General features: G+C 71.9%; 96 protein-coding genes, 2 pseudogenes and 1 riboswitch (2 of these 99 cut by a window edge). Of the genes and pseudogenes, 64 read left to right on the forward strand and 34 right to left on the reverse strand.

From position 1 onward, the window contains the following. Positions 1 to 592 carry the 5' portion of a trypsin-like serine peptidase gene (locus tag ACZ4VI_RS21235; RefSeq protein ID WP_468001257.1) on the reverse strand. 578 nt of this gene lie to the left of the window's left edge, so only the first 592 of its 1,170 coding nucleotides appear in the window; the start codon lies at positions 590 to 592; its stop codon lies off the left edge, out of view. A gap of 98 nt (positions 593 to 690) precedes the next feature. Then, the gene (locus tag ACZ4VI_RS21240) at positions 691 to 1,866 is read right to left on the reverse strand and encodes a trypsin-like serine peptidase (protein WP_468001258.1); all 1,176 of its coding nucleotides are present in this window, start codon (positions 1,864 to 1,866) and stop codon (positions 691 to 693) included. Between the two features lie 323 nt (positions 1,867 to 2,189). On the opposite strand from ACZ4VI_RS21240, the gene ACZ4VI_RS21245 reads away from it, so the two are divergent. The 5 genes from ACZ4VI_RS21245 to ACZ4VI_RS21265 all read left to right on the forward strand — a co-directional run bounded on the left by ACZ4VI_RS21245 (position 2,190) and on the right by ACZ4VI_RS21265 (position 10,323). Further along, positions 2,190 to 3,653 carry a diaminobutyrate--2-oxoglutarate transaminase family protein gene (locus ACZ4VI_RS21245; protein ID WP_468001260.1) on the forward strand — a complete coding sequence of 488 codons (1,464 nt, stop codon included), beginning with the start codon at positions 2,190 to 2,192 and terminating at the stop codon, positions 3,651 to 3,653. Between the two features lie 39 nt (positions 3,654 to 3,692). After that, positions 3,693 to 5,567 carry an IucA/IucC family protein gene (locus tag ACZ4VI_RS21250; RefSeq protein WP_468001262.1) on the forward strand — a complete coding sequence of 625 codons (1,875 nt, stop codon included), beginning with the start codon at positions 3,693 to 3,695 and terminating at the stop codon, positions 5,565 to 5,567. Between the two features lie 67 nt (positions 5,568 to 5,634). Next, positions 5,635 to 6,399: a GNAT family N-acetyltransferase gene (locus ACZ4VI_RS21255; RefSeq protein WP_468001264.1), complete on the forward strand. Its 765-nt coding sequence runs from the start codon at positions 5,635 to 5,637 to the stop codon at positions 6,397 to 6,399. A 65-nt stretch (positions 6,400 to 6,464) separates the two neighbouring features. Continuing rightward, complete coding sequence (locus ACZ4VI_RS21260) at positions 6,465 to 8,291, forward strand: IucA/IucC family protein (protein WP_468001267.1); 1,827 nt, start codon at positions 6,465 to 6,467, stop codon at positions 8,289 to 8,291. Between the two features lie 37 nt (positions 8,292 to 8,328). Beyond that, a complete protein-coding gene (locus ACZ4VI_RS21265) occupies positions 8,329 to 10,323 on the forward strand; it encodes an ATP-dependent DNA helicase (RefSeq protein ID WP_468001269.1) in 1,995 nt (664 codons plus the stop codon). Between the two features lie 116 nt (positions 10,324 to 10,439). Here the strand turns inward: ACZ4VI_RS21265 and lexA are convergent, their stop codons facing one another. Further along, on the reverse strand, positions 10,440 to 11,231 hold the full coding sequence (gene lexA / locus ACZ4VI_RS21270; RefSeq protein WP_468001271.1) for a transcriptional repressor LexA: 792 nt from the start codon (positions 11,229 to 11,231) through the stop codon (positions 10,440 to 10,442). 502 nt (positions 11,232 to 11,733) lie between these two features. On the opposite strand from lexA, the gene nrdR reads away from it, so the two are divergent. Beyond that, positions 11,734 to 12,246 (forward strand): transcriptional regulator NrdR, encoded by a 513-nt coding sequence (gene nrdR, locus ACZ4VI_RS21275; RefSeq protein WP_468001273.1) that lies wholly within the window; start codon positions 11,734 to 11,736, stop codon positions 12,244 to 12,246. A 160-nt stretch (positions 12,247 to 12,406) separates the two neighbouring features. Next, positions 12,407 to 15,292, forward strand: coding sequence for a vitamin B12-dependent ribonucleotide reductase (locus tag ACZ4VI_RS21280; RefSeq protein ID WP_468001275.1), 2,886 nt, complete (start codon positions 12,407 to 12,409; stop codon positions 15,290 to 15,292). 82 nt (positions 15,293 to 15,374) lie between these two features. Here the strand turns inward: ACZ4VI_RS21280 and ACZ4VI_RS21285 are convergent, their stop codons facing one another. Next, positions 15,375 to 15,905 (reverse strand): TerD family protein, encoded by a 531-nt coding sequence (locus ACZ4VI_RS21285; protein ID WP_468001276.1) that lies wholly within the window; start codon positions 15,903 to 15,905, stop codon positions 15,375 to 15,377. Positions 15,906 to 16,045: 140 nt separating this feature from the next. Here ACZ4VI_RS21285 and ACZ4VI_RS21290 point away from each other — a divergent pair, with 140 nt between their 5' ends. The 6 genes from ACZ4VI_RS21290 to ACZ4VI_RS21315 all read left to right on the forward strand — a co-directional run bounded on the left by ACZ4VI_RS21290 (position 16,046) and on the right by ACZ4VI_RS21315 (position 22,041). Continuing rightward, positions 16,046 to 16,651 carry a YdbC family protein gene (locus ACZ4VI_RS21290; RefSeq protein WP_468001278.1) on the forward strand — a complete coding sequence of 202 codons (606 nt, stop codon included), beginning with the start codon at positions 16,046 to 16,048 and terminating at the stop codon, positions 16,649 to 16,651. Between the two features lie 161 nt (positions 16,652 to 16,812). Next, the gene (locus ACZ4VI_RS21295) at positions 16,813 to 17,472 is read left to right on the forward strand and encodes a histidine phosphatase family protein (RefSeq protein WP_468001280.1); all 660 of its coding nucleotides are present in this window, start codon (positions 16,813 to 16,815) and stop codon (positions 17,470 to 17,472) included. Positions 17,473 to 17,484: 12 nt separating this feature from the next. Next, a complete protein-coding gene (locus ACZ4VI_RS21300; protein WP_468001282.1) occupies positions 17,485 to 18,396 on the forward strand; it encodes an ADP-ribosylglycohydrolase family protein in 912 nt (303 codons plus the stop codon). Between the two features lie 182 nt (positions 18,397 to 18,578). Next, entirely contained in the window at positions 18,579 to 20,348 is a 1,770-nt protein-coding gene (locus ACZ4VI_RS21305) for a DUF4153 domain-containing protein (protein WP_468001283.1), read from the forward strand. 261 nt (positions 20,349 to 20,609) lie between these two features. Continuing rightward, positions 20,610 to 21,320, forward strand: coding sequence for a ribonuclease HII (locus tag ACZ4VI_RS21310; protein ID WP_468001285.1), 711 nt, complete (start codon positions 20,610 to 20,612; stop codon positions 21,318 to 21,320). A gap of 91 nt (positions 21,321 to 21,411) precedes the next feature. After that, positions 21,412 to 22,041: a hypothetical protein gene (locus tag ACZ4VI_RS21315; RefSeq protein WP_468001287.1), complete on the forward strand. Its 630-nt coding sequence runs from the start codon at positions 21,412 to 21,414 to the stop codon at positions 22,039 to 22,041. An 81-nt stretch (positions 22,042 to 22,122) separates the two neighbouring features. On the opposite strand, the gene ACZ4VI_RS21320 is transcribed toward ACZ4VI_RS21315, so the two are convergent. Together ACZ4VI_RS21320 and ACZ4VI_RS21325 are read right to left on the reverse strand one after the other, a co-directional pair. Next, positions 22,123 to 22,752, reverse strand: coding sequence for a hypothetical protein (locus ACZ4VI_RS21320; RefSeq protein WP_468001289.1), 630 nt, complete (start codon positions 22,750 to 22,752; stop codon positions 22,123 to 22,125). Between the two features lie 216 nt (positions 22,753 to 22,968). Next, complete coding sequence (locus ACZ4VI_RS21325; protein ID WP_468001291.1) at positions 22,969 to 25,152, reverse strand: RecQ family ATP-dependent DNA helicase; 2,184 nt, start codon at positions 25,150 to 25,152, stop codon at positions 22,969 to 22,971. A gap of 133 nt (positions 25,153 to 25,285) precedes the next feature. Between ACZ4VI_RS21325 and ACZ4VI_RS21330 the strand changes: the two genes are divergently transcribed. The 7 genes from ACZ4VI_RS21330 (at position 25,286) to ACZ4VI_RS21360 (ending at position 35,609) form a co-directional block, all read left to right on the forward strand. Continuing rightward, positions 25,286 to 26,755 carry a DUF4192 domain-containing protein gene (locus ACZ4VI_RS21330; RefSeq protein ID WP_468001293.1) on the forward strand — a complete coding sequence of 490 codons (1,470 nt, stop codon included), beginning with the start codon at positions 25,286 to 25,288 and terminating at the stop codon, positions 26,753 to 26,755. A gap of 115 nt (positions 26,756 to 26,870) precedes the next feature. Then, positions 26,871 to 28,937 (forward strand): glycogen debranching N-terminal domain-containing protein, encoded by a 2,067-nt coding sequence (locus ACZ4VI_RS21335; protein WP_468001295.1) that lies wholly within the window; start codon positions 26,871 to 26,873, stop codon positions 28,935 to 28,937. Positions 28,938 to 29,046: 109 nt separating this feature from the next. Then, positions 29,047 to 29,817: an NUDIX hydrolase gene (locus tag ACZ4VI_RS21340; protein ID WP_468001297.1), complete on the forward strand. Its 771-nt coding sequence runs from the start codon at positions 29,047 to 29,049 to the stop codon at positions 29,815 to 29,817. Between the two features lie 118 nt (positions 29,818 to 29,935). Beyond that, a complete protein-coding gene (locus ACZ4VI_RS21345; protein WP_468001299.1) occupies positions 29,936 to 31,687 on the forward strand; it encodes an ATP-binding cassette domain-containing protein in 1,752 nt (583 codons plus the stop codon). A 160-nt stretch (positions 31,688 to 31,847) separates the two neighbouring features. After that, positions 31,848 to 32,735, forward strand: a complete 888-nt coding sequence (locus ACZ4VI_RS21350) for a FadR/GntR family transcriptional regulator (protein WP_468001301.1) — start codon at positions 31,848 to 31,850, stop codon at positions 32,733 to 32,735. A gap of 375 nt (positions 32,736 to 33,110) precedes the next feature. Next, positions 33,111 to 34,658, forward strand: a complete 1,548-nt coding sequence (locus ACZ4VI_RS21355) for an RNA polymerase sigma factor (RefSeq protein WP_468001303.1) — start codon at positions 33,111 to 33,113, stop codon at positions 34,656 to 34,658. Positions 34,659 to 34,790: 132 nt separating this feature from the next. Further along, complete coding sequence (locus ACZ4VI_RS21360) at positions 34,791 to 35,609, forward strand: serine protease (RefSeq protein WP_468001305.1); 819 nt, start codon at positions 34,791 to 34,793, stop codon at positions 35,607 to 35,609. Between the two features lie 102 nt (positions 35,610 to 35,711). On the opposite strand, the gene ACZ4VI_RS21365 is transcribed toward ACZ4VI_RS21360, so the two are convergent. Then, on the reverse strand, positions 35,712 to 35,942 hold the full coding sequence (locus ACZ4VI_RS21365) for a DUF7455 domain-containing protein (protein WP_137992866.1): 231 nt from the start codon (positions 35,940 to 35,942) through the stop codon (positions 35,712 to 35,714). A gap of 433 nt (positions 35,943 to 36,375) precedes the next feature. Here ACZ4VI_RS21365 and ACZ4VI_RS21370 point away from each other — a divergent pair, with 433 nt between their 5' ends. The 3 genes from ACZ4VI_RS21370 (at position 36,376) to ACZ4VI_RS21380 (ending at position 40,774) form a co-directional block, all read left to right on the forward strand. Continuing rightward, a complete protein-coding gene (locus tag ACZ4VI_RS21370) occupies positions 36,376 to 38,493 on the forward strand; it encodes a DNA gyrase/topoisomerase IV subunit B (RefSeq protein WP_468001307.1) in 2,118 nt (705 codons plus the stop codon). Between the two features lie 173 nt (positions 38,494 to 38,666). Continuing rightward, positions 38,667 to 39,179 (forward strand): DUF485 domain-containing protein, encoded by a 513-nt coding sequence (locus ACZ4VI_RS21375; RefSeq protein ID WP_468001309.1) that lies wholly within the window; start codon positions 38,667 to 38,669, stop codon positions 39,177 to 39,179. After that, complete coding sequence (locus tag ACZ4VI_RS21380) at positions 39,176 to 40,774, forward strand: solute symporter family protein (protein WP_468001310.1); 1,599 nt, start codon at positions 39,176 to 39,178, stop codon at positions 40,772 to 40,774. The genes ACZ4VI_RS21375 and ACZ4VI_RS21380 overlap by 4 nt, the downstream gene beginning before the upstream one ends. A gap of 124 nt (positions 40,775 to 40,898) precedes the next feature. Here the strand turns inward: ACZ4VI_RS21380 and ACZ4VI_RS21385 are convergent, their stop codons facing one another. Both ACZ4VI_RS21385 and ACZ4VI_RS21390 read right to left on the reverse strand, forming a co-directional pair. Further along, positions 40,899 to 41,582 (reverse strand): DUF7342 family protein, encoded by a 684-nt coding sequence (locus ACZ4VI_RS21385; RefSeq protein ID WP_468001312.1) that lies wholly within the window; start codon positions 41,580 to 41,582, stop codon positions 40,899 to 40,901. Next, positions 41,579 to 43,243, reverse strand: a complete 1,665-nt coding sequence (locus ACZ4VI_RS21390; protein ID WP_468001314.1) for an ATP-binding protein — start codon at positions 43,241 to 43,243, stop codon at positions 41,579 to 41,581. Before ACZ4VI_RS21390 ends, ACZ4VI_RS21385 begins: the two co-directional genes overlap by 4 nt. A gap of 424 nt (positions 43,244 to 43,667) precedes the next feature. On the opposite strand from ACZ4VI_RS21390, the gene ACZ4VI_RS21395 reads away from it, so the two are divergent. Continuing rightward, a complete protein-coding gene (locus ACZ4VI_RS21395; protein ID WP_468001316.1) occupies positions 43,668 to 44,726 on the forward strand; it encodes a CobW family GTP-binding protein in 1,059 nt (352 codons plus the stop codon). Here ACZ4VI_RS21395 and ACZ4VI_RS21400 read toward each other — a convergent pair. Continuing rightward, on the reverse strand, positions 44,723 to 47,179 hold the full coding sequence (locus ACZ4VI_RS21400; protein ID WP_468001318.1) for a DNA gyrase/topoisomerase IV subunit A: 2,457 nt from the start codon (positions 47,177 to 47,179) through the stop codon (positions 44,723 to 44,725). The genes ACZ4VI_RS21395 and ACZ4VI_RS21400 overlap by 4 nt on opposite strands. Positions 47,180 to 47,415: 236 nt before the next feature. Here ACZ4VI_RS21400 and ACZ4VI_RS21405 point away from each other — a divergent pair, with 236 nt between their 5' ends. From ACZ4VI_RS21405 to ACZ4VI_RS21420, 4 genes are all read left to right on the forward strand, one after another. Next, entirely contained in the window at positions 47,416 to 48,789 is a 1,374-nt protein-coding gene (locus ACZ4VI_RS21405; RefSeq protein ID WP_468001319.1) for a M16 family metallopeptidase, read from the forward strand. 26 nt (positions 48,790 to 48,815) lie between these two features. Continuing rightward, the gene (locus ACZ4VI_RS21410; protein WP_468001501.1) at positions 48,816 to 50,183 is read left to right on the forward strand and encodes a M16 family metallopeptidase; all 1,368 of its coding nucleotides are present in this window, start codon (positions 48,816 to 48,818) and stop codon (positions 50,181 to 50,183) included. A 196-nt stretch (positions 50,184 to 50,379) separates the two neighbouring features. Continuing rightward, positions 50,380 to 50,545: riboswitch (cyclic di-AMP (ydaO/yuaA leader) on the forward strand. Positions 50,546 to 50,558: 13 nt separating this feature from the next. Next, on the forward strand, positions 50,559 to 51,341 hold the full coding sequence (locus ACZ4VI_RS21415) for a M23 family metallopeptidase (RefSeq protein WP_468001321.1): 783 nt from the start codon (positions 50,559 to 50,561) through the stop codon (positions 51,339 to 51,341). A 180-nt stretch (positions 51,342 to 51,521) separates the two neighbouring features. Continuing rightward, positions 51,522 to 52,214, forward strand: a complete 693-nt coding sequence (locus ACZ4VI_RS21420; protein ID WP_468001324.1) for a GntR family transcriptional regulator — start codon at positions 51,522 to 51,524, stop codon at positions 52,212 to 52,214. A 137-nt stretch (positions 52,215 to 52,351) separates the two neighbouring features. Here ACZ4VI_RS21420 and ACZ4VI_RS21425 read toward each other — a convergent pair whose 3' ends face one another. Further along, on the reverse strand, positions 52,352 to 52,633 hold the full coding sequence (locus ACZ4VI_RS21425) for an HPr family phosphocarrier protein (protein WP_327278946.1): 282 nt from the start codon (positions 52,631 to 52,633) through the stop codon (positions 52,352 to 52,354). A gap of 177 nt (positions 52,634 to 52,810) precedes the next feature. Here ACZ4VI_RS21425 and ACZ4VI_RS21430 point away from each other — a divergent pair, with 177 nt between their 5' ends. The 4 genes from ACZ4VI_RS21430 to ACZ4VI_RS21445 all read left to right on the forward strand — a co-directional run bounded on the left by ACZ4VI_RS21430 (position 52,811) and on the right by ACZ4VI_RS21445 (position 58,485). Continuing rightward, positions 52,811 to 55,933: a bifunctional acetate--CoA ligase family protein/GNAT family N-acetyltransferase gene (locus ACZ4VI_RS21430; RefSeq protein WP_468001326.1), complete on the forward strand. Its 3,123-nt coding sequence runs from the start codon at positions 52,811 to 52,813 to the stop codon at positions 55,931 to 55,933. A 44-nt stretch (positions 55,934 to 55,977) separates the two neighbouring features. Beyond that, positions 55,978 to 56,562 carry a DUF5998 family protein gene (locus tag ACZ4VI_RS21435; RefSeq protein ID WP_468001328.1) on the forward strand — a complete coding sequence of 195 codons (585 nt, stop codon included), beginning with the start codon at positions 55,978 to 55,980 and terminating at the stop codon, positions 56,560 to 56,562. Then, the gene (locus tag ACZ4VI_RS21440; protein WP_468001330.1) at positions 56,562 to 57,767 is read left to right on the forward strand and encodes an alkaline phosphatase family protein; all 1,206 of its coding nucleotides are present in this window, start codon (positions 56,562 to 56,564) and stop codon (positions 57,765 to 57,767) included. Before ACZ4VI_RS21435 ends, ACZ4VI_RS21440 begins: the two co-directional genes overlap by 1 nt. 70 nt (positions 57,768 to 57,837) lie before the next feature. Then, on the forward strand, positions 57,838 to 58,485 hold the full coding sequence (locus tag ACZ4VI_RS21445) for a thymidine kinase (protein WP_468001331.1): 648 nt from the start codon (positions 57,838 to 57,840) through the stop codon (positions 58,483 to 58,485). A 92-nt stretch (positions 58,486 to 58,577) separates the two neighbouring features. On the opposite strand, the gene ACZ4VI_RS21450 is transcribed toward ACZ4VI_RS21445, so the two are convergent. Genes ACZ4VI_RS21450 through ACZ4VI_RS21480 form a run of 7 tightly spaced genes read right to left on the reverse strand, consistent with a single transcriptional unit; the run spans position 58,578 to position 65,666 of the window. Next, positions 58,578 to 60,029 (reverse strand): ABC transporter substrate-binding protein, encoded by a 1,452-nt coding sequence (locus ACZ4VI_RS21450; protein WP_468001332.1) that lies wholly within the window; start codon positions 60,027 to 60,029, stop codon positions 58,578 to 58,580. An 11-nt stretch (positions 60,030 to 60,040) separates the two neighbouring features. Next, positions 60,041 to 60,736 (reverse strand): ABC transporter ATP-binding protein, encoded by a 696-nt coding sequence (locus ACZ4VI_RS21455; RefSeq protein WP_468001333.1) that lies wholly within the window; start codon positions 60,734 to 60,736, stop codon positions 60,041 to 60,043. Continuing rightward, positions 60,736 to 61,542 (reverse strand): ABC transporter ATP-binding protein, encoded by an 807-nt coding sequence (locus ACZ4VI_RS21460; RefSeq protein WP_468001334.1) that lies wholly within the window; start codon positions 61,540 to 61,542, stop codon positions 60,736 to 60,738. The genes ACZ4VI_RS21455 and ACZ4VI_RS21460 overlap by 1 nt, the downstream gene beginning before the upstream one ends. Then, complete coding sequence (locus tag ACZ4VI_RS21465; RefSeq protein ID WP_468001335.1) at positions 61,539 to 63,509, reverse strand: branched-chain amino acid ABC transporter permease; 1,971 nt, start codon at positions 63,507 to 63,509, stop codon at positions 61,539 to 61,541. The genes ACZ4VI_RS21460 and ACZ4VI_RS21465 overlap by 4 nt, the downstream gene beginning before the upstream one ends. Further along, a complete protein-coding gene (locus ACZ4VI_RS21470) occupies positions 63,506 to 63,967 on the reverse strand; it encodes a hypothetical protein (protein ID WP_468001336.1) in 462 nt (153 codons plus the stop codon). Before ACZ4VI_RS21470 ends, ACZ4VI_RS21465 begins: the two co-directional genes overlap by 4 nt. Beyond that, the gene (locus ACZ4VI_RS21475; protein WP_468001337.1) at positions 63,964 to 64,386 is read right to left on the reverse strand and encodes a hypothetical protein; all 423 of its coding nucleotides are present in this window, start codon (positions 64,384 to 64,386) and stop codon (positions 63,964 to 63,966) included. Before ACZ4VI_RS21475 ends, ACZ4VI_RS21470 begins: the two co-directional genes overlap by 4 nt. Further along, the gene (locus ACZ4VI_RS21480) at positions 64,383 to 65,666 is read right to left on the reverse strand and encodes a hypothetical protein (protein ID WP_468001338.1); all 1,284 of its coding nucleotides are present in this window, start codon (positions 65,664 to 65,666) and stop codon (positions 64,383 to 64,385) included. Before ACZ4VI_RS21480 ends, ACZ4VI_RS21475 begins: the two co-directional genes overlap by 4 nt. A 343-nt stretch (positions 65,667 to 66,009) precedes the next feature. On the opposite strand from ACZ4VI_RS21480, the gene ACZ4VI_RS21485 reads away from it, so the two are divergent. Continuing rightward, positions 66,010 to 66,744 (forward strand): IclR family transcriptional regulator, encoded by a 735-nt coding sequence (locus tag ACZ4VI_RS21485; RefSeq protein WP_468001339.1) that lies wholly within the window; start codon positions 66,010 to 66,012, stop codon positions 66,742 to 66,744. Positions 66,745 to 66,869: 125 nt separating this feature from the next. Here ACZ4VI_RS21485 and ACZ4VI_RS21490 read toward each other — a convergent pair whose 3' ends face one another. Continuing rightward, entirely contained in the window at positions 66,870 to 67,769 is a 900-nt protein-coding gene (locus tag ACZ4VI_RS21490) for a UbiA family prenyltransferase (protein ID WP_468001340.1), read from the reverse strand. 93 nt (positions 67,770 to 67,862) lie between these two features. Here ACZ4VI_RS21490 and ACZ4VI_RS21495 point away from each other — a divergent pair, with 93 nt between their 5' ends. The 6 genes from ACZ4VI_RS21495 (at position 67,863) to ACZ4VI_RS21520 (ending at position 72,436) form a co-directional block, all read left to right on the forward strand. Continuing rightward, on the forward strand, positions 67,863 to 68,930 hold the full coding sequence (locus ACZ4VI_RS21495; RefSeq protein WP_468001342.1) for a type III polyketide synthase: 1,068 nt from the start codon (positions 67,863 to 67,865) through the stop codon (positions 68,928 to 68,930). 20 nt (positions 68,931 to 68,950) lie between these two features. Further along, positions 68,951 to 69,556, forward strand: coding sequence for an isoprenylcysteine carboxyl methyltransferase family protein (locus ACZ4VI_RS21500; RefSeq protein WP_468001344.1), 606 nt, complete (start codon positions 68,951 to 68,953; stop codon positions 69,554 to 69,556). Next, positions 69,553 to 70,569: an NAD(P)/FAD-dependent oxidoreductase gene (locus ACZ4VI_RS21505; RefSeq protein ID WP_468001346.1), complete on the forward strand. Its 1,017-nt coding sequence runs from the start codon at positions 69,553 to 69,555 to the stop codon at positions 70,567 to 70,569. Before ACZ4VI_RS21500 ends, ACZ4VI_RS21505 begins: the two co-directional genes overlap by 4 nt. Before the next feature lie 82 nt (positions 70,570 to 70,651). Then, positions 70,652 to 71,623: an oxygenase MpaB family protein gene (locus ACZ4VI_RS21510; protein WP_468001348.1), complete on the forward strand. Its 972-nt coding sequence runs from the start codon at positions 70,652 to 70,654 to the stop codon at positions 71,621 to 71,623. Beyond that, the gene (locus ACZ4VI_RS21515) at positions 71,620 to 71,745 is read left to right on the forward strand and encodes a hypothetical protein (RefSeq protein WP_468001350.1); all 126 of its coding nucleotides are present in this window, start codon (positions 71,620 to 71,622) and stop codon (positions 71,743 to 71,745) included. The genes ACZ4VI_RS21510 and ACZ4VI_RS21515 overlap by 4 nt, the downstream gene beginning before the upstream one ends. Before the next feature lies 1 nt (position 71,746). Next, positions 71,747 to 72,436: a DUF429 domain-containing protein gene (locus ACZ4VI_RS21520; protein WP_468001352.1), complete on the forward strand. Its 690-nt coding sequence runs from the start codon at positions 71,747 to 71,749 to the stop codon at positions 72,434 to 72,436. A 76-nt stretch (positions 72,437 to 72,512) separates the two neighbouring features. Here the strand turns inward: ACZ4VI_RS21520 and ACZ4VI_RS21525 are convergent. After that, a pseudogene (locus ACZ4VI_RS21525) lies at positions 72,513 to 73,168 on the reverse strand (MFS transporter); the annotation flags it as partial. A gap of 230 nt (positions 73,169 to 73,398) precedes the next feature. Between ACZ4VI_RS21525 and ACZ4VI_RS21530 the strand changes: the two are divergent. The 3 genes from ACZ4VI_RS21530 to ACZ4VI_RS21540 all read left to right on the forward strand — a co-directional run bounded on the left by ACZ4VI_RS21530 (position 73,399) and on the right by ACZ4VI_RS21540 (position 78,501). After that, complete coding sequence (locus ACZ4VI_RS21530; RefSeq protein WP_468001354.1) at positions 73,399 to 76,050, forward strand: YfhO family protein; 2,652 nt, start codon at positions 73,399 to 73,401, stop codon at positions 76,048 to 76,050. A gap of 114 nt (positions 76,051 to 76,164) precedes the next feature. Beyond that, on the forward strand, positions 76,165 to 77,130 hold the full coding sequence (locus ACZ4VI_RS21535; protein WP_468001356.1) for a glycosyltransferase family 2 protein: 966 nt from the start codon (positions 76,165 to 76,167) through the stop codon (positions 77,128 to 77,130). Positions 77,131 to 77,133: 3 nt separating this feature from the next. After that, positions 77,134 to 78,501, forward strand: a complete 1,368-nt coding sequence (locus ACZ4VI_RS21540; protein ID WP_468001358.1) for a polysialyltransferase family glycosyltransferase — start codon at positions 77,134 to 77,136, stop codon at positions 78,499 to 78,501. Positions 78,502 to 78,616: 115 nt separating this feature from the next. Here ACZ4VI_RS21540 and ACZ4VI_RS21545 read toward each other — a convergent pair whose 3' ends face one another. Continuing rightward, positions 78,617 to 79,390 carry a VOC family protein gene (locus ACZ4VI_RS21545; protein WP_468001361.1) on the reverse strand — a complete coding sequence of 258 codons (774 nt, stop codon included), beginning with the start codon at positions 79,388 to 79,390 and terminating at the stop codon, positions 78,617 to 78,619. Positions 79,391 to 79,657: 267 nt separating this feature from the next. On the opposite strand from ACZ4VI_RS21545, the gene ACZ4VI_RS21550 reads away from it, so the two are divergent. Further along, positions 79,658 to 80,497, forward strand: coding sequence for a sulfurtransferase (locus ACZ4VI_RS21550; protein ID WP_468001363.1), 840 nt, complete (start codon positions 79,658 to 79,660; stop codon positions 80,495 to 80,497). A gap of 584 nt (positions 80,498 to 81,081) precedes the next feature. Here ACZ4VI_RS21550 and sepH read toward each other — a convergent pair. From sepH to ACZ4VI_RS21565, 3 genes are all read right to left on the reverse strand, one after another. Further along, positions 81,082 to 82,146: a septation protein SepH gene (sepH, locus tag ACZ4VI_RS21555; protein ID WP_468001365.1), complete on the reverse strand. Its 1,065-nt coding sequence runs from the start codon at positions 82,144 to 82,146 to the stop codon at positions 81,082 to 81,084. A gap of 446 nt (positions 82,147 to 82,592) precedes the next feature. Continuing rightward, positions 82,593 to 83,906, reverse strand: a complete 1,314-nt coding sequence (locus ACZ4VI_RS21560) for a D-arabinono-1,4-lactone oxidase (protein WP_468001367.1) — start codon at positions 83,904 to 83,906, stop codon at positions 82,593 to 82,595. Next, entirely contained in the window at positions 83,872 to 85,125 is a 1,254-nt protein-coding gene (locus tag ACZ4VI_RS21565) for an MFS transporter (RefSeq protein WP_468001369.1), read from the reverse strand. Before ACZ4VI_RS21565 ends, ACZ4VI_RS21560 begins: the two co-directional genes overlap by 35 nt. A gap of 132 nt (positions 85,126 to 85,257) precedes the next feature. On the opposite strand from ACZ4VI_RS21565, the gene ACZ4VI_RS21570 reads away from it, so the two are divergent. Together ACZ4VI_RS21570 and ACZ4VI_RS21575 are read left to right on the forward strand one after the other, a co-directional pair. Continuing rightward, a complete protein-coding gene (locus ACZ4VI_RS21570; protein WP_468001372.1) occupies positions 85,258 to 86,385 on the forward strand; it encodes a ferrochelatase in 1,128 nt (375 codons plus the stop codon). A gap of 99 nt (positions 86,386 to 86,484) precedes the next feature. Further along, the gene (locus tag ACZ4VI_RS21575) at positions 86,485 to 87,273 is read left to right on the forward strand and encodes an inositol monophosphatase family protein (protein ID WP_468001503.1); all 789 of its coding nucleotides are present in this window, start codon (positions 86,485 to 86,487) and stop codon (positions 87,271 to 87,273) included. 70 nt (positions 87,274 to 87,343) lie between these two features. Here ACZ4VI_RS21575 and ACZ4VI_RS21580 read toward each other — a convergent pair whose 3' ends face one another. Then, complete coding sequence (locus ACZ4VI_RS21580; RefSeq protein WP_315893340.1) at positions 87,344 to 87,517, reverse strand: hypothetical protein; 174 nt, start codon at positions 87,515 to 87,517, stop codon at positions 87,344 to 87,346. A 401-nt stretch (positions 87,518 to 87,918) separates the two neighbouring features. On the opposite strand from ACZ4VI_RS21580, the gene ACZ4VI_RS21585 reads away from it, so the two are divergent. From ACZ4VI_RS21585 to ACZ4VI_RS21600, 4 genes are all read left to right on the forward strand, one after another. Then, positions 87,919 to 88,572: a response regulator transcription factor gene (locus tag ACZ4VI_RS21585; protein WP_024758527.1), complete on the forward strand. Its 654-nt coding sequence runs from the start codon at positions 87,919 to 87,921 to the stop codon at positions 88,570 to 88,572. A gap of 4 nt (positions 88,573 to 88,576) precedes the next feature. Next, the gene (locus ACZ4VI_RS21590) at positions 88,577 to 89,812 is read left to right on the forward strand and encodes a sensor histidine kinase (protein ID WP_468001374.1); all 1,236 of its coding nucleotides are present in this window, start codon (positions 88,577 to 88,579) and stop codon (positions 89,810 to 89,812) included. 395 nt (positions 89,813 to 90,207) lie between these two features. After that, positions 90,208 to 90,504, forward strand: coding sequence for a DUF4193 domain-containing protein (locus tag ACZ4VI_RS21595; protein ID WP_003955561.1), 297 nt, complete (start codon positions 90,208 to 90,210; stop codon positions 90,502 to 90,504). 378 nt (positions 90,505 to 90,882) lie between these two features. Then, a complete protein-coding gene (locus tag ACZ4VI_RS21600; protein ID WP_468001376.1) occupies positions 90,883 to 91,722 on the forward strand; it encodes a hypothetical protein in 840 nt (279 codons plus the stop codon). Here ACZ4VI_RS21600 and ACZ4VI_RS21605 read toward each other — a convergent pair. Next, positions 91,719 to 92,285: a DUF3093 domain-containing protein gene (locus tag ACZ4VI_RS21605; protein WP_468001378.1), complete on the reverse strand. Its 567-nt coding sequence runs from the start codon at positions 92,283 to 92,285 to the stop codon at positions 91,719 to 91,721. The two genes, ACZ4VI_RS21600 and ACZ4VI_RS21605, sit on opposite strands and share 4 nt — an antisense overlap. Positions 92,286 to 92,343: 58 nt before the next feature. Here ACZ4VI_RS21605 and ACZ4VI_RS21610 point away from each other — a divergent pair, with 58 nt between their 5' ends. The 8 genes from ACZ4VI_RS21610 (at position 92,344) to ACZ4VI_RS21645 (ending at position 99,691) form a co-directional block, all read left to right on the forward strand. After that, positions 92,344 to 92,928 carry a PaaI family thioesterase gene (locus ACZ4VI_RS21610; protein WP_468001380.1) on the forward strand — a complete coding sequence of 195 codons (585 nt, stop codon included), beginning with the start codon at positions 92,344 to 92,346 and terminating at the stop codon, positions 92,926 to 92,928. Next, complete coding sequence (gene dut / locus ACZ4VI_RS21615) at positions 92,928 to 93,440, forward strand: dUTP diphosphatase (RefSeq protein WP_384520193.1); 513 nt, start codon at positions 92,928 to 92,930, stop codon at positions 93,438 to 93,440. The genes ACZ4VI_RS21610 and dut overlap by 1 nt, the downstream gene beginning before the upstream one ends. Position 93,441: 1 nt before the next feature. Further along, positions 93,442 to 94,203 (forward strand): DUF3710 domain-containing protein, encoded by a 762-nt coding sequence (locus tag ACZ4VI_RS21620; protein ID WP_468001382.1) that lies wholly within the window; start codon positions 93,442 to 93,444, stop codon positions 94,201 to 94,203. 144 nt (positions 94,204 to 94,347) lie between these two features. Further along, positions 94,348 to 95,082, forward strand: coding sequence for an ABC transporter ATP-binding protein (locus ACZ4VI_RS21625; RefSeq protein WP_468001384.1), 735 nt, complete (start codon positions 94,348 to 94,350; stop codon positions 95,080 to 95,082). Positions 95,083 to 95,198: 116 nt separating this feature from the next. Next, positions 95,199 to 97,751 (forward strand): DUF4118 domain-containing protein, encoded by a 2,553-nt coding sequence (locus ACZ4VI_RS21630; protein ID WP_468001386.1) that lies wholly within the window; start codon positions 95,199 to 95,201, stop codon positions 97,749 to 97,751. Positions 97,752 to 97,805: 54 nt separating this feature from the next. Continuing rightward, the gene (locus ACZ4VI_RS21635; RefSeq protein ID WP_468001388.1) at positions 97,806 to 98,489 is read left to right on the forward strand and encodes a response regulator; all 684 of its coding nucleotides are present in this window, start codon (positions 97,806 to 97,808) and stop codon (positions 98,487 to 98,489) included. A gap of 44 nt (positions 98,490 to 98,533) precedes the next feature. Further along, positions 98,534 to 98,932: an OB-fold nucleic acid binding domain-containing protein gene (locus tag ACZ4VI_RS21640; protein ID WP_329114953.1), complete on the forward strand. Its 399-nt coding sequence runs from the start codon at positions 98,534 to 98,536 to the stop codon at positions 98,930 to 98,932. Positions 98,933 to 98,935: 3 nt separating this feature from the next. Next, complete coding sequence (locus ACZ4VI_RS21645) at positions 98,936 to 99,691, forward strand: DUF3159 domain-containing protein (protein ID WP_468001390.1); 756 nt, start codon at positions 98,936 to 98,938, stop codon at positions 99,689 to 99,691. A 167-nt stretch (positions 99,692 to 99,858) separates the two neighbouring features. Here ACZ4VI_RS21645 and ACZ4VI_RS21650 read toward each other — a convergent pair whose 3' ends face one another. Beyond that, entirely contained in the window at positions 99,859 to 100,542 is a 684-nt protein-coding gene (locus ACZ4VI_RS21650; protein WP_468001392.1) for a potassium channel family protein, read from the reverse strand. Next, complete coding sequence (locus ACZ4VI_RS21655) at positions 100,542 to 101,210, reverse strand: potassium channel family protein (RefSeq protein ID WP_468001394.1); 669 nt, start codon at positions 101,208 to 101,210, stop codon at positions 100,542 to 100,544. Before ACZ4VI_RS21655 ends, ACZ4VI_RS21650 begins: the two co-directional genes overlap by 1 nt. 234 nt (positions 101,211 to 101,444) lie before the next feature. Here ACZ4VI_RS21655 and ACZ4VI_RS21660 point away from each other — a divergent pair, with 234 nt between their 5' ends. From ACZ4VI_RS21660 to ACZ4VI_RS21670, 3 genes and pseudogenes are all read left to right on the forward strand, one after another. After that, entirely contained in the window at positions 101,445 to 103,496 is a 2,052-nt protein-coding gene (locus tag ACZ4VI_RS21660; RefSeq protein ID WP_468001395.1) for an APC family permease, read from the forward strand. 61 nt (positions 103,497 to 103,557) lie between these two features. Further along, entirely contained in the window at positions 103,558 to 104,886 is a 1,329-nt protein-coding gene (locus ACZ4VI_RS21665; RefSeq protein ID WP_468001397.1) for a class I SAM-dependent RNA methyltransferase, read from the forward strand. Positions 104,887 to 105,207: 321 nt separating this feature from the next. Next, positions 105,208 to 105,492, forward strand: a pseudogene (locus ACZ4VI_RS21670) (Sua5 family C-terminal domain-containing protein); the annotation flags it as partial. A gap of 30 nt (positions 105,493 to 105,522) precedes the next feature. Here the strand turns inward: ACZ4VI_RS21670 and ACZ4VI_RS21675 are convergent. Together ACZ4VI_RS21675 and ACZ4VI_RS21680 are read right to left on the reverse strand one after the other, a co-directional pair. After that, positions 105,523 to 106,749 carry a sensor histidine kinase gene (locus tag ACZ4VI_RS21675; RefSeq protein WP_468001399.1) on the reverse strand — a complete coding sequence of 409 codons (1,227 nt, stop codon included), beginning with the start codon at positions 106,747 to 106,749 and terminating at the stop codon, positions 105,523 to 105,525. Beyond that, on the reverse strand, positions 106,746 to 107,402 hold the full coding sequence (locus ACZ4VI_RS21680; protein ID WP_468001401.1) for a response regulator transcription factor: 657 nt from the start codon (positions 107,400 to 107,402) through the stop codon (positions 106,746 to 106,748). Before ACZ4VI_RS21680 ends, ACZ4VI_RS21675 begins: the two co-directional genes overlap by 4 nt. A 218-nt stretch (positions 107,403 to 107,620) precedes the next feature. Between ACZ4VI_RS21680 and ACZ4VI_RS21685 the strand changes: the two genes are divergently transcribed. Genes ACZ4VI_RS21685 through ACZ4VI_RS21700 form a run of 4 tightly spaced genes read left to right on the forward strand, consistent with a single transcriptional unit; the run spans position 107,621 to position 111,205 of the window. Next, positions 107,621 to 108,154 (forward strand): hypothetical protein, encoded by a 534-nt coding sequence (locus ACZ4VI_RS21685; RefSeq protein WP_468001403.1) that lies wholly within the window; start codon positions 107,621 to 107,623, stop codon positions 108,152 to 108,154. Next, complete coding sequence (locus ACZ4VI_RS21690; RefSeq protein WP_468001405.1) at positions 108,151 to 109,299, forward strand: peptidoglycan-binding protein; 1,149 nt, start codon at positions 108,151 to 108,153, stop codon at positions 109,297 to 109,299. The genes ACZ4VI_RS21685 and ACZ4VI_RS21690 overlap by 4 nt, the downstream gene beginning before the upstream one ends. Continuing rightward, positions 109,296 to 110,003: an ABC transporter ATP-binding protein gene (locus tag ACZ4VI_RS21695; RefSeq protein ID WP_468001407.1), complete on the forward strand. Its 708-nt coding sequence runs from the start codon at positions 109,296 to 109,298 to the stop codon at positions 110,001 to 110,003. The genes ACZ4VI_RS21690 and ACZ4VI_RS21695 overlap by 4 nt, the downstream gene beginning before the upstream one ends. After that, the gene (locus ACZ4VI_RS21700) at positions 110,000 to 111,205 is read left to right on the forward strand and encodes an ABC transporter permease (RefSeq protein WP_468001409.1); all 1,206 of its coding nucleotides are present in this window, start codon (positions 110,000 to 110,002) and stop codon (positions 111,203 to 111,205) included. Before ACZ4VI_RS21695 ends, ACZ4VI_RS21700 begins: the two co-directional genes overlap by 4 nt. 76 nt (positions 111,206 to 111,281) lie before the next feature. Here the strand turns inward: ACZ4VI_RS21700 and ACZ4VI_RS21705 are convergent, their stop codons facing one another. From ACZ4VI_RS21705 to ACZ4VI_RS21720, 4 genes are all read right to left on the reverse strand, one after another. Then, entirely contained in the window at positions 111,282 to 111,995 is a 714-nt protein-coding gene (locus ACZ4VI_RS21705) for a hypothetical protein (RefSeq protein WP_468001411.1), read from the reverse strand. Between the two features lie 692 nt (positions 111,996 to 112,687). After that, complete coding sequence (locus tag ACZ4VI_RS21710; protein ID WP_468001413.1) at positions 112,688 to 113,266, reverse strand: RBBP9/YdeN family alpha/beta hydrolase; 579 nt, start codon at positions 113,264 to 113,266, stop codon at positions 112,688 to 112,690. Then, positions 113,263 to 114,546 carry an MFS transporter gene (locus tag ACZ4VI_RS21715; RefSeq protein WP_468001415.1) on the reverse strand — a complete coding sequence of 428 codons (1,284 nt, stop codon included), beginning with the start codon at positions 114,544 to 114,546 and terminating at the stop codon, positions 113,263 to 113,265. The genes ACZ4VI_RS21710 and ACZ4VI_RS21715 overlap by 4 nt, the downstream gene beginning before the upstream one ends. Positions 114,547 to 114,649: 103 nt before the next feature. After that, positions 114,650 to 115,343, reverse strand: partial view of a TauD/TfdA dioxygenase family protein gene (locus tag ACZ4VI_RS21720; protein WP_468001416.1) — the 3' portion only. The gene runs 221 nt beyond the window's last position; only the last 694 of its 915 coding nucleotides appear in the window; its start codon lies off the right edge, out of view — the gene reads right to left on this strand; the stop codon is at positions 114,650 to 114,652.

Raw genomic sequence — 115,343 nt, forward strand, 5'->3', positions numbered from 1 at the left:
TGTTGCGGTACCAGCCGCCCCGCTGACCGGCGTGGACACAGTGGCCCGCGGTCCACACCAAGTTGGACTTCCCGGGCCGGCGCGGGTCCTTCACGATCGTGCCGGAGCAGACCATGCTGCCCTGGGGCGAGTCGAAGAAGATCTTGCCGACCGGCGCGGCGTTGCGGTGGTACGGAGTCTTCTCCCGCTGCGCCTGCACGGGACGCGGCACGGGGTCGGTGCCCCCGGTGCCCGCCGTGGTCGTCATCGTCTGGTCCGGGCTCTTCGCGGACTGCATGCGCTCGGAGTCCCAGAGCCCGTCGATCACGGGGTTGACGAAGTCCTCGGCCTCACGGAGCCAGGTGTCCTTGTTCCAGTTCTTCCACTCGCCGTCCTTCCACTTGTCCACGTCGACGCCGTGCTTCTTCAGCTTGTCGGCGAGGTCCTGGGGAAGGCCGGCGTCATCGCCGCCTCCGGTGGCGGAAGCGGAGGCGCTCGCCCCCGCGGCGGGCTTGTCGGCCGCCGGCGTCTCGGTCGGGCCGCAGGCGGTGGCGGTCAGCGCGAGCGCCGAGGCCAGGCCCACGGCGGCCGGAAAGAGTCGTATGGAACGCATGTGGAGGGATCCCCCTGATGAAATGAAGGTTCTGTGTGTGTGATGTGCTCGTGCGAAGGGGCGGGATCCCGAAGGACCCCGCCCCGAACCGATTCCGCCTAGCGGCCGGCGTACTTCTTGCTGACCGCGTCGTAGATGCCCTTCGCCTCGGCGCCCAGGCGCGGACCGGCCAGCCAGCCGGCCGTCACCGGGCCGATCGAGGTGTTGGACACCAGCGCCGGCTTGCCGTCCGCACCCGCGGCCACCCAGCCGCCACCGGACGAACCACCGGTCATGGTGCAGCCGATGCGGTACATCGTCGGCTGCTCCGCCTTCACCGAAAGACGGCCCGGCTTGTCCTGGCACTGGTACATCTTCTGGCCGTCGAACGGCGGACCCGCCGGGTAGCCGGTCGCCTTCATGTTAGCGATCTTCGACACCGCGGGAGCGTTGAAGTCCACCGGAAGCGCCGAACCGACCGTCTCCTCCAGCGACTTGCCCGTGCTTCCCTTCTCCGGCGTCACATGGATCACCGCGAAGTCGTACGGAGCACCCTGGCCGCCCGTCGCCGCACCCTCCGAGATCCACTGCTCGGAGGTCTGCGCCCAGTCGCCCCACCACACGCCGTACGGAGCGACCTGCTCACGGGTCGCGTTCTGCAACTGCGCGGTCGGCAGGGCCTTGTCGTTGTACGAGGGCACGAAGGCGATGTTGCGGTACCAGCCGCCCTTCTTGCCGGCGTGCACGCAGTGGCCCGCCGTCCAGACCATGTTGGACTTGCCGGGGTTCGCCGGGTCCTTCACGACCGTGGCCGAGCAGACCATCGAACCCTCGGGTCCGTCGAAGAACACCTTGCCCGCCTCAGGGGCGTTGGAGTGGTACGGCGCCGGCACACCCTTGGCCTTGACCGGCGCGGGCGTCGGGTCGGTCACCCCCTTGTCGCCGGAGATGTCCTCCTCCTCGACCGGCTTGTCGGGCCGCTGGGCGTCCCGCATCCGGTCCGGGTCCCAGAGGTCCTCGATGATCGGGTTGACGTAATCCTTCGCCTCACGCAGCCACTTGTCGCGGTCCCAGTTCTTCCACTCGCCGTTTCTCCACTTGTCCAGATCGATCCCGTGCTCCTTGAGCCGGTCCTTGAGATCGTCCGGAATCGTGATCTTGTCGGCGCCGGACGGGCTCGCGGGCGCGCTGGGCTTGTCTCCCGCGTTCTCCTCGGTCGGGCCGCAGGCCGTCGTCGTCAGCGTCAACGCCGCGACGGCGGCTGCCGCGGCCAGCAACGGACGAATCGATCGCATCTCGTGATCCCCCTGGGACTACGTCAACTTGTGCATGAGTGAACAGTGATGGGCGCCGGGGACCGGCGCCAAAGTGCGGCCCCCACTATGCCGGTGCCGGAGGGGACGGTACGAGCCAGGTCCACGGTTCCGGCTCCCCTAAGCCGTTGCCAGGCCGTGATCCCCGCCACGCCAAGGAACTTGGGATTCTCCCGTGATCCTTGGCAGTTCCCGTCGTTGGTACGTACGGGGGACACAGAGGAAGCGTTCAAGGGCCGCCCTTCGCGGGGTTGAGCAACGTACCGATGTGCAACGCAACTGTTACAGCGGGAGGACACCGAGCCGTGGCCGTGACCGAACCAGCTCCGGCCGTACCGCCGGCCGCGCAGGCGCACCAGGGGGAGCGGAGGGCCGGCGAGCGGGGCGCTCTCGAAGGCATCCTGCGCCGACAGTCGTTGCGCGAATCGGCGGCGCGCACCTACGCGCGCTCGCTGCCGATCGTTCCCGTGCGGGCCAGAGGACTGACCATCGAGGGCGCGGACGGCCGGCGTTACCTGGACTGTCTCTCGGGCGCGGGGACCCTGGCCCTCGGACACAACCACCCGGTGGTCCTCGAAGCCATCAAGAAGGTGCTCGACTCCGGCGCCCCCCTCCATGTCCTCGACCTCGCCACCCCGGTCAAGGACGCCTTCACCACCGAGCTGTTCGCCACGCTGCCGGCCGGACTCGCCGAGAGCGCGCGCATCCAGTTCTGCGGGCCGGCCGGGACCGACGCCGTCGAGGCCGCGCTCAAACTCGTCCGCACGGCCACCGGCCGCAGCGGGCTGCTCAGCTTCACCGGCGCCTACCACGGCATGACGGCCGGTGCCCTGGACGCCTCGGGGGGCGCGACGGACGTACGGGTCGCCCGGCTGCCCTACCCGCAGAACTACCGCTGCCCCTTCGGCGTCGGCGGCGAACGCGGCGCCGAACTGTCCGCGCGCTGGACGGAGAACCTCCTCGACGACCCCAAGAGCGGGGTCACGACCCCCGCCGCGATGATCCTCGAACCTGTGCAGGGGGAGGGCGGCGTCATCCCCGCCCCCGACGCCTGGATGCGCCGCATGCGGCAGATCACCGCGGACCGGTCCATCCCTCTCATCGCCGACGAGGTCCAGACGGGCGTCGGCCGCACCGGCGCCTTCTGGGCCGTCGAGCACAGCGGCGTCGTGCCCGACGTCATGGTCCTCTCCAAGGCCATCGGCGGCTCCCTCCCGCTCGCGGTCATCGTCTATCGGGCGGAGCTCGACGCCTGGCAGCCCGGCGCCCACGCCGGCACGTTCCGCGGCAACCAGCTCGCCATGGCCGCCGGCGCCGCCACCCTCGCGTACGTACGGGAGAACGGGCTGGCCGACCGCGCCGCCACCCTCGGCGCCCGGATGCTCGGCCGTCTCCAGGGCCTGGCCGCCGCCCACCCCTGCATCGGCGACGTAAGGGGCCGGGGGCTCATGATCGGCGTCGAGCTCGTGGACCCGGATGCCGTCGGCACCGATGCCGCCGTGCCACCGGTCGCCCCGGCCCTCGCCGCCGCCGTCCAGCAGGAATGCCTGGACCGCGGACTCATCGTCGAACTCGGCGGCCGGCATTCGGGCGTCGTCCGGCTCCTGCCCCCGCTCACCCTCACCGACGAGCAGGCCGAGGCCGTCCTCGACCGCTTCGCCGACGCCCTGGCCGCCGCCGAACGCGCCCACCGCCCGCGCCCGCCCGCGCATGACGCGCCCCTCCGGAACGCCACCGGACCCACCGGGCCGACCGGACCGTCCCACTGATCCCGGACCGAACCCGGACACCCTCACAAGGAAGCCCCCGTGAACGCCAGCCCCGCCTCCGAAGCGTCCGACACCGGCAGCGCCGCACGCGGCCCGCTCACCGTCGAGCAGGCCACCGTCCCGCGCCAGCACTCCGGCCCGTACGACCCCCAGCCCGCGCCCGCGCTGACGGTTGCGGGTGGCGCCGCCACCCGTCAGGACCACCTCGACGACCCCGATCCGCGGCGCGCCGCCGACGCGGCGACCATCGAGAACCTGCTGCGCTGCTGGGTACGGGAGAAGAACCTGTCCGCCCCGGACTCCAGCACGCTCCGTATCCCCCTCGAATCCAGCGGCACCGCCCTCCTCGTCCCTGTCCTCTACTGGTCGCCCACGGGATGGCACCGCTTCGGCCCGCCCGCCCTCGAAGGGCTTCACCCCACCGCCCCGCGCGTCGACGCCGTCACCGTGGCCGCCCTGATCAGCCGCGAGACCGGCCGCCCCGAAGGCACCGAACTCGTCGGCCGGGTCGCCGACTCGGCCCGCCGCACCGCCGACTTCATCACCGAGCGGCGCACCCGCCCGACCCCCGGCCCCGAAGCCGACCTCTTCCTCACCGCCGAGCAGTCCCTGCTGCTCGGCCACCCGCTCCACCCCACCCCCAAGAGCCGAGAAGGCCTCTCCGACGCCGAGGCCCGGCTCTACTCACCCGAGCTGTACGGCTCCTTCCCGCTGCACTGGATGGCCGTCGACCCCACCGTCCTCGCCTCCGACTCCGCCTGGACCGAACAGGGCCGCCCCGTCACCGCCGCGCAGCTCGCCACCGGCCTCGCCGAAGGACTCGAACTGCCCGCGGGCACCGTCCCGTTGCCCCTGCACCCCTGGCAGGCACGCGAACTGTCCCACCGCCCCGCCGTCGCCTCCCTTCTCGCCTCCGGCCTGCTCCACCACCTCGGACCCGCCGGCGCCGCCTGGTACCCCACCTCCTCCGTCCGCACCGTGCACCGGCCCGGCGCCCGGACGATGCTCAAGCTCTCCCTCGGCGTCCGCATCACCAACTCCCGCCGTGAGAACCTCCGCAAGGAACTCCACCGCGGCGTGGAGGTCCACCGGCTCCTGCGCACGGGCCTCATCGACCAGTGGCAGGCCTCCCACCCCGGCTTCGACATCGTCCGCGACCCCGCCTGGCTCGCGGTCGACACCCCGGACGGCGAACCCGTCCCCGGTCTCGACGTGATGATCCGGCACAACCCCTTCGCCGCCGGAGACGACGCCGTCTGCATCGCCGCCCTCACCGCCCAGCGCCCCTGGCCCGGCACCACGCGAATGCGCTCCCGCCTCGCCGACATCGTCACCTGCCTCGCCGCCCGCACCGGCCGCCCGACCGCCGCCGTCGCCGCCGAGTGGTTCCTGCGCTACCTCGACCAGGTCGTCCGCCCCGTCCTCTGGCTCGACGGCGTGGCAGGCGTCGCCCTCGAGGCCCACCAGCAGAACACCCTGGTGCTCCTCGACCCCGACGGCTGGCCCATCGGCGGCCGCTACCGCGACAATCAGGGCTACTACTTCCGCGAGTCCCGCCGCGACGAGCTGGAGAGCCGCCTCCCCGGCATCGGTGCCGCCAGCGACACCTTCGTCTCCGACCAGGTCACCGACGAGCGCTTCGCCTACTACCTCGGCATCAACAACGTCCTCGGACTCATCGGGGCCTTCGGCGCCCAGCACCTCGCCGACGAACGCGTCCTGCTCGCCGGATTCCGCCAGTTCCTCACCTCCGCCACCAGCCTCGGCTCCCCGCTTCCGCACCGGCTCCTCGAGGCCGCGACCCTGCGCTGCAAGGCCAACCTCCTCACCCGCCTGCACGGCCTCGACGAACTCGTCGGCCCTGTCGACACCCAATCCGTCTACGTCACCATCACCAACCCCCTCCGCTCCTGAAGCCCACCCCCCGACCGCGAGGCCGACAGACCACCAGCCGACCGAACCGCCGAGAGGAGAGCCCCCGATGCCTCCCACCGATGCGCGCCCCGGCACCGACAAGGACGCCGCCACCGGCCCCGACACCGGAACCGGCCCCGATCCTGGAACCGGCCCCCTGCCCGCTTCCGGCACGGGCAGCGAGGACACTCTGGACCTGCACCTCTCGGACGAGCTCGTCGCCCTGATCGCGGCCGGCGAGGGCGCGGCGACCACGGACGGCGACCTCCTCGACGAGGTCGCCTCGTGGAGCCCTGCCGTCACCCCCGTCGGCACGTTCCGCCTCGTACCCGTCAGGCTCGAGCGCGACCTGACCCTCATCACCCGGTGGATGAACGACCCGGCCGTCGCCGCCTTCTGGGAGCTCGCCGGCTCCGAGGGCGTCACGGCCACCCACATCCGCGCCCAACTCGATGGCGACGGCCGCAGCGTGCCCTGTCTCGGAGTCCTCGACTCCATCCCGATGAGCTACTTCGAGATCTACCGCGCCGACCTCGACCCGCTCGCCCGGCACTATCCGGCCCGCCCGCACGACACGGGCATCCACCTCCTTCTCGGCAGCGTCGCCGACCGAGGCCGCGGTGTCGGCACCGCGCTCCTCCGCGCCGTGGCGGACCTCGCGCTCGACCACCGCCCCCGCTGCACACGCGTCATCGCCGAACCCGATCTGCGCAACACCCCCTCCGTCTCGGCCTTCTTGAGCGCTGGCTTCCGCTACACCGCGGAAGTCGACCTTCCCGACAAACGAGCCGCCCTCTTGGTCCGCGACCGCGCCCTTCGTCACGTCCTGTGAACGCCTCTGCCTTACATACACCGCTCGACCCACAGCGGTTCCCGACCCGAGGAGTCCCCGTGCCGATGTCCCCTGCCACCCACGACTCCGCACTGCTCGCACCTCCCGAGCTGACCCCCGAAGCCTGGACCCGGGCCGCCGCCCGCCTGCTCGCCAAGACCATCGCCGAGTTCGCGTACGAGGAGATCATCGAGCCCGTGCCGGCTGCCGACACCGCGACCGGGCGGGAGTCCGGCACCGAGTCCGGCACCCCGCCCGGCCCCCAGCGCTATCTCCTGCGTCTCGACGACGGCTCGACCCTCACCTTCACGGCCCGCCGCGGCGCCTACGGAAGCTGGCGCCTCTCGCCCGACTCCCTCGCCTGCGACGGCCGGCCGATGACCGATCCCCTCGACTTCCTCGTCCGTGCCCGCCGCCTCCTGAACCTCGACGGCGCCACCCTCGGCCATCTGATCCGCGAGCTCACCACCACCCTCGCCGCCGACGCCCGCCTCGACCGCACGGCCTGCACCACCGACCGGCTCGCCGACCTCGGATACGCCGAACTCGAAGGCCACCAGACCGGCCACCCCTGGATCGTCCTCAACAAGGGCCGGATCGGGTTCTCCGCCGCCGACGCCGCCCGATGGGCGCCCGAAGCCCGCCGCCCCGCCCGACTCCCCTGGATCGCCGTCAGCTCCGACCTCGCCGCCTACCGCGGAGTCCCCGGCCTGGACACCCCCGACCGGCTCTACGACCGCGAGCTCGACGCCGACGCCCGCGAGACCTTCCGTGCCACCCTGCGGGCCCGGGGCCTCGACCCCGACAGGTACCTCCTCCTGCCCGTCCACCCGTGGCAGTGGGACGAGATCATCCTTCCGCTCTACGCCCCCGCGGTCGCCGCCGGCGCCATCGTCCCGCTGCCCGCGGACGGCGATCTGCGGATGCCGCAGCAGTCGATCCGTACCTTCCTCAACACGAGCAGGCCCGACCGGCACACCGTGAAGCTGCCGCTCTCCGTGCTCAACACCCTCGTCTGGCGCGGGCTGCCCACGGAACGGACCCTCGCCGCACCCGCCGTCACCTCATGGGTCCACGGGCTCCGCGACGGAGATCCGTTCCTGCGCGACGAGTGCGGGGTGATCCTGCTCGGCGAGGTCGCCTCGGTCACCGTCGAGCACCCCCTCTACGACCGACTCCCCGAGGTCCCGTACCAGTACAAGGAACTCCTCGGAGCGATCTGGCGCGAACCGCTCCGGCTCCCGCCCGGCGAACGCGCCCGGACCCTGGCGTCCCTGCTGCACACCGATGTGCACGGCCGTGCCTTCGTCGCGGAGCTCGTCGAGCGTTCCGGACTCGCTCCCACCGCCTGGCTCCAACGTCTCTTCGCCGCCCTGCTGCCTCCGCTGCTGCACTTCCTCTACCAGTACGGCACCGTCTTCTCCCCGCACGGCGAGAACGCCATCGTCGTCTACGACGACCGTGACACCCCTGTACGCCTGGCGATCAAGGACTTCGTCGACGACGTCAACATCAGCGCCCACCCGCTCCCCGAGCACGACGCGATGCCGGACGACGTCCGGGCGGTCCTCCTCACCGAGGAGCCCGACTTCCTCACCCAGTTCATCCATTCAGGGCTGTTTGTCGGTGTCTTCCGCTACCTGGCACCACTGTGCGAGGACCAACTCGCGGTACCGGAGGGTGACTTCTGGACCCTCGTGCGGAGCGAGATCCTGCGCCACCAGGCGCGCTTCCCGGAGCTGAAGGAACGGTTCGAGCTCTTCGATCTCCTCACCCCGCGGATCGAGCGGCTCTGTCTCAACCGCAACCGTCTGCACCTGGACGGCTACCGCGACCGCCCCGAGCGGCCGCACGCCGCCGTCCACGGAACGGTCCCGAATCCGCTCGCGTGACCCGACTGTCAGTGCTGCGCCGTAGGGTGGACGCGCTATGACGAAGCCATCCCTCCCCGACCTCCTGCACGCCGCCGTCTCCGCCGTCGGCGGTGTGGAGCGGCCCGGCCAGGTCACCATGGCCGAGGCAGTTGCCGAGGCCATCGACGACAGCTCCCACCTGCTGGTCCAGGCCGGCACCGGCACCGGAAAGTCCCTCGGCTATCTGGTGCCGGCGCTGGCGCACGGTGAGCGGGTGGTGGTCGCCACGGCCACCCTGGCGCTCCAGCGCCAGCTGGTCGAGCGCGATCTTCCGCGTACGGTCGAGGCCCTGCACCCGCAGCTGCGCCGGCGCCCTGAGTTCGCGATGCTCAAGGGGCGGTCGAACTACCTCTGTCTCCACCGCCTCCATGAGGGCGTGCCCCAGGACGAGGAAGAGGGCCTGTTCGACCCCTTCGAGGCCGCGGCCCCCACCAGCAAGCTGGGACAGGACCTGCTGAGGCTCCGTGACTGGTCGGACGAGACGGAGACGGGCGACCGGGATGATCTGACGCCGGGCGTCTCGGATCGCGCCTGGGGCCAGGTGTCCGTCTCCTCCCGGGAGTGCCTGGGAGCGAGCAAGTGCGCGTACGGGGCGGAGTGCTTCGCGGAGGCGGCCCGTGAGCGGGCCAAGCTCGCCGAGGTCGTCGTCACCAATCACGCCCTGCTGGCCATCGACGCGATCGAAGGCGCCCCCGTGCTCCCGCAGCACGAAGTGCTGATCGTCGACGAGGCCCATGAGCTCGTCTCCCGGGTCACCGGCGTCGCCACCGGCGAGCTCACTCCCGGTCAGGTCAACCGCGCGGTCCGCCGTGCCGCGAAGCTGGTCGACGAAAAGGTCGCCGACCAGCTCCAGACGGCGGCGGAGGGCTTCGAGCGGCTGATGGAGCTGGCCCTGCCGGGCCGTCTGGAGGAGATCCCGGAGGACCTGGCCTACGCACTGATGGCGCTGCGCGACGCCTCGCGCGCGGTGATCTCTGCGCTCGGCTCCACCCGGGACAAGTCCGTCCAGGACGAGGACGCCGTCCGTAAGCAGGCCCTGGCCTCCGTGGAGACCGTCCACTCCGTCGCCGAGCGCATCACCCAGGGCTCCGAGTACGACGTCGTCTGGTACGAACGGCACGACCGTTTCGGAGCCTCGCTGAGGGTCGCCCCGCTCTCCGTGTCCGGGCTGCTGCGCGAGAAGCTCTTCGCGGACCGGTCCGTGGTCCTCACCTCGGCCACGCTGAAGCTGGGCGGCGACTTCAACGGGGTCGGGGCCTCCCTGGGCCTGGCCCCGGAGGGCACCCAGGGTGACGACATCCCGGTGTGGAAGGGCCTCGACGTCGGCTCGCCGTTCGACTACCCCAAGCAGGGGATTCTCTACGTCGCCAAGCACCTGGCCCGCCCCGCGCGGGACGGCGACCGCGCCGACATGCACGACGAGCTCACGGAGCTGATGCAGGCGGCCGGCGGGCGGACGCTCGGTCTGTTCTCCTCGATGCGCGCCGCCCAGCTCGCGGCCGAGGAGCTGCGCTCCCGCATCCCCGAGCTCCCGATCCTCCTCCAGGGCGAGGACACGCTCGGCGAGCTGATCAAGAACTTCTCCGCCGATCCGCAGACGTGTCTCTTCGGCACGCTCTCCCTGTGGCAGGGAGTGGACGTCCCGGGCGCCAGCTGTCAGCTGGTGGTGATGGACAAGATCCCGTTCCCGCGCCCCGACGACCCGCTGATGAGCGCCCGCCAGAAGGCGGTCGAGGACGCGGGCGGCAATGGCTTCATGGCCGTCGCCGCCACCCACGCGGCGCTGCTGATGGCCCAGGGCGCGGGCCGTCTCGTACGCGCCACGGGAGACCGTGGCGTCGTCGCCGTACTCGATCCGCGGCTTGCCACCGCCCGGTACGGCAGCTACCTGAAGGCTTCGCTGCCCGACTTCTGGTACACGACGGACCGCAACCAGGTGCGTAAGTCTTTGTCGGCGATCGATGCCGCTGCCAAGGCGGCCGACGGCGCAGTGACCGTAACCAACAATTGAGCAACCCCGACGGAGAGCAACCACCTCCGCGAAAGCGGCGCCGGATTAGGCACAAAGCAGGGCCCCGGGACCGGCGCAGTGGGTCCCGGGGCCCGGTCAGAGCCGGCGAGGTGCTGTCACACCCGCCGCAGTACCGCCACGACCTTGCCGAGGATGGTGGCCTCGTCACCAGGGATCGGCTGGTACGCCGCGTTGTGCGGCAGCAGCCAGACATGGCCGTCCTCGCGCTTGAAGCGCTTGACCGTGGCCTCACCGTCGAGCATGGCCGCGACGATGTCCCCGTTCTCCGCGACCGGCTGGCGGCGGACGGTGACCCAGTCCCCGTCACAGATCGCGGCCTCGATCATCGAGTCACCGACGACCTTCAGGACGAAGAGCTCGCCGTCGCCCACCAGCTGCCGGGGGAGCGGGAAGACGTCCTCGACCGACTCCTCGGCCAGGATCGGGCCACCTGCCGCGATCCGGCCGACGAGGGGCACGTACGAGGCGGCGGGCTTGCCGGTGGTGTCCGTCGGCTGGGTGCTCGGCTGGTCGGAGCCACGCACCTCGTACGCCCGGGGGCGGTGCGGGTCACGGCGCAGGAAGCCCTTGCGCTCCAGGGCCATCAGCTGGTGCGCGACGGAGGAGGTGCTGGAGAGGCCCACGGCCTGACCGATCTCCCGCATCGACGGCGGGTAGCCGCGCCGCTGGACCGAGTCCCGGATGACCTCGATGACCCTGCGCTGCCGGTCGGTGAGGCCGGAGCTGTCCGCCCTGATGCCGGGAGGTCGTCCTGGCAGCGAGCGCGCAGGCCGGCCTGGGTCCCCGTCCCCGTTCATGGCTGCGTCATTCATGGCATGCACCGCCTCGAGTCGGCCCTGGGAGCGGTCCTGGGCAGTGATGGTGGCACTGTCTGCGGTGGTGGTCACGTCGGCGGCCCCTCTCGAATGGTCTCCCTGGCTGGCACAACGGTAGTGGCTTTCGAAAGGTTGCGCCAAACACACGTTCGAGTGAAAATTCGCAGATTGCCTTACGTGTCTGTGCAGGTGGGTGTATACGCACGCCCGGGCGTCGCTGGCAATTCGGTCAGACGGTAGCGTTCGGCGCCGGGCCGCATGCCGCCGGGGGGTGCCCTGTCGGTGCGGCCGGAGGTGCCCTCCCAGTCTCGCACTCCGGGGGCCCGAATCGGGGGAGCCGCGCGCCGTCCCGTACCCTCGTGGCCGGCCGTACCGCACGCGCCGCGCGACACGCGCGAAGTGCCGGAAATCAGGCCCAACCCCAGATCTAGTGGTTGGATTGCATCAGCCACCTACAAGTTGTGGTCCCCGGTCTTCCGGGGGTGCCCGCATCGCCTATGCTGGTGGTCGCTTCGAGGGGCCTTGACGGGCCCGGCGAGGCTATTCAGTCGTGCCGCGAGGGAGGGTCGGAACCATGCATTGCCCCTTCTGCAGGCACCCCGACAGCCGTGTCGTCGACAGTCGCACCACCGACGACGGGACGTCGATCCGACGCCGCCGCCAGTGCCCCGACTGCTCCCGTCGTTTCACGACGGTGGAGACGTGCTCGCTCATGGTCGTGAAGCGGTCGGGCGTGACCGAACCCTTCAGTCGCACCAAGGTCATCTCCGGCGTGCGCAAGGCGTGCCAGGGGCGGCCCGTGACCGAGGACGCCCTCGCCAAGCTCGGCCAGCGGGTCGAGGAGGCGGTGCGCGCCACCGGGAGCGCCGAGCTGACCACCCACGACGTGGGTCTGGCCATCCTCGGCCCGTTGCAGGAGCTCGACCTCGTCGCGTACCTGCGCTTCGCATCCGTTTACAAGGCTTTCGACAGCCTCGACGACTTCGAGGCCGCCATCGCGGAGCTCCGCGAGCAACGGCCTCCCGCAGAGGACCGCGGGACCGGAGCGACCCCCGAGGTCCCGGTTCCCGCCACCGCCGCCGACTGACCGGCGGACCGGACCGAGGGTCCGGTCGTGGCCGGCCCCTCGCGGCCGAAAAGACGTGTCACGAGTGCCCCGAGCGGCGCTCGCGGCAGCAGACAAAGAAGACGGTGCCCTGGGACTATCTGGGCACTACAGGGTGTTTTGCCCGTATATGGGAGGCGGCATGACAGAGACGGCGAGCGGTCCGGCACGAGGTTCCCGCGCCAAGGGAGCCAAGGCCAAGGGCCTGCGTATCGAGCGCATCCACACCACCCCCGGCGTGCATCCGTACGACGAGGTGGTCTGGGAGCGTCGTGACGTCGTCATGACCAACTGGCGCGACGGCTCGGTCAACTTCGAGCAGCGTGGCGTCGAGTTCCCCGACTTCTGGTCGGTGAACGCGGTCAACATCGTCACCAGCAAGTACTTCCGCGGGGCGGTCGGCACCCCGCAGCGCGAGACCGGTCTCAAGCAGCTCATCGACCGGATCGTGAAGACCTACACGAAGGCCGGCGAGGAGTACGGCTACTTCGCCTCGCCCGCCGACGCCGAGATCTTCGAGCACGAGCTGGCCTACGCCCTCCTGCACCAGATCTTCAGCTTCAACTCGCCGGTCTGGTTCAACGTCGGCACGCCCCAGCCGCAGCAGGTCTCCGCCTGCTTCATCCTGTCCGTCGACGACTCCATGGAGTCGATCCTCGACTGGTACAAGGAAGAGGGCATGATCTTCAAGGGCGGCTCCGGCGCCGGCCTGAACCTCTCCCGCATCCGCTCCTCCAAGGAGCTCCTCTCCTCCGGCGGCAACGCCTCCGGCCCGGTCTCCTTCATGCGCGGCGCCGACGCCTCCGCGGGAACGATCAAGTCGGGCGGCGCCACCCGCCGCGCGGCCAAGATGGTCATCCTCGACGTCGACCACCCGGACATCGAGGACTTCATCGAGACCAAGGTCAAGGAGGAGGAGAAGATCCGCGCCCTGCGTGACGCGGGCTTCGACATGGACCTGGGCGGCGACGACATCACGTCCGTCCAGTACCAGAACGCCAACAACTCGGTCCGCGTGAACGACACCTTCATGAAGGCGGTCGAGTCGGGCGGCAAGTTCGGGCTTACGTCCCGCATGACCGGCGAGGTCATCGAGGAGGTCGACGCCAAGGCGCTGTTCCGCAAGATGGCCGAGGCCGCGTGGGCCTGCGCCGACCCGGGCATCCAGTACGACGACACGATCAACCGCTGGCACACCTGCCCCGAGTCCGGCCGCATCAACGGCTCGAACCCGTGCAGCGAGTACATGCACCTGGACAACACGTCCTGCAACCTCGCCTCGCTGAACCTGATGAAGTTCCTCAAGGACGACGGCAAGGGCAACCAGTCGTTCGACACCGAACGCTTCGCCAAGGTCGTCGAGCTGGTCATCACGGCGATGGACATCTCCATCTGCTTCGCGGACTTCCCCACCGAGAAGATCGGCGAGAACACCCGCGCCTTCCGTCAGCTGGGCATCGGCTACGCCAACCTCGGCGCCCTGCTCATGGCCACCGGCCACGCGTACGACTCCGACGGCGGCCGCGCCCTGGCCGGTGCCATCACTTCGTTGATGACCGGCACCTCGTACAGGCGCTCCGCCGAGCTCGCCGCGGTCGTCGGCCCGTACGACGGCTACGCCCGCAACGCCGAGCCGCACCAGCGCGTCATGAAGCAGCACGCCGACGCCAACACCGCGGCCGTTCGCATGGACGACCTCGACTCGCCGATCTGGGCCGCCGCCACGGAGGCCTGGCAGGACGTGATCCGCCTCGGCGCCAGGAACGGCTTCCGCAACGCGCAGGCCTCGGTCATCGCCCCGACCGGCACCATCGGTCTCGCGATGTCCTGCGACACCACCGGCCTCGAGCCCGACCTCGCCCTGGTCAAGTTCAAGAAGCTGGTCGGCGGCGGCTCGATGCAGATCGTCAACGGCACCGTCCCGCAGGCCCTGCGCCGCCTGGGCTACCAGGAGGAGCAGATCGAGGCGATCGTCGCCCACATCGCCGAGCACGGCAATGTGATCGACGCCCCCGGCCTGAAGACCGAGCACTACGAGGTCTTCGACTGCGCCATGGGCGAGCGCTCCATCTCCGCGATGGGCCACGTCCGCATGATGGCCGCCATCCAGCCGTGGATCTCCGGCGCCCTCTCCAAGACCGTGAACCTGCCGGAGACGGCCACGGTCGAGGACGTCGAGGAGGTCTACTTCGAGGCCTGGAAGATGGGCGTCAAGGCGCTCGCCATCTACCGCGACAACTGCAAGGTCGGCCAGCCCCTCTCCGCCAAGAAGAAGGAGCAGGAGAAGGCCGAGGTCACCGCGAAGTCCGAGGCGACGATCCGCGAGGCCGTCGAGAAGGTCGTCGAGTACCGCCCGGTCCGCAAGCGCCTGCCGAAGGGCCGCCCGGGGATCACCACCTCCTTCACCGTCGGTGGCGCCGAGGGGTACATGACCGCCAACTCCTACCCGGACGACGGTCTCGGCGAGGTCTTCCTGAAGATGTCCAAGCAGGGCTCGACGCTCGCCGGCATGATGGACGCCTTCTCCATCGCCGTCTCCGTCGGTCTGCAGTACGGCGTCCCGCTGGAGACGTACGTCTCCAAGTTCACCAACATGCGCTTCGAGCCGGCCGGCATGACGGACGACCCGGACGTGCGGATGGCGCAGTCGATCGTGGACTACATCTTCCGCCGCCTGGCGCTGGACTTCCTGCCCTTCGAGACCCGCTCCGCGCTCGGCATCCACTCGGCCGAGGAGCGTCAGCGTCACCTGGAGACGGGCTCCTACGAGCCCGCCGACGACGAGGTGGACGTCGAGGGCCTGGCCCAGTCCGCCCCGCGCCAGACGGAGCCCCTGAAGGCCGTCTCGACCCCGCCGAAGGCGGAGGTTCCGGCCCCGAAGCAGGCGCACACCTCGGCGGAGCTCGTCGAGATGCAGCTGGGCATCAGCGCGGACGCCCCGCTGTGCTTCTCCTGCGGTACGAAGATGCAGCGCGCCGGCTCCTGCTACATCTGCGAGGGCTGCGGCTCGACCAGCGGCTGCAGCTGAGCGGTCGGCTGAACGCCGAGTGAGTGAGAAGTGAGTGAGAAGGGGACCGGCCTCGGGCCGGTCCCCTTCTGCGTGTCCGGAGTCAGGCGGGCTTTGCCCCCATCAGCGTCGTGAAGGTCTGCGGGTCCGTGTCGAAGCCGCGGCGGATCGACCGGTAGGACCAGCCGTCCGCTCCGTCGCGGGTGAACTCCACGACCGTCGCCGCCGTGGCACCGGCGACGTCACCGAAGCCGTGCGAGACGAGCTCGGTGTAGCCCTCACGCACCCGTACGCCGGTGTTGGCGATGTCGGCGAACGTCAGCCTGCCGGCGCCCTGCTGTATGGCCACCCCCACCACCACGCGCGCGTAGCGGGGCGCGAGCCGGTCCAGTTCCAGGGTCATCGCTTCGTCGTAGCCGTAGCCCTGCCCGGTACGGCTGTCCCGGCTGAGGGTGATCGTGCCGTCGGGGGAGCGGCTGTCGAAGTGCACCAGATAGGCGGGCGCACCATACGGATCGTCCGCCGTGTAGACCCCGGCGATGATGTCCAGATCGTGCGACGCGGCTCCGATGGGACTGGGGTCCCACTTGAGCGTCACCTCGACCTTGCCGACCCCCTTGTTGAGTCCGCTCACCGTGAATCCCCTCTCTGCGTACGACTGGTGACCACGGTCCCGGTCAACTGTCCGTGGTCTCGGACCGGTTGCTCATGGTGTCATGCGCACTCGGTGCGAGAACGGGGTGGCGGACAGTGAATGCCCCGTACGATGGCGCCGTGCTGGTCAAGTGGATTCGCTGCACCGTGGTGGACCGTCGGGGGTTCGAGCGGGGGCAGCGGAAATGGGCGGGGTTGCTGGGTGAGCCGGGATTCCGGGGCCAGGGCGGAGGGTGGAGCCGGGCGCGGCCCGATGTCGCCCATGTCTTCTCGTTCTGGGAGAGCCGCGCGTTCTACGACTCCTTCATGGCGCGGTCGCACGACCGGCTCGCGGCCGCGCAGTCGGGCTCGTACAAGGACATGCAGGTCAAGCTCTTCGACTACCGCTTCGACGTGAAGACGGGCTTCGAACCGCGGTTCACGGACGCCGATGTGGCGCGAGTGGCGCACTGCCGTGTCCACGAGGACCGGGTCGAGCACTTCGCGCTGATGCAGGAGAAGGTGTGGAACCCGGCGATGGCCGGCTCCCCCGGGATGCTGCGCGGGGTGTTCGGAGAGGCGCCGGGGAACGAGTTCGTGGTGCTGTCGATGTGGCGGTCCGCCGCGGAGCACGGGAAGTACCGTGCGGAACGCGTCGAACGGCTCGGGCTGCGGGCCCAGACGGAGGCCGACGTGGCGGCGCTCAGCGGGGACGTGGTGCAGCTCGAGGCGTCCTGGACGGTGTGATCACCCTTCGTCGCCGGGGTCGGCGGTGGGACGAACGCCCCCGCCGAGACCGCGGCGAGCGTCGCCCGGGCCGACTGGTCGGCCATCGCCGCATCCGCCGGATGGACGCCGGACGCCTCCTCGACCGAGCCCGGCCGGAGAGGGCGATCTAGGGTCGTGGCATGGCACGACCGCTGCGCATCGTCCTCGTACGGCACGGAGAGTCCGAGGGCAATGTCGACGACACGGTGTACGAGCGGGAGCCCGACCACGCGCTCAGGCTCACCGAGACCGGTCTGCGGCAGGCACAGGAGACGGGGGAGCGGCTGCGGGAGCTGTTCGGGGAGGAGCGGATCAGTGTGTACGTCTCTCCGTACCGCCGCACGCACGAGACATTCCGCGCCTTCGGGCTCGACCCCGAGCGAGTCCGGGTGCGCGAGGAGCCGCGGCTGCGGGAGCAGGACTGGGGAAACTGGCAGGACCGGGAGGACGTACGCCTCCAGAAGGCGTACCGCGACGCCTACGGGCACTTCTTCTACCGCTTCGCGCAGGGCGAGTCCGGGGCCGACGTGTACGACCGGGTCGGGGCGTTCCTGGAGAGCCTGTACCGCAGTTTCGAGGCGCCCGACCACCCTCCGAACGTACTGCTGGTGACCCACGGGCTGACGATGCGGCTCTTCTGCATGCGGTGGTTCCACTGGACGGTCGCCGAGTTCGAGTCGCTGTCCAATCCGGGCAACGGCGAGACGCGGATGCTGCTGCTCGGCGAGGACGGCAGATACACCCTGGACCGGCCGTTCGAGCGCTGGCGTACCCCGGAACCGTACGGCTACACCGGATAGAGTGGCTGAGCGATGACCGCTGACTCCACTCTCGACCGGCGCTTCGAACGCGCCCTGGCCAGCCTTCGAGGGCTGGCCGTGGGAGACGCCCTGGGCTCCCAGTTCTTCGTCCCCGCCAACTATCCGCTGCTCAAACGACGCGAGCTGCCGCCGGGCCCCTGGCAGTGGACCGACGACACCGAGATGGCCTGCTCAGTCCTGGCCGTGCTCGCGCGGCACGGCCGGATCGACCAGGACGCGCTCGCGCACTCGTTCGCCGAGCACCACGACTTCGACCGGGGCTACGGGCCGGCGGTCAACCGGATGCTCCGGCTCATCAGGGAGGGCGGCGACTGGCGCGAGCTGGCCGCCGCGCTCTTCAACGGGCGGGGCTCGTGGGGCAACGGCGCCGCGATGCGGATCGCCCCGCTCGGCGCCTGGTACGCGGACGACCCGGAGCAGGCGACCCATCAGGCCGAGATCTCCGCGTACACGACGCACCAGCACCGCGAGGCGGTCGTCGGCGCCATGGCCGTGGCGGCCGCCGCCGCGCTCGCCGCGAATCCGGCGGGTCCGCCGACGCCCACGGACCTGCTGGACGGTGTCGTCGCCCTCGTGCCCCGCAGCGCCGTCGGCGCGGGGCTGCGCCGGGCCCGCGACATGCTCGACTACGGCGACGCCGGCACGGTGGCGGCCGTCCTCGGGAGCGGGCGTCGCACCAGCGCCCACGACACCGTCCCGTTCGCGCTCTGGTCGGCGGCCCGGGCCCTCGGGGACTACGAGGAGGTGTTCTGGACAACCGCCCAGGTCGGTGGCGATGTCGACACCACCTGTGCGATCGCCGGTGGTGTCGTGGCCTCCGGTACGTCCGGGGCGCCGCCCGCCTCCTGGCTGGAGCAGACGGAGGAACTGCCGGACTGGCTGTCGGCCGCTGCCCGCCCCTGACCCCAGGCCGGTGAGTGTCACGGTCCTGACACAGCGCTGTGCGGTCGGCTTGAAACGGCCGGACCGCCGTTAGAGTCGCCACTCCGCAGCGCTGATCATGCCGAGAGCGCGCCGACACGACACCCGGACCGCAGCCCTCCGCCGTCTTGGCACCGCACGCGACCGGGTCGGGAGGGGGTCCCGTGTCCGACATACCGTCCGAACCACCACCGCAGGACAGAGCCCAGGCCGAGCGCAAGCCCAAGCCCGAGCCCACGCCCGAGTCCCGGTCCTCCGCCGGTACAGCGCCGCGCGGCGCCATACCGCCCGGACAGCCGCAGCCGCAGCCGCACCAGCCGTGGGCCGTGGCAGGCGCAGGCGCAGGCGGAGGGTGGCCGGGGGGCCGCCCGCCGCACCCCTGGGCGCCACCCGCGCCCCCGCGCGACAGCTGGCTCACGCGGCTCCGCCCCGCGGCACCGGGCCAGGCGACCGCCCCGACGCTCTGGGCCGTCCTGGCCACCGCCGTGCTCAGCGCACTGCTCCTCGGCGGGGGACTCGGCCTCAATCTGGTGATCGTGGCCGCTCCCGCAGTCCTCGCGGCCGCCTTCGCCGCGCGGGCGGCGGGGCGCCGACTCCGCCCCTGGACGCTGGTCTGGGCGGTCGGAGGCCTCGCCCTCCTCGCCGTACCCGCTCTGCGGGACGCCGGATGGCCGACCTTCCTCGCGATCGTCTCCGCCCTGGGCGTGACGGCTCTGGCCCTGCACGGCGGCCGAGGCTGGCCGAGCGTCCTGTTCGCACCCCTCGGCCTGTTCGACTCCCTCGGCTCCGGCACCGCCTGGGCCTGGCACGGCGTCCGCGACCGGGCCGAGGGCTCCCGCGGCCGGTGGGGTCCGGTCGTGCGGACCGTCGGCGTGGCCGTCGTCCTGCTCGTCATCTTCGGCGCGCTGTTCGCCGGCGCAGACGCCGCCTTCGCGGACCTGCTCGGCTCGCTCATGCCCGACATCTCGCTGGAGCAGGCGCCCTGGCGGCTCTCGCTCTTCCTGCTCGGACTGTTCGGCGCCATCACCCTCGCCCGCACCGCCGCCGCACCCCTGCGCTGGGACCGGATGGAGATCCGCCCCGGCCGGGCCCGCGCACGACTGGAGTGGGCCCTTCCGCTCATCGTGCTCAATCTGCTCTTCGCGGCCTTCAACGCGGTCCAACTCGCCGTCCTCTTCGGCGGATACGACAAGGTCCTCAGCGAGACCGGGCTGACCTACTCCGCGTACGCCCGACAGGGCTTCTGGCAGCTCCTCGTGGCCACGCTGCTCACCCTCGTGGTGATCGGTCTCGCCCTGCGCTGGGCGCCGCGGGCGGACGCCCGCGACCGCACGCTCGTACGCGCCGTTCTCGGCACCCTGTGTGTCCTCACCCTGGTCGTGGTCGCGTCGGCGCTGCGCAGGATGGACCTGTACGTGGACGCCTACGGGCTCACCCGGCTGCGCATCTCGGTGGCCGCCATGGAGATCTGGCTGGGGCTGGTCATCCTGCTGATCATGGCCGCGGGGATCTTCGGCGCCCGGCTGCTGCCCCGTGCGGTGGCCGTGAGCGCCGCGGCAGGCGTGCTCGCCTTCGGTCTCGCCTCGCCCGACGCCCTCGTCGCCGAGCGCAACGTCGAGCGGTACAGCAGCTCCGGAAAGATCGACATCCCCTACCTCGCGGGGCTCTCGGCCGACGCCGTACCGGTGCTCGACGGCCTTCCCGAGCCGCAGCGCTCCTGTGCCCTCCTCGACATCGAGGTGCGTCTGCGCGCGGACGACGGAGGCTGGTTCGCCACCAGCTGGTCGGAGGCGCGGGCACGCACGATCCTGACGGAGCACGCGATCGACCGGACCCCGGCCGAATGCGGAGCGCCGAGCAGGGAGGGCGAGTACGACCCCTACGCGGACGGCGTGTTCGGCGATCCGCATGGCGATCCGTACGGCACCCCCTGAACCCGGACGTGAGGGCACGCCGGCATGCATACCCATACCCCTGTCCCCTCCCCGCTCGCGGGAGGAGGGACAGGGGTACGGGCGTCGGCGAGCATGATGCACCGCTCGAAGATGTGCTCCAGTGCATGGTCAACCACCGAAATCGGCGCGATGACCGATCGGATCGCGCTGTCGCCGAGCGGCATCAGACGGCCGCTTCGGACATCCGACGGGAATCCGGGTATCGCGGGTGGTACCCATCGGCGTAATCTGTCTGGCGCCATGCCCTACGAACCACCCACTCACACCGTCGAGCGCTCGCTCCGAGCCACCACCGGCGCCAAGATCGTCGCCGGGGTCGACGAGGTCGGACGCGGGGCATGGGCCGGTCCCGTCACGGTCTGCGCCGCCGTCACCGGCCTGCGCCGGCCCCCCGAGGGGCTCACGGACTCCAAGCTGATTCCCGCCAATCGCCGTACCGCCCTGGCCGCGGAACTGGAGAAGTGGGTCACCGCCTACGCCCTCGGCCACGCCTCCAACGAGGAGATCGACGAGCACGGCATGACCGCGGCGCTCCGGATGGCCGCCGTGCGCGCGCTCGACGCCCTGCCCGTCCGCCCGGACGCCGTGATACTCGACGGGAAGCACGACTACCTCGGCAGCCCCTGGACAGTCCGTACGGTGATCAAGGGCGACCAGTCCTGCATCGCCGTCGCGGCGGCCTCGGTCATCGCCAAGGTACGGCGCGACGCGATGATGGCCGAGCTGGCGATCGAGGCGGAGGAGTGCGCGGCGTACGACTTCGGCGCCAACGCGGGATACCCCTCGCCCCTCCACAAGGCAGCCCTGGAGGAGTGGGGCCCCACCGCCTACCACCGGCTCTCCTGGGCGTATCTCGACGCGCTGCCCCAGTGGCGGCACCTCAAGAAGATCCGGATCTCCGCCGAGGCGGCCGCACTGGAAAGCGGGGGCCAGCTCGGCTTCGACTTCTGAACCTCCCGGCAGGCCCAAGCCGACAGCCGGGCCGCACGATTGTGCCCACCCGCCGGAGCTCCGCGCACCGGCATTTGATAGACATCCACCCATGCCTCTCATCCCCGAGGAGCCTCAGATTCACGAGAGTGCCCAGGGTCCCCGCGGCACGGCCGCAGGCCACCCCGCGCCGACCCCCCGTCCCGTACCCGGTCCGCGTTCCGCGGCGTCACCGCGTCCCGGGCGTCCCGGCCCCGGACCGGCCCGCCCGGGCCCGCCGGTACCGCGCCCGCACCCCGGTGCCGGGCAGTCCGCGTCGCCCCGCCCGGAGAATCGTTCCGAGCAGCGTTCCGGCCCGCAGATCCAGCTGATCCCGGCCCCGGCCGACGGCGCGCTCGACGCCGCCGAAGAGGCCGTCGATCTGCTCCTGGAGACCGGCCGCGCCCCCGGCGACATCCTCGTGCTCACCACCGGTGAGCAGCACCCCTGGACGGCACACGAGCTGTCCTTCGGCGAGGCCGCCTACTGGGCCCAGCAGGACGCCCGCGACGACGTGTTCTTCGCGGACGCCACCGCCGTGGAGCGGGCCGCCGCTCGGCCCGTGGTCGTCGTGGCGGTCAACGGCGGAGCCGACGAAGCCGCCGCACAGGCGCTGCCCCTGGCGATGGGACGCGCGACCGCGCTGCTCATCGTCTGCGGTGACCCGCAGCGCATCAACGCCGTGCTCGGCGCGGGTGTCTGAGCCGGAGCACCTCTCGCGGTCCTGACCCGGCCGCCCCTCGCGGGCGGCCGGGCCGTGGTCCCGCTCACCGGCGCGGTCTGCTCAGCGTGCCGCGGTCCGACGCAGCGGCTCGGCGGCTCCGCCCGCCGTACGCGGAGTCAGGATGCCCAGGTCGGAGGCGACATCGCCGAGCGCCGCGGGGCGCGACCCCGAGCTGGGGTGCCGGCCGCCGCGACCTTCGCCCAACACCTGCCAGCCACTGCGGGTCAGGGTGATGTACGAACCACAGCGCAGCCCGTGGAGCGTGCAGGCGTCCCGCAGCCCCCACATCCAGGCCCCGTCCTCCTCGGTCCAACGCTCGTCGCCGTCCCGGCAGTAGAGCAGCACGGCCGTCCGTGCCGGAGTACGGAGCCGCAGGTCGTGCGGGATCACCCTGCGAAGATGGGACAGGAGCGCGTTACGGAACTCCCAGCCGTCCGCGGGGACGGGGCGACGCGTGAACGACGCGCTGGCGGCGACCCGTTCCTCGTGGTCGAGCACCGCGACGACCGCAGTCGCCGGCGTCGGCCGATGGCGGCTGTGCAGACCGCTGACGACCTCACGAGGGTTGCGGAGCAGCGGAATTCCGGCCGCCGCCCACTCGGCCGGTTCCAGCATCCGAGCGAGGCGGCTGGCGGAATCGGACGACGAGGTGATCGAGGCGGCTGCGGACGGAGCGAATCCGAAGGTCACGGTCCTCCCTTCGGATACACGCCCGCTGGCGGGCAAGGTCGAGTGAGGGCGCACCACGGCACAGTCCTTCCGGACCGCGTACGGGGCCATGCCGGGCGGGTTCCCAATTCTTGCGGGCCCGTGCGCGAGCGGCAACGAGCAATTGAGGCCGCTGACTGGAATGAGCCGGTATGCCACTCATATCCCTGCCCAGACACCCACTGTTCACTCCCCGTTTCACCCCTGGACGGCAAGTACCAGCGGGAACACCCCCTCCGCGCCCGACCGGCGCAGCAGACGAGCCGCCACGGCGAGCGTCCATCCACTGTCCGACAGGTCGTCCACCAGCAGCACGGGACCGCCCGCCGAGGCCAGTCGCTCCGCGAGCGCGGGAGGCACCGTGAGCGCCTGATGGAGCCCCAGCACCCGCTGAGCGCTGTTCGTCCGGGAGATCCGCAACTCCTCCGCCTCCGGCGCGTATTCGACCGCCCCCAGCAGCGGCATCCGACCGATCTCCGCGATCCGCTGACCGAGCGAGCCCACCAGCCGCGGCCTGCTCCGCGAGGCGACCGTGACCACACCGGCCGGCCGGGCAGGAGCATCCGGCGCACCAGAGGCCCAACCCCCCGGCCCCTTCGCCCAGTCGGCGAGCACCCGCACGACCGCCTGCACCACATCGTCCGGAACCGGACCGTCAGAAGCCCGCTCGGACACCATCGGACGCAGACGGTTGCCCCAGCCGATGTCCGACAGCCGCCCCAGCGCCCGCCCCCCGAACGACTGCTCGCCGACGGGGATACGACCCTTCAGATCGACGCCCACCGCCGCGAGTCCGGTCGGCCACATCTTGCGCGGCTCCACCTCCACACCCGGCCGTCCCAGCTCACCCTTGGCGGCGTCGAGCGCCGCATCACTCACCTTCGGATCGAACCGGGACCCCGAGCAGTTGTCGCAGCGACCGCAGGCGGCCGCCTCCTCGTCGTCCAACTGACGCCGCAGAAACTCCATCCGGCAGTCCGTCCCCGCCGCGTACGCGCGCATCGCCTGCTGCTCCGCCGCCCGCTGCCGCGCCACCCAGGCATACCGCTCGGAGTCGTACACCCACGGCCGCCCCGTGCTCGTCCAGCCGCCCTTCACCCGGTGCACCGCACCGTCCACGTCCAGGACCTTGAGCATCGTCTCCAGCCGCGTCCGCCGCAGTTCGACCAACGGCTCCAGAGCGGGCAGGGACATCGGGCGGTCCGCCTGCGCCAGCACGTCGAGCGTGCGGCGCACCTGCTCCTCGGGCGGGAAGGCCACCGACGCGAAGTACTGCCAGATCGCCTCGTCCTCCTTGCCCGGCAGCAGCAGCACCTCCGCGTGCTCCACCCCACGCCCGGCACGGCCCACCTGCTGGTAGTACGCGATGGGGGAGGACGGCGAACCGAGGTGCACCACGAAGCCCAGGTCCGGCTTGTCGAACCCCATGCCCAGCGCCGAGGTCGCCACCAGCGCCTTGACCCTGTTGGCCAGCAGATCCTCCTCCGCCTGCTGCCGGTCCGCGTTCTCCGTACGGCCCGTGTACGAGGAGACCGTGTGCCCGCACTGGCGCAGATACGCGGTGACCTCCTCGGCCGCCGCCACCGTGAGCGTGTAGATGATCCCCGAACCGGGGAGCTCGCCAATATGATCGGCCAGCCAGGCAAGCCGGTGCGCGGCGTCGGGCAGCCGGACCACACCGAGGCTCAGGCTCTCCCGGTCCAGCGGGCCACGCAGCACCAGCGCGTCGGTCCCCGCACCCGTACCGAGCTGCTCGGCGACATCCGCCGTCACACGGGCATTGGCCGTCGCCGTCGTGGCGAGCACCGGAACACCGGCCGGCAGATCGGCCAGCATCGTGCGCAGACGCCGGTAGTCGGGCCGGAAGTCGTGGCCCCAGTCGGAGATGCAGTGGGCCTCGTCGACCACGAGCAGGCCCGTGGCGGCCGCGAGCCGGGGAAGGACCTGGTCGCGGAAGTCGGGATTGTTGAGCCGCTCCGGACTGACCAGCAGGACATCGACCTCACCCGCCGCCACTTCCTGCTGGACCGTCTCCCACTCCTCCGTGTTCGACGAGTTGATCGTGCGGGCGCGGATACCCGCACGGGCCGCCGCCTCCACCTGATTGCGCATCAGCGCGAGCAGCGGGGAGACGATCACGGTCGGGCCGCTGCCGGACTCGCGCAGCAGCGACGTCGCGACGAAGTACACGGCGGACTTGCCCCACCCGGTCCGCTGCACGACCAGCGCGCGCCGCTTGTCCGCGACGAGCGCCTCGATCGCACGCCACTGGTCCTCGCGCAGTCTCGCCGTGCCCGTGGGGTCCCCGACGAGGCGGGCGAGTACGGCATCGGCGGTGGCTCGGAGGGCCGCGCGGTCGGCGAGGCGGTCTGCGTTGGTCATGCCCCCATGCAACCCGATGACTCGGACAATGCGCGAACGAGCCGCCCGGGCTGTGGAAAACATGGTGGGCCCGTCACCCTGAGTTATCCACAGGGCTTTCGGAGTCGGCGCTCGTCGCGAGACCGTCGTGACCATGAACACGAACCCGCACGAATTCCGTGGAACGACCGAAACTCAGCAGATCACGCTGCGCGGTCCCGCCGAACTGGCCGACGCCCTCCCCTTCATGCTCGGCTTCCATCCCAGCGATTCCGTCGTCCTCGTCGCGCTCCACGGCGAGCTCGGCCGATTCGGCAGCCGGGTCAGGCTCGGCATCCCGCGCTCGTCGAAGGAGTGGCGCTCGACGGCGGACAACCTCGCGGAGTGCCTCGTCGACGGCTGCACCCGGCGCGGCACCCGCCCGGACGGCATCCTCGTCTTCCTCTGCCAGGACCCCGGACCGGGCGAGACGGGCCGCCACGTGATGGAGCGGCTCAGGCCCTTCGCCCAGCGCCTGCGCACCGCCTGCGGAGCACTCGACATTCCCGTCTACGAAGCCCTCTGCATCTCCGACGGTCTCTACTTCTCCTACTGCTGCCCGGACACCCGCTGCTGCCCGCCCGACGGCACACCCCTGGCCCTGACCGGCACGTCGGTCATGGCCGCCTCGGCGGCCTACGCCGGAATCCAGGTCCGGGGATCCCTGCGGGACATGGAGGCACGACTCAAGCCGCATGCGTCGCCGTCCGACGAGGAACGGCAGCGCAGGGCCCTGAACGAGGCCTCCGCACGGATCGTTCCCAAGATCTTCGACGCCCCGCCCGGCGCCGGCCGGGCGGAGGTCAGGGAGACGACGCTCGGGCTCGCCCGGGAGATGCTCCGCCGGTTCGGCCCTCCGACCGCAGGGGACGACTCCGACGACTCCACGGCGAAGACGCCGGTGGCGGGCCTGGCGCGCGGTACGGCGACGGTTGAGCAGGACGCGGCCGACGACGCGCTGATCGAGACCGATGAGGCCGCGGCCCTGATTCTCGGGCTTCAGGACCGGGAGACGCGGGACCAGGCCGCCGAATGGATGGAGGGCCGCGAGGCCGCGGCCGCCCTGCGGCTGTGGCGGGCACTGGCCCGGCGCTGCGTCGCGCCCTTCGACGAGCACGCCGCGGCGCCGCTGACCCTGGCCGGCTGGGTCGCCTGGTCCACCGGGGACGAGCCGGCCGCCCGGGTCGCCCTGGGGCTCGCCCTGGAGGCCGACCCCGACTACGTCTTCGCCCGCCTGCTCCACCAGGCCTGCAACGAGGGGCTCGACCCCGAATCACTGCGCAGCTGCCTGCGGCACGAACGCGAGTCGAGGGCGGCGACGGCCACGGAGCCTCCCGCCGTGGCGCGTCCGGTCGGGCCTCGGAGCACCCGTCCACCGGCAATGAAGGCCGTGAAGGCGGTGAAGGCGGTGAAAGCCGTGACGGCGGTGAAGGCGGTGAAAGCCGTGACGGCGGTGAAGGGTGGCAGGGCGGTCAGGAAGGGCGCGCGGTCCGCCGGGACCCGTCCCGGCAATGCCTCGCCCAAGCCCCTGCGGGGTGCGACGGTCCGGCGCGGCGGACAGCGTGGGACGAGGAGTGGGCGATGACGGCCGTGACCAGGCCGCCCGCAGCGGCGTTCACGTCTGTGGCGGAGCCCGACGACCCGTGCCGCCGCCGCCTCGCCGGCAGCCCGGATCGCACAGAGAGCACCGCAGACCAGCCATGTCCTCCCGTCCCGCCCCAGCCCCCGGACCCCAGGTCGGGCAGGCGCCCGCCGCCGGCCTCCCGCCCGCCGGCGCCGTCGCACCACCGCGGGAGCTGCCGTCGGTGCACAACGCGCTCCTCTGCGTCGCCCTGCCCGCCCTCGCCGTCTGCCCCGAGCACGGCCAGCTCACCGGGCACGGCCTTGAGGGGGTCTACGCGTCCGGGCGCCGGCTCCTCGCCCGCTGTGTGCTGCGGGTGGCAGGTCGGGAACCCCTCGCCCTCCAGGGCCGCCAGGTGGCCGCGGACCGCGCGGTCTTCCTCTCTGTCGTCCGCACGGCGGGAGACACCGGGCCCGACCCCGGGCTCACCGTCGAGCGCTCACGCAGCGCCGACGGAACCGAGCGGATCACGCTGCGCAGCTCCGCCGGCAGACCGCTCCGGCTCCTGGTGGAAATCGCTCTGGGGACGGATCTCGCGGACCTGGGCGCCGTGGCGGCCGGGCGCGCGGGACCGGAGCGTGTCGCGAGCGTCCATGGCACGGGGATGCGCTGGACCGCGGAGGACGGCCGGTACGCGTCCGTCACCGCCGATCCGCCCCCGACGGACGCCCTGGCGGCTGCCGGGCTTCTGCGCTGGGAGATCGAGTTGGCCCCCGGATCCGCCCGGACCATCGAGCTCAGAGTGCGCGGGGATCACCTCGGGGATCGCATCCCGCGACTTCCCGGGCCCGCGGGGGCCGGTGCGGGGCGGCCCGGCGGCGCGGTTCTGGCGGAGGCACGAGCCGAGGGTGACGATCCTCGGGTCGGCGAGCTGTTGCGTGTGGCCGTCGACGACCTCCGGGCGCTCCTCCAGCGCGATCCGGAGCGCCCGGCCGACGTGCATCTCGCCGCGGGAGTGCCGTGGCGCTGCGGACCGGCCACGGCCGAGGCGCTGTGGGCCGCGCGGATGGCTCTCCCGCTCGGCACCCGGCTCGCCGTCACGACACTCCGCGCGATGGCACGCCGCCAGCTCGACGGGCCGGGACCGGCGTCCGGGCACATCCCCGGCCCCCTCAGAGACGCCGGCCCCTTCCTCCCGCCTCGCTGTACGGGCATCGAAGCCACCCTCGCCTTCCCCGCGGTCCTCGCCGAGGCCAGACGCTGGGGCCTGCCCGAGCAGGACCTCGCGGAGCTGTTTCCTGCGGCGGAGCGGTGCCTCCAGTGGCTCCGTACCGCAGTCGGCCCGCACGGATTCGTCCCGGACCCGGGGCCCGCCGGACCATGGCGGGCCGAGACGCAGGCCCACGCCCACCGTGCGGCCGTGCTCGGCGCCGACCTGCTCGACGCCTGTGGCCGGCCCGGGGGAGACGCCTGGCGGGACTGGGCACGCGGACTGCGCGAGCGGTTCCGTACCGAGTTCTGGCTCGACGACCGGTCCGGGGGCAGGCCCGCCGCGGCCGTGGCGCCGGGTGGCCGGCCGTGGACGCAGCTGGGCGGCTGGGCGGCGCACCTCCTCGACACCGGCCTTCTGGGCGGCGGCCGGTACGCACCCGGTCTTCTGGACAAGGCGGCGACGGAACAGCTCGCCAGGCTTCTGGGCACCCCCGCGCTGGACTCCGGCTGGGGCCTGCGCAGCCTCGGTGCCAAGGAGCCCGGCCACAATCCGTTCGGGCACCGGGCCGGGGCGGTGCGGGTCCACGAGACGGTGGTGGCCGTGGCCGGTCTCGTCGCGGCGGGGTACGAGAAGGAGGCGGTGTCCCTGCTGAAGGGGACCCTCGACGCGGCGGAGGCGTTCGGCTACCGGCTCCCCGAGATGTACGCCGGGGGCCTGCGGACGGCCGGGGCGATCCCGGTTCCGCATCCCACGGCCTGCCGGCCGGCCGCGGTGGCGGCCGCGGGCGGGGTCCACCTCGTGACGGCTCTCGTGGGGATCCGGCCCGACGCACCCGGTGGCACCGTCGCACTGCACCCGTTTCGGTCGGCTCCGCTCGGCGCGGTGCGGCTGTCGGGGATCCGGGTTGCGGGGGAGTCGTTCGCGGCGCGGGTGAGCCGGCTCGGCCTCGGCATGGTCGAGGAGGCCGCCGACGGCCTTCAGCTGGGAGTCTGATCGGATGCCGCTCGACAGGGCAGGGGAAGCCGCAGGGCAGCCGGAAGAAGTCGCCGTCGATGCGCCGGAGGGGCGTGTTTATCGTCAGGAAGACGACTATGATCGCGACATGCCTCCCTACGACCCGTCGGCCTTCCCGCCCTTCGCCGTCACCGTCGATCTGGTCGTGCTCACCGTTCGGCGCCACGCCCTGTGCGCCCTGGTGGTACGACGGGGAGAACCGCCGTTCCAGGGCCGGTGGGCGCTGCCCGGCGGATTCGTCCGGGCGGACGAGGACCTCGATGCCGCCGCGGCGCGTGAACTGGTGGAGGAGACCGGGCTCTGCGTCCACGACCCGGGTACGCCGGAGCCCGTGCCGGGCAACGGTGCCCACCTGGAGCAGCTGGCGACCTACGGCGACCCGCAGCGCGATCCCCGGATGCGCGTGGTCAGCGTCGCTCATCTGGCGCTCGCCCCGGATCTGCCGGCCCCGCGCGCCGGCGGCGACGCGAACAGCGCCCGCTGGGCCCCGGTGGAGGAGCTGCTCGGCAAGGACGGATCCGTGGAGCGCGAGGAGGGGCAGGCCGAGCCGCTCGCCTTCGACCATGCGCGGATCCTCGCCGACGGCGTCGAGCGCGCCCGCTCGAAGATCGAGTACTCCTCGCTGGCAACGGCCTTCTGTCCGCCGGAGTTCACGGTGGGCGAGCTGAGGAGGGTGTACGAAGCGGTGTGGGGTGTCACCCTCGACCCGCGCAACTTCCATCGGAAGGTGACCGGTACGCCGGGCTTCCTGGTTCCCGCCGGTGGAACCACGACGCGTCAGGGCGGGCGTCCCGCACAGCTGTTCCGGGCCGGTGGGGCCACCCTGCTCAACCCGCCGATGCTCCGTCCTGAGGTCTGACCGCTTCGCTCCCGGGCGACCCGAGGCCCCAACCCTGCGCCGAAAGTCCGAAATGTAGCGTTATCTTGCTTCGAAGCCGCCCTGCCGCGGAGCGGTCTCACCTACCGCGAGAGAAGCGATGCTCCAGGCCATCGGACTCACCAGCAGCCCCCGCCGCGACCTCCCGCCAGCCGTGGACGATCTCACCTTCGAAGCACGGCCCGGCCAGGTCACGGCCCTTCTCGGTCCCGCCGGATCCGGCAAGACCACCGCCCTGCGGCTGATGCTCGAACTCGAGCCGGGCCGGGGCGTCACCTACTTCCGGGGCCGACCGCTCCAGCGCATCGCGCACCCCGCGGGCGAGGTCGGGGTGCTGTTCGGCGATGTACCCGGTCACCCCTCGCGGACGCTGCGCAGCCAGTTGCGGATGCTCTGCGCCGCGGCCGGGGTCCCGGCGGCCAGGGCGGACGAGATGCTCCGGCTCGTCGGCCTCACCGGCCTGCACGACCAGCGCATCGGCAGACTGCCCCGGGGCATGGACCGCCGACTCGGTCTCGCCTCGGCCCTGTTGGGCGATCCCCACACGCTGCTGCTCGACGAACCCGGTGCCGGGCTCTCCGCGCGCGAGAAGGCATGGCTCCACCACATCCTGCGCGCGCACGCCGCCGACGGCGGCACCGTCCTCTACACCACCGCGGACCCCAAGGACGCGGCCCGCAACGCCGACCGGGTCGTCACGCTCGATGGGGGGCGGCTCGTCGCGGCACAGGACGCGACCGAGTTCGCCCGGACCCGGCTGCGGCCGCGCGTGGCCGTGCGGACACCCCACGCCGCGCGCCTCGCCGCCGCCGTCACCCAGGAGGCGCGGGCCGCGCGCCGCACGGTCGAAGTGGTCACCGAGCAGGGCAATCGCCTCTCCGTCTACGGCAGCGACTGCGCCGCGATCGGCGAGACGGCCTTCCGGCACGGCGTGCTCATCCACCAACTGGCCGACGAGGTGGGAGCCACCGGTCCGGTCGAATCGCCGGAAGCCTCCCGCACCGCCCCCGCCCCCGGGCCCGAAGGGCCGACCGCCGACGCCGTGCCGCAGCCCGGACCGCCGAAGGTCCGGAGGCCGGCCCGTTCGCCGCTGCGGCCACTGCGGTACGAGATCCGCAGACTTCTCGGCGTTCCGGCGACACCGCTCGTCGCGGCCGCGGTCCTCGTCGCCTCCGTGGTGATCTCGGTGCTCCTCGCGCGCAGTGGCCGGACACCCCTGCCCACGGTCCTCGCGGGCTGGCCCGCCCTCTCCCCGCTGCCGCCCGCCGCCCTGGGCGCCGGACTGCTCGGCGCCTTCTCGTTCGGCGACGAGTACCGCTACCCGGCGCTCACCACCGGTCGCGGCACCGTTCCGCGCAGGCTCGGGCTGCTGCTCGCCAAGCTCACGGTCGCCGCCGCCGTGGCCCTGGTCCTCGCCGTGCTCGTCGTGGTGGCCGACCTGGAGGTGCTCCGCCTCGTCTACGGCGGCGAGTTGATCCCCGTCCCCCGAAACTGGCCGACGCTGTGCGCTAGTTGGCTCGGACTGATCGTCGGCTGCGCCTGGGCGGGAGTGCTCGGGGCCGGGGTCTTCCGGGTCGCCGCGGCGGGAGTGGCGGCGGTGCTGGCGGTGCCCGTCGTCGTGGCCCCGCTGCTGCGTCAGGTGACGTCGGGCCCCGCGGCCCGGTCGATCGCCGGACTTCCCGGCCGACTGCGGGAATTCGTCAGCGTCGAGTGGCCGGTGGCGGCCGACCGCTGGTTGCTGGGGGCGCTGCGGGTGGTCGCCCAGCCCGTGGGGGTGGCCCTGACGCTGGCGTTGACCGCCCTGCTCTGCGCGTATGTGATCACCGGGCTTCACCGCAAAGCGCGTTGGTGATCAAATCCGGATCGAAAGCTTCCGGTTGTCCGACAACTCCCTTAAAAATGCCCAGCTATGTCCGATTAATCGTCAATTGTGTAGGGGGTGCCGATCACCCTTTCGTGTGCTTTTCACCAAAGACCTCAAGGGCCACGGGGGCCACGCCGACAAAGGATGCGTGAGTACCCTTGCGCACACCATGATGACCGCCGCCCGCCCCGTCGACTCCGGCCTCGGCGCCCCGGGCGATCTCGATCGATACCCGTACGCGGAGGCGCCCGTCGCCGAGCGCGTGGGTCCGCCCTCCTGGGAAGGGGTGGAGACGGACCTCGGCCGGGTCGGTCGACGCACCGCCGGCAGCCGGGGCCGCGGACTGCACGGCCAGCTCGTCCAGCAGCTCGGCCAGATGATCGTCTCCGGTGACCTCGGAGCCGACCGTCCGCTCGTCCCGGAGGAGATCGGCCAGCGCTTCGAGGTCTCCCGCACCGTCGTGCGCGAGTCGCTGCGCGTGCTGGAGGCCAAGGGCCTGGTCAGCGCCCGCCCCAACGTCGGCACCCGGGTCAGGCCGGTCAGCGACTGGAACCTGCTGGACCCGGACATCATCGAGTGGCGCGCGTTCGGCCCCCAGCGCGATGACCAGCGCCGTGAGCTCAACGAGCTGCGCTGGACGATCGAGCCCCTCGCCGCCCGCCTGGCCGCAGGTCACGGCCGCGAGGACGTCCAGCAGCGACTCTCCGACATGGTCGAGATCATGGGCCACGCCTATGCCCAGGGTGACGGGATCACCTTCTCCCGGGCCGACGTCGAGTTCCACTCCCTGCTGATCCAGCTCGCCGGCAACCGCATGCTGGAGCACCTCTCCGGCATCGTCGCCGCCGCGCTGCAGGTCTCCGGCGGTCCGGTCACCGGCTGTGACCGCCCGGGCGAGTCCTGCCTCACGCACCACGCGCGCATCGTCGACTGCCTCGCGGCCGGCGACGCCCAGGGGGCCGAGGCGGCCATGCGCCAGTTGCTCACGGCCCATCCGGAGGTGGAGCGCGTCGTGCCCGCTCCGCGCGAGCACTGACCCGCGGGCCGTGGCCGGGCGCGCGGAGGTGTACGCATCACGTGTCGCCGGAGCCGCGCGGAACCCGGGGATCATGACGTGTCCCCGGCGCCGCAGCGGCTCCGGCGGCTCGAATGTGCGACGAACGCCCGTTATGACCGATTAGTCGTACATGAGGTGTGACTCGGGCCACGCGGATTGGGCGTAACACTCCTCGAAGTCGTGCGATGACCTAAGAGGTGACAGCCGAGGAAGGAATACAGCAGCCGTGTCAGGCGCTGTGCAGTTCCCCGGTCCAGCCCGCGCCGTCGGCACATTCCCCGTCGACGGTCGTCGGCTCCGGCCCGATCCCGGGCGGGGCCGGAAGCCGTTTACCATCGTTCCGAGAGGTTGTTCGTGTCGGCCAGCACATCCCGTACGCTCCCGCCGGAGATCGCCGAGTCCGAGTCTGTGATGGCGCTCATCGAGCGGGGAAAGGCTGATGGGCAGATCGCCGGCGATGACGTGCGTCGGGCCTTCGAGGCTGACCAGATTCCGCCAACCCAGTGGAAGAATGTTCTGCGCAGCCTCAACCAGATCCTCGAGGAAGAGGGTGTGACGCTGATGGTCAGTGCAGCGGAGTCGCCGAAGCGCGCCCGCAAGAGCGTCGCAGCGAAGAGCCCGGCCAAGCGCACCGCCACCAAGACCGTCACCGCCAAGACGACCGTGACGAAGACCGTCTCGGCCGCCACGGCGGCCCCGGCGGAAGAGACCGTGGACCCGGCCGACGAGGCCGGAGCGCCGGCCAAGAAGGCGGCCGCGAAGAAGACTGCCGCCAAGAAGACGGTGGCCAAGAAGACCGCCGCCAAGAAGACGGTGGCGAAGAAGACCGCCGCCAAGAAGGACGCCGACGAAGCCATCGAGGGCGAGGAGCTCCTCGAGGACGTCGCGCCCGGCAAGGGCGAGGACGAAGAGGCCGAGGGCGAGAACAAGGGCTTCGTCCTGTCCGACGAGGACGAGGACGACGCTCCGGCGCAGCAGGTCGCCGTCGCCGGTGCCACCGCCGACCCGGTCAAGGACTACCTGAAGCAGATCGGCAAGGTCCCGCTGCTCAACGCCGAGCAGGAGGTCGAGCTCGCCAAGCGCATCGAGGCCGGTCTGTTCGCCGAGGACAAGCTGGCCAACTCCGACAAGCTGGCGCCCAAGCTCAAGCGCGAGCTGGAGATCATCGCCGAGGACGGCCGCCGCGCCAAGAACCACCTCCTGGAGGCCAACCTCCGACTGGTGGTCTCGCTGGCCAAGCGCTACACCGGCCGCGGCATGCTCTTCCTGGACCTGATCCAGGAGGGCAACCTGGGTCTGATCCGCGCCGTCGAGAAGTTCGACTACACCAAGGGCTACAAGTTCTCCACGTACGCCACCTGGTGGATCCGGCAGGCGATCACCCGCGCCATGGCCGACCAGGCCCGCACCATCCGTATCCCGGTGCACATGGTCGAGGTCATCAACAAGCTCGCGCGCGTCCAGCGCCAGATGCTCCAGGACCTGGGCCGCGAGCCCACCCCGGAGGAGCTGGCCAAGGAACTCGACATGACCCCGGAGAAGGTCATCGAGGTCCAGAAGTACGGTCGCGAGCCGATCTCCCTCCACACCCCGCTCGGTGAGGACGGCGACAGCGAGTTCGGCGACCTGATCGAGGACTCCGAGGCGGTCGTCCCGGCCGACGCGGTCAGCTTCACGCTCCTCCAGGAGCAGCTGCACTCCGTCCTCGACACGCTCTCCGAGCGTGAGGCGGGCGTGGTCTCCATGCGCTTCGGCCTCACCGACGGCCAGCCGAAGACGCTGGACGAGATCGGCAAGGTCTACGGAGTGACGCGCGAGCGCATCCGCCAGATCGAGTCGAAGACGATGTCGAAGCTGCGCCACCCGTCCCGTTCGCAGGTGCTGCGCGACTACCTCGACTAGTCCGCGGTCGTACGAGCCGAAGGGCCCGGTTCCCCGAAAGGGGACCGGGCCCTTCGGCCTTGCGCGGGTGCACGGCCGGTCCCCCTGGACGACGCTGGGTGAACCGACATCTTCGGAGAGTCAGGAGGCTCTATGCGTCGCCCCATCGTCCGAGCAGTCACCACCGCCCTGGGCCTGATCTCCGCGGCGGCCGGTCCGTTCGCCGCCGCCGCTCCCGCGGCCGCCGACAGTGTCGTCGTGGGCGGGCAGCCGGCCAGGATCGCGGACGCTCCCTGGGCCGTGGCGCTCTCCAGCCGTGACCGGTTCGGGGGTACGCGTGCCGGCCAGTTCTGCGGGGGAGTGGTGGTGGCCCCCACCCGCGTGCTGACCGCGGCCCACTGCGTGGGCAGAGAGGTCCTGGGCGGCGAGCCCTGGGAGGTGCCCGACTTCAAGGTCATCGCGGGGCGGAGCGCCCTGCGTGGCCAGGGCGGACAGGAGATCCGCGTCTCCGGCACCTGGATCAGTCCGGCGTACGACCCGGCGGCCAGCACCAACGATCTGGCCGTACTGACGCTGGCGAGCCCGCTGCCGCAGTCGTACGTGATCGAACCGGCCCGCCCCGGAGACGCGACCGAGACGCCGGGGACGGCGGCGGACGTGTACGGATGGGGGGACACCACAGGCAACGGGACCTACGCCTCCGCCCTGCATGCGGCGCGCGTCCAGGTGCTGTCCGACGCCGCGTGCGAGCGGGCCTACCCGGTCGGTCTCGGAGCTGCGTACCGCGCCGACACGATGCTGTGCGCGGGCGATCCGCAGGGAGGCAGGGACGCGTGCCAGGGGGACAGCGGGGGGCCGCTGGTGGCCGGGGGACGGCTCATCGGTCTGGTGTCCTGGGGCAGCGGCTGCGGGCAGGCCGAGCATCCGGGCGTCTACACCCGCGTCTCGACGGTTCTGCCGACTGACTTCTGAGCCCTCGCGGGCGCGAGAACGGGCGGCCACCCCCTTGAAGCGGGGGTGGCCGCCCGTCGTCCGGTCAGCGACCGGCCCTTGGCTCGTCGTGAATGCGAGGCGTCAGCGGTCCTCGTCTACTGCCTTGGCCGGCACGTCGGTGAGCCGGTCCGTCTCATCCTGTATTTCCGCGGCGATCTTCTTGAGTTCCGGCTCGAACTTGCGGCCGTGGTGGGCGCAGAAGAGCAAGTCACCGCCGCTGGTCAGGACGACGCGCAGGTACGCCTGGGCGCCGCAGCGGTCGCAGCGGTCAGCGGCCGTCAGGGGGCTCGCGGGGGTCAGAACAGTAGTCACGTCGCCTCTTCTCTAGCTCGACGAGCTGTCGTACCAGGGTCAACATCCAACCAGGCCGAAAACGTTCCCGCTCGTGGCTTTTCCTCGAAACTTCTTCCCGAGGTGGCTGTCTGCTGCCGGTTGGCGGCGAATGAGCCGTATTGCGTCGCTCTACGGATTTCGCATTGCTTGTCTCGGTTTCGTCCTCCCGGCTGGGTTGCCGGTTGTTCATGAGGACGTGCCCGGAGCCTAAATGGTTCATGCCCGGAAGGGAACGTGATGTTCACGTCACCCCTTCGAGGGATCGAACACCCATACGACTCTGCACTAGCATGAGAAATCAGGAGGGTGGCGTGACAACGCCTCTACCAGGCATCGGTACCCTCTGACCGGTGACCGACGCCGGGCCTTACCCCACCGGGCCAGTTTTCAAATTCAGCGAGGAGCGAACCGCGTGACCGCCGAAACGTCCGTGCCGTCCAGTGCGCTGCTGACCGCAGACCGTGACGCTTCCAACTACACCGCGCGGCACCTGCTCGTACTCGAAGGGCTCGAAGCGGTCCGCAAGCGCCCCGGTATGTACATCGGGTCCACCGACAGCCGCGGCCTGATGCACTGCCTCTGGGAGATCATCGACAACTCGGTCGACGAGGCCCTCGGGGGCTACTGCGACCACATCGACGTGATCCTCCACGACGACGGCTCCGTCGAGGTGCGCGACAACGGCCGGGGCATCCCGGTCGACGTCGAGCCCAAGACCGGGCTCTCCGGCGTCGAGGTCGTCATGACCAAGCTGCACGCGGGCGGAAAGTTCGGCGGCGGCTCGTACGCGGCCTCCGGCGGTCTGCACGGCGTCGGCGCTTCCGTGGTGAACGCGCTCTCGGCCCGGCTCGACGTCGAGGTCGACCGGAACGGCGCGACGCACGCGATCAGTTTCCGGCGCGGTGTCCCCGGCATCTTCACCGAGCAGGGTCCCGACAGCCCCTTCGACCCGGGCAACGGCCTGCGGAAGGGCAAGCGCGTCCCCAAGCCCCGCACCGGCACCCGCGTGCGGTACTGGGCGGACCGCCAGATCTTCCTCAAGGACGCCAAGCTCTCCCTGGAGCACCTGCACCAGCGAGCCCGCCAGACCGCCTTCCTGGTGCCCGGCCTGACCATCGTGGTCCGCGACGAGCGCGACCTGGAGGGCGTGGGCAAGAGCGAGGAGACCTTCCGCTTCGACGGCGGCATCAGCGAGTTCTGCGAGTTCCTCGCCCAGGACAAGGCCGTCTGCGACGTGCTGCGGCTGACCGGCCAGGGCACCTTCAAGGAGACCGTCCCGGTCCTCGACGACCGCGGGCACATGACGCCCACCGAGGTCACCCGCGAGCTGGGCGTCGACGTGGCCCTGCGCTGGGGCACCGGATACGACGCCACGGTCAAGTCCTTCGTCAACATCATCGCCACCCCCAAGGGCGGCACCCACGTCTCGGGCTTCGAGCAGGCCATCACCAAGACGGTCAACGAGGTCCTGCGCTCCGCCAAGATGCTGCGCGTCGCCGAGGACGACATCGTCAAGGACGACGCCCTGGAGGGGCTCACCGCCGTCGTGACGGTCCGGCTCGCCGAGCCGCAGTTCGAGGGGCAGACCAAGGAGGTGCTCGGCACCTCGGCGGCCCGCCGGATCGTCGCCAACGTGATCGCCAAGGAGCTGAAGGCCTTCCTCACGTCCACCAGGCGCGACGCCAAGGCCCAGGCCCGGGCCGTCCTGGAGAAGGCCGTGGCGGCCGCCAGGACCCGTATCGCGGCCCGCCAGCACAAGGAGGCGCAGCGCAGGAAGACCGCGCTCGAGTCCTCCTCGCTGCCAGCCAAGCTCGCCGACTGCCGCAGCGACGACGTGGAGCGCAGCGAGCTCTTCATCGTCGAGGGAGACTCCGCGCTCGGCACAGCCAAGCTCGCCCGGAACAGCGAGTTCCAGGCCCTGCTGCCGATCCGCGGCAAGATCCTCAACGTCCAGAAGTCCTCCGTCTCGGACATGCTCAAGAACGCCGAGTGCGGGGCGATCATCCAGGTCATAGGAGCCGGCTCGGGCCGGACCTTCGACATCGACGCGGCCCGCTACGGCAAGATCGTGCTCCTCGTCGACGCCGACGTCGACGGCGCCCACATCCGCTGCCTGCTGCTGACCCTCTTCCAGCGCTACATGCGCCCCATGGTCGAGGCCGGCCGGGTCTTCGCCGCCGTGCCGCCGCTGCACCGGATCGAGCTCGTCCAGCCCAAGAAGGGCCAAGACAAGTACGTCTACACGTACTCGGACAACGAGCTGCGCCAGACCCTGCTCGAGTACCAGCGCAAGGGCATCCGCTACAAGGACTCCATCCAGCGGTACAAGGGCCTCGGCGAGATGGACGCCGACCAGCTGGCGGAGACCACGATGGACCCGCGCCACCGGACCCTGCGCCGGATCAACATCGGCGACCTGGAGTCGGCCGAGCAGATCTTCGATCTGCTCATGGGCAACGACGTGGCGCCCCGCAAGGAGTTCATCACCAGCTCCGCGGCGACGCTCGACCGCTCCCGGATCGACGCCTAGCCGGCCTCCGGCCCGGGCCGACCGGTACGCATATCGGCCCGGGCTCGTCGCACCACCTGGGAAATCCATCACCTGATGGGGTGAAGTGAGGGGGAGAAGAGTCCTGGATCTTCCCGCTCTGTCCATCCTTGTGCACGCGGCCGAAACGGTTCGCTGACAAGGAGAGTTCACCGGTGGAGAAGCACGAAGGGCCGGGCGCCCCCGCGGTGCGGATCGACGACCCCTGGTACGACGCACTCGCCTCCGGCTGGGGCGAGTCGGCCCACGGGGAGACACCGGCCGCCGAGGCCGGGCCCGCCGCGCCGGCGACCGGAGCGGTACCGCGACAGCAGCCGGTCCACGGCGCCGCCGACATCTATCTCGAGGTCCAGCGCAGCCCCGCCTTCCAGGAAGTACGCAGCCGCTACCGGCGGTTCGTGATCCCGGCGGCCGTCGCGTTCCTGCTCTGGTACCTCGCCTATGTCGTGGCGGCGACGGCGGCGCCCGGACTGATGGCGCGGCCCGTCGTCGGGATGGTGAACGTGGCGATGCTCGCCGGGCTCGGGCAGTTCCTCAGCACGTTCCTGCTGACCTGGGCGTACGCCCGGCATGCCCGGCTGCGGCGGGACAGGGCGGCCCTGGAGCTGCGCTGGACCGTGTTCGACGAGACGCGGGCACAGGAGACGGCGCGGGGAGGCCGGCGGTGACCGACGACCACCAGACGCTCGCGCTGCTGCTGTTCAGCGCCTTCATCGCGGTGACCCTCGCGATCACCACCTGGGTGAGCCGCAACCGGCACGGCTCGGCCGAGGAGTTCTATGCGGGCGGCAGGCTGTTCTCGCCCCTGGAGAACGGTTTCGCCATCGCGGGCGACTACATGTCCGCCGCCTCCTTCCTCGGGATCTCCGGCCTGATCGCCCTCTTCGGCTACGACGGCATGCTGTACTCCGTCGGGTTCCTCGTCGCCTGGCTCGTCGTCCTCCTCCTGGTCGCCGAACTGGTCCGCAACTGCGGCCGGTTCACGCTCGCCGACGTCGTCGCGGCGCGGATGGCGGAGCGCCCTGTCCGGATCGCCGCCGGCACCTCCTCCGTCACGGTCTCGGTGCTCTATCTGGTGGCCCAGATGGTGGGGGCCGGCAGTCTGGTCGCCCTGCTCCTCGGGGGCACCAGCGAAGCCGCCCGCTCCTGGACGGTGATCGGCGTCGGGGCCCTGATGGTGATCTATGTGTCGCTCGGCGGAATGCGGGCCACCACCTGGATCCAGATCGTCAAGGCCGTGCTCCTCATGGCCGGCACGATCACCCTCACCGTGCTCGTCCTGCTCCGCTTCCACGGGGACTTCGACCAACTGCTCGCCACGGCAGCGGAACGCAGCGGCCACGGACGGGACTTCCTCGCACCGGGACTGCGCTACGGCGGCGAGTGGACCTCGCGTCTCGACTTCATCAGCCTCGGTCTCGCGCTCGTCCTGGGCACCGCGGGCCTGCCGCACATCCTCTCCCGGTTCTACACCGTGCCGACCGCGCGGGCCGCCCGCCGTTCGGTCATCTGGTCCATCGGCCTCATCGGCGGCTTCTACCTGATGACGATCGTCCTCGGCTTCGGCGCCGCCGCGATCATCGGCCCCGACGCCGTCCGCGCCTCCAACGCCGCCGGGAACACGGCCGTACCGCTGCTCGCGCTCGACCTCGGCGGGGGAGCGGGCTCGACCGGCGGCACGGTGCTCTTCGCGATCGTCGCCGCCGTCGCCTTCGCGACCATCCTGGCCGTCGTCGCCGGCATCACGCTCGCCTCCTCGGCCTCCGTCGCCCACGACCTGTACGCCTCGCTGCGCCGCGGGGGTGCCCGCGCGAAGCCGTACAGCGAGGTGACGGTGGCGCGGATCGCCGCGGCCGGGATCGGCGTGGCCGCGATCGGACTCGGCCTGCTCGCCCGCGATCTCAACGTGGCGTTCCTGGTCGGCCTCGCCTTCGCGGTCGCCGCGTCGGCCAACCTTCCGGTCCTGCTGTACTCGCTGTTCTGGCGGAACTTCACCACGCGCGGCGCCGTGTGGTCGGTGTACGGAGGGCTCGTCCCCGCGGTGCTGCTCGTCGCCCTCTCGCCGGTCGTCTCCGGCAGCCCCGACGCGCTCTTCCCGGGCGTCGACTTCCATGTGTTCCCGCTCCAGAACCCGGGCCTGGTCTCCATCCCGCTCGGATTCCTGGCCGGCTGGATCGGCACCGTCACCTCCTCCGAGCCGCCGGATGCGGCCAAGCACGCGGAGACTGAGGTCAGGTCGCTGACCGGCGCCGGGGCGGTGTGAGGCGACAGGGAGGCGGCAGGGAGCTCGCACGAAGCCCGTACGAAGCCCGTACGCAGCCCGTACGAAGCCCGTACGAAGCCCGCACGCAGCCCGCAGGGAGCCCGCACCGGGCCCGCGGGAGGGCTCAGCTGGTGGCCTTGGCCCAGATGTACCGGTGCTCGGGGCGGCCCGTCTCGCCGTACTTCAGCGTCAGCCGCACCCGGCCGGTCCGTTCAAGCAGCTTGAGATAGCGCTGGGCGGTCTGCCGGCTGACCCCCGCCCGCTCGGCGATCTCCTGCGCGGACAGGGCCCCGTCGGCGGCGAGGAGCACCTGGCGCACCAGCTCCGCGGTGGTGGGGGAGTGGCCCTTGGGAAGGCCGGGCTCGACCGAGCCCGCCGAGAGGGCGCCGAAGATGCGGTCGACCTCGGCCTGTTCCGCCTCGCCGCCGCCGTCCAGGGTGTGGCGCAGCGCGGCGTACGCCTCCAGCTTCGTGCGCAGCCCTGCGAAGGCGAAGGGCTTGACCAGGTACTGCAGCGCGCCGTGGCGCATCGCCGCCTGCACGGTCGCCACGTCGCGCGCCGCGGTCACCATGATCACGTCGGTCTGGTGGCCGAGCCGACGCAGTTCCCGTACGACCGCGAGCCCGTTCTCGTCCGGCAGGTAGTGGTCGAGCAGGATCAGGTCGACCGGGACCTCGTCGAGCCGGGCGAGCGCCTCCGCGGTGGAGTGGGCCATGGCGACGACCCGGAAGCCGGGCACTTTCGTCACATAGGCCGCGTTGATCCGCGCGACGCGTACGTCGTCGTCCACGACCAGTACGTCGATCATCCCGGCTCTCCCGCGACCACGCTCATCGACGGCTCCGGCTCGTTCAGCGCCTCCGGGAGGACGACGGTGAACTCGGCGCCGCCGTCCGGGGCCGTGTCGACCCGGGCGCTGCCACCCTGACGTTCGGCGAGTCGGCGCACCAGGGCCAGGCCCAGGCCCCGTTTGCCGTGGGACGGCAGTTCCTTGGTCGTCCAGCCCTCGGTGAAGATCAGCTCGCGCCGGTCGTCCGGGACGCCGGGTCCGCTGTCGGTGACCCGCAGGACGGCGGTACGGCCCTCGGCCCGCAGGGCGACCTCGACGCGTGCGTCGGCGGTGCCGGCGGCGGCGTCCAGGGCGTTGTCGACGAGGTTGCCGACGACGGTGACCAGCTCGCGCGGGTCGACCAGCCGGTCGGGGAGCAGCGAGTCGGACGAGATCCGCAGGGACACGCCCCGCTCCGCGGCGACCGTGGCCTTGCCGACCAGGAGCGCGGCGAGCAGCGGGTCGTGGATCTTCTCGGTGACCTGTTCGGCGGTGGCCCGGTGGACCCCGACGACCTCGGTGACGAACTCCACCGCCTCGTCGTGCATCTCGAGTTCGAGCAGGCCCAGGAGGGTGTGCAGCCGGTTGGCGTGTTCGTGGTCCTGGGCGCGCAGCGCGTCGATCAGTCCGCGGGTGGAGTCGAGCTCGCGGCCGAGCCGCTCCAGCTCGGTGCGGTCGCGCAGGGTGGCGACGGCACCGCCGTCGTCCGTCGGCATCCGGTTGGCGATCAGCACGCGGTGGCCCCGAACGGTCACCAGGTCCTCGCCCGTGACGCGGCCGGCCAGCACATCGGCCGTGCGCCCGGAGCCGAGCGCCTCCTCCAGCGGGCTTCCGGTGGCCTCGGGGCCTATCCCGAGCAGTCGTTGCGCCTCGTCGTTCATGAGCCGGATGCGCCCGGCGCGGTCGAGGGCGACGACGCCCTCGCGGATGCCGTGGAGCATGGCCTCGCGCTCGGCGAGCAGTGCGGCGATGTCGGAGAACGCCAGGTCGTGGGTCTTCCGCTGGAGCCTGCGGGAGATCAGATACGCGGCCAGCGCACCGGCCGCCAGGGCGCCGCCGGCGTACGCGAGGAGCCCGGGGATCGCCCCCAGGAGCCGGTCGTGGACGCTGTCGTACTCGATGCCGACGGACACCGCGCCGACGATGGTCCCGTCCGCGTCCCGCAGCGGGGCCTTGCCCCGCGCCGAGCGGCCGAGGGTGCCGCTGTCGATCTCCATGACCTCCCGCCCGGCGAGCGCGGCGCTGGGGTCCGTGGAGACGACCCTGCCGATCTGCGCGGGGTCGGTGTGGGACCAGCGCACGCCCCGGGTGTCCATCACGACGACGTACTCGGCGCCGGTGTTCCGCCGGATCCGCTCGGCCTCCTCCTGCACGGGCCCGTGGGCGGCCGGATCGGACGCCTGCAGCGCCTCGGCGATCTGCGGGGAGGCGGTGGTCTCGGCGATGGCGAGGGCGCGCCGCATGGCCTGGTCGTCGAGCTGGTCGCTCAGCGGTGCGAGAAAGAGGCCGGTGGCCAGCACCGTGACGCCGGCGGCGATGGCCAGCTGCATGAGGAGGACCTGGGCGAAGACCCGCCGCGGCCAGCCGAACCGCCGACGGCGCGACGCGGGCCGCGCGGGGGTGGTCGGTGCAGGGGTCATGGCAGGAACGGTACGGGGCGGGGGGCTCGGACCGGAAATGTATGGGGGCGGCGGGGGCGCCGTGGGGGCCGGGGCGGGGGTGTCATCGGCCGCGGGCCGGTTGGGGTGCGCCCGGCCTCCGGCCGGGCTGGGGGTTCCCACCCTCCCCCAGAGCTCCGCCTGGGGGTACCCCCATCTCGCTTCGCTCGCCCGTGCGGGTAAGAGGGCAGAGGTGCGGGTCCCCTTGTGGGCGGTGGCGCGCCGTCGGCGGCTGCGGGGGGGCGATGGCTTCGCGTCAGTACCGGCCCGTGGGGCCCGTACCAGCCCCCGGGCCGCGGTGTGGAGCTCGGGTGTCGCCGCAGCCGGTGGCGGTGTCGTCCCTCGTCGTCCTGGGGCTTGCATATTCTGGGGGCTTTGGCGTGTGTCGAGTCGTCGGAGGGTTTCCTTGACCAACCAGCAGATCCCCGTCGTCGTCCTCTCCGGATTCCTCGGATCGGGCAAGACGACGCTGCTCAACCACCTGCTGCGGAGCGCCCGGGGCACTCGGATCGGCGTCATGGTCAACGACTTCGGCGACATCGGGATCGACGCCTTGACCGTCGCCGGACAGGTCGGCTCCACCGTCTCGCTCGGTAACGGATGCCTCTGCTGCGCCGTCGACGCGAGCGAACTGGACGAGTACCTGGAGGTGCTCACCCGGCCCGAGATGCGCCTCGACGTGATCGTCATCGAGGCGAGCGGCCTCGCCGAGCCACAGGAGCTCGTGCGCATGGTGCTCGCCAGCGAGAACGAGCGGATCGTGTACGGCGGGCTCGTGCAGGTCGTCGACGCGGCCGAGTTCACGGAGACGCGGGCCCGGCACCCCGAGACCGACCGGCACCTCGCCCTCGCCGACCTGGTCGTGGTCAACAAGGCCGACCGGGTCGGGGAGCGGGAGCTGGACGCCGTCCACGAGGCCGTCACCCGGCTCGCGGGGCCCGCAGCCGTGGTCCGGGCCGCGCACGGCCGGATCGACCCCGAGCTGCTCTTCGACCGGGTCGTGCCCGAGGGGGAGATCGAGGGGCAGATGTCGATCGAGGACCTGCTGTACGGAGACCCCGACGACGCGCACGACCACCCGCACGCCGCCTACGAGACCCTCTCCCTGGCCTCCGGCACCGCGCTGCACCCGCGCAGGCTCATGGAGTTCCTGGACTCCCGCCCCGAGGGGCTCTACCGGATCAAGGGATTCGTCGACTTCGGTGCCGCCGACCCCGCCAACCGCTACACCGTGCACGCCGTCGGCAGGTTCCTGCGCTTCTACCCCGAGCCCTGGGCGGCCGGCCAGGAACGGCTCACCCAGCTCGTCCTCATCGGCTCCGGCATCGACGGCGATGCGCTGCGCAAGGAGCTCGACGGCTGCCGCGTGAACGGCCCGCAGGACGCCCCCGACGAGCACAGCATGTGGGGCGTCCTGCGGTACGTACGACTGACCGATCCGGAACCGGCGGAGCTGGTCGACTAGCTCGCCGGGCCCGCCACGACCGCGACCGGCTTCGGCAGTGGCGTGCCCGAGCCGTCACGGCGCGGGTCGGCCTCGGGCAGCTCCACCGGCGTGCCGTTCTTCTGCGCGGCGTACGCCGGGGTCGCGCCCGCCCACGCCAGGATCAGCACGTCCTCGCCCTTCAGGAACCGCTGGCAGCGCACGCCACCGGTCGCCCGCCCCTTACGGGGGTACTGGTCGAACGGCGTCAGCTTGGCCGACGTACCGGCCCCGTCGTCCAGCGTGCCCGTGGAGCCCGCGACCGTGAAGACGATGGCGTCCGCCGCCGGGTCCACCGCCGTGAACGAGATCACCTCGGCGCCCTCGGCCAGCTTGATGCCCGCCATACCGCCCGCCGGGCGGCCCTGGGGCCGTACCTGCGAGGCCTGGTAGCGCAGCAGCTGGGCGTCGGAGGTGATGAAGACGAGGTCCTCCTCGCCCGTCCGCAGCTCGGTCGCGCCGACGACCCGGTCACCCTCCTTGAGGGTGATGACCTCCAGCTCGTCCTTGTTCGCCGGGTAGTCCGGCACCACGCGCTTCACGACACCCTGCAGCGTGCCGAGCGCCAGGCCCGGCGAGGCCTCGTCGAGCGTGGTCAGACAGACCACCGTCTCGTCGTCCTCCAGGGTGAGGAACTCCGCCAGCGGTGCCCCGCCCGCCAGGTTCGGCGCGGCGGCCGTGTCCGGCAGCTGCGGCAGGTCGATCACCGCGAGCCGCAGCAGGCGTCCCGCCGAGGTCACCACACCGACGTCGCCGCGCTGCGTCGCCGGGACCGCCGAGACGATCACATCGTGCTTGGCCCGCCTGCCCTCGTGCGCGGCCGGGAGAGCCTCGGTCACCGTCCGGGCCAGCAGGCCCGTGGAGGACAGCAGCACCCGGCACGGGTCGTCCGCGACCTCCAGGGACGTGGCCGCGACCGGCGCGCCCGCCGACTCCAGCAGGACCGTACGCCGGTCGGTGCCGAACTTCTTCGCCACCGCGGCCAGTTCGGCCGAGACCAGCTTGCGCAGCTCGCTGTCGGACTCCAGGATCCCGGTCAGCTCGTCGATCTCGCCGTTGAGCCGGTCGCGCTCGGTCTCCAGCTCGATCCGGTCGAACTTGGTGAGCCGGCGCAGCGGGGTGTCCAGGATGTACTGCGTCTGGATCTCGCTCAGCGAGAAGTGCTCGATCAGGCGCTCCTTGGCCTGTGCCGAGTTCTCGCTGGAGCGGATGAGGCGGATGACCTCGTCGATGTCGAGCAGGGCGACGAGCAGACCCTCGACCAGGTGCAGCCGGTCGCGCTTCTTGGTCCGGCGGAACTCGGAGCGCCGGCGCACCACGTCGAAGCGGTGGTCGAGATAGACCTCCAGGAGCTCCTTGAGGCCCAGCGTGAGCGGCTGGCCGTCGACCAGCGCCACGTTGTTGATGCCGAAGGACTCCTCCATCGGCGTCAGCTTGTAGAGCTGCTCCAGGACCGCCTCCGGCACGAAGCCGTTCTTGACCTCGATGACCAGGCGCAGACCGTGGCTGCGGTCCGTGAGGTCCTTGACGTCCGCGATGCCCTGGAGCTTCTTGGAGCCGACCAGGTCCTTGATCTTGGAGATGACCTTCTCCGGGCCGACCGTGAAGGGCAGCTCGGTGACGACGATGCCCTTGCGGCGGGCCGTCACGGTCTCGATCGTCGCCGTGGCGCGGATCTTGAACGTGCCGCGGCCGTTCTCGTACGCGTCCTTGATCCCGGACAGGCCGACGATCCGGCCGCCGGTGGGCAGGTCGGGGCCGGGCACGAAGCGCATCAGCGCGTCGAGGTCCGCGTTCGGGTACCGGATCAGGTGGCGGGCGGCCGCGATGACCTCCCCCAGGTTGTGCGGGGGCATGTTCGTCGCCATGCCGACCGCGATGCCGGAGGCGCCGTTGACCAGCAGGTTCGGGTACGCGGCGGGCAGCGCGACCGGCTCCCGCTCCTGGCCGTCGTAGTTCGGCGTGAAGTCGACGGTGTCCTCGTCGATCGACTCCGTCATCATCAGCGCCGCGGCGGCCATCCGGGACTCGGTGTACCGCATGGCGGCCGGCGGGTCGTCATTGCCGAGCGAACCGAAGTTGCCGTGGCCGTCGACCAGCGGGAGCCGCATGGAGAAGGGCTGGGCCATGCGCACCATCGCGTCGTAGATCGACGCGTCGCCGTGGGGGTGCAGCTTGCCCATGACCTCGCCGACGACGCGGGCGCACTTCACATAGCCGCGGTCGGGGCGCAGGCCCATCTCGTTCATCTGGTAGACGATGCGGCGCTGGACGGGCTTCATGCCGTCGCGGGCGTCCGGCAGCGCGCGGGAGTAGATCACCGAGTACGCGTACTCGAGGAAGGAGCCCTGCATCTCGTCGACGACGTCGATGTCGAGGATCCTCTCCTCGAACGCGTCGTCCGGCGGCGGTGTCTTCGTGCTGCGGCGGGCCATCGCGGCTGCGGCTCCTTCACCAACAAGGTTGATCTGACGCGGACCATTGTGGACCGTCCCACCGACAACGCCGACCGCGACCCGGGCACGGCCCGTGCCTGGGCCCTGCGTGAGCCGTCCGCGACGCCCTCGCGACCCGGAAGAGGGACGCCGGGAACCTGCGGGAACTTCGCCAGGTGTCGGTGCGCTTGCATAGGGTGGCAGGACTTTTCCATATCGCGATCGAAGGGACGTACATGCCCATGGGTCACACGGCCACGGCAGAGGCCGGCTCCGGCGGCCTGACAGCGACCGAGCACCGGCTGGCCAACGGCCTGCGCGTGGTGCTCTCCGAGGACCACCTGACCCCGGTCGCCGCGGTGTGCCTCTGGTACGACGTCGGCTCCCGTCACGAGGTCGCGGGCCGCACCGGCCTCGCCCACCTCTTCGAGCACCTGATGTTCCAGGGCTCCAAGCAGGTCCACGGCAACGGCCACTTCGAGCTGGTGCAGGGGGCGGGCGGCTCGCTCAACGGCACGACGAGCTTCGAGCGCACCAACTACTTCGAGACCATGCCCACGCACCAGCTGGAGCTCGCGCTCTGGCTGGAGGCGGACCGCATGGGCTCGCTGCTCGCCGCCCTGGACGACGAGTCCATGGAGAACCAGCGGGACGTCGTCAAGAACGAGCGCCGCCAGCGGTACGACAACGTGCCCTACGGCACGGCGTTCGAGAAGCTGACCGCCCTCGCCTACCCCGAGGGCCACCCCTACCACCACACGCCGATCGGCTCCATGGCCGACCTCGACGCGGCGACCCTGGAGGACGCGCGGACCTTCTTCCGCACGTACTACGCGCCGAACAACGCGGTGCTCTCGGTCGTCGGCGACATCGACCCGGCGCAGACCCTGGCCTGGATCGAGAAGTACTTCGGCTCCATCCCCTCCCACGAGGGCAAGGTGCCCCCGCGCGACGGCACGCTGCCCGACACCATCGGCGAGCAGCTGCGCGAGGTCGTCGAGGAGGAGGTCCCGGCCCGCGCGCTGATGGCCGCCTACCGGCTCCCGCACGACGGCACGCGCGCGTGCGACGCCGCTGACCTCGCCCTGACCGTCCTCGGCGGCGGCGAGTCCTCCCGGCTCCACAACCGTCTGGTCCGCCGCGACCGCACGGCCGTCGCCGCCGGCTTCGGCCTGCTGCGCCTGGCCGGCGCGCCCTCGCTCGGCTGGCTGGACGTCAAGACCTCCGGCGGGGTCGAGGTGCCCGAGATCGAGGCTGCCGTCGACGAGGAGCTGGCCCGCTTCGCCGCCGACGGTCCGACGCCCGAGGAGATGGAGCGCGCCCAGGCCCAGTTGGAGCGCGAGTGGCTGGACCGGCTCGGCACGGTCGCGGGCCGCGCCGACGAACTGTGCCGCTACGCGGTCCTGTTCGGCGACCCGCAGCTCGCCCTGACGGCCGTCAACCGGGTCCTGGACGTCACCGCCGAGGAGGTGCGCGCGGTCGCCGCTGCCCAGCTGCGCCCGGACAACCGCGCGGTGCTGGTCTACGAACCCATCGGTACCGAGCAGAGCGACGCCGACCAGAGCGGCGAGCAGAGCGACAGCGACGAGGAAGAGGGAGCGGACCAGTGACCGACGCTGCCGCGTCTTTGACGAGCATGACGTTCCACCCGCAGCCGAAGCCGGGCACCGCCAGGCCGTGGGCCTTCCCGGCCCCCGACCGCGGAGCCCTGGACAACGGCCTGACCGTGCTGCGCTGCCACCGCCCCGGCCAGCAGGTCGTCGCCGTCGAGGTCCTCCTCGACGCCCCGCTGGACGCCGAGCCCGCGGGGCTCGACGGTGTCGCCACGATCATGGCCCGCGCCCTCTCCGAGGGCACGGACCAGCACACCGCCGAGGAGTTCGCGGCCGAGCTGGAGCGCTGCGGCGCCACGCTCGACGCGCACGCCGACCACCCGGGCGTACGGGTCTCCCTGGAAGTCCCCGTCTCCCGGCTGCCCAAGGCGCTCGGGCTGCTCTCCGAGGCCCTGATCGCGCCGGCGTTCCTCGACTCCGAGGTCGAGCGCCTGGTGCGCAACCGGCTCGACGAGATCCCGCACGAGACGGCCAACCCGGCCCGCCGGGCGGCCAAGCAGCTCTCCAAGGAGCTCTTCCCGGCCGACTCCCGGATGTCCCGGCCGCGCCAGGGCACCGAGGAGACGGTGGAGGCGATCGACGCCGCGGCCGTCCGTGCCTTCTACGAGGCGCACGTCCGCCCCTCGACGGCCACCGCCGTGGTCGTCGGCGACCTGACCGACGTGGACCTGGACAAGGTCCTCGCCGAGACGCTGGGCGCCTGGACCGGGAACGCCGCCGAGCCCCGCCCCGTCCCGCCGATCACGGCGGACGACACCGGCCGGGTCGTCATCGTCGACCGCCCCGGCGCCGTCCAGACCCAGCTGCTGATCGGCCGCGTCGGCGCCGACCGGCACGACCGCGTCTGGCCGGCCCAGGTCCTCGGCACGTACTGCCTCGGCGGCACGCTCACCTCCCGCCTCGACCGCGTTCTGCGCGAGGAGAAGGGCTACACCTACGGTGTCCGGGCCTTCGGCCAGGTGCTCCGCTCCGACGGCAAGGGCAACGGCGCCTCGATGCTCGCCATCAGCGGTTCCGTGGACACCCCCAACACCGGTCCGGCACTTGACGACCTGTGGAGGGTGCTGCGCACCCTCGCCGCCGAGGGGCTGACGGACGCCGAGCGCGACGTGGCCGTGCAGAACCTGGTGGGCGTGGCGCCGCTCAAGTACGAGACCGCCGCCTCGGTCGCCGGGACGCTCGCCGATCAGGTCGAGCAGCACCTCCCGGACGATTTCCAGGCGCAGTTGTACGCGCGGCTGGCCGAGACCGGCACGGTGGAGGCGACGGCGGCCGTCGTCAACGCCTTCCCCGTGGACCGTCTCGTCACCGTCCTCGTGGGCGACGCGGCGCAGATCGAGGCGCCCGTGCGCGCGCTCGGCATCGGCGAAGTGACCGTCGTCACCGGCTGACGAGGTTTCGCACCACTGAAGGACCCCGACGTAGCGATACGTCGGGGTCCTGCTGTTTGTCCGAAATGCTGCGGACGGTGCGTGTATGACCTGTGGCAAGTCTTACAAACAGGCGTGACTGTTTGGTGATTGACGGACGATCCGCCTAGCGTCGATCCGGCTGTTCGCCAGTTGCACCCGCCGCACCCGCGGCATCGGACAGTCATCGCCGAGTCCCCGTCAGGCGCGAGCCTGGGGAGCCGGGGACCCACACGAAGTCCCTGGGGTGAATCGGACGCCTTCGCATCCGTGCGGAGGGGCCCGTAGGAGACCTTCCTGCTCCGAACCCGTCAGCTAACCCGGTAGGCGAGAAGGAAGGAAAGGATCAGCCCCTACATGGCGTTCACCCGTGCCACCGGGAAGCATCGTGGTCCGAGCCGTCTGGCGCGCCGCAGCGCGGGCCTCGCCGGCGTCGCGACCCTCGCCACCACCGGCGTCATCGGAACCCTCGCCTCCCCGGCGCTCGCCGTCGACACGGACGCCCCCTCCCTCGAGGACACCGGCCTGACCCAGATCGTCGCCGCCGACTCCCTCGCGGACACGATCGACGCCCAGGCCGCCGCCCAGGAGCGCGAGGCGGCCGAGGCCGAGGCCCGTGCCAAGGAGGAGGCGAAGCGCAAGGCGGAGGCGAAGCGGAAGGCCGAGGCCCGCGCCAAGGAGATCCGCGAGGCCAAGGAGCGCGCCGCCCGCGAGGCCGAGCGCAGGCGCCTCAACTCCTTCCAGCTCCCGGTTGCCGGCTCGTACGTCTCCACCGGCTACAAGGCCGGCGGCTCGCTCTGGTCCTCCGGCAGCCACTCCGGCGTCGACTTCCACGCCGCCTACGGCACCAAGGTCGTCTCCGTCGGCTCCGGCACCGTCGTCGAGGCCGGCTGGGGCGGCGCGTACGGCAACAACATCGTCATCCGGATGAACGACGGCACGTACACCCAGTACGGTCACCTCTCGGCCATCAGTGTCTCCGTCGGCCAGTCCGTCACCCCGGGCCAGCAGATCGGCATCTCGGGCTCGACCGGCAACTCGACCGGCCCGCACCTCCACTTCGAGGCCCGCACCACCGCCGAGTACGGCTCCGACATCAACCCGGTCGCGTACCTGCGCGCCCGCGGCGTGAACGTCTGACCGACACCGCATCAGAAGGCGTCAGAAGCGCGTCAGAAAAGCCCCGGCTCGTACTGAGCCGGGGCTTTTCGCTGACCAAAAGATATCCATGATTCCTGAAGAGCCATCGGAAATGCCGCCCCGCTGCAATAGAGTCGCCGGAGAACCGGTTTCGCGCGGATCACATGGCGGAGGTCGAACATGCGCATTCCCGCGCACTCGGTATGCACGGCGATCCGGGACGACATCGTCACCGGGGTCTTCGAGCGCGGCAGCCGGCTGACCGAGGAGCAGCTCGCCCGCCGTTACGGAGTCTCCCGCGTCCCGGTCCGCGAGGCCCTGCGCACCCTGGAGTCCGAGGGCTTCGTGATCACCCGCCGCCATGCCGGCGCCCACGTCGCCGAGCCCACCGAGCAGGAGGCGGCGGACCTCCTGGACGTACGGTCTCTCCTGGAACCGCTCGGCGCCGCCCGCGCCGCCCAGCGCCGGACCGAGGCGCACCTCAAGGTGCTGCGCGGCCTGGTCAGGCTCGGGCAGGAGAGGGCCAGGCGCGGCCAGGGGGACGATCTGCGCTCGCTCGGCGGCTGGTTCCACGAGACGCTGGCGCAGGCCTCGGGCAGCCCGGCGCTCACCGCCCTGCTCACTCAGCTACGGCACAAGATCGCCTGGATGTACGCGGTCGAGGCCCCCGCCCAGCCCGTCGAGGCATGGGCGGAACACGGGGCGATCGTGGACGCGGTGGCGCGGGGCGACGCCGAACGGGCCCGCGCCCTGACCGCGATGCACGCCGAGCGCTCGCTGGTCCTGCACCGGCTGAAGCTTCCGGAGCGCGGGGAGCGGGGGCGTGTGAGGGTTTCGCAACACGTCGTCAACACGGCGACCGCCCGGAATTAACGAGCGGACCGTATACAAAGAGCGGGAATTCGAGGGCCTTCTTTGTGCTGCGCGGAATTCCCATGAAATCGGCCGGATGAAACGAAGAAGCCGCACCCACCGTCATGTCGGCGTGTGCGGCTTCTCCGGAAATTCGGTCAGACGGTCTCGGGCAGTTCCTCGAGACCCTCGGCAACCAGCTTCGCGAGACGGTCGAGCGCGACCTCGGCGCCCTCGGCGTCCGAAGCGAGCACGATCTCCTCGCCGCCCTGCGCGCCCAGGCCGAGCACCGCGAGCATCGACGCGGCGTTCACCGGGTTGCCGTCGGCCTTGGCGATCGTCACGGGGACGCCGGAGGCCGTGGTGGCACGGACGAAGATGGAGGCGGGGCGGGCGTGCAGGCCCTCGGCCCAGCCGACGTTGACGCGGCGCTCAGCCATGGTGTTGCCCTTCAAGTCTCAAAGCCGGTTGTCTAGACCAGTCTCTCATGGGTCGCGGAGTGCTCGTGGCCGACCTCCGGCCCTGCGCCAGAGCCGATCGGTTTTCCCACCCTTGCATGGTGCACCAGGCGCCGCGCGACCGGTGTCCGTGTCGGTCCCCGGCCGTACTCTTGCCCCATGCAGAGCGCGTCGGAACAGCCGTCACAGCCGGAACGACCGGAGCGGCCGGACCACGCCTACCCCGACCACTGGGAAGCGGACGTGGTCCTGCGGGACGGCGGCACCGCGCGCATCAGGCCCATCACCGCCGACGACGCCGACCGCCTGGTCAGCTTCTACGAGCAGGTCTCGGACGAGTCGAAGTACTACCGCTTCTTCGCGCCGTACCCGCGGCTCTCCGCCAAGGACGTGCACCGCTTCACCCATCACGACTTCGTCGACCGGGTGGGACTCGCGGCGACGGTCGGCGGCGAGTTCATCGCGACCGTCCGGTACGACCGCATCGACGACCGGGGCATGCCCGCCTCCGCGCCCGCCGACGAGGCCGAGGTCGCCTTCCTCGTCCAGGACGCGCACCAGGGGCGCGGCGTGGCCTCCGCGCTGCTCGAACACATCGCGGCGGTGGCACGGGAGCGGGACATCCGGCGGTTCGCGGCGGAGGTGCTGCCCGCGAACACCAAGATGATCAAGGTCTTCACCGACGCCGGATACACCCAGAAGCGGAGCTTCGAGGACGGTTCCGTCCGGCTCCACCTCGACCTGGAGCCCACCGACCGCTCCCTCGCCGTGCAGCGCGCCCGGGAGCAGCGAGCGGAGGCGCGCTCGGTGCAGCGGCTCCTCACCCCCGGCTCGGTCGCCGTCGTCGGGGCCGGCCGCACGCCGGGCGGGGTCGGCCGGACGGTCCTGCGCAACCTCCTGGAGGGCGGGTTCACCGGACGTACGTACGCGGTGAACCGCGCGCTCCCCGAGGAGACCGGCACGCTCGACGGAGTGCCGGCCTTCCGCTCCGTCGGGGACATCGGCGAACCGGTGGACCTCGCGATCGTGGCCGTCCCCGCCGAGCGCGTGCCGGAGGCCGTCGCCGACTGCGGGGAGCACGGGGTGCGGGGGCTCGTCGTGCTCTCGGCGGGCTACGCGGAGACGGGGGCGGGGGAGGGGCGGGACCGGCAGCGGGAACTGGTACGGCAGGCCCGCTCGTACGGGATGCGGATCATCGGGCCCAACGCGTTCGGGATCATCAACACCTCGGCGGGCGCCCGGCTGAACGCCTCGCTCGCGCCGCAGATGCCGGCCGCCGGGCGGATCGGGCTCTTCACCCAGTCCGGCGCGATCGGGATCGCGCTCCTCGCCGGGCTGCACCGGCACGGCGCCGGCATCTCCTCCTTCATCTCGGCGGGCAACCGGGCGGACGTCTCGGGCAACGACTTCCTCCAGCACTGGTACGACGACCCCGAGACGGACGTCGTCCTGCTGTACCTGGAGTCCATCGGGAACCCGCGGAAGTTCACCCGGCTCGCCCGGCGCACGGCGGCGGTCAAGCCGGTCGTGGTGGTCAAGGGCGCGCGGCACAGCGGGAGCGCGCCGCCCGGACACCGGGTGCCGGTCACCCGGATCCCGCACGCCACTGTCTCCGCGCTGCTCCGGCAGGCCGGAGTGATCCGCGTCGACACGGTGACCGAACTCGTGGACGCGGGGCTGCTCCTCGCGGGCCAGCCGCTGCCGGCCGGGCCGCGCGTGGCGATCCTCGGCAACTCCGAGTCGCTCGGGCTGCTGGCGTACGACGCCTGTCTGACGGAGGGACTCCGTCCGCTGCGCCCGCTGGACCTGACGACGGGCGCGAGCCCGGCGGACTTCCGCGCCGCGCTGGCCGCCGCGCTCGCCGACGACGCGTGCGACGCGGTCGTGGTGACCGCGATCCCCTGGGTCGGCGAGAACGGCGCGGTCGAGTCCGGCGACGGCGAGGTCCTCGCGGCCCACCTCCGCGAGGCGGTCGCCTCCGCCCCGCCGCCCGCGAAGCCGGTGGTCGTCGTCCACGTGGAGATGGGCGGCCTGGCGGAAGCCCTCTCGGCGGCGACGAGCACGCGGCCGGCCGCGCGGGGTGTGGGTGCGGGCATCGTGGGCGCCGAGGCCTCGACCGGCCATGCGGCCACGACCCAGGCCCCGACGGGCGTGGGTCCGGCCGCGATGGGTACCTGGACCGGCGCGGGTCCGTCCGCGGCCGGCGACGCGCGACCGGCGCCCGCTTCCCCGGCGGTCGAGGGTCCGCTCCCAGCGGGTGCCACGACCGAGCCGGCCGGGCACGGCCTGTCAGCCGGAACGGCGGACGGGGCCGCCGCGCCCGGCCCGGATCCGGCTGGTCCCGCGCAGGGCCGCGCGGGGGGTGACGACTCCGGCTCCGGTCGTGCGTCCGGCGAGGACGCGCCGCCCCGCGGGGCCATTCCCGCCTATCCCGCCGCCGAGCGGGCCGTCAGGGCGTTGGCCGAGGCCGTGCGGTACGGGCAGTGGCGGCGGCAGGCCGCCGAGCCCGGGCGGGTGCCCGAGTTCGAGGACATCGACGAGAGCGGGGCCGCCGCGCAGATCGAGCAGGTGCTCGGGGAGGAGGCGGACGACAGAGGGGTGACCCTCGACGCCGAGGCCGCGCGCGAGCTGCTCGGGCGGTACGGGATCGACGTGCTTCCCACCCTGCCCGCGCCCACCCCCGACGCCGCCGTTCTCGCCGCCGCCCGGCTCGGATACCCCGTCGCTCTCAAGACGACCGCCCCCCACCTGCGCCACCGCCCCGACCTCGGGGGCGTACGGCTCGATCTGGCCGGCGAGGAACAACTGCGTACCGCGTACGCCGAATTGACCGAGGCGCTCGGCAAACCCGCCGAGCTCCAGCCGGTGGTCCAGGCCATGGTGCCGCGCGGCGTCGACACCGTCGTCCGCTCGGCCATCGACCCGGCCGTCGGCGCCGTGCTCTCCTTCGGACTCGCCGGCGCCCCCTCCGAGCTGCTCGGCGACATGTCCCACCGCCTCGTCCCGGCCACCGACCGTGACGCCGCCGAGCTCGTCCGCTCCATCCGCACCGCCCCGCTCCTCTTCGGCTGGCGCGGCTCAGCCCCCGTCGACACCCCCGCCCTCGAGGAGCTGCTGCTCCGCGTCTCCCGGCTCGTCGACGACCACCCCGAGGTCGTAGCGATCACCCTGGAGCCCGTCGTCGTCGCGCCGCACGGCCTTTCCGTGCTCGGTGCCACCGTCCGTCTCGCCCCGCCCCCGCCCCGTACGGACCTCGGTCCCCGCAGCCTCCCTGCCTATTGACGAGCGGCCCGAAGTGCCCCTTGCGACGGATTAGGATGGAGTCCATGGCGAAGACCGGTACGACGACCCAGGGGCTGCGCGCGGCGATCGAGCGCAGCGGCTACTACCCGGCCCTCGTGGCCGAGGCGGTGGAAGCCGCCGTCGGTGGTGAGCCGATCGCGTCGTACCTGGTCCACCAGGAGACCACGTTCGACTCCAACGAGGTCCGGCGCCATGTCACGGTCCTCGTCCTGACGGCCAACCGTTTCATCGTCAGCCACACCGACGAGCAGACCGCCGACAACAGCTCCCCGACGCCGTACGCGACGACCTCCACCGAGTCGGTCAAGCTCGACCGGATCTCCTCCGTCGTCGTCAGCCGGGTCGTCGCCAACCCGGAGTCGTACACCCCCGGCACCCTGCCCCGTGAGGTCGTCCTCACGATCGGCTGGGGGGCCGTCTCGCGGATCGACCTGGAGCCCGCCGCCTGCGGCGACCCCAACTGCGACGCCGATCACGGCTACACCGGCAACGCCACCGCCGACGACCTCAGCCTGCGCGTCAGCGACGCCGGTGACGGACCGGACACCGTGCGCCAGACCCTCGCCTTCGCCCAGTCGCTCTCCGAAGCCACCGCGGCGACCCGCTGATGGTCCAGCCCACCACCGTCGCCTCCGGCTGGCCGGACGAACCGGATCTGCTCGACCCCGCCACCGCACCCGTTCCCGCGTACGGCACCGGGTCGCTGGCCGACCTCCTCCCGACGCTCGTCGCCGGACAGGGCGCCCCCGGGTTCGACGCCCGGATCGCCGAGCTCACCCCCGCCGACCGGAACTGCGTCTTCCTGATCGACGGCCTCGGCTGGGAGCAGATCAAGGCCCACCCGGACGAGGCCCCGTACCTCACCTCACTCCTCTCCTCCTCGCGCGGCGGCACGGGACGTCCGATCACGGCCGGCTTCCCGGCCACCACCGCGACCTCGCTCGCCTCGGTGGGCACCGGACTCTTCCCCGGCGGGCACGGCCTCCCCGGCTACACCGTCCGCAACCCCGAGACCGGCGAGCTGATGAACCAGCTCCGCTGGAAGCCGTGGACCCCGCCGCAGGTCTGGCAGCCGTACCCCACCGTCTTCCAGCTCGCCCACGAGGCCGGCATCCACACCGCCCAGGTCTCCTCGCCGATCTTCCAGGACACCCCGCTCACCAAGATCGCGCTGAGCGGCGGAACGTTTCACGGCAGGCTCTCCGGCGAGGAGCGGATGGACTTCGCCGCCGAGCAGCTCGCCGCCGGTGACCGCTCGCTGGTCTACACGTACTACAGCGAGCTCGACGGGGCCGGACACCGCTTCGGTGTCGACTCCGACGCCTGGCGCGGCCAGCTGATGTTCGTCGACCGGCTCGCGCAGCGCCTCGCCGAGCAGCTGCCGCCCCGCTCGGCGCTGTACGTCACGGCCGACCACGGCATGGTCGACGTCCCCTTCGACGAGCAGCACCGGATCGACTTCGACGAGGACTGGGAGCTGCGCGCCGGTGTCGCCCTCCTCGGCGGCGAGGGGCGGGCCCGCCATGTCTACGCCGTGCCGGGGGCCGAGGCCGATGTCCTCACGTGCTGGCGGGAAGTGCTCGGTGAGCAGTTCTGGGTGGCGAGCCGGGACGAGGCCATCGCGCTCGGCTGGTTCGGCGACGGGGTCGACGAGCGCGTGTACGGCAGGATCGGCGACGTCGTCGCCGCTGCCCACGACGACGTCGTCATCACCGCCTCCGTCAACGAGCCCCACGAGTCGGCGATGGTCGGCATGCACGGATCGATGACGCCCGCGGAGCAGCTGGTGCCGCTCCTCGAATCCCGTTCCTGACGCCCTACCCGTACTCCCGCGTCCGTACGTCCGTTCACTCACCCACGACCTGAAAGGTCCCCGACCTCCCATGCCCGAGCTGGTGTTCTTCTCCGGAACGATGGACTGCGGAAAGAGCACCCTCGCTCTTCAGATCGAACACAACCGGTCCACCCGCGGGCTCCAGGGCATGATCTTCACGCGGGACGACCGCGCGGGGGAGGGCAAGCTCTCCTCGCGCCTCGGTCTGGTCACGGACGCCGTGGAGGCGGCCGAGGGCTTCGACTTCTACGCGTACCTCGTCGGCCATCTCTCCAAGGGCGGCCGCTGCGACTACGTCATCGCGGACGAGGCGCAGTTTCTCTCGCCCGAGCAGATCGACCAGCTCGCCCGGGTGGTGGACGACCTCGAACTCGACGTCTTCGCCTTCGGCATCACCACCGACTTCCGCTCCAAGCTGTTCCCCGGCTCCCAGCGGCTCGTGGAGCTCGCCGACCGCGTCGAGGTGCTTCAGGTCGAGGCGCTGTGCTGGTGCGGGGCCCGGGCGACGCACAACGCGCGCACCGTCGGCGGCGCGATGGTCGTCGAGGGTGCGCAGGTCGTGGTGGGTGATGTGAACGCGGGTGACGAGATCGGCTACGAGGTGCTGTGCCGGCGCCACCACCGCCGCCGGATGACGGCGGCGACGGCTCACGCGGCTGCCCTGTCCCCGGACGTGCTGCCGGTCACCTCCGGCTGAGTCCCCGACGCAAGAGACCTTGCTCCTGGCTCCAGCGCTGGCGTGTGTGTGCTCCGGGGCCGCAGGCTGCGTCCACAGCTGCGGGCCCCGGCTCACCAGCACACCGTCCGGGCGCCCTGGGGTGCCGTCCATCCGCCGCCCGACCCCCGCATGAAGAAGGCGCAGCGCGTGTCGGCGGTGCCCCTCCCGGCGACGTACGTCAAGGGGACGGTCAGGCCGCCGAATCGCTCCCCTCGGAAGGTGTACAGCTCTTTGATCAGCCCGTCCCTGCTGATGTCGCCCGCGCCGCGCGCCGCCTTCTCGAACACTTTCGCCGACGCCCACCCCTGTGCGGCGGCCGGTCCCGGCGCGTTCCCGGCGTACTTCTTCCACGCGGAGTCGAACTGCTGGAAGGACGCCGACCGGACGCCCTTGAAGGGGAAGACGGACATCGAAGCCAGCACGTCCGACAGACCGGGCTTGCCGGCGGTGTCGGCCCCGACCGTGGCCGACGGCTGGAGGAACTGGGGGCTGAAGTTCTGCCGGCGGCAGGATGAGGCGACCCTGGCCACGGTGTTCGGGTCGCCGGTGACCAGCATCAGCTCCACGCCCGCGTTGCGTGCCTGGAGGCACTCGGCGGTGTAGTCGGGCTGGGTGAGTGTGATCTTCGCGCGGTAGACCGGGCTGAGGCCGAACCGCTGGGCCGCCCCGCCGCTGCCGAACATGCGGCTCTCGGCATGCCCGCAGGCGTCGCTCTCGGTGCAGAAGAGGCCGCCCAGCTTCTTGCCCTTCCCGTACGTGGCGCCCACCTTCGCCAGCCCGTCCATCTGGGAGTTCGAGGAAGGGCACTGACTGAACAGGACCGGGCTGTTCGTCCACGCGGTGGTCGAGCAGTCGCCGCCGATGACGGGAACCTTCTTCTGCTCGACGTAGCCCTTCCAGGCGGCGAGGGTGTGGGTGGTGGTCATCGCGGCGACGATGGCGACCACCTTGTGCCGCTCGACCAGTTCCTGTACCTGGCTGCGGCCCTTCGCGGCATCGGCCCCGTCGTCCATGACGATCACTTTCACCGTGCGGCCGTTGATGCCGCCCGCGGCGTTGGTGGCCGCCGCCCATGCCTGCAAGGCGCGCGGCCCCTGCGCGAAGGCGACACCTCCGGGGCCCGAGAGGGTACCGACGCTGCCGATGACGATGGGCCCACCGCCGCGGCCCCCGCCGCCGCCCCCGCCTGAAGCGCCGCCCCCGCCCGAAGCGCCGCTCCCGCCGGGCCCGCCACTCCCTCCCCCGCCGCCCTGGGCCGATGTGCCTCCCGCGCCGTCCGTCGGGCCGGCGCCGGCGCCCGCCGTTCCCTGGCCTGCCTGCCCCTCGCCGGTCCCGTCCGTACCCGGCAGGATCCCGCCCGCGGCGGACCCGGCTCCGCTTTCGCCCTGGCCGCCGCCGCCCGCACCGGAGCCGGAGCCGGCCCGGACGATGGTGTCGTGGTCGAGCCGGGTTCCGCAGGCGGCGAGCACGAGGCTCAGCACCGCCATGGCCGCCAGCGCGCCACGGGTTCGAGGTGGGGTCACGGTTCCTCCGCTCACGTGTGTGCGCCCAGGTACTGCTCCATGAGCCGGGACGCGTCGAGTTCACCGGGTTCCCCGGCGAACTCGGTCCTGCCCCGGTTCATGAGGTAGACGTAGTCGGCCAGTTCGAGTGCCCGGGTCACGTACTGCTCGACGAGCAGCAGCGCGCATCCTGATGCGGCCAGCTCGCCGAGAAAACTGAAGATCTCGTCCACCACCACAGGCGCCAGGCCCATCGACACCTCGTCGAGCAGGACATAGGCGGGGTCGGTGACATAGGCGCGGGCCAGCGCCAGCATCTGCTGCTGACCGCCGCTCAGCGAACCGGCCGTCTGGCGGAGTTTGCGCCCCAGGACGGGAAACGCCTCGACGGCTTTCTCGACCGCCTCGTCCACGCCAGCGCCCCCGGCCTGGACGAGGATGTTGTCCCGTACCGTCAGGTTGGGGAACACCCCGCGGCCCTCGGGCACATGGCAGACCCCGTGCCGGGCCAGGGTGTGCGGGGGCTTTCCGGTCAGGTCCCGGCCGTCCAGCCGGATCCGTCCGGAGCTGGGAGGCAGGAGGCCGGAGGCGACCCGCAGCAGCGTGGTCTTGCCCACGCCGTTGGGGCCGAGGAGCGCGACCACCGAGCGGGGCGGCACCCACAGCGACACGTCGCGCAGTACGGGCGTACCGCCGTATCCGGCGCTGATGCCCTGGAGTTCAAGCACTATGCCGCCTCCGATCCCAGGTAGGCGGCGCGCACGGTCTCACTGGCCCGTACCTCGGCCGGGGTGCCGGCGAAGATCAGCTCGCCGAAGTCCAGGACGAAGAGGTGCTCGCAGACGGACATCACCAGCGCCATGTCATGCTCCACCAGCAGTACGCCGCACCCGCGTTCGGCCACGACCCGCGCCACGATCGCGCCGAACCGTTCCGTCTCCGCGGTGTCCAGACCGGACGACGGCTCGTCGAGCAGCAGCAGCTCGAAGCCGCCCGCCAGCACCCGGCCGAGGTCGACCAATCGGCGTTGCCCGGTCGACAGCGCGGCCGCCGGCTCATGGCGCAGGTCCCCGAGCCGGCACAGTTCGAGTACGTCCTCGGTGGCGGTGCGGACCGCTTTCCGCTCGGTGGGAGGGCACCACAGCTGTCTGAGGGGATGGCTGCGCGCGAGGCGCGCTTCCAGGCCGATGGCGATGTTCTGCTCCACCGTCAGCGAGTCGAACAGGTCCATCTTCTGGAAGGTCCGGCCGAGGCCGAGCTGTGCGCGTGCGGACGGCGGGCGGCCGGTGATGTCCTGGCCGAGGAGACGGATCGTGCCTGCCGAGGGCCGCAGCAGTCCGGAGCAGGCGTTGAACGTGGTGGTCTTGCCCGCCCCGTTGGGGCCGATGAGCCCGGTGATCCGGCCGAGCGGTGCTTCGAAGGACACGGCGTTCACGGCCGTGTTCCCGCCGAACCGGATCGTCAGCCCTTCGACGCACAGGCCTGTGTCGTCGGCGCCGCTCACTGCGGTACTTCCCTGATCGCCGACGCTCACCGCGACACCTCCTTCGTCAGACCGGTGCCGAGCCGTACGCGCGCGGGCTCGCCGCGGCGCACGGTCCTCGCCGTGGCCGTCCGCAGCCGGTGTGCGGCAGGACCGGCCGTGCCGAGCCGCTCGGCGGCGCGCCGCGCCGTCGGTTCGGCGACTCCCGCTCCTCGGCGTCCGGTCGCACCGGCCTCACGCAGGGCCACCAGAAGCGCGCCCACGCCGAAGGCGACCGGGAGCCAGGCGACGACCGTCGCGTCGGTGACGTAGGCGGGGACGATCGCCAACTGCGCCGCCGCGGCCACCGGCGCGGCCGCGCGCAGCCCGGTGCAGAGCACCAGAAGGGCCAGCCAGGTCAGCGAGGCGTACGACACGAACGGCACCCCGGTCGCGGCCTGTCCCTGGGAGGCGTGGAGGGCACCCGCGACTCCGGCGATGAACGCCGAGACGGCGAAGACGGTGACGCGGGTGACGTTCACCCCGAGCCCGAGGGTCGACAGCGTGGTCGGCGAGTCGGACAGGGCGCGCAGCAGCCGCCCCAGTCTGCTCCGTCCGATGGCCGCGATCAGCAGCGACGCGGCGAGGGCGAAGGCCAGCAGTACGTAGTAGAAGGCGGTGTCGCCCGCGAACAGGGCGGGGCGCGTGGCGGGCAGCGTACTCGTCGCGCCGAACATCAACTCGGAGCCGTAGACGACCCGTTCGAGCAGAATGCCGAGCCCCAGGGTGGCGAGGGCCAGATACAGCCCCGACAGCCGGATCGCGGGAATGGCCACGAGCACGCCGACGGGCACCGCGATCGCGCCCGCGAGCAGCACGGCGACCAGCCAGGGCAGCCCGACCCCGACCGCGAGGTGCGAGAAGGACGACGCGCCCACGGCGACGAGCGCGGCGTGGGCGAGGGAGACCTGGCCTGAGGTCCGGACAAGGAGATGGAGGGACGAGAAGACCAGCACGAACACCAAGGCCATCGAGTAGACCGGCAGCTTGGCGCCGACCACGAACGGGACCACCGCCGCCGCGACGACCGCGCCGACCGCCAGCGCCCGCGCGACGGCCCCGCTCACCAGCGGCCGCGAAGGCGACGAGGACGAGCCGTGCCCGCCGACCTCGACCAGCTTGCCCCGGCCCGCAAGCAGCAGAACGGCGAAGAGCACCAGGAACGGCAGCGCCGGCGGCAGCCCGGACAGGACCTGGGAGCCGGACACCGCCTTGGTGGCCACGGCAGCCAGCACCCCGACGAGCAGCCCGCCGGCATACGTCAGCGGAAGGCTGGAGAACAGCCCGACCGCCGCGGCCCCGTACGCCTGCACCACCAGCAGGGTGAGCAGCAGGGCGTCCAGTCCGATCTGCGGGGCGAGCAGTACGCCGGAGACCGCGGCGAACCAGCATCCGATCAGCCACGCCCGGCTGCGCACCGCGAAGGCGCTGGTGCCGGCCAGCTCGAGCAGCGCGGGATCGTCCACGACGGCCCGCATCTTCACGCCCATCGAGGAGACCCGGAAGAAGACGAAGAACCCGACGGCGCCCAGCGCGGCCACGATCGCCGAGACGAGCTGGTCGACGCCGACGTTGACGCCGATCAGCTCGATGGTGTCGGTGGGCAGGAAGCCGGGGAAGTCGAGCCCGGCGCCGCCGTAGTGGGCGACGAGGGCCATGGTGACGGCCAGTTGGAGACCGACGGTGGCGACGATCTTCGTGGTGGGATTCGCGCCCGCCAGGATCCGGGTGACACGCTCCATGACCAGCGCGACGCAGGGCGGCACCACGACCACGGCGATGGCCAGGGCCACCGGCCAGGGCAGCCCGCGCACGACCCGCAGTTCGTAGTAGGCGTACGCGGCCAGTGCGGCGATCGCCCCGTGGGCGAAGTTGAAGATGCCGGACGTCTTGTAGGTGAGGACCAGACCCATCGCCGCGAGGCCGTAGACCGAACCGGTGGTGATCCCGATGACGACGAACGGCAGCCATTCGTTCACGCGGCACACACCCCGCACATCTCGCCGTCCCCGGGGGCGGCCCCGGTCACGTCCTTGCCGCCCAGCAGCGGGCACTCGGGGTGGTGGAGCCTGACCATGCCCGCCGCCCGCACCAGCGGCCGCTCGCCGGCGACGCGGCGGACCGGCGTCGTCTCGTACGAAGAAGTGGTCTCGTACGCGTCCTCCCGCCGCTCGCCCGGCTCCATGGAGATCAGCCCGATACGGCGCTCCCCGACCGCGCGCCGGGCCCGCAGCAGCCACAGGCACTGCCCGATGGCCGAGACCGCGAAACCCGCCACCGCGAGGTTGAGCCACGCGGTCTGCCGCGCCACCGATGCCGTCCCGCCGGCGCCGAACCATGCGGTCACGAGCAGGGCGAGCCCGGCCAGGGTGGTGCCGCAGACCGTCAGGGCGTCGCGGTCCCGCCACGGTTCCGCGGGCCTTCCCGCTCCGGTCATGACGTGCCCCCGACCGGCGGAAGCACGACGGTGCGGTCGCTGCGGTTGCTCCGGTCGGTGCCGTCGGTGCCGTCGGTGCCGTCGGTGCGGTCGGTGCGGTCGTGGCCGACGGTGCGGTCGCGGCCGTCCTGGGCCGCGCCGTCCACGACCGCACCGGGTTCACTGGAGGTGGCCCTGATCGCCCGCTCGATGCGGTCGAGCTTGCGCCACTCGTCGCGCAGGTCGGCCGAGAGCCACAGGGCGGTCGAGGCCCCGAGCAGGAACAGTCCGCCGATCCCCGCGCTGATGACGTACGGCACCTGTTCGGCCACGTACGCTGTCCCGCTCACCCCGCGCCAGCCGATGACGAGCACCACGGCACCGGCGACGGCGGTCGCCGCCGCGGTCAGCCGGTCCCACTGGCTCCGTGCCCGGGTCATGATGTCCATCGAGTCCTCACTCCCAACAGGCGCAGCAGAGTTCCGAAGGCGAAGGTGGCCGCGGCGCCGAACGCGACGACGAGATAGAGACCCGGCATCCCCATGTCGACCGGGTTGCCTGCCAGTCCGACGCGCGAAGGGTCCCCGGGCGGGGCAACGGCCGGATCGCCGGGCGGCGGCGCCTGTTCACCCGAGGCCGGGGGCTCCTCGGCCCCGGCCCCGTCCTGCGGCGGCTCCACGGGAGCCGCCGGGTCGCCGCCGGCACCGCCGTCGCCCGCGGCAGGGGGTGGCGGCACCTCGACGGGCGGTACGTCCCCGCCGCCGGGCGGTCGCTCGACCGGGGCGGCCGCGGCGAACGCGCGGCCGAAGGTGTAGTGGACGGTGTAGACGGCCCCCGACTGTGTGTCCTGCTGCCGTACGAGGACCTCCACGCCGGCGGACCTGACGCCCCGCTCGGTCTGTTCCGGCCGCAGATACCTCACCCGTACGCCCGCGGCCTCCAGCACCTTGGCCGGATCGCCCTGCGGAAGCGGCCCCGTCCGGTCGACGGCCCGCACACCGTCCTCGGTGATCTCCACGGCCTGGCCGGCCACTTCGGTGCGGCCGACGCTCAGCTGTGAGGCACGTACGAGCTTGCCGTCCGCCCCGACCGTCGCGGTCGCGACGCTGTGCACCTGGCCCAGCCGCAGCAACCCGCCCAGGACCAGCGGCTGGGTGTCGGCCGTGGCCGACGCCGTGCTCACCCGTCGTACCGGATCGACGGCCGCGTTCGCGAGCGCGGTGGTCTCGGCCGATGCGGTGTCGTCCCCCAGGCGCGTACGCGCCTGGGCGCGGGTGGAGTTCTTCTCGCTCCGCGAGCTGAGGGTGTGGCCCTGCTGTGCGTTCTCGGCGTTCTGGGGGGAGGGGTAGCGGGAGGCCGCGTACGCCGGATAGCCAGGGATCTGCTGCCCGGTCTGGCTGCCGATGAGGGCGGGCGCCGAGACGACGGTCTCGCCCGGGTACGGGCTTGCGGCGAACCCGGACGATTCCTCGACCCGGTGGTCGACGCAGGCCTGCGCGACCGGCAGCCCCGCGCCCGACGGCGCCTGCAACGCCGCGTTGTCGCTGGCGCTCACCATCACCTGGACGCCTTGCGCGGTCGCCGTCACCGGGCAGCCGTCCTCCGCGCCCGGCTCGGCGGCGGTGGCCGCTGCCGGAAGGCACACCAGCAGCACGACCGCCCCCGTCCCGGCGAGCGCGCGGCGGCGCGAGGGCGGGGAAGAGGTCGCTGTCACAGGCATGAACGTCCTCCACGGGTCGACGGCGTCACCGCCACGACTCTCCCGAACGTCGCACGAGCGAGAGGACCTGATCCCGGCTGACGATCACGTCACTCCCACTCAGCGGGACACGGCGACGGACGCCGCCTTCGCCACCGTCGAACCGTTCTGGCTCTTCCTGTTTCAGCCCACGTGCGATACCGACTAGCCAGGCAACTCAGCGTCAACCACCAAGCGGAGGTGGAAGGTGACGGTCCCGGTGACAGCCGACATGTATGTGGGGCGCTCTCCTGTCAGGCCCCAGCCCCAGCCCCAACCCCAACTCCGGTCCCCGGCACCGGCTCCGAACACCATGATCGAGCGCATGACACTCATCCTCGACGCGTTCGATTCCGGCACACCCAAGCTGTCCCTGCTGGAGCTGACCGAGCGCACCGGCCTGCCGCGCTCCACGCTCCATCGCATCCTCGACCAGATGATCCGGCTTCGCTGGCTCGCTCACTCCGCGGGGGGCTATCGCCTCGGCATGCGCACGCTGGAGCTGGGCGGGCTCGCCGCCGGCCACAGCGAGATACGGGACGTCGTCGGACCGCTCCTGCACGAGCTGTGCAGGCGATCGGGGTTCGTCGGCCATCTCGCCGTACTGGACGGGCGCGAGGTGGTCTTCCTCGACAAGGTCGGCGGACGGTTCGCCGCCAACCTGCCCACCCGGCTGGGCAGCCGCCTGCCCGCGCACACGACGGCGGTGGGCAAGACGCTGCTCGCGACGCTCGATCCGCACCACATCGACGCCATGTACGGCACCCGGCTGCCGGTCCGTACACCGCGCTCGATCCGCACCGTCGCAGGGCTGCACAACGAACTGGCACAGGTTCGCCGCAGGCACGGTGTGGCCGCGGACCATCAGGAATCGCTGACGGGGATCTCCTGTGTCGCGGCTCCGCTGCGGGCACGCGGCTGGGCCGGCGCCGCGCTCTCGCTCAGCGGCGACTCCCAGGCGATGGACCTGGCACAGCTGGCGCCGGTCATCCTGGAAGTCGCCCGTGAGGCAGGCCAGGCGTTGTCCTCCACCCTCTCCACCAGGCGGGGACGGCCGTAGGCGGCGTCCCCACCGGGAGCGGCCGGGTCGGTGGCCGGCGCGTCGTGACCGGCAGGTGCTGGGTGTGGTGGAGGAGCGGGGTCAGCGGGCAAGGGATCCGCTTGTGCGGGGCCCGAGCGCCGCCGTCAGGCGAGCAGGCCGCCACGCCCCACCAGCAGCGCCACATCCATGGCGGCGACCAGAATCGAGGCGATGAACGGCAGTCGGACACGGCGGCGGCCGAGGACCGCACTCACCAGCGCCGCCGGCACGGCCACCGCCAACACGGCCGACGAGGCGAAGTCCTGTGGCCCCGGCCCTCCGAGGACGAGCACCACGGACGCCATGACCAGGGGGACCGGCATCAGCAGTCGGGTCCGCGCCGGACCGAGTCGCTGGGGCCACCCTCGTACCCCCGCTCTCAGGTCGGACTCGATGTCCGGCAGCACATTGCCCAGGTGTGCGCCGACGCCCAACAGCGCGCCGGCCGTGACGACCCACCAAGCCGGCACGGCCCTGCCCGGCAGGCTCAGCACCACGAAGGCGGGAAGCGCCGCGAACCCCACGGCGTACGGCAGCCAGGACAGCCGCGTCGCCTTCATCCCCAGGTTGTACGCCCACGCGCCGCCGACGCCGACCAGGTGGACACTCCCTGCGAAGAGACCACCGGCCAGGGACAGCGGGACACTCGCCACCAGGGCAGCGACAGCCGCGGCCCGTACGGCCCCGGCGCCGATCGCCCCGGACACGACCGGCTTGTCGTACCGGTCCGCCGCGCGGTCGCGCCGGGCGTCGACCGCGTCGTTGCACCACCCCACCGACAGCTGGCCGGCCAACACCGCCGCGCCGACCAGCACAGAGCCGCGCCCGCCGTGCCCCGCCGAGACGGCCAGCGCCGTCATCAGAAGGGTGACGGCCGCCGTCGGGCCCGGGTGACAGGCCCTCACCAGGCCGGTGAGGAGGTTCTCGGAGCGTACGGCCCCACCGCCTGCGGGCGTGACAGCGGCGGGCCCGATCTCGGCGGTGGGCCGGTTCGTGGCGTCCACCCGCCGATCGTAGGCGCCGGGCGGGCGATGACGTGGTACGACCACGGGGCGTGGGGCACATATGGGTGCACGTCGTCCGCACCAGGGAGTCTGATGACCCGGATCGCAGCAGTCCATGGAGTCCTGGCAGCACATCGCCACTCCCAGCGGGAGATCACCGACATGGTGGCCGGTCACTGCCTGACCGCCGACGCCGACCGGCGTGCTCTCGACCGCCTCCACCGCGGCACGCGGGTCCGCTCACGCCACACCGCGCTGCCCCTCGACCGATACGGCGAACTGAGGGACTTCGGTGCGGTCAACGACGCCTTCCTCATCCACGCCGTGGACCTCGGCGCCGAAGCCGTCTCCGGGGCGCTCACCGAGGCCGGCCTGTCCGCCCGGGACGTCGATCTCCTGCTGTTCACCTCCGTGACCGGCATCGCCGCGCCGTCGGTGGACGCCCGGCTCGTCGGACGGCTCGGGCTGCGGCCGGACGTCCGACGGCTGCCTCTCTTCGGTCTCGGCTGCGTCGCGGGCGCGGCCGGTGTCGCCCGGCTCCACGACTACCTCCAGGGGTGGCCGGAGCACGTCGCCGTGCTCCTCTCCGTCGAGCTGTGCTCACTGACCTTCCAGCGGGACGACACCTCCCCCGCCAACCTGATCGCGACCGCGCTCTTCGGGGACGGGGCCGCTGCCGTCGTCGCCTGCGGGACCCGAAGGCAGGGGGCGGGGGCGGCGAGCGGCCCGACGGTGGTGGCCAGCCGCAGCCGGCTCTACCCGGACACCGAGCGGCTGCTGGGCTGGGACATCACCGGTTCGGGCTTCCGTGTCGTCCTGGATCCCGCCGTTCCCGACGTGGTGCGCAAGAACCTCGGCGACGACGTCGACGCCTTCCTGGCCGACCATGGCCTCACCCGCAAGGATGTGACGGCCTGGGTCAGCCACCCGGGTGGCCCCAAGGTCCTCGACGCGGTCGCGGAGGCACTCGACCTGCCCGATCACGTCCTCGACGTCAGCAGGCGCTCCCTCACGGACGTCGGCAACCTGTCCTCGGCCTCCGTGCTGCACGTCCTGCGCGACACCCTGACGGGAGGCAGCCCGCCGCCCGCCGGAACCCCCGGCCTGATGCTCGCCATGGGCCCGGGCTTCTGCACCGAACTCGTCCTGTTGCGCTGGTAGGAAGGGAGGGACCGAGAGACGTGAACGCGTATGTCCTTCTGGTACTCGCGATCGGCGCCGAGCGCGTGGCCGAACTCGTGGTCGCCCGTCGGCACACGCGCTGGAGCCTGGCGCGCGGCGCGGTCGAGTACGGACGGCGGCACTACCCGGTGATGGTGGTGCTGCACACGGGCCTTCTGCTCGGCTGCCTGGCCGAGGTGGCGACGATGCGGCGGACGTTCCACCCCGGCCTCGGCTGGACCATGGTGGGCGTGGTCGTCGCGGCCCAAGCCCTGCGCTGGTGGTGTGTGCGGACACTGGGGCCATGCTGGAACACCCGGGTGCTGGTCGTACCCGGGCTGCCGCTGGTGGCCCGCGGCCCCTACCGATGGCTGCGCCACCCGAACTACGTGGCGGTGGTGGCCGAAGGCGCGGCGCTGCCGCTGATCCACGGGGCATGGCTGACCGCCGTTCTGTTCACGCTGCTCAACGCCGCGCTGCTCACCGTGCGCATCCGCTGTGAGGACGCGGCGCTCGTCGCCGCGGGCGGTGCGGCCGGCGCGGACGGCCCGGTCGTGCCGTACGGGACCGGCGCGGCGGACGCCACGCGCCCGGCGCAGGCCTCCGTCCCCGGCGGGCTCGGGTGATCGACCTCCTCGTGGCGGGCGGCGGCCCGGCCGGCCTGGCCACGGCGATCCACGCCGCGTCGAACGGCATGGAGGTTGTGGTGATCGAGCCCCGCCCCGGCCCGGTGGACAAGGCGTGCGGCGAGGGGATCATGCCGCGCGGCGTACGGTCCCTGCGCGCCCTCGGTGTCGAACCGGCCGGCCACGCGCTCAGCGGCATCCGGTACATCGACGGCCCGCACCGTGCACAGGCCGCCTTCCGAGACGGCTTCGGCCTCGGCGTACGCCGCACCGTCCTGAGCGCCGCGCTGTACCGGCGGGCCTTCGAACTCGGCATCCGGATCGAGCCCGGCAAGGTCGGGGAGGTGCGCCAGGGACCGGAGGCGGTGACCGCCGCGGGGCTGCGGGCCCGGTGGCTCGTCGCGGCGGACGGCCTGCATTCGCCCCTCCGCCGCGCACTCGGCCTCGACCTCGCCGCGCGTGGCCCCCGACGCTACGGTCTGCGCCGCCACTTTTCCGTGCCGCCGTGGTCGGACGTCGTCGAAGTCCACTGGTCGCGGCACGGCGAGGCGTATGTGACACCGGTCGCCGACGACCTCGTCGGCGTGGCCGTACTGAGCAAGGCCCGACGCCCCTACGACACGCATCTGGACCAGTTCCCCGAGCTGGCCACACGCCTGTGCGAGGACACCGCCGTGAACGCGGTCCGCGGCGCCGGACCGCTCAGGCAGCGGGTGCGTGGCAGAGTGGCCGGCCGCGTCCTGCTCGTCGGTGACGCGGCCGGCTACGTCGACGCGCTCACCGGCGAGGGCATCGCCCTCGCGCTGGCATCGGCCGAAGCGGCGGTGCGGTGCCTCCGAGCGGGGCGCCCTCAGGACTACGAGCGGGCCTGGCGGCGCCTGTCGCGTCGACGGCTGCTGCTGACCCGGGCACTGCTTCGGGCCGGCTGCCGGCAGGAGACCGCGCGCCTGATCGTGCCGACGGCCGCCCGCCTGCCGTTCGCGTTCGCGGCGGCCGTGCACGCGTTGCAGTGATCGATCCCGGTCCCCGGCATGCCTGGGGACCGGACGCCCCCGCCGCCGATGAGGTCCGAGGTACTCGGCGGATACTGGTCGCATGGACGTGTCCGTGCCCCGGTTCGACCTCCGGGAACGATTCGGCCGCGCACTGTTCACCCGTGTCGCGGGCCCGGAGGGCCCCGACAACCGCGCCCGCATCCATGGCACTCCCGGCCCGCGCTGGTTCGGACCCGACAGCGCGATCCGTACGGTGCACGGCGACGCCTCGATGTTCGTCGGCGGGCTGAGGGCCCTGCTGCTCCAGTCCCTCCATCCGCTGGCCATGGCTGCCGTCGCGGCCCATTCCGGCTACCGCGGAGACCCGTGGGGGCGCGTCCACCGCACCAGCACGTTCCTCGCGGTGACGACGTTCGGGACGGCGGACGATGCGCAGCGGGCCGTCGACCGGGTGCGCGCGGTGCACGAAGGCGTGCACGGGGTGACCGCCGACGGAGCGGCGTACCACGCCTCCGATCCGCATCTGCTCGGCTGGGTGCATGTCGCGGAGGTGGACAGCTTCCTGACCGCCCATCAGCGCTACGGCGCCCACCCGCTGGATCCCGCCGGCTGCGACGCGTACGTTGCCGACACCGCCCGTGTGGCGGAAGCGCTCGGAGTGACCGACCCGCCGCGCGACCGCGCCGAGCTGGCCGACCAACTGGCCTCGTACCGGCACGAGCTGTACGCGACACAGGAGGCCCGCGAGGCCGCGCGCTTCATCCTGCGCCACCCGCCCCTGCCCCGGATCGCCCGGGCCCCGTACGCGGTCCTGGCCGCGAACGGGGTGGCGACCCTTCCGCGCTGGGCGTGCGAGTCGCTCGACCTGCCCTGCCCGACGGGGGTGGAGCGCGCTGTCGTGCAGATGACCGGCCACGCGCTGGTCGGAATGATTCGATGGGCCCTCGGTCCGCCGCCCCCCACGCGGGACGACGGCGTCAGGCCGGCCGGCGGGGCGACGACAGGATCAGGGACCGCACCCACGGCTCGTGGGAGAGGTCCTCGACCCCGCGACGCGAGAGGGTGCCGGTGAGAACCGTCCGTTCCAGGGCCCGGACGTCCACCCGCGCCGTGCAGCTCGTACTCGCTCGTTTCGTCCGCCCCTACGGCGAGTACGGCTACCCCTCGACGGCGCCCTTCGAGGATGCCGGCTGACATGGTGACCGTCCTCGGCGTCGACGCGTGCCCGGCCGGATGGCTGGCGGTGGAGCTCCACGACGGCCACTTCGCGGAGGCACGGGTCGCCACCACCTTGCGCTCCCTCCTGCCCGAGGCAGCGGGAGGCGGCGTCGCGGTCGTGGCCGTGGACATGCCGCTGGGGCTCCTCGACACCGGGTGGCGTCGCGCGGACACGGAGGCGGCGGCCCTGCTGGGGCCGCTCAGGAGCAGCGTCTTCCGGGTTCCGCCGCACGCGGTGTGGCAGGAGGAGGAGTACGACGACGCGCGGCGCCGGTGCCGCGAACTCACCGGGGCCGGGCTGAGCCGCCAGAGCTGGGGGCTCGCGCCCAAACTCCGTGAGGCGAACGCCTGCTTGGCGGAGCCTGGGGGCGACCGGCTCTTCGAAGTGCACCCCGAGGTGTCGTTCCGGGCCCTGGCGGACGGGAAAGCGCTGCGTCACCGCAAGAAGAGCTGGGCGGGGCAGATGGCACGGCGCTCGCTCCTCGCCGCGGCCGGAATCGTCCTCCCGGACGACCTGGGGGACGCGGGGCGCACCCCGCCGGACGATGTGCTGGACGCGGCCGCCGCCGCGTGGACTGCCCACCGCATCGCCCTCGGCCGTGCGCGCCCCCTCCCGGATCCGCCCGAGCGCGATGCGGGCGGGCGCCCGGTCGCGATCTGGTACTGACCTGCGCTCACGGCACGCACGGCTGCCCTGTCCCCGGACGTGCTGCCGGTCAGCTCGCCCTGACGGCGGGAGCCTCGGCGACGAGCGCCTCGACGGCCGAGGTGGCGAAGGCGTGACCGGCCGAGGCGAGGGTCGGGGCCTGCTTCGCCTGGTCCAGGACCCACTTCTGGAGCGGGGGCACGGTGGCGAAGCCGAGCGCGCCGATCAGGGTGAGCGTGATCGCGGCGAGGACCTTGTTGTGGGCGGTGGCCGTGAAGGCCGGCAGGGTCAGGGACAGCGCGCCGAGCGACACGAAGAGCATGGGCATCAGGGCGCAGTCGGCGAACTTTCCGCCGAGCAGGAGGACACCGAGCGCGGCGACGATGACGAAGGTGACGCGCCAGCCGAGAGCCTGGCCGATGGAGATGCCTCCCGGGACGCCGACGATGTTGGCGACGGTCAGCCCCATGAACATCAGCGAGATGGCGGAGGCCTTCTTCTGGGGAGCGACCAGGTCGGCGGCGACGACGGAACCGATGCCGAAGAACGCACCGTGGGCGAGTGAGGCGACGACTCGGCCGATCAGCATCACGCCGAAGCTGGGCGCGAGTGCCGAGAGCGTGTTGCCGACGATGAACAGGCCCATGAGGAACATGCGCATCTTCTTCCGCGACACCTGGTGCCGAGCACCGTCAGGAGCGGGGCGCCGAAGACGACGCCACGGGCGTAGCCGGGCACCAGCCAGCCAGCCGTTGCAGACGCTGGATAAGTGCAAGCGGAGGTATTGCGGGACGCGACTACCGCCGCGTGCAGCTGCCAGGGCCCGTAGCACCTCGTGTTCACCCTCGGTGTGCCGGAAGACCGCCTGCTGATCGGATTCGAGACGCCCGGCTCGGCGGTAATGGCCGTCTGCCCGTGACGTGAACGTGAACGCCGGGCCTACGCGCAACCGCGCACCGCGCGCGACAGACCACGGAGGACGTGTGCCCCCTGCTGCCGAGACCGTGCCCGATCAGGGCGAAGGCGCGCGCACCGAGGGCGATCGGCCCGGCGCGGCGGACGGGGCGGGGGACCGACCCGGTCGGCCGCGGCTGATCGGCCGGGCGCGGCACAGCATCCGGCTCCGGGCGGCCGCCGCGGCCGCCCTGCTGACCTGCCTCGTCCTCTGTGCCGGCGGACTCCTCGCCGGGACGTATCCCTTCGGGGCCACGACCCGCAGCACGGTCGACCTCGGCCAGCAGTACCTGCCGTTCCACGCCTACTGGCGCAGGCTCCTGCTCGGCGAGGCCGACGCCGACGGCGACATGTTCGTCAACTGGAGCGCCGGCTTCGGGTCGAACTTCCTCGGCGACTACGGCACCTACCTGAGCAGCCCGTTCGACCTGCTGGTGGTGCTCTTCCCGGCCGACCGGATCGAGCTCGCCCTCTACGTCATCACCGCGGCCAAGATCACCGCCGCCGGCGCGGCCATGGCGGTCCTGCTCCTGCGGCTCCGCCGCGGCCCCTGGCAGGTCGCCGCCGTCCTGGGCGCGGCGTACGCGCTGTGCGGCTGGACCCTCAACTACGGCACCACCGTGCCGATGTGGCTGGACGGACTGCTCGCCTTCCCGCTGCTCTGCCTGGTGGGGGAGTGGGCCCGTACCGGGCGCCGGCCGGTCCTCGGACCGCTCGTCGTCGGCCTGGCCTGGTTCGCCAACTTCTACACCGCGTACATGGCGACCCTCGGCGCGGCCATCGTCCTGACGATCCGTCTGCTCACCACCGACGGGCCCGCCCGCCGCCGCCTGGCCGGGCTGCTGCGCGCCTCCCGGACCGTGCTCCTCGGCATCGGCCTCGCAGCCCCGCTCGTCCTGGTGATCTTCCTGGGCACCCGGGTCGCCGACCCGACGCCCGAGGTGACCTTCACCGCCGTCGCCTGGACCGAGGTGTTCGCCCGGCTGCTCCCCGCCACGGCGAGCGTCGCCAGCCCCGCCCTCTTCATCGGCACCCCGGCGCTCGCGCTCGCGCTGAGCCTGCCCTTCAACAGCACCGTGGCGCCCCGGACGCGCGCCGCCTGGACGGCCGCGATCGTCCTGGTCGCGCTCTCGCTCCAGTGGGGGCCCACCCATCTGCTCTGGCACGCGGGGGCTTCACCGAACGGCATTCCGTACCGGCAGACCTTCGTGCTCTGCGGGCTGCTGCTGATCGCGGCCTGGCTCTCCACCGCCCGCGGACTGCCCCCGCTGCCCGCCCTCCTCGGCGGTGCGGCCGTGCTCGCGGCCCTGGCCTTCGCCGCCCGGGGCAGCCTCGTCGTCGACCGCTGGACCTACCCCGCCTTCGCCGCCGCCCTGGCCCTCGCGGCGCTCGCCGCCGTGGCCGTCCTGCTCGTCCGGCGGTACACCGTCGGCGTTCGGGTCCTGCCCGCCCTCGCCGTCGCCCTGCTCCTCGTGGCGCAGGCGGGCGAGGCGGCGGTCACCGGCAGCAGGATCGCCGAGCAGCAGCTGACCCAGGTGGCGTGGACCCCGCGCATCGGGCCCTGGCAGGAGGACATGGCGCGCGAGGTCGCGGCGAAGGACGCCTGGCCCCGCCACCGCACGGACCCCGGTGAACTGCCGGGCGGCAACGACGCGCTGCTCGTGGGCGGCCAGAGTGCCGAGCAATACTCCAGCCTCACCGCGGAGACGTACACACGCACCCTCTCCGCGCTGGGCTTCGGCTTCTGGGCCAAGGGCCGCCACCTCGTCACCCTCGACAACCCGGTCACCGACGCGATCTTCTCCGTCGGCACCCGGATGCGGTCCACGCCCACGGCGCCCCTCACGACGGACACCCTCCCCGAGGCGGACATCACCGTCACCGACACCCCCGTACCGCCGCTCGTCACGGTCCGCCCGGACGTCCGGCTGCCCGCGCGCGACACGGGCTTCGGCGAATCCCCCTTCGCCAACCAGGAGTTGCTCCTCGGGTCGAAGGTGTACGACATCCCGGACCGCGTCACGCGCGCGGACGGCACCGACGGCACCGGCGGAGTCACCACCCTGACCGCCTCCTGCCCGGCGGGCTCGGGGCTATGGCTCTGGGCGCCCGAACTCAAGGGCACCGCGGCCCTGACCGGCCAGAAGCCCGTCTCCTTCTTCGGCGGACTGCCGTCCGTGCAGGGCCCGATGCGGACGCTCGGCACCGTCCCGGCCTCCGGCGCCGTACGGATCGAACTGCGCGGCTCCGCCCGGCCGTCCCTGCCCGAGCAGCCCGTCGGCTGCCTGGTCCAGGAGCGACTGGACACCGCCGTACGGCAGTTGACGCAGACCGGCGCCACCGATGTGCGCGTCTCCGGCCACACGGTCACCGCCGAACTCCCCGTCGGCAGCTCGGGAACCGCCGTCATCGCCGCCCCGCGCATCTCCGGCTGGAGCTGCGCGGCGGGCGACCGGCCCTCGGCCCCCGCGCAGAGCCACCTCGGCCTCCTGGCCGTTCCGCTCGACTCCACGACGACGTCGATCAGTTGCACCTTCCGGCCGCCGGGGCTGCGGATCGGCGGTGCGATCGGCGCCGTAGCGCTCCTCGCACTGGCCGCGCTCGGGTTCCGGCACCGGTTCGCGCGCAGGGCGACAAGAGTTCACCTGGAGTCCGCGTCGGGCTCGTCCGACGGGAAATGACGGTGGATACGCTGCCCGTCTGACCGGCGTTCGCCCATGTGAACACGGTGTGTGCTGTCTCGCTCAGTGATCGATTGCTCGTCTGTTCGTCTGGTTGAGTGTGGGGATGTCCGAGTGCCCAAGCTGTCCGTCATCGTGCCGTTCCACAACGTCGGGATCTATGCCTCCGACACCATGCGCAGCCTCGCGAACAACGCGGACCCGGACTTCGAGTTCCTGCTGATCGACGACTGCTCGACGGACGAGACGCCCCACGTCCTGGAACGCTGGCAGAGCCGCGTCCCCAACGCCACCGTGATCCGCCACGAGACGAACCTGGGCGTGGCGCAGGCGCGCAACACCGGCCTCGACGCGGCCACCGGCGACTACATCACCTTCCTCGACGGCGACGACTGGTACGCCCCCGGCCATCTGCGCGCCATGGTCGACGGCATCGAGGCCCTCGGCTGCGACTTCGCCCGCACCGACCACGTCCTCTCGACCGGCACCAAGCGCGCCATCCGGTACGCGCCCGCCAAGCAGCGCGACACGGTGATGGACCCGCGCGACGGCATCGCGCCCGCCAGCATGGTCACGATGGTCGACTACCCCTTCGTGCCCTTCGGCATCTACAGCAGCCGGCTCTTCGAGGACGGCGGCTCGCGGTTCGAGACGAAGCTGCGGACAGCCGAGGACCGGCTCTGGGTCTGGCGCCTCCACCTGAAGGCCACCACCTACGCGGCCCTCAGCCTGCACGGGGTCTTCTACCGGCGCGGTGTCACGACCTCGCTCACCCAGATCACCGACAACCGCCAGCTCGACTTCATCCCGTCGTACGACCTGCTCCTGGACGTGGTCTCCGCGGACCGCGACGCCGACCGCTTCCTGCCCAAGGCGGTGCGCACCTACTGCGCCATGATCGCCTTCCACATGGGCAAGGCCGACCAGTACGAACCGGCCGTGACCAAGCGGCTCAAGCAGAACGTGACCGACGCCCTGCGCCGGATGCCGCAGCAGGTGCTCGACGAGACCCTCGCGACGATGGACACCGCGCGCAGCACCCTGCTCCGCGGCCTGCGCGCCACCGGAAGGACCGCCTGACCCATGCCCGAGAAGACCGCCAACGCGCGTACGACGACCGCGCGCCCGCGTGTCCAGATCTTCGAGGTGTCCACGCTCTACGGCGCGGCCACGCTCGCCGCGGCGATCGACGCCGGTCAGTTCGGCGCACCCGACGACGCCCGGCGGATCCTGCTGGTCTCGAACAACGCCGCGATCCCGGAGACCTCGCTGCGGCTTGAGACGATGACCGGCTACGACCGGATCGCCGCCCGCTTCGACGACGTGATCGACTGGAACGAGGCCATCCACCCGCACCACCCCGCCACTTGGGCGGCGCGCCCGGAGGAGGCCCCGCTGTGGCAGCGGGTGTTCCGTACGGCGTGGGGACTTGGCACCGCCCCGGTCGATCTGATCGTCGAGTCCATCCAGGTCAACCCGGCCAAGGCGCTCGCGGCGGTCTTCGCCGAGAGCAGCGTCCAGGTCTACGCCGACGGCCTGATGAGCTACGGGCCGACGCGCGAGCAGCTGCCGCAGTCGATCGCCTGCCGGATCCGGCGTCTGCTCCACCTCGACCTGGTGCCCGGTCTGCGCCCCCTGCTGCTCTCCGAGTACGGCGTCGAGCCCGAGCTCGTGCCCGACGAGGCGTTCCGCGGTGTCCTCGCGGAGATCGCCGAGGCGGCCGAGGACGACCCGATGGTGAGCAGGGCGGTCGAGGCCGAGCCCACCGCCCTGCTCCTCGGCCAGTACCTCGCCGCGCTCGACATTCTCACCGCCGACGAGGAGGAGGAGCTGCACATCCGGATGCTGCGCGGAGCCGCCGTGGCCGGACACACGTCGGTGATCTTCAAGCCGCACCCGACCGCGCCCGCCCGCTACTCGACGGCGCTGAACGAGGCCGCCGAGGAGGTCGGCGTCCGGCTGACCGTCCTGGACGGCCCGCTGCTCGCCGAGACCTTCTACGAGCGCTGCCGGCCGCGGCTCGTCGTCGGCTGCTTCTCGACCGCGATGGTCACCGCGTCCGTCTACTACGGCGTGCCCATCGCCCGGGTGGGCACCGACACGGTCCTGGAGCGGCTCAGGCCGTACGAGAACAGCAACCGGGTGCCGCTGACCGTCGTGGACCACATCGTGCCCGACCTGGAGACCGGCACCGGCCCGGCCGTGCCCGGCGCGGGACCGGAGACCCTGACGCCGCTCGTCCGCGCCGTGGGCTTCTGCATGCAGTCCAAGCTCCATCCTGAGCTGCGCGACGAGACCGTTCGGTTCCTCGACGATCACCGGGGAGGCGCGGACGTGGAGCGGTACGTCGACCGGGAGCGGCTGACGCAGCTCGGACTGCCGGGCGGCGACGCCACCGGCGGCGTCGGATCCCGGCTGCGCCGGACGCTCACGCGGAGCGGCAGGGGCTGAGCGCGGGGGGAAGGCGGCCGCTCAGGCGGTCGCCTCAGCCGGCGGCCATGGGACCCCTTCGGGGAGCTGCACGTACGTCGCCGGTCGTGTCAGGCAGCCGCCTCAGGCAGCCGCCTCAGGCGGTCGCCGAGTGGACGATCGTGAAGACCGCCCCCTCCGGGTCCGCCACCAGAGCGATCCGGCCCGCCGTGCTCTCCCAGGGCGGCCGCAGGACATGGCCGTCCAGCTCGGTGACGAGCCGGGTGGCCGCGTCGACGTCGGTGACCTCGAAGTACGTCATCCAGTGCGCGCCCCGGTCGCGGGCGAGCGAGGTCCCGACGCCGTGCAGGGCCGCGACCGGACGGCCGTCAAGGTGCAGGGTCAGATAGTCGAGGTCGGCGGAGACGACCGGCTCGGCCTCGTACCCGAAGACCGTCCGGTAGAACTTGGCGACCGCCGACGTCTCGTACGTCAGCAGCTCGTTCCAGACCGGCGTCCCGGGCGGGCCCGCGGCCGCCGTGCCGTGGTGCAGCCCGGCCTGCCAGACGCCGAAGACGGCGCCGACCGGGTCCGAGCAGATCACCAGCCGGCCGGCGTCTTCCGCGTCGAGCGGGCCGACGGCGACCGTGCCGCCGCAAGCGCGGATGGTCTCGGCCGTCTCGTCGGCGTCGTCGGTGGCCAGATAGGTGGTCCAGGCGACCGGAAGATGCCGGTCGGGCGGCAGCTGACCGATGCCCGCCACTTCCCTGCCGTCGAGGAGGGCACGGACGTACGGCCCGAGCTGCTGTGGACCGGGGACGAACTCCCATCCGAAGAGCGCGCCGTAGAACTCCTGCGTCGCGTCAAGTCCGTGCACCATCAAACTCACCCAACAGGGTGTACCGGGTGTGCGCCGAGTCGCCTCGGTCATCGTCACTCTCTCCTCGGACCAGCGTCGTGTCCGTGCGGGGGGACCGGGCGCAGGAGCGCGTACGGGCGGGTGGGGGCGGGGCCCTCCGGGTTCCGCAGCGGGTTCCTGCCCGCCGTCCACCTGCCGTACACGCGCCTCGGTCGCGCGCCTCGTGCAGATGCTCGCACCACCGGGCGCGTCGTGCGCTCCGGCACGCGCCGCTTTCCGTGGCCGGGACGTGGCCGCGACGTGCCCCGGGGCGGCGCGAGCTACGCGAGGATGGCACCTATGAAGCCCATCATCACCGCAAGCGAACTCGCGAGCGAGTCGGCCGGGGCCGGCCGGTCCCCGGTCCTGCTGGACGTCCGCTGGCAGCTCGGCGGCCCACCGGGGCTGCCCGACTACGAGGCCGGGCACATCCCCGGCGCGGTCTATGTCGACCTGGACACGGAACTCGCCGCTCCGCCCGGCCGCGGCGGCCGGCATCCGCTGCCGGACCTGGCGGTCTTCGGGGCGGCCATGCGGCGAGCGGGTGTCTCTGCGGACGCGCCGGTCGTCGTCTACGACGGCGGGCTCGGGTGGGGCGCCGCCCGGGCCTGGTGGCTGCTGCGCTGGACGGGGCACACGGACGTACGCGTCCTGGACGGGGGCCTCGCGGCGTGGACAGCCGCAGGCCACGAGCTCTCCAAGGAGACCCCGCATCCGGAGCCGGGCGACTTCGTGCCGCGCCCGAGCGAGGTCGGACTGCTCGACGCGGACGGGGCGGCGGCCCTGGCCCGCTCCGGTCTGCTGCTCGACGCACGGGCGGCGGAGCGTTACCGGGGCGACGTGGAGCCGATCGACCCGGTCGGGGGCCACATCCCGGGCGCGGTCTCGGCCCCGACGACGGAGAACGTGGACGAGGACGGCCGCTTCCTCCCGCCGGAGACCCTCGCCGCCCGCTTCGCCGCGCTCGGCGCCCACGAGGACGCCGCGGTCGGCGTCTACTGCGGCTCGGGCGTCTCGGGCGCGCACGAGGTCCTGGCCCTGGCGATCGCGGGCATCCCCTCGGCCCTCTACGCCGGCTCCTGGTCGGAATGGTCGAACACCCCCACCCGCCCCGTGGCCAAGGGCCCGGACCCGCAATAGCGAGTCAGGGCCGGCCCCTGACCCGCCCCACCGCGACCGGCCGGCCAGGGGCGTGCAACCCCAAGCGGTCCCCCACCGCCACCAGCGGCCGATACCCGGCCCGCACGGTCGGCCGGTCGGCCCGCGATGTCGGCGCCCGGGCAACAGCCCGGGCGTTCGCGCGGCGTCGCCGGCAGCCAAGGCCTGGCGTGTCTCGGCCGGCCGGCTGCAATGCCCGCGCCCGGGGCAACAGCCCGGGCGGTCGCGCGGCGCCACCGGCGACCAAGGCCTGGCGTGCCTCGGCCGGTCGGCCGCAATGCACGCGCCCGGGCCAGCAGCCCAGGCGGTCACCCGGCGCCACCAGCGGGCCCATACTCGGCCCGCCCCGCCGTTCGGTCGGCCCGCGACGCCCGCGCCCGGGCAACAGCCCTGGGCCGCCCGCAGCCAAGGCCCGGTGGTCGCCGCCGGTCAGGGGGCCGCGATGCCCGCGCCCCGAGCAGCAGCCCCGCCCCTCCCGCGCGACCCGGACCGCCGGGCCGTACGCGCCCACGCCACGAGAAGGGGGCCCGCACCTACCCGGCGCGGGCCCCCTTCTCGTACGGGCGTCAGTCCTGCTTCTTCCTTCGCGTGCCGAAGACGATCTCGTCCCAGCTCGGGACCGCCGCGCGGCGGCCCGGGCGGACGCCGTCGGCTTCGGCCTGGCGGTCCGTCGTGCCGGTCAGGCGGTCGCGGTGGCCCGAGACCGCGCGGGGCATCAGGACGTCGGCGTAGGCCGAGCCCGCGCCGGCCGAGGCCGCGGGCGCCGGGGGCTCCTCCGCCTCGGGCTCCTCGCCGGGCTCCGTCGAGGACGGCTCGGTGTTCCGGTCCGGGACGACCATGTCGCCACGGAAGCTCGGCACCGCCTCCAGCAGGCTGGTCAGCGAGTCCCGCTCGTCCTCCGGCTCGGGAACAGGAGCCGGCCGCTCGATCTGGCGGTCGAGCGCGCGGTCCAGCGGCCGGTCGCGCGGCAGCCGGGCGATCCGGGGCACGAACGGGAAGCTCGGCTCCGGCGCCGCGGCGATCGTGTCGTCCGTCTCGCCGATCAGCGCGCGCGCCTCGTCGTCCACGGCCTGGACGAGCCGCCGGGGCGGGTCGTACGTCCAGCTCGCCGTGTGCACCTCGCCCGCCACCCGGTAGACGAGCAGCACCTCCCACGTGCCGTCGTCACGGCGCCAGGAGTCCCACTGCACGGTGTCCTTCTCGGCGCCGCGCAGCAGCAGCCGCTCCTGCACCGCCTCGCCGAGCTGCGGTCCGGTGTTCTCGCCGGGCCGGCGCACGGGCGTCTTCCGCGCCCGCTCCGCCATGAACGCCCGCTCCGCGAGCACGGGGCCCTCGAAGCGCCGTACGCGGTCGACGGGGATCCCAGCGAGCTGGGCGACCTCCTCGGCGGAGGCACCGGCACGTATCCGCGCCTGGATGTCGCGAGGCCGGAGGTGGCTCTCCACCTCGATCTCGATCTGACCGAGCCGCGCGCGGTCGTTGCGCACGGCGGCGCGCAGCCGCTCGTCGATCGGAAGCGTGTACTCCGTGCTGTCAGCAGCCTTCAGCACCAGTCGTGTGCCGTCGTTGGAGACGGCCACGACACGCAGTTCGGGCATGGGGACCTCCCGGGTGGTGCCTGCCGACGTCACGTGCGTCGCTGCTTCCGCTAGTCGAGTGTGGCCTGCCCGGGTGCAGCCTGCCACAACCTTGCCGAGTTGCCCGGCGTGTCGGGCATGGACCCTAGACCGCCGTTATGGCACGGTTACCTGTTTGCGACGCAGAGTGACCGATGGTCACGCTCCGCAGCGGGCGACCGTGCGATGCCGCGGCGCCGCCGGTTCGAGTGCCACTTTCGGCCCCCTCCCCGTGACCCGGCACCCATGAGGGAGCGCGGACCCAGGGATCGCCACAGTACTCCATTCGGGCCACCTGGGTGGACCGGCGCGCCGCCCAACTTCTCCGGGGGTACGGGAGTTGAGTCTCCGTGATCTCCGTCCGCGCGTGGCGCTCTTCACAGAATCAGCAGAAACGGAACTTTTCTCTTCGCCATGCGCGGGCGCCCCGGAGGCCGGAGCGCCCGCCGGGTGACCGTCCGTCAGTCGCCCAGTACCCGGCGCAGATAGTCGTTGGCGAACAGCCGCCCCGGGTCCAACCGGTCGCGCAGCGCCGTGAACTCGGCGAAGCGCGGGTAGACCTCGGAGAAGTACGCGGCGTCCCGGGTGTGCACCTTGCCCCAGTGCGGCCGGCCGCCGTGCGCGGTCATGATGCGCTCCACCGCGGTGAAGTACGCGCGGTGGGGCGTGCCCTTGTAGAGGTGCACGGCGATGTACGCCGTCTCGCGCCCCGAGGCCGTGGAGAGCGCGATGTCGTCCGCCGGCGCCGTCCGCACCTCCACCGGGAAGCTCACCTTCAGCGGCGAGCGCTCGACCATCGCCTTCACCTCGCGCAGCGCCGCGACGGCCGCCTCGCGCGGCAGGGCGTACTCCATTTCCACGAAGCGCACCCGGCGCGGGGAGGTGAAGACCTTGTACGGGATGTCGGTGTACGTACGGGCCGACAGCGCGCGGCTGGAGACCTTGGCGATCGACGGGATCACCGGCGGCACCGCGCGGCCCAGCGAACAGGCGAGCTGGAAGACCCCGTTGGAGAGCAGCTCGTCCTCGATCCAGGCGCTGAGCCGTCCGGGCGGGGCGGCGGGGCCCGTGCTGCGGTTGTTGCGCTTGGTGTTGCAGTTGTCCGTGTGGGGGAACCAGTAGAACTCGAAGTGCTCGTTCTCCGCGTGCAGCGCGTCGAACTCCGAGGTGACCCGGTCGAAGGTCATCGGCTCCTCGCGCGCAGTGAGCAGGAAGACCGGCTCCACGGCGAAGGTGATCGCCGTGACCACGCCGAGCGCGCCGAGCCCGATCCGGGCGGCCGCGAAGACGTCCGGATTCTCCTTCTCGGAGCAGGTCAGGAGCTGCCCGTCCGCGGTGACCAGCTCCAGCTCCCGGATCTGCGCGGCGATCGAGGCCGAGTCGCGGCCGGTGCCGTGCGTTCCGGTGGAGGTGGCCCCGGCGACCGTCTGCTCCATGATGTCGCCCATGTTCGTGAGCGACAGGCCCTCGCGGGCCAGCGCCACGTTGAGCCGCTTGAGCGGAGTGCCGGACTCCACGGTCACGGTCATCGCCTCGCGGTCGATCCGCCGGATGCCCGTCAGCAGGTCCGGGCGGATCAGCACGCCGTCCGTGGCGGCGATCGAGGTGAAGGAATGGCCGGTTCCGGCCGTCTTTACCCGCAGCCCGTCCGCGGCCGCCTCCCTCAAAGCCTCGGCCAGCTCCTCGGCCGAGGCGGGGCGCACCTCCCGCGCGGGACGGCAGGTGACGTTCCCGGCCCAGTTACGCCACGGGCTGCTCGCTGCCCTCGTGCTCACTCTCATGGTCCCGCTCACGCTGCCCCTCCCGTGTCGGCACCGGCCTGCCCAGCCGGCGATACCCCAGGAGACCCACCGCGACCGCGACCGCGCCCGAGACGACGGGCACCACGTACCCCGCCTCCGCACCCGACGCGTCGACCACCCAGCCGGCGGCCGAGGAGCCGAGCGCCACCCCGATGGCGAGCCCGGTCCCTGTCCAGGTCATGCCCTCGGTCAGCTTGGTGCGCGGTACGTGCGCTTCGACGAGGGCCATCGTGGTCACCATCGTCGGTGCGATGGAGAGGCCCGCGACAAAGAGCGCCACGGCCAGCAACGGCAGGTTCCCGGCCAGTAGGAGGGGGATCATACTCACGGCCATCGCGCAGACACCCACCAGCCATGTACGGGCCGGCTCGCCCTTCACGTGCAGCAGCCCGAACACGGCGCCGGCCAGGCAGGAGCCGAGCGCGTAGACCGCGAGCACGAGGCTCGCGGCGGCCTTGTGGCCCTGCTCCTCGGCGAAGGCGACCGTCACCACGTCCACCGAGCCGAAGATCGCCCCGGTGGCGACGAAGGCGAGGGCCAGGACCTGGAGACCGGGGGAGCGCAGGGCCGAGCCGCCGGACGTGCCGTCGCTCGGGTGCGGCTCGGGTTCGGTGGCGCTCAGCGAGGTCAGCCAGAAGACGCCGACGGCGAGGAAGACGGCGGCGAAGAGCGGTCCCGCCTCGGGGAACCAGATCGTCGACAGACCGATCGAGATGATCGGGCCGAAGATGAAGCACACCTCGTCGACGATCGACTCCCAGGAGTACGCGGTGTGCAGCCGGCGGGCCTCACCGTGGTAGATCGCCGCCCAGCGCGCCCGGGTCATCGCGCCGAGGCTCGGCACACAGCCGATCACGGCGGTGAACACGAACAGGGTCCAGTCCGGGGCCTTCTGCTGCACGCAGACCAGCAGCCCGGCGGCCGCCGCCAGCGACACGAGGGTGACCGGGCGCAGCACGCGGCGCTGGCCGTAACGGTCGACAAGCCGGGAGACCTGGGGGCCGAGCACGGCGGCGGACATCGCCATGGTCGCGGAGAGCGCGCCCGCGAGTCCGTACCGACCGGTGACCTGGGAGATCATCGTGACGATGCCGATGCCCATCATGGACAGCGGCATCCGGCCGATGAAACCGGCGACCGAGAACGATCTGGTGCCGGGCGCCGCGAAGATCGCGCGGTAGGGACTGGGCAACGGGATCTCCGGGCCTCGGCTCAACACGTGTAATTAATAGCTAAAGCCTACGGTGTTGAACTGGATGGCGCAGCCGGTTTTTCGGTCGGGGCGGACCGTCCGCCGTCAGTGGCGGATGGGAGGATCGGTGCCATGTCCGATCAGCACGATCCCGCACCGTACGACGCCCTTCTGCTGCTCTCCTTCGGCGGTCCCGAGGGCCCGGACGACGTGGTCCCGTTCTTGGAGAACGTAACCCGCGGCCGAGGCATCCCCAAGGAGCGGCTGAAGGAGGTGGGGCAGCACTACTTCCTCTTCGGCGGCGTCAGCCCGATCAACGCCCAGAACCGCGCGCTGCTCGACGCGCTGCGCGAGGACTTCGCGCGGGCCGGCCTCGACCTGCCGGTCTACTGGGGAAACCGGAACTGGGCGCCGTATCTCACCGACACCCTGCGGGAGATGATCACCGACGGCAGGCGCCACATCGCCGTGCTCACCACCAGCGCCTACGCCTCGTACTCCGGCTGCCGCCAGTACCGCGAGAACCTCGCCGACGCGCTCTCCGAGCTGGAAGCGGAAGGGCTGCCGCTGCCCCGGGTCGACAAGCTCCGGCACTACTTCAACCACCCCGGCTTCGTCCGCCCCATGGCCGAGGGCGTCCTCGCCTCGCTGGCCGAGCTCGACGAGTCCGTCCGGGCCGGCGCCCACCTCGCCTTCACCACCCACTCCATCCCGGAATCAGCCGCCGACTCCTCCGGCCCCATCGGCGACCACGGCGAGGGCGGGGCCTATGTCAAGCAGCACCTGGACGTGGCCCGGCTGATCGTCGACGCCGTCCGCGAGGAGACGGGTGTCTCCCACCCCTGGAAGCTCGTCTACCAGTCCCGCAGCGGCGCCCCGCACATCCCGTGGCTGGAGCCGGACATCTGCGACCACCTGGAGGAGCTGCACGGCGCCGGGGCCCCGGCCGTCGTGATGGTCCCGATCGGGTTCGTCTCGGACCACATGGAGGTCCTGTACGACCTCGACACCGAGGCCACCGCGAAGGCCGCCGAGCTGGGCCTGCCGGTCCGCCGCTCCGCGACGGTCGGGGCCGACCCGCGGTTCGCCGCGGCCGTACGGGACCTCGTCCTGGAGCGCGCGGCGAGCGAGCGCGGCGTCCACGTCGAGCGCTGCGCCCTCGGCACCCTCGGTGCCTCCCACGACCTCTGCCCGATCGGCTGCTGCCCCGCGCGGGCGGAGCGGCCCGCGGCGGCCGGCGCCGACAGCCCGTACGCCTGAGGAGCCCTGGTGACCGAAAACCCCGCACAGACCGACCCGGCACAGACCGGCCCGGCACAGACCGGTCCCGCCCGGACCGACCCCACCCCGACCGACCCCCTGCTTGCCGAGCTGCTCGGTCTCGCCCTGGAGGCCGGGCGGCGGGCCGGTGCGCTGTTGCGCGATGGGCGGCCCGACGACCTGGCGGTGGCCAAGACCAAGTCCAGCCCCATCGACGTCGTCACCGAGATGGACATCGCCGCCGAGAAGCTGATCACCGGCTTCCTCGCCGAGCACCGGCCCGAGGACGGCTTCCTCGGCGAGGAGGGCGCCGCCAGCCCCGGCACCAGCGGAGTCCGCTGGGTGATCGACCCGCTCGACGGGACGGTGAACTACCTGTACGGGCTGCCGACCTGGGCCGTCTCCATCGCCGCCGAGCTCGACGGCGAGACCGTCGTCGGCGTGGTCGAGGCGCCGATGCGGAACGAGACGTACCGGGCGGTGCTCGGCGGCGGCGCGTACGTCGGGCAGCGCCGTCTCGCGGTCCGTCCCGCGCCACCGCTGGACCAGGCCCTGATCTCCACCGGCTTCGCCTACGTCCAGACCCGCCGCGCCCACCAGGCCGACATCGCCCAGCGGATGATCCCGCGCCTGCGCGACATCCGGCGCGGCGGATCGGCCGCCATCGACCTCTGCGACGTCGCCGCCGGGCGGCTCGACGGCTTCTACGAGCGCGGCCTCAACCCCTGGGACCTCGCCGCCGGGGACCTGATCGCCCGCGAGGCGGGCGCCCTGACCGGTGGGCGCCCCGGTGAGCGCCCGTCGGGCGAGCTCGCGATCGCGGCCCCACGGGGCGTCTTCGAGCCCCTCCAGGAGCTTCTGGAGGAGCTCGGGGCCTGGCACGACTAGCGGCGGCCCTCCCGAGCACGCGAAGAGGCCCCGGTGTGCACGACACCGGGGCCTCTTCACGTCTGCGGGGTCAGGCGCTGGCGGCGCCGACCTCCACGCCGTGCTCGGCGGCCAGCCGGTGCAGGTCGTCGAGCTCGGCCTGCTCGACCTCCGCGAGGAAGTCGTCGCCCGTCTCGCGTGCCCGTGTGAGGTCGGTCTGCGCGGTCCTTATGCGCTGCAGCAGTCCTGCGGTGAAAGCGTCCATGGTGCGCCCCCTCGTCATGGGTCGGTGGCACGGGGGTGTGCCGAGGGTGGGTGGATCACACGCTGCGGACCTCTGGGGGACAGAGCGGCCTGTGGCGGCGTACCACGTACGTGCCACATACAGGGCGTGATCACGGGGTGTGCAGAACGTCCTCCCCAGGAGTTTCCTCACAGAAACCTCAACTGGCCCGTGATTCCGGTGAATTCTTCGCACGCCCCCCTCTGACCCCACCCGTGCTTCCGCACGCCCCCCGCCTCGTCCCGAGCCTCCGTCCTGCCCGGCCGTAAGCCGTCTTACATCCGGTTTACGCGCGTACGGGGCAGGATGGACACGCACAGTCAGTGCTGACGACCGCCCGGTTCCGTATCAGGAGCAGGGGCCCGTAGGAAGGAATGACCGACGTGCGCGTACTCGTCGTCGAGGACGAGCAGCTGCTCGCCGATGCGGTGGCCACCGGACTGCGCCGGGAGGCCATGGCCGTCGACGTCGTGTACGACGGCGCCGCCGCCCTGGAACGGATCGGGGTGAACGACTACGACGTGGTCGTCCTCGACCGCGACCTCCCGCTCGTCCACGGCGACGACGTCTGCCGCAAGATCGTCGAGCTGGGCATGCCCACCCGCGTCCTGATGCTCACCGCCTCCGGCGACGTCAGCGACCGTGTGGAGGGTCTGGAACTGGGCGCCGACGACTATCTGCCGAAGCCCTTCGCCTTCACCGAGCTCACCGCGCGCGTGCGCGCCCTCGGCCGGCGCACCACGGTGCCGCTGCCGCCCGTCCTGGAGCGGGCCGGCATCAAGCTCGACCCGAACCGCCGCGAGGTCTTCCGCGAGGGCAAGGAGGTCCAGCTCGCGCCGAAGGAGTTCGCGGTCCTGGAGGTCCTCATGCGCAGCGAGGGTGCCGTCGTCTCGGCCGAGCAGCTCCTGGAGAAGGCCTGGGACGAGAACACCGACCCGTTCACCAACGTCGTACGGGTCACAGTGATGACCCTGCGCCGCAAGCTGGGCGAGCCGCCGGTCATCGTCACCGTCCCCGGCTCCGGCTACCGGATCTGACCCGGTGGCCGCGACCCCGGCGCCTCCCCAGGCGCCCCCGAAGCCGACCTGGGACCCCAGGGACCCGGTCAGACCCCTCCTCCGTCCGACGATCCGGATACGGCTCACGCTGCTGTACGGCGGGATGTTCCTGATCGCCGGCATCCTGCTGCTGTCGATCATCTACCTCTTCACGGCCCAGGCCCTGGGCGACAGCGCCTCCGAGCTGCCCTTCAAGGTCGTCAAGGGCGAGGTCCAGCCGACCACCTCCTGGTGCCAGCTGCCCGCCACGGGAACGGGAGAGCAGCTCAACGAGGCCGTCTCCGCCTGTCTCCAGCACCAGCGGGACCTGGCGCTCGACGACCTGCTGCGCCGCTCCCTGTTCGCGCTCCTCGGCCTGAGCATCATCGCCTTCGCCTTCGGCTACGCCATGGCCGGCCGGGTGCTCTCCCCGCTGGGGCGGATCACCAGGACCGCACGCCAGGTGGCCGGATCCGACCTCGCGCGCCGCATCGAGCTGGACGGCCCGGACGACGAGCTCAAGGAGCTCGCGGACACCTTCGACGAGATGCTGGAGCGCCTGGAGCGGGCCTTCACCGCCCAGCAGCGGTTCGTCGCCAACGCCTCGCACGAGCTGCGCACCCCGCTGGCGATCAACCGCACGCTCCTGGAGGTCCACCTCTCCGACCCCGGGGCTCCCGTCGAGCTCCAGCAGCTCGGCAAGACCCTGCTCGCCACCAACGAGCGCAGCGAGCAGCTGGTGGAGGGCCTGCTGCTGCTCGCCCGCAGCGACAACCAGATCATCGAGCGCAAGCCGGTCGACCTGGCGGAGGTCGCCTCGCGCGCCATCGACCAGGTGCACGCGGAGGCCGAGACCAAGGGCGTGGAGATCCGCGGCGAGCGGGCCCCGGCCGTCGCCCAGGGCAACGGCGTCCTGCTGGAGCGGATCGCCCTGAACCTGGTGCAGAACGCCGTGCGGTACAACGTGGCCGAGGGAGGCTGGGTGGAGGTCACCACCGAGACCGAGCACGGCCAGGCGGTCCTGGTCGTCTCGAACACGGGTCCCGTGGTTCCCGCGTACGAGATCGACAACCTCTTCGAGCCGTTCAGACGGCTGCGGCAGGAGCGGACCGGGAGCGACAAGGGCGTCGGGCTCGGCCTGTCCATCGCCCGTTCCGTCGCGCGCGCCCACGGCGGCCGTATCATCGCGGAGCCCCGCGAAGGCGGTGGTCTCGTGATGCGTGTCACTCTCCCGATCTGACACACTTCGGGTACCAGCCGGTTCCGTTCGCTTTGCGCGGAATTTTCGGATCGCGTTCCTGAGACGCTCATGTGTGATCGATCACAGGAGGACGCATCCGGCTCTCCACTCTCCGTGATCGAGAATTCCATGGGAAAACCCGGAAAAGTCCGGGTTTCCGAGGCCCTGGATGACGGGAAGTACACGGGGTGGCGCCCGTGAAGGACGGCAGGTGGACCGTGTACGGTCCCGTTCGCCACCCAAAGCCGATCACTCGTGAGAGGGCCGGTTGGGTGTCGATTGAGTAACAGACCTTGATGTGAGGCAAAATCTCCGCCTCGGGTCGGGCACAAGTCCGGCCTCTCACGCGTTACGTGCGCTGAGACACCGCAACCAACCCAGAGGGGGAGAGCGACATGGCAACGGATTACGACACCCCACGCAAGACCGACGACGACGTCGATTCGGACAGCCTTGAGGAACTGAAGGCCCGCCGGAACGACAAGTCCACCTCGACGGTCGACGTCGACGAGTTCGAGGCCGCCGAAGGCCTTGAGCTGCCCGGCGCGGACCTCTCGAACGAGGAGCTCGCCGTACGGGTCCTGCCGAAGCAGGCCGACGAGTTCACCTGCATGAGCTGCTTCCTCGTGCACCACCGCAGCCAGCTGGCTCGGGAGAAGAACGGTCAGCCGATCTGCCGCGACTGCGACTGAGATCGGTCGGCAGTGGCAGGCGACACACCGTCTCGGAAGCGACGCTTCCGGCTTCCCGGGAGGTCGGAGGCGTACAAGGGCGGTCCGGACCCGGCGGAGGGCGCCCACGAGGCCCCGCAAGCCGAGCACACCGCCCTCCTGCCCTCCCACGGCGCACGTGACGACGGGCGAGGCCCTTCGGCCTCGCTCGAAGCAGCGGAACCCGACACGCCTGCACCCGGCGCGCCCGCGTCCGGTGCGCCTGCACCCGACGCATCCGCGTCCGGCACGCCTACGTCCGGTGCGCCTGCATCCGACGCATCCGCGTCCGGCACGCCTACGTCCGGTGCGTCCGCGCCCCCTACGCCTGCGTCCGGCACGTCCGCGTCCGGCACATCCGTGACGGGTACGACCGCGGGCGAAGCTGCCGCGACACGCCTGCCGGTGGAGCGGGAGGCCTCGCACGAAGGGCACGACGGGAGCCGCCGCGGCCTCGTCGAGCGCGTCGCCGATCCGGCACGCGCCCAGCTGGACCGCGTCAAGCTCGACCGCGCGCGGATCGACGCCGTAAGGCGCGGCGTGAAGCGTGGCGGCGAGAGCGCCAAAGCAGGCATCGGCTATCTCGCCGACCGGATCATCGAGCTCGCCCCCCGCGTCCCTGTCCGGGACCTGGCGACGCTCCGCAAGCACTTCCCCGGGCTCGGCCCCGAGCAGATCGCCGACAAGCTCGTCACGGGCGCCTGCAACGCCAGCGCGACCGTCGGCGCCGGCATCGGCGCGGCCGCGATGCTGCCCGTGCCCCCCGCGATGCCCGCCGAACTCGCCGCGGAGATCACCGGCGTCGCCGCGATCGAGCTCAAGCTCATCGCCGAACTGCACGAGGTGTACGGCCTGCGGCCGCCCGGCACGCTCACCCAGCGGTCGACGGCCTATCTGACCTCCTGGACGGAGGAGCGGGGCATCGACCCCATGAAGCCGACCACCGTCAACGCGGCGCTCGGCGGCCAGCTCAAGCGCGAGCTGCGCCAGCAGATCATGAAGCGCATGGTGCGCAACATGCCCAGCCTGATGCCGTTCATGGTCGGAGCCGCCGTCGGCGCGGTCATGAACCGCCGCGACACCAGGAAGCTCGCCCAGCACGTCCGCAAGGACCTGCGTGCGCGACAGGTGCCCTGGGGCGCCCTGGAGGGGCTGCCCCCGCTGGAGCAGCCCGAGAACCCCAAGGAGATCGGCTTCTAGCCCTCGGCCCGAGCGCTCTCGGGAGCCGCTACGGCCTCCCCGGCCTCTCCGCGAGCCGCTACAGCCTCCCCGGCCTCCCCGGCCTCCGCGCGAGCCGCCTCCAAGGCCGCGGCCAGTCCCTCCGGGTCACGGCTGGAGAGATACACGTACGGCGTCGGGTCCTCGGGGTCCGTGACCTCGACCCGGACCGCGCGCGGCACATAGCTGCGCAGCACCATGAAGGCACGCGGATCGGCCTTGTACGTACGCCAGGCGCGCGCCTCCTCCGCGTCCAGCACCTCCGGCGTCCCCAGCGCCGACACCGGTATCCGCGCGTCCCCAGCGACCAGTGAACCGGCCACCACCCGGATCCGGGCCGACCCGTACGACGACACGGCTACGGCCGCCAGCGCGCCCGCGGTGATCAGCCCGCCCAGGGTCGGCACCGTGCCCAGCGGGAACGTGACAAGACCGCCGGAGAGGCCCAGCAGAGCCGTGATGACCCACCACGAGCCCGGAGCGGTCAGCCGCTCGTCGAAGCGCGGCGCGGAGGTCGGAGCGGGGGACGCGTCGGAAGGCTGCATGCGTCCAAGCTTGGCACGGCGCGACCCGCGCCTGGCCTCGCGGGTAAGGTCTGCGGCTGTGACCGCAACATCTCCCGCCCTGACCCCGCCGGCCGACGCCATACCGCCGGTACGCCACCCCGACGCGCCCGCCCCCGGCGAGCTGCTCGGCGCGCACTACGCGTACTGCTTCGGGTGCGGCGGCGGGCAGCCCCACGGGCTTCACCTGGAGGCCCGGGCCGGCAAGGGCGTGACCGTCACCGCCGAGTTCACCGTGACCCCCGACCACCAGGGCGCCCCCGGCCTCGCGCACGGCGGCGTCCTCGCCACCGCGCTTGACGAGACCCTCGGCTCCCTGAACTGGCTGCTGCGGGTCATCGCCGTCACCGGACGCCTGGAGACCGACTTCGCGCGGCCCGTCCCGGTCGGCACCGTCCTGCACCTGGAGGCCGAGGTCACCGCCGTGCACGGACGCAAGATCTACTCGACCGCCGTCGGCCGGATCGGCGGGCCCGACGGCCGCGTCGCCGTCCGCGCCGACGCCCTCTTCATCGAGGTCAAGGTCGACCACTTCATCGACAACGGCCGCCCGGAGGAGATCCAGGCCGCCATGTCCGACCCCGACCAGGTCCGGCGCGCCCGCGCCTTCGAGGTGAACCCCTGATGCGCAACCCTGTCGACGTACTGATCCGGCGCCTCGACCCGGACGTACCGATCCCGGCCTACGGCCACCCCGGCGACGCCGGCGCCGATCTCGTGACCACCGAGGCGGCCGTCCTGGCCCCCGGGGAGCGGGCCGTGCTGCCCACCGGGGTCTCCATCGCGCTGCCCGACGGCTACGCCGCGTTCGTGCACCCGCGCTCCGGCCTGGCCGCACGTTGCGGAGTAGCCCTCGTGAATGCCCCGGGGACGGTGGATGCCGGGTACCGTGGAGAGATCAAGGTGATCGTGGTCAATCTCGACCCGCGCGAAAGCGTGCGGTTCGAACGGTTCGACCGGATTGCCCAACTGGTCGTCCAGCAGGTCGAGAAGGTGCGCTTCCACGAGGTGGCGGAGCTTCCCGGCTCGGCGCGGGCCGAGGGGGGCTTCGGGTCCACCGGCGGTCATGCCGCTGTGGACGGCACAACGGGTGGGAATCGATACGCTTCGGTCGTATCCGACCGGGAAGGACAGTGACGTGTTCGGACGTCGCAAGAAGAGCGGTGCCGCTGAGGACGCAGCGGGCGAGGCCGAGCAGGTCGTCGACGAGGTCGACGCTGAGGACACGGCAGGCGCGCGGCGTCGGGTGAACCTTCCGCCGGCGCCCCGGCCGGACGGGCCGTGGGACATCTCCGAGGTCTCCAAGCCCGAGGAGGGCCGCGTGGACCTCGGCGGCATGTTCGTGCCCGGAGTCGAGGGCATGGAGCTCCGGGTCGAGGTGGCGGGCGACGCGATCGTCGCGGCCACCGTCGTGCTGCGCGACAGCGCGGTACAGCTGCAGGCCTTCGCCGCGCCGAAGAAGGAAGGCATCTGGGGCGAGGTCCGCGAGGAGATCGCCTCCGGCATCACCCAGCAGGGCGGTGTCATCGACGAGGTCGAGGGCCCGCTGGGCTGGGAGCTGCGGGCCCAGGTCCCGGTGCAGCTGCCGGACGGCACCGGCGGTGTGCAGCTGGTGCGCTTCGTGGGCGTCGACGGCCCGCGCTGGTTCCTGCGCGGAGTGATCTCCGGCCAGGGCGCGGTGCAGCCGGAGGCCGCCGGTCTGCTGGAGCAGATCGTCCGGGACACCGTGGTGGTCCGGGGCGAGGGCCCCATGGCCCCGCGCGACCCGATCGTCCTCAAGCTGCCCAACGACGCGCAGATGGTGCCGGACGGCGTGCAGCAGGAGGAGCAGGAGGGCTCCCGCTTCGGCGGAGGCATGGGCCAGCTCCAGCGCGGACCGGAGATCACCGAGGTCCGCTGACCCTGGTCCTCTGTCATCACGGTGGGCCGTATTCCGGACAGCTTGTCCGGAATACGGCCCACCGGTGCGTCCGGACCCTGGCCGGGCGGCCCCCGGGCGGCACATACTGACGGGCGCACACGTTCGGCGAGGGGGAGCACGGGGATGAGTGAGAGCAGCGCGCGGTCCGGCACGGCGGTGGCCAAGGACCCGTCCGGGGCGCCCATGGTCCGCGTCGAGAACCTGCGCCGCTCGTACGGTACGGGTGCGGCGGCCGTCCACGCCCTGCGCGGGGTCTCCTTCGACGTCCCGCGCGGCGAGCTCGTCGCGCTCAAGGGCCGCTCGGGCTCCGGCAAGACCACCCTGCTCAACCTGGTCGGCGGCCTGGACAGCCCCGACGGCGGCCGGATCACCATCGACGGGACGGACCTCGCGGAGCTCGGCGAGAGCGGGCTCCTGGAACTGCGCCGGGACCGTATCGGCTTCGTCTTCCAGTCCTTCGGACTCATCCCGATCCTGACCGCCGCGGAGAACGTGGGCGTGCCGCTGCGGCTGCGCAGGGCCGACCCGAAGGAGCGCGAGGAGCGGGTCGCCCTCCTCCTCGCCCTGGTCGGCCTCGCCGACCACGCGGCCCAGCGGCCAGGCGAGCTCTCCGGCGGCCAGCAGCAGCGCGTCGCCATCGCCCGGGCCCTCGCCAACAAGCCGGCCCTCCTGATCGCCGACGAGCCGACGGGCCAGCTCGACGCCGAGACCGGCCTCGCCGTGATGGAGCTGCTGCGCGCGGTGGTCCGCAGCGAGGGCGTCACGGCCCTGGTGGCCACGCACGACGCCCAGCTCCTGGGCCTCGCGGACCGGGTGCTGGAACTGAGCGACGGCGAGATCACCGAACACGTGGGGTGACGCGGCCCGAGCACGCGATGTGACGCCGCCCGGGACCCGTCAGAATCCCGTCAATACGGCTCGTCGGCCTTCCCTCCGGTGCGGAATGTCCGATTCTCTGGACGTAAGGTCTTCGCATGAGACGCGGCAGGCTACGGATCTACCTCGGCGCGGCACCGGGCGTCGGCAAGACGTACGCGATGCTCTCCGAGGGGCACCGCCGTGTCGAGCGGGGCACCGACTGCGTCGTCGCCTTCGTCGAGCACCATGACCGTCCGCGTACGGAGGTCATGCTGCACGGCCTGGAGCAGGTGCCGCGCGGCACGCTCCAGTACCGGGGCACGGCCTTCACCGAGATGGACGTCGACGCGGTCCTGGCGCGGAAGCCGGCCGTCGCGCTCGTGGACGAGCTGGCCCACACGAACGTGCCGGGCTCCCGCAACTCCAAGCGATGGCAGGACGTCGAGGAGCTGCTCGCCGGCGGGATCGACGTCATATCGACCGTCAACATCCAGCACCTCGAATCCCTGGGCGACGTGGTCGAGTCGATCACCGGCGTACGCCAGAAGGAGACCGTCCCCGACGAGGTCGTGCGCCGTGCCGACCAGATCGAACTCGTCGACATGTCTCCCCAGGCGCTGCGCCGCCGCATGGCCCACGGGAACATCTACAAGCCGGACCGGATCGACGCCTCCCTCGCCAACTACTTCCGCCCCGGCAACCTGACCGCCCTGCGCGAGCTGGCGCTGCTCTGGACCGCCGACCGCGTGGACGAGTACCTCCAGCAGTACCGGGGCGAACACGGCATCCGCTCCACCTGGCAGGCCCGCGAGCGGATCGTCGTCGGCCTCACCGGCGGCCCCGAGGGCCGCACCCTGATACGGCGCGCTGCGCGCCTGGCCGAGAAGGGCGCGGGCGGTGAGGTGCTCGCCGTCTACATCGCCCGCAGCGACGGCCTGACCTCCGCCTCGCCGAAGGAGCTCGCCGTCCAGCGGACCCTCGTCGAGGACCTGGGCGGAACGTTCCATCACGTCATAGGCGACGACATTCCCTCCGGCCTCCTGGAGTTCGCACGGGGCGTCAACGCCACCCAGATCGTCCTCGGCTCCAGCCGCCGCAAGACCTGGCAGTACATGTTCGGCCCCGGCGTCGGCCAGACCGTCGCCCGCGAGTCCGGCCCCGACCTCGACGTCCACATCGTCACCCACGAGGAGGTCGCCAAGGGCCGCGGACTGCCCGTCGCCCGGGGCGCCCGGCTCGGCCGCTCCCGGATCATCTGGGGCTGGCTGGCCGGGATCGCGGGCCCGGCCCTGCTGACCCTGCTCCTCACCCACATCGACGCCGATCTCGGCCTCGCCAACGACATGCTGCTGTTCCTGGCGCTGACCGTCGCCTCGGCCCTGCTCGGCGGGCTCCAGCCGGCGCTCGCGTCGGTCGCCTTCGGCTCGTTCCTGCTGAACTGGTACTTCACTCCACCGGTGCACCAGCTGACGATCGCCGACCCGAAGAACATCGTCGCGATCGCCGTCTTCTTCGGCGTCGCCGTGGCCGTGGCCTCGGTGGTCGACCTCGCCGCCCGGCGCACCCACCAGGCCGCCCGGCTGCGCGCCGAGTCCGAGGTGCTGTCCTACCTCGCCGGGAGCGTGCTGCGCGGCGAGTCCAGCCTGGAGGCCCTGCTCGAACGCGTCCGGGAGACCTTCTCCATGGAGTCGGTCGCCCTCCTCGAACGCGAGAGCGACGTCGAGCCGTGGACCTGCGCGGCGAGCGTCGGGCAGCGCCCGGTCACCCGCCCCGAGGACGCGGACGTGGACATGCCCGTCGGCGAGCATCTGGCGCTCGCTCTGACCGGCCGCGTCCTGCCGGCCGAGGACCGGCGCGTGCTCGGCGCCTTCGCCGCCCAGGCCGCGGTCGTCCTGGACCGCCAGCGGCTCGTCGGGGAGGCCGAGCAGGCCCGCAAGCTCGCCGAGGGCAACAAGATCCGCACCTCCCTCCTCGCGGCCGTCAGCCATGACCTCCGTACCCCGCTCGCCGGCATCAAGGCCTCCGTCTCCTCCCTCCGCTCCGACGACGTCGAGTGGTCGGACGAGGACCGGGCGGAGCTGCTCGCGGGCATCGAGGAGGGCGCCGACCGGCTCGATCACCTGGTGGGCAACCTCCTCGACATGTCCCGGCTGCAGACCGGCACCGTCACCCCGCTGATCCGCCCGATCGACCTGGACGAGGTCGTCCCCATGGCGCTCGGCGGCGTGCCCGACGGCAGCGCCGAGCTGGACATCCCCGAGACCCTGCCGATGGTCGACGTCGACAAGGGGCTCCTGGAGCGGGCCGTCGCCAACATCGTCGAGAACGCGGTGAAATACAGTCCGGACACGCTGCCCGTGACCGTCTCCGCCAGCGCCCTGGGCGACCGGGTCGAGCTGCGTGTCGTGGACCGCGGGCCCGGAGTCCCGGACGAGAGCAAGGAGGGCATCTTCGAGCCGTTCCAGCGCTTCGGCGACGCCCCGCGCGGCTCCGGCGTCGGTCTCGGTCTCGCGGTCGCCCGTGGCTTCGTCGAGGCCATGGGGGGCACGCTGGCGGCCGAGGACACGCCCGGTGGCGGCCTGACGATGACGCTCACCCTCAAGGCCGTGACGGGACAGCTGTCGCCACCGGCTGCCGCCGACCTGCCCGCCGGCCGGGTGACCACGTGACCGCACCGTCTCCCCGTTCTTCCAGACGTACGAAGAGAGAGAAGGAAGCCTTCGATGACCCGGGTTCTCGTCGTCGACGACGAGCCGCAGATCGTCCGCGCGCTGGTGATCAACCTCAAGGCGCGCAAGTACGAGGTGGACGCGGCGCCCGACGGCGCCACCGCCCTTCGGCTCGCCGCCGAACGCCATCCCGACGTGGTCGTCCTCGACCTCGGCCTGCCGGACCTCGACGGTGTCGAGGTCATCAAGGGCCTGCGCGGTTGGACCCGGGTGCCGATCCTGGTGCTCTCGGCACGGCAGACCTCCGACGAGAAGGTCGAGGCGCTCGACGCCGGAGCCGACGACTACGTCACCAAGCCGTTCGGGATGGACGAGCTCCTGGCCCGGCTGCGCGCCGCCGTCCGCAGGGCCGAGCCGGTCGGCGGCGACGACGGCGTCGTCACGGTCGAGACGGAGGGCTTCACGGTCGACCTGGCGGCGAAGAAGGTCCACCGGGACGGGCGGGACGTCCGCCTCACGCCCACCGAGTGGCACCTGCTCGAGGTGCTCGTCCGCAACAGCGGGCGCCTGGTGAGCCAGAAGCAGCTCCTCCAGGAGGTCTGGGGCCCGTCGTACGGCACGGAGACCAACTACCTGCGGGTGTACATGGCACAGCTGCGGCGCAAGCTGGAGGCCGACCCCTCGCACCCGCGGCACTTCGTCACCGAACCGGGCATGGGCTACCGCTTCGAGCACTGATCCGGGTCGGTTCCCGTGTCGGTGGAGGCCGGTACGCTTTCTGTATGAGTGCTGCACCGCGTACAGAGAAGCCGGCCGGACGCTTCCGCCGGATGCTCGACCGGCTGTCCACCTCGCAGGAGGAGCTGGAGTCCGAAGAGCTCCAGGAGGACGCCGAGGCGTCGGGCTGCACACGCATCTGCGACTGCTCCGACCGCCAGATAGTCAAGGTGACTGGTACCTTGCGCACGGTCACGCTGCGCCCGCGGGCGGGTGTGCCCGCCCTCGAGGCCGAGCTGTTCGACGGCACGGCCCCGCTGGACGTGGTGTGGCTGGGCCGGCGGTCCATCGTGGGCATCGAGCCGGGCCGCAAGCTGATCGCCTCCGGCCGGATCTCCATGAGCCACGGCCGGCGGGTCCTCTTCAACCCCAAATACGAGCTCCGACCGCTCGGACAGGAGTAGCCGGTGACGTCGCTCGACAAGCCGACGACGGATCAGGACGCCCGGGACAGCCAGGGCGCCCAGGAACGCCAGGCCTCGAAGGAGGTCACCGAGGCCGCGCTGTTCGAGGCCTTCGGCGGCCTGCGGGGCATGATCGAGACGGTCCTGCCCGGACTGCTCTTCGTCACGATCTACACGATCAACAAGGACCTGCACATCTCGGCGATCGCGGCGCTCGCGGTCTCCCTGGTGCTCGTCGCCGTCCGGCTGATCCGCCGGGACACCGTCAAGCACGCCTTCAGCGGCGTCTTCGGCGTCGCGTTCGGCGTGATCTTCGCGATGATGACGGGCAACGCCAAGGACTTCTACCTGCCGGGCATGCTGTACACGCTGGGCCTCGCCCTCGCGTACATCATCACCACGCTCGCGGGCGTCCCGCTGATCGGCCTCATCCTCGGCCCGGTCTTCAAGGAGAACCTCTCCTGGCGGACCCGTAACCCCGGCCGCAAGAAGGCGTACGCCAAGGCGAGCTGGGCGTGGGGCCTGATCCTGCTCGGCAAGTGCGCGATCCTCTTCCCGATGTACTGGTGGGCCGACACGACCAAGTTCGGCTGGGTCCTGGTCGCGCTGAAGATCCCGCCCTTCCTGCTCGCGGTGTACCTGACGTGGGTCTTCCTGGCGAAGGCCCCGCCGCCGATCGACGTCTTCGCCGAGATGGAGGCGGAGGAGGCGGCCGAGAAGGCCCGCAAGGAGGCGGCGGCGCGGCAGCCGGAGTCGTAAGCGGTACGAGGAAGGGGGCCGGGACCTGGGAGGTCCCGGCCCCTTCGCCGTACGGCCGCCCGCGCGGCCTACGTGGCGCCGGCCATCGCCGGGTCGGCGCGCAGAGCCGCGTGCGAGGGGCCGGGACCTGGGAGGTCCCGGCCCCTTCGCATCGGCGTGCGCGAGCGTCAGCTCGCCGACGCGCCCTCGTCGCGGCGGACCGACAGCAGGTCCTCCAGCTGCTCCTCGCGCGCCTGGGCGGCCACGAAGAGGAGCTCGTCGCCCGCCTCCAGGGTCTCCTCCGGGCTCGGGGTCAGGACCCGCGAGCCGCGGATGATCGTCACCAGGGAGGTGTCCTGCGGCCAGGCCACATCGCCCACCTGCGTACCCGCGATCGCCGACTCCGGCGGAAGCGTCAGCTCCACCAGGTTCGCGTCGCCGTGGCTGAAGCGCAGCAGCCGGACCAGGTCGCCGACGCTCACCGCCTCCTCCACCAGGGCCGACATCAGACGCGGCGTCGACACGGCGACGTCCACGCCCCAGGACTCGTTGAAGAGCCACTCGTTCTTCGGGTTGTTCACCCGGGCCACGACACGCGGAACGCCGTACTCGGTCTTCGCGAGCAGCGAGACGACCAGGTTCACCTTGTCGTCGCCGGTGGCCGCGATGACCACGTTGCAGCGCTGCAGCGCCGCCTCGTCCAGCGAGGTGATCTCACAGGCGTCGGCCAGCAGCCACTCCGCCTGCGGCACCCGCTCCACCGAGATGGCGGTCGGCGCCTTGTCGACCAGCAGCACCTCGTGCCCGTTCTCCAGGAGCTCGCCCGCGATGGAACGGCCCACCGCGCCCGCGCCCGCAATAGCGACACGCATCAGTGACCGCCTTCCTCAGGACCCTCGGCGAAGGCCGCCTCGACCTTGTCGATCTCGTCCGTACGCATCATCACGTGCACGAGGTCGCCCTCCTGCAGCACGGTCTGGGAGGAGGGGATGACCGCCTCGCCCAGCCGGGTGAGGAACGCCACGCGCACCCCCGTCTCGTCCTGCAGCCTGCTGATCTTGTGGCCGATCCACGCCGCGGAGGTGTGCACCTCGGCGAGCTGCACCCCGCCGCTCGGGTCGGTCCACAGCGGCTCCGCGCCCGACGGCAGCAGGCGCCGCAGCATCTGGTCGGCGGTCCAGCGGACCGTCGCGACCGTCGGGATGCCGAGACGCTGGTAGACCTCGGCCCGCCGCGGGTCGTAGATCCGGGCCGCCACGTTCTCGATGCCGAACATCTCGCGCGCGACCCGCGCCGCGATGATGTTCGAGTTGTCGCCGCTGCTCACCGCGGCGAAGGCACCGGCCTCCTCGATCCCCGCCTCGCGCAGCGTGTCCTGATCGAAGCCGACGCCCGTGACACGGCGCCCGCCGAAACCCGAGCCGAGACGGCGGAAAGCCGTCGGATCCTGGTCCACGACGGCGACGGTGTGCCCCTGCTGCTCCAGGGTCTGCGCGAGAGCGGCTCCCACTCGCCCGCAGCCCATGATGACGATGTGCACGTCCCCTTACCCCGCACTCCTGATCGTCTTGCTGACCTGCGAATACACCCTGCTCACAACTTTCCTCACCCGACTGGCCCGGGCCATGGCGGACAGCGCCCTGCCGTGCTGCCCGATCCGAGCTTATGCGGCAACCCTGGGCGGGACCTCATCCGAGGTGGCAGCCACGGAGATTCCGTGCGGATTGGGGGTCGCGGTGAGCATGGCGCTTTTCGAACGCTTACGATCCTCTCCGTGCCCAAACTGACCGACCTGCCCAAACGGATCTTGATCGGACGGGCTCTGCGGAGCGACAAGCTCGGCGAGACCCTCCTCCCGAAGCGCATCGCCCTTCCCGTCTTCGCCTCCGACCCGCTGTCCTCGGTGGCGTACGCACCCGGCGAGGTGCTGCTCGTCCTGTCGATCGCGGGTCTGTCGGCATACCACTTCAGCCCGTGGATCGCGCTCGCCGTCGTCATCCTGATGTTCACGGTCGTCGCCTCCTACCGGCAGAACGTCCACGCCTACCCGAGCGGCGGCGGCGACTACGAGGTCGCCAACACCAACCTCGGCCCGAAGGCCGGACTGACCGTCGCCAGCGCCCTGCTCGTCGACTACGTCCTGACCGTCGCCGTCTCGATCTCCTCGGGAATCGAGAACCTGGGCTCGGCCGTCCCGTTCGTCGTCGAGAACAAGGTTCTCTGCGCGGTCGCCGTCATCCTGCTCCTCACGCTGATGAACCTGCGCGGGGTGAAGGAGTCGGGCAGCCTCTTCGCCATCCCGACATACGTCTTCGTCGCCGGCGTCTTCATCATGATCGCCTGGGGCGCGTACCAGGGGATCGTCCTCGACGAGACCATGAAGGCGCCGACCGCCGACTTCGAGATCAAGGCCGAGCAGGAGGGGCTGGCCGGCTTCGCGCTGCTCTTCCTGCTGCTCCGCGCCTTCTCCTCCGGCTGTGCCGCCCTCACCGGCGTCGAGGCGATCTCCAACGGCGTCCCCGCCTTCCGCAAGCCGAAGTCGAAGAACGCCGCCACCACGCTGCTCCTCATGGGCGGCCTGGCCGTCACCATGTTCTGCGGCATCATCGGCCTGGCCATGGCCACCGACGTACGGATGGCCGAGAACCCCGCCCACGACCTGCTGAACAACGGGCAGCCGGTCGGCGAGGGCTACGTCCAGGACCCGGTCATCTCCCAGGTCGCCGCCGCCGTCTTCGGCGACGGAACGTTCTTCTTCGTCCTGCTCGCCGCGGCCACGGCGCTCGTCCTCTTCCTGGCCGCCAACACGGCGTACAACGGCTTCCCGCTCCTCGGCTCGATCCTCGCCCAGGACCGGTACCTGCCGCGCCAGCTGCACACCCGCGGCGACCGGCTCACCTTCTCCAACGGCATCGTGCTCCTCGCGGGCGCCGCCATGCTGCTCGTGTGGGTCTACGGGGCCGACTCGACGAAGCTGATCCAGCTGTACATCGTCGGCGTCTTCGTCTCCTTCACGCTCAGCCAGACCGGCATGGTCCGGCACTGGAACCGGCACCTGAAGACCGAGAGGGACCCGGCCAAGCGCCGCCACATGATCCGCTCCCGCGCGATCAACACCTTCGGCGCGTTCTTCACCGGCCTGGTCCTGGTCGTCGTCCTCGCCACCAAGTTCACGCACGGCGCCTGGGTCGCGCTGCTCGGCATGGTGATCTTCTACGGGACGATGACCGCGATCCGCCGCCACTACGACTCGGTCGCGGACGAGATCGCCGCCGCCGAGGAGCGTCCCGACGAGTACGTGCGCCCCTCGCGCGTCCGCTCCGTCGTCCTCGTCTCCAAGCTGCACAAGCCGACGCTGCGCGCCCTCGCGTACGCCAAGCTGCTGCACGCCCACGAGCTGGAGGCGCTGAGCGTCAACGTCGACCCGGCCGAGACCAAGGCGCTCAAGGAGGAGTGGGAGCGGCGCGGCATCAACGTCCCGCTCAAGATCCTCGACTCCCCGTACCGCGAGATCACCCGGCCGGTCATCGACTACGTGAAGAACATCCGCCGCGAGAGCCCGCGGGACGCCGTCTCCGTCTACATCCCGGAGTACGTCGTCGGCCACTGGTACGAGCATCTGCTGCACAACCAGAGCGCCCTGCGGCTCAAGGGCCGCCTGCTCTTCACCCCGGGCGTGATGGTCACCTCGGTCCCGTACCAGCTCCGATCCTCCGAGGCCGCCAAGGTGCGGGCCAGGAAGCGCCAGGAGTGGAACGCGCCGGGATCGGTGCGCCGCGGTCCGGTCGAGAAGCGCACGAAGGAACCGGCCGGAAAGGACACGTAGACTGGTGGGCTGCTGCCGCAAGCGGCAGCCCACCTCTCTCTTTTTCTGGAGTCACCCCGTCATGCAGAACGCACCTGTTCCTTCGTTGGTCGGGGAAGAGTACGAGGTCGAGGTCGGCCCCGTGGCCCACGGCGGCCACTGCATCGCGCGTACGGAGGGCGGCCGGGTCCTCTTCGTCCGGCACGCGCTGCCGGGCGAGCGCGTGGTGGCCAGGGTGACGGAGGGCGAGGAGACGTCCCGCTTCCTGCGCGCGGACGCGGTGACGATCCTCGAGGCCTCCAAGGACCGGGTGGAAGCCCCCTGCCCGTTCGCGGGCCCGGGCAAGTGCGGCGGCTGCGACTGGCAGCACGCCAAGCCGGGCGCCCAGCGCCGCCTCAAGGGCGAGGTCATCGCCGAACAGCTCCAGCGCCTGGCCGGGCTCACCCCCGAGGAGGCCGGCTGGGACGGCACCGTGATGCCGGCCGAGGGCGACAAGCTGCCGGCGGGCGAGGTCCCGCAGTGGCGCACCCGTGTCCAGTACGCGGTGGATGCCGAGGGCCACGCGGGCCTGCGGCGCCACCGCTCGCACGAGGTCGAGGTGATCGACCACTGCATGATCGCGGCGCCGGGTGTCACGGAACTCGGCATCGAGAAGCGCACCTGGGAGGGCATGGCCTCGATCGAGGCGATCGCGGCCTCGGGCTCGGGCGACCGCCAGGTGATCCTGACCCCGCGACCGGGCGCCCGCCTCCCCCTCGTCGAGCTCGACAAGCCGGTCTCGGTACTCCGCGTGGACGAGAAGGACGGCGGCGTCCACCGCGTCCACGGCCGCCCCTTCGTCCGCGAGCGCGCCGACGACCGCACGTACCGCGTCGGCAACGGCGGCTTCTGGCAGGTCCACCCGAAGGCCGCGCAGACGCTGGTCCTCGCCGTGATGCAGGGCCTGATGCCCCGCAAGGGCGACACGGCCCTGGACCTCTACTGCGGCGTCGGCCTCTTCGCGGGCGCGATCGCCGACCGCGTGGGCGACCAGGGCGCGGTCCTGGGCATCGAGTCCGGCAAGCGCGCGGTCGAGGACGCCCGCCACAACCTCCAGGACTACGAGCGCGTCCGCATCGAACAGGGCAAGGTCGAAACGGTCCTCCCGCGCACCCGGATCACCGAGGTGGACCTGATCGTCCTGGACCCGCCCCGCGCAGGCGCAGGCAAGCAGACGGTCAAGCACCTCGCGGGCCTGGGTGCCCGAAGGATCGCCTACGTGGCCTGCGACCCGGCGGCCCTGGCCCGCGACATCGCGTACTTCAGGGAGGGCGGCTACCGGGTCCGGACGCTCCGGGCGTTCGACCTGTTCCCGATGACGCACCATGTGGAGTGCGTGGCCATCCTTGAGCCAGCAGCCAAGGGCGTCTGACGTTTTGTGGAGAGGGAGGCTCATCGGGGGTGCACCTTCACCTGTTTCCGGAATGCCCACGGGTGAAGCCGGGCGATGGTCGTTGACCTGGGCTTTCGGGCGTGGCCGTGCGAGCTGTCGGTGACAAGGCGGCTGGGCATCCCGCAGTCGTGACGCTCGCTTGACGCTCGATCTGAATGGCCGTCAGTTCGGGCCGAGTGCGTCCTGTAGTCCCGCCCCGATGGCAGGAGATGCCGCGCTGGTGCGACACCGGCCATGGTGTGGCGGGTGGGTGCCCCAGCTTCGGATCGGCTTCCTGTCGTCACGGCGTTCGGGCAGAAGATCGTCTCCGAGGCCGAGATGGCGCAGGAGCTGGGGCACAACGTGGGCGTGTTTCTGCCTGCCTCCTTCGCCGACGCTACGGTGAAGGCGCACGCCGTGGTGGCGGTCCCCGGTTCGCCGGCCGCCTACGCACGCGGGCTGTACGGGTTCCTGCGCGAACTCGACCAGCGGGGCTGCGACCTCATCATCGCGTCCTTGCCGGCGGAGGAGGGGCTGGGACTCGCGATCGCCAACCGGCTCCGCCGCGCCGCGGGGCCCCGGCCCTCCGAGGCCAGGAGCGGGTGAACGATGGAACGCGTCGGCGAGTGCGCTTGGTCAGCCTTGCGGAGGATGCCTTCTCTCGTGGAGCAGGGTCACGGTGACCGTCAGGCCGCCGTCGGGACGGGGGAAGGCGGTGACCTCGCCGCCGTGGGCGCGGGCGACCGAGCGGACGATCGACAGGCCGAGGCCGGCGCCCTTGGCGGTGACGAGGCGCTCGGTGCCGAGGCGGCGGAACGGCTCGAACAGGGTAGGGACCTCGTAGGGCGGTACCTCGGGGCCGGTGTTGCTCACTTCGATCTCGGCCCGGCCGTCCTCAAGGGTGCGGCTCGTGACTCGTACCCACCCGCCGTCGCCGGTGTTGTGGCGGATGCCGTTCTCCACGAGGTTCTGGACGACCCGTTCGAGAAGCAGAGCGTCTCCGGTGGTGGGCGCCGGGCCGGCTTCTTCATGCAGGGTGATCCCGGCCTTGTCGGCCTCGGCAGCCCTCTGGGCCGTCACATGGGTGACCACGTCCGCGAGGTCGACGCTCTGCCGCTCGGGGACGTGGTTCTCGGCCCCGGCCAGCAGCAGCAGTCCGCTGATGAGCCGCTCGTGCCGGTCGTTGATCTCGAGGAGGTCCTCACCGAGCCGTTTCATGTCAGGGGAGGCGGTCCTGCGGTGCATGGCCAGTTCGACGAGCGCGCGGCCCACGGTCAGCGGGGTGCGAAGTTCGTGGGAGGCGTTGGCGACGAAACGGCGCTGGCCGTCGAAGGAGCGGTCGAGCCGTTCGACCATGAGGTCGAAGCTATCGGCGAGGTCCTTCACCTCGTCGTCGCGGCCGTCGAGCGCGATGCGCTCCTGCAGACCGCGGTCAGCGGCCCGTGCGGTCGCGATGCGGCGGGCGGTGTCGGTGACCCGGTGCAGCGGGGCCAGGACCCGGCCGGCGATGAGCCAGCCGAAGCCCGCGGCGACGCCGCCGACCAGGGTCAGCGCGATGCTGCCCTGGGTGATGAGCGAGGCGGTGGCGGCGTCGTGCAGTCTCTTCTGCTCGTCGGCCACCCAGTTGAGGCTGTCCGAAGGAATGGCCTGCCGGGAGGAGGCCGAGGCACCGCTGGAGTCGGAATGGACGCTGAGGTTCCCGCCACGGTCGAGCTGCTGGGCGAACAGGACGTAGGTGACGCCGAGCAGGACGATGCCCGCGGCGAAGAACAACCCTCCGTAGACCAGGGTGAGCCGGGCGCGCAGGGTGAGCCGGGCGCGTGGGGTGAGCCGGGCGCGTGGGGCGATACGGCGTTTCTTCATGGGATCCGGTACCCCACGCCCGTGATGGTCTCGATGACCGGCGGGTCGCCGAGTTTGCGGCGGAGCTTGAGCACGGTGAGGCGGACCGCCCCGGTGAAGGGGTCGGTGTGCTCGTCCCACGCCTTCTCCAGCAGGTGTTCGGTGAGGACGGCCGCACCGTCGGCGCGCAGCAGCTCGGTCAGGACGGCGAACTCCTTCTTCGCCAGCGGTACGTAGCGGCTGTCCCGGAACACCTCACGCCGCGCCGGGTCCAGTGTGATGCCGCGGCGGCGGAGCACGGGTGGCGCGGCGGGGCGGGAGCGCCGGCCGAGTGCGAGGACCCGGGCGGCGAGCTCGGGGAAGGCGAAGGGCTTGGTGAGATAGTCGTCGGCGCCGAGGGAGAGCCCGGCGACGCGGTCCGTGACCTCGCCGGCCGCGGTCAGCATCAGCAGCCGTGCCTGGCTGCCGGACGCGACGAGGTGAGCGCACACGTCGTCTCCGTGCAGCAGAGGAAGGTCCCGGTCCAGGATGATGACGTCGTAGTCGTTGACGCCGGCCCGCTCCAGTGCCGCGGCGCCGTCGTACGCGACGTCGACCGCGTGGGTCTCCTGCCGGAGCCATTCCGCGATCGCGTCGGCGAGCAGCCGCTCGTCCTCCGCCACCAGGAGCCTCATCCGTTGTCGTCCTTCCGTCACGGCCCCGCCCGTCCAGCGGGCTGTGGCTTCTCATGGTCATCGTCGTCCAAGGGGCCGTTTCCTTCCCGTAAAGGGTCGTCTACGGCGTCTTCGAAGTCGCCGGTCCCGACGGGGAAACAGTGAGGCAACGGCACCGGGAGTTGCATCCCTTCCGTCGGCCGGCACCCCGCCGGCCCATCGGCAAGGAGACGCCTCACATGCCCCGTACACGAACCCCCGCCCTGCTCGCGGTCCTGCCTATGGCCGCCCTGGCCCTGACACTCACCGCATGCGGCTCCGGGGCCGACGGCGCCGGGGTGGCCTCCGCGAACGGCGGCACCAACAGCGCGACGAGCAGCGCCGCTCCCGGCCTGAGCCGGGACGAGATGAACGTGAGGTACGCGCGGTGCCTGCGGCAGCAGGGCCTGGACCTGGCGGACCCCAAGCCCGGTCAGGGCATCGGGCTCTCCATCGACGGCTCGAACAGGGACAAGGCCGACAAGGCCATCGAGGCGTGCCGCTCGGTCGCGCCGCCGGCACCGGCGGACCAGAACGACTCCGAGGACCGCAAGGCCATGCTCGACCTCGCGCGGTGCATGCGCGAGAACGGTGTGGCGGACTTCGCCGATCCCAAGGAGGGCCAGGGCATCGACATCGGCCCCGCACAGGCCGAGGACCCCGACTTCGAGAACGCCTGGAAGAAGTGCGGCGGCGCCCAGGGCGAGCGCGAGCAGGCGGGGAGCGCCCAGTGACGGTCGCGCACTCCGATGAGCCCTTCGGCGAGCAGCAGACGGACCCGCCGCCCCAGGGCGGCCGTAGGCGACACCGTACGCGACGCGCCACGAAGATGACGGCCGCCGTCCTCGCCCTGGCCGCGGTCGGCGCGGGCACGGCGGTCGTCCTCACCCAGAACGGCAGCGGCACGGCCGGAGGAAAAGCGGCGAACGGGCTGCCCCCGGCGACGGCCGAAGTGCTCCGGCAGACGCTCAAGGACACCAGGAGCGCCGACGGCCGGCTCGGTCACGGTACGGAACGGACCACGGTCGGCCGACTTCCCGGCACGCTCACCCGACTGCCCAGGCCGGGCACGGAGATCACCCGCGGCGAGGCCCTGTACACGGTGGACAACCAGCCCGTCGTGGTGCTGTACGGATCGCTCCCGGCCTACCGCGCCTTGGCGAAGGGCTCCGAGGGACCCGACGTCAGGCAACTGGAGGAGAACCTCGCCGCGCTCGGCTACACCGGGTTCACGCCCGACGAGGAGTACACCGACGCCACGGCGAAAGCCGTACGGAGGTGGCAGGGCGACCTCGGCCTGAAGAAGACCGGGACCGTGGAGCTCGGCCGCGTCGTCTTCACCGCCGGTGCGATGCGTGTCACGGGCCTGGAGGGGGAGCCGGGGGACCAGACAGCACCGGGCCAGAAGCTGCTCTCGTACACCGGCACGGCCAAGGCCGTCACGGCGGAGCTGGACGTCTCTGACCAGCGGTTGGCCAAGCAGGGCACCACCGTCCAGGTCACGCTCCCGGACGGCGTCGCGGTCCAGGGCACGATCGTCGAGCTCTCCACCGTGTCCAAGCCCGCCGAGGGGCAGAAGGAGGCGGAGACGAAGATCAAGGTGGTTGTCGGGCTGACGGACGCCCGGGCCCGCGAGGCCGTCCAGTCGTACGACGAGGCCGGCGTCCACGTGACCTTCACCGCGGACACCCGCAAGGATGTCCTCACCGTGCCCGTCGCCGCCCTGCTCGCCCTCGCCGAGGGCGGCTTCGGGGTGGAACTGGTGCGGGGGACGACCTCGACGTACGTCCCCGTCACCACCGGGCTGTTCGCCGACGGCCGGGTCGAGATCTCCGGCAGCGGCATCTCCCAGGGCGCCACGGTGGGGATGCCCAAGTGATCACCCTCATGAATGTGAGCAAGACCTACCCCGGCGCAGTGACCGCCCTCGACGGGGTCTCCCTGACCATCGGCCCCGGTGAGCTCGCCGCCGTCGTCGGCCCCTCCGGCTCCGGCAAGTCGACGATGCTGAACCTGCTCGGCACCCTGGACCGCCCCACCACCGGTCGCGTACACGTCGCCGGCCACGACGTCGGAGCACTGTCCGACACGGAGCTGTCTGCCCTGCGCGCCTCCCGGATCGGGTTCGTCTTCCAGCAGTTCCACCTCTCCGTCGGCACATCGGCCCTGGACAACGTGGCCGACGGACTCCTCTACCGCGGTCTTCGGCCGGCGGAGCGCAGGCGTCGCGCGGCGAAGGTGCTCGAACGCGTGGGCCTCGGCCACCGCATGGACCACCACCCGCACGAGCTGTCGGGCGGCGAGCGCCAGCGCGTCGCCATCGCCCGCGCGGTGGCCGGCGACCCGGCGCTGCTGCTCGCCGACGAACCGACCGGCGCACTGGACTCGGTGTCCGGGCGGACGGTGATGCGGCTCCTGCGCGAACTCCACTCCTCCGGCACCACCGTCGTGATCATCACCCACGACCGGGAGCTCGCCGCGTCCTTGCCCCGCCAGGTGCGTATGCGCGACGGCCGCGTCATCGACGACGTGTGCCGACAGGAAGCGCCGAAAGAGGCCCCGGTAATGGAGGTGAGTCGATGACCTCCGACGTCCTGCGGCCGGCCCGGATGAGGACCGGCGACGTGGTCAGGGTCGGCGCCGTGGGCCTGCGGACCCGCCCGACGCGCGCCGTGCTCTCCGCCCTGGGGATCGCCATCGGCATCGCCGCGATGGTCGCCGTGGTCGGGGTCTCCTCGTCCTCCCGTGCCGAGCTCGACCGCACCCTGGCCATGCTCGGGACCAACCTGCTCACCGTGGCCCCGGGCGACACCCTGACCGGTGGCACGGCCCGACTCCCGACCACGGCGGAAGGGATGATCTCGCGCATCCGGCCGGTGACCTCCACATCGGCCATCGGCAAGCTCCCCGATGCCGACGTCTTCCGCACCGAGAAGATCCCCGAGACCGAGAACGGCGGCATCACCACGTACGCGGTACGGACGAGCCTCCCCGCCGCCACCGGGGCCGGGCTGCGCAGTGGCACCTGGCTCAACGCGGCGACCGGCAGGTATCCATCGACCGTGCTCGGAACCGAAGCCGCCGAGCGGCTGGGCGTCGGCGCCGCCCGCCCGGACACCCGCGTACTGATCGGGGGGCGGTGGTTCACCGTCATCGGGGTCCTCGAACCGGTCCCCCTCGCCCCGGAGTTGGACTCCGCGGCCCTCGTGGGCTGGCAGGCCGCCGAGACCGTGCTGGGCTTCGACGGCCGGCCCACCCGCGTCTACGTGCGCAGCACGGACGCCGACGTGGAAGCGGTGAGGTCCGTCCTCGGCGCCACCGCCAACCCCCAGGCGCCGAACGAGGTCAAGGTCTCCCGGCCTTCCGACGCCCTGGTCGCCAAACAGGCCGCGAGCAAGGCTTTCACCGGCCTTCTCCTCGGCCTTGGCGCGGTGGCTCTGCTCGTCGGCGGCGTCGGCGTGGCCAACACGATGGTCATCTCGGTCCTGGAGCGCCGCGCCGAGATCGGCCTGCGTCGCTCCCTGGGCGCCACCCGGGGACACATCCGCAGCCAGTTCCTCGCCGAATCCCTGCTGCTGTCCGCGCTGGGTGGGGCGAGCGGCGCACTTCTGGGGGCTGTCGTAACCATCGGGTACGCCCTCTCCCAGGACTGGCCCGCGGTGATACCCCCGTGGGCGGTCCTCGGCTGTATCGCTGCCACCCTCGCCATCGGCAGCCTGGCCGGCCTCTACCCGGCCGTCCGCGCCTCCCGGCTCTCGCCCACGGAGGCCCTGGCCGCCCCCTGACCGGCCATGGACCAGCCAAAGCGGCCTGCCGCCTCGCGTGGAGCGAAGCGGCAGGCCGGAGGCGGTGCGGGGGCGGTCACTCCACCCGGCGCACCCGCCATCCCCACCTGATCCCGCCGAGAACGTGCACGATGCCCCGCCCCGACCGGTCCTTGGTCCCGGTGTCGTGCGTCAGGAAGGTCTCGGCCAGGAACTCCTCGTCGAGGTCCACCGTGCCATCGAACGAGATCTGCGAGGTGTCGTGGAAGTTGCAGACCGCGGTGCCATGGATCGAGGTCAGCCCGCCGTCCATGTAGAAGGGGTTCGCCCTGCCGATGTTGTCGACCTCGTGCCGGTTCTCAACGGTCCCCGACTGACGGACCACCTGGATCCAGCGCAGGGTCTCGTGGATGCCCGGATCGCCGGCGCGCGTGTCGGGGTCGTACACGACGTACAGCCCGCCCCCGAACGTGGTGCCCGGCTGCCCCTCGGTCGCCTCCGTGGCGAAGACGCTGTACGACTGGACGCGGAACTCCCTCTGCCCCCGGAGGCCGCCCACGTAGCGGAACGCGTAGTGCGCGCCGAACGCAGCGGCGAGGGTCTGCTCGAACGCAACGGCCGGGTCCGAGGGAACGGCCTCGTAGAGGGGATCGGTGGAGGCCGCGTCCTGCCCGGAGAGGAGGAGGCCGACGCGGTGCGGGACACCGTTGAAGGTGAAGTCCTTGGAGGCGATGTGCCCGCCCAGAGTCCCGATCGGTTTGCCCGGCGTCTCCGGCCAGCCGGTGGGCTGACTGGGTCGGTAATCAAGCACAAGGTGCCCGCCGGCCGGGTCCCGGAGCTTCGGCACGGCAGCCGCAGGCACCGACGCCAGACAGGACAGCCCCAAGGCGGTACCGGCAGCGAGCAGGGACCTTCGCGACATTTGTGGACGACTGGCTGAACGCACGGCGAAACCTCGCGATCACGATGCGGACTTGATGGCCGCGGCGGGCCACGGTGACCCGCCGCGGCCATTCGAACCGAGACGACGTTTCCCGGGCGTTACCGATCCGCCGTTCGACCGGAGCCGGTCTGCGAACAGTCGGCCCTCGCTGCGCAGTTCCGTCGTGGGTCGTACTGCTCGGTCAACGATGGGTGCCCGCACGCGGCCCACGAGAACACGTGGTCCGTCCCCGGACTGGCGGGTCACCTGCGGTGTTCCGCATATTGCCGGGTTCCCCCGGGAAACCAGACGCGCCCGGCATTGACGCATCGCTGAGCACCTCGTCGTACCGGGTGACCGCGTCAGTCCGTAGAACTCCCATATCGCCGACCAGAAGCCGGGCAGGTAGTGGAGCTCCACCGCCACAGCTCGGCGTAGTCGGAGAAGTGCAGCCCCCGCACCTCGCTCAGCCATTCCATGAAGCACGCGACGTTGGAGTCCTCCAACTCGCGGCGACCGGGTGACCACAGCAGGTCGGTGCCGGTGTTCATCGTTGCCTTTCGCGGGGGTCGCACAGGGGATCAGCCTTGTTCGAGCTCGCGGAGCAGTTCTTCCGCGCGTGGCCACGAGCCGTGGCCCGAGGCTGGGTTGAGGTGGCCGACCTCGCCGAGTTCCACGAGGCGGCCGCCCCAGTTCCGGGCCAGCTCGGTGACGCGCTCGATGGTGCCCAGGGGGTCGTTGGAGCTGGCCGCGACGATGCTGGGGAAGGGCAGCGGCGAGCGGGGCACCGGTGTCCAGCCGTTCTCATCGAGCACCTCGGGGGTGGGGTAGCCCGCCGGCAACGGTTGCTCGAAGTCCGGCGGCGTCACGAGCAGCGCCCCGCGCACCTGGGCCTCGTGCCACTGGGACCAGTGGACCGTGATGATCACACCGGCGCTGTGCGCGACCAGCACCACGGGCGCCGCGATCTCGGCTATCACCTTGTCCAGTGCGGCCACGCGGGCCTCGCAGCTGAGCTGGTCCTGCGTGAGTGGGGGAACGGTGCGGACCGTGCGCCCGGCCTTGGTGAGCCGGTTCGCCAGCAGGGTCTGCCAGTGCTCCTCGACGTGGTCGCGCAGGCCAGGGACGATCACGACCACCGGCTCGGTGGTACGGCTCATGAGGACACCTCCGATTCCGTCGGCTCCGTCACCGCGGCGAGCTCGGTCAGCCGGCGTAGATCTCGGTCGTAGGCGCGGCGGCCGATCAGGAAGGCCGCTGTGGCCGCGATCGCCACGAGCGGGACGAGCTGGAGCGCGCCGAGCAGACCGAGCCGGTCCGCGAGCATCCCCGTGACCGCGGGGCCGGGGGCCAGTCCGAGCAGGCTGTTGGCCAGGGTGAGCGTGGCGAACGCCGTCGCGGCGATGGCCGCGGGGGTCAGGTTCGCCACCATGGCGGCCGCCGGCCCGGCCGTTCCGGCGCACAGCAGGGCTCCGAGCGCCAGCACCAGCAGCTGCATCGGGCCTGCCGGCAGGCGGAACGCGGTCGTCAGCAGGACGAGGGAGCCCACGCTGCAGCTGATGGCGACGGCCCACTTGCGGATCGGGGCGCGCCGGCTGATCCGGTCCGAGGCGATTCCGCCGGCGATCATGCCGATTCCGATCACCAGGGCGAAGAGCCCCGCGGTCGCGCCGGCCTTCGCGGTGGGCATGTCGTAGTAGCGGTTGAAGTAGCTGGGCAGCCAGGCGATCAGGGCGCCCGCGATGAACAGTTGCAGACCGCTGCCTATGTAGGCGCTGATCACCGAGACGGAGGAGAACAGCCGCGGGAGGAGCGCGCGGAGACGGGCAGGCGCGTCGGTGCCGGCCTCGCCCTCGGCCGGATCCTGCCTCGGTGCCAGCCGCTTCTCCGTGACCACGACGGCGTAGACGCCCGCGAGCACCAGGCCGAAGACGCCCATCACGCCGAACGCCCAGCGCCAGCCGTATGCCTGGGCCACGGCGCCGCCGATGGATATGCCCAGGACCGAGCCGAAGGCCCCGCCGGCGATGAAGGCGCCGGACAGGGTGGCCCGCAGGGCGACCGGGAAGACGCTGAGGACCACGGCGATGCCGACACTGCCGTAAGCGGCTTCACCGATGCCGACGAAGAGCCGGCCGATGAACATCTGGCCGTAGCTCGCCGCCACCGCGCAGCCGAGCGTCGCCAGGCTCCACATGGTCGCCGCGAGGACCAGGGACTTCACCCTGCCCCATCGGTCGGCCAGCAGCGAGAGGGGGAAGGTGAGCAGACCGACCATCAGCGCCACGATGCCGCTGAGGGAGCCCAGTCGGGCGTCCGAGAGCAGCCAGTCGGCCTTCAGCATCGGGAAGACGGCGTTGAGGACCTGCCGGGACATGTAGTCCGAGAGCAGGAGTCCGAAACTCAGTGCAAAGACGACCCAGGCGTAGCGCCGGGACACGGGCCACTCCGAGGAACCGGAACCGGTTCTGCCCGGGGCGGGTGCCGCAGTGGTGAGAAGCCCCATTGTCATCACCTCAACTGCTCTTGACGGAAAGGAAGGGTCAGAACGGTCTGTCGCCGATGATCCCGGCGCGCTCCATCCGGCGGACGGCGGGCCAGTAGTCCTGGACGGCGTAGTGCTGGGTGGAGCGGTTGTCCCAGATGGCGACGCTGTTCGGTGTCCAGCGCCAGCGCACCTGGTACTCGGGGACCGCGGCCTGGCTGATCAGGTAGTTCAGCAGGAGGCCCGCCCCGGGGGCGTAGTCCAGCCCGAAGCGCACGTTCTCGGGGGTGTGGTAGTTGACGAAGTGCATCGTGAAGGCGTTGACGAAGAGGATCTGTTCGCCGGTCTCGGGGTGGGTGCGCACCACCGGATGCTCCGCGTCGGGGAACTGCGCCTTGAGCGCGTGACGCTTCTCCTGCGGCATGACGGCGCCGAAGGTGGCCTCGATGCTGTGCCGGGCGCGCAGGTCCTGGATCTGGGTCTTGATGTGCTCCGGGAGGCGGCGGTGGGCCTCGGCCATGTTGACCCAGATCGTGTCGCCGCCCACCGGGGGCGACTCGACGCAGCGCAGCACGGCGCCCATGGACGGGTTCTCGCGCCAGGTGCCGTCGGTGTGCAGTGCGTTCTCGTAGTGCTCCGCCGGGCTGTCCAGGTCCTTGTAGATACGGACCAGGCCGGGGTGGTCGGGGTCGCTGCCGGCCACCGGGTGGTCCTCCAACGGGCCGAAGCGTTCGGCGAAGGCCACGTGTTCG

It is taken from the genome of Streptomyces sp. NPDC029169 (genome assembly GCF_055563935.1).

Coding starts and splice junctions, on each gene's coding strand:
- ACZ4VI_RS21240 (WP_468001258.1), bottom strand. CDS start 1,866: ATGCGATCGATTCGTCCGTTGCTGGCCGCGGCAGCCGCCGTCGCGGCG.
- ACZ4VI_RS21685 (WP_468001403.1), top strand. CDS start 107,621: ATGCCCCGTACACGAACCCCCGCCCTGCTCGCGGTCCTGCCTATGGCC.
- ACZ4VI_RS21710 (WP_468001413.1), bottom strand. CDS start 113,266: ATGAGCCGTACCACCGAGCCGGTGGTCGTGATCGTCCCTGGCCTGCGC.
- ACZ4VI_RS21440 (WP_468001330.1), top strand. CDS start 56,562: ATGGTCCAGCCCACCACCGTCGCCTCCGGCTGGCCGGACGAACCGGAT.
- ACZ4VI_RS21545 (WP_468001361.1), bottom strand. CDS start 79,390: ATGACCGAGGCGACTCGGCGCACACCCGGTACACCCTGTTGGGTGAGT.
- ACZ4VI_RS21675 (WP_468001399.1), bottom strand. CDS start 106,749: ATGAAGAAACGCCGTATCGCCCCACGCGCCCGGCTCACCCCACGCGCC.
- ACZ4VI_RS21625 (WP_468001384.1), top strand. CDS start 94,348: ATGAGTGAGAGCAGCGCGCGGTCCGGCACGGCGGTGGCCAAGGACCCG.
- ACZ4VI_RS21485 (WP_468001339.1), top strand. CDS start 66,010: ATGACACTCATCCTCGACGCGTTCGATTCCGGCACACCCAAGCTGTCC.
- ACZ4VI_RS21420 (WP_468001324.1), top strand. CDS start 51,522: ATGCGCATTCCCGCGCACTCGGTATGCACGGCGATCCGGGACGACATC.
- ACZ4VI_RS21480 (WP_468001338.1), bottom strand. CDS start 65,666: ATGCCTGTGACAGCGACCTCTTCCCCGCCCTCGCGCCGCCGCGCGCTC.
- ACZ4VI_RS21295 (WP_468001280.1), top strand. CDS start 16,813: ATGGCACGACCGCTGCGCATCGTCCTCGTACGGCACGGAGAGTCCGAG.
- ACZ4VI_RS21595 (WP_003955561.1), top strand. CDS start 90,208: ATGGCAACGGATTACGACACCCCACGCAAGACCGACGACGACGTCGAT.
- ACZ4VI_RS21495 (WP_468001342.1), top strand. CDS start 67,863: ATGACCCGGATCGCAGCAGTCCATGGAGTCCTGGCAGCACATCGCCAC.
- ACZ4VI_RS21540 (WP_468001358.1), top strand. CDS start 77,134: ATGCCCGAGAAGACCGCCAACGCGCGTACGACGACCGCGCGCCCGCGT.
- ACZ4VI_RS21345 (WP_468001299.1), top strand. CDS start 29,936: ATGCTCCAGGCCATCGGACTCACCAGCAGCCCCCGCCGCGACCTCCCG.
- ACZ4VI_RS21415 (WP_468001321.1), top strand. CDS start 50,559: ATGGCGTTCACCCGTGCCACCGGGAAGCATCGTGGTCCGAGCCGTCTG.
- ACZ4VI_RS21265 (WP_468001269.1), top strand. CDS start 8,329: ATGACGAAGCCATCCCTCCCCGACCTCCTGCACGCCGCCGTCTCCGCC.
- ACZ4VI_RS21330 (WP_468001293.1), top strand. CDS start 25,286: ATGAACACGAACCCGCACGAATTCCGTGGAACGACCGAAACTCAGCAG.
- ACZ4VI_RS21400 (WP_468001318.1), bottom strand. CDS start 47,179: ATGGCCCGCCGCAGCACGAAGACACCGCCGCCGGACGACGCGTTCGAG.
- ACZ4VI_RS21385 (WP_468001312.1), bottom strand. CDS start 41,582: ATGATCGACGTACTGGTCGTGGACGACGACGTACGCGTCGCGCGGATC.
- ACZ4VI_RS21580 (WP_315893340.1), bottom strand. CDS start 87,517: ATGGACGCTTTCACCGCAGGACTGCTGCAGCGCATAAGGACCGCGCAG.
- ACZ4VI_RS21425 (WP_327278946.1), bottom strand. CDS start 52,633: ATGGCTGAGCGCCGCGTCAACGTCGGCTGGGCCGAGGGCCTGCACGCC.
- ACZ4VI_RS21310 (WP_468001285.1), top strand. CDS start 20,610: ATGCCCTACGAACCACCCACTCACACCGTCGAGCGCTCGCTCCGAGCC.
- ACZ4VI_RS21520 (WP_468001352.1), top strand. CDS start 71,747: ATGGTGACCGTCCTCGGCGTCGACGCGTGCCCGGCCGGATGGCTGGCG.
- ACZ4VI_RS21550 (WP_468001363.1), top strand. CDS start 79,658: ATGAAGCCCATCATCACCGCAAGCGAACTCGCGAGCGAGTCGGCCGGG.
- ACZ4VI_RS21335 (WP_468001295.1), top strand. CDS start 26,871: ATGTCCTCCCGTCCCGCCCCAGCCCCCGGACCCCAGGTCGGGCAGGCG.
- ACZ4VI_RS21315 (WP_468001287.1), top strand. CDS start 21,412: ATGCCTCTCATCCCCGAGGAGCCTCAGATTCACGAGAGTGCCCAGGGT.
- ACZ4VI_RS21570 (WP_468001372.1), top strand. CDS start 85,258: ATGTCCGATCAGCACGATCCCGCACCGTACGACGCCCTTCTGCTGCTC.
- ACZ4VI_RS21510 (WP_468001348.1), top strand. CDS start 70,652: ATGGACGTGTCCGTGCCCCGGTTCGACCTCCGGGAACGATTCGGCCGC.
- ACZ4VI_RS21640 (WP_329114953.1), top strand. CDS start 98,534: ATGAGTGCTGCACCGCGTACAGAGAAGCCGGCCGGACGCTTCCGCCGG.
- ACZ4VI_RS21475 (WP_468001337.1), bottom strand. CDS start 64,386: ATGACCCGGGCACGGAGCCAGTGGGACCGGCTGACCGCGGCGGCGACC.
- ACZ4VI_RS21340 (WP_468001297.1), top strand. CDS start 29,047: ATGCCTCCCTACGACCCGTCGGCCTTCCCGCCCTTCGCCGTCACCGTC.
- ACZ4VI_RS21390 (WP_468001314.1), bottom strand. CDS start 43,243: ATGACCCCTGCACCGACCACCCCCGCGCGGCCCGCGTCGCGCCGTCGG.
- ACZ4VI_RS21410 (WP_468001501.1), top strand. CDS start 48,816: ATGACGTTCCACCCGCAGCCGAAGCCGGGCACCGCCAGGCCGTGGGCC.
- ACZ4VI_RS21430 (WP_468001326.1), top strand. CDS start 52,811: ATGCAGAGCGCGTCGGAACAGCCGTCACAGCCGGAACGACCGGAGCGG.
- nrdR (WP_468001273.1), top strand. CDS start 11,734: ATGCATTGCCCCTTCTGCAGGCACCCCGACAGCCGTGTCGTCGACAGT.
- ACZ4VI_RS21280 (WP_468001275.1), top strand. CDS start 12,407: ATGACAGAGACGGCGAGCGGTCCGGCACGAGGTTCCCGCGCCAAGGGA.
- ACZ4VI_RS21630 (WP_468001386.1), top strand. CDS start 95,199: ATGAGACGCGGCAGGCTACGGATCTACCTCGGCGCGGCACCGGGCGTC.
- ACZ4VI_RS21470 (WP_468001336.1), bottom strand. CDS start 63,967: ATGACCGGAGCGGGAAGGCCCGCGGAACCGTGGCGGGACCGCGACGCC.
- dut (WP_384520193.1), top strand. CDS start 92,928: ATGCGCAACCCTGTCGACGTACTGATCCGGCGCCTCGACCCGGACGTA.
- ACZ4VI_RS21650 (WP_468001392.1), bottom strand. CDS start 100,542: ATGCGTGTCGCTATTGCGGGCGCGGGCGCGGTGGGCCGTTCCATCGCG.
- ACZ4VI_RS21680 (WP_468001401.1), bottom strand. CDS start 107,402: ATGAGGCTCCTGGTGGCGGAGGACGAGCGGCTGCTCGCCGACGCGATC.
- ACZ4VI_RS21300 (WP_468001282.1), top strand. CDS start 17,485: ATGACCGCTGACTCCACTCTCGACCGGCGCTTCGAACGCGCCCTGGCC.
- ACZ4VI_RS21360 (WP_468001305.1), top strand. CDS start 34,791: ATGCGTCGCCCCATCGTCCGAGCAGTCACCACCGCCCTGGGCCTGATC.
- ACZ4VI_RS21325 (WP_468001291.1), bottom strand. CDS start 25,152: ATGACCAACGCAGACCGCCTCGCCGACCGCGCGGCCCTCCGAGCCACC.
- ACZ4VI_RS21445 (WP_468001331.1), top strand. CDS start 57,838: ATGCCCGAGCTGGTGTTCTTCTCCGGAACGATGGACTGCGGAAAGAGC.
- ACZ4VI_RS21435 (WP_468001328.1), top strand. CDS start 55,978: ATGGCGAAGACCGGTACGACGACCCAGGGGCTGCGCGCGGCGATCGAG.
- ACZ4VI_RS21405 (WP_468001319.1), top strand. CDS start 47,416: ATGCCCATGGGTCACACGGCCACGGCAGAGGCCGGCTCCGGCGGCCTG.
- ACZ4VI_RS21605 (WP_468001378.1), bottom strand. CDS start 92,285: ATGCAGCCTTCCGACGCGTCCCCCGCTCCGACCTCCGCGCCGCGCTTC.
- ACZ4VI_RS21700 (WP_468001409.1), top strand. CDS start 110,000: ATGACCTCCGACGTCCTGCGGCCGGCCCGGATGAGGACCGGCGACGTG.
- ACZ4VI_RS21665 (WP_468001397.1), top strand. CDS start 103,558: ATGCAGAACGCACCTGTTCCTTCGTTGGTCGGGGAAGAGTACGAGGTC.
- ACZ4VI_RS21260 (WP_468001267.1), top strand. CDS start 6,465: ATGTCCCCTGCCACCCACGACTCCGCACTGCTCGCACCTCCCGAGCTG.
- ACZ4VI_RS21255 (WP_468001264.1), top strand. CDS start 5,635: ATGCCTCCCACCGATGCGCGCCCCGGCACCGACAAGGACGCCGCCACC.
- ACZ4VI_RS21635 (WP_468001388.1), top strand. CDS start 97,806: ATGACCCGGGTTCTCGTCGTCGACGACGAGCCGCAGATCGTCCGCGCG.